This is a genomic window from Paracidobacterium acidisoli (assembly GCF_003428625.2).
Classification (GTDB): domain Bacteria; phylum Acidobacteriota; class Terriglobia; order Terriglobales; family Acidobacteriaceae; genus Paracidobacterium; species Paracidobacterium acidisoli.
This window is the reverse complement of record NZ_QVQT02000003.1, coordinates 602,152-688,867: the sequence shown is the minus strand read 5'-3', so window position 1 is coordinate 688,867 and position 86,716 is coordinate 602,152. Positions and strand designations below refer to the sequence as shown.

Annotated in this window: 81 protein-coding genes and 2 tRNA genes (1 of these 83 cut by a window edge); 43 read left to right on the top strand and 40 right to left on the bottom strand. The window is 60.8% G+C overall.

Annotated features, from left to right (window positions below):
* The 3 genes from D0Y96_RS10605 to D0Y96_RS10595 form a co-directional block, all read left to right on the top strand.
* Positions 1-1,164, top strand: a 1,164-nt coding sequence (locus D0Y96_RS10605; RefSeq protein WP_147325010.1) for an RHS repeat-associated core domain-containing protein, incomplete at its 5' end; no start/stop codon positions are given.
* A 16-nt stretch (positions 1,165-1,180) separates the two neighbouring features.
* Positions 1,181-1,615: a hypothetical protein gene (locus D0Y96_RS10600; RefSeq protein ID WP_117299467.1), complete on the top strand. Its 435-nt coding sequence runs from the start codon at positions 1,181-1,183 to the stop codon at positions 1,613-1,615.
* A gap of 811 nt (positions 1,616-2,426) precedes the next feature.
* Positions 2,427-2,954, top strand: a complete 528-nt coding sequence (locus D0Y96_RS10595; RefSeq protein WP_147325009.1) for a hypothetical protein — start codon at positions 2,427-2,429, stop codon at positions 2,952-2,954.
* Here the strand turns inward: D0Y96_RS10595 and D0Y96_RS10590 are convergent.
* The gene (locus D0Y96_RS10590) at positions 2,951-3,238 is read right to left on the bottom strand and encodes a hypothetical protein (protein ID WP_117299462.1); all 288 of its coding nucleotides are present in this window, start codon (positions 3,236-3,238) and stop codon (positions 2,951-2,953) included. The genes D0Y96_RS10595 and D0Y96_RS10590 overlap by 4 nt on opposite strands.
* A gap of 132 nt (positions 3,239-3,370) precedes the next feature.
* Here D0Y96_RS10590 and D0Y96_RS10585 point away from each other — a divergent pair, with 132 nt between their 5' ends.
* The 9 genes from D0Y96_RS10585 (at position 3,371) to D0Y96_RS10545 (ending at position 7,319) form a co-directional block, all read left to right on the top strand.
* A complete protein-coding gene (locus tag D0Y96_RS10585; RefSeq protein ID WP_117299460.1) occupies positions 3,371-3,700 on the top strand; it encodes a hypothetical protein in 330 nt (109 codons plus the stop codon).
* A 196-nt stretch (positions 3,701-3,896) separates the two neighbouring features.
* Positions 3,897-4,067 carry a hypothetical protein gene (locus tag D0Y96_RS10580; protein WP_158562337.1) on the top strand — a complete coding sequence of 57 codons (171 nt, stop codon included), beginning with the start codon at positions 3,897-3,899 and terminating at the stop codon, positions 4,065-4,067.
* Positions 4,068-4,445: 378 nt separating this feature from the next.
* Positions 4,446-4,655 carry a MerR family transcriptional regulator gene (locus tag D0Y96_RS10575; RefSeq protein WP_117299456.1) on the top strand — a complete coding sequence of 70 codons (210 nt, stop codon included), beginning with the start codon at positions 4,446-4,448 and terminating at the stop codon, positions 4,653-4,655.
* A gap of 47 nt (positions 4,656-4,702) precedes the next feature.
* Entirely contained in the window at positions 4,703-5,032 is a 330-nt protein-coding gene (locus tag D0Y96_RS10570) for a hypothetical protein (protein WP_117299454.1), read from the top strand.
* On the top strand, positions 5,029-5,232 hold the full coding sequence (locus D0Y96_RS10565) for a hypothetical protein (protein WP_117299452.1): 204 nt from the start codon (positions 5,029-5,031) through the stop codon (positions 5,230-5,232). Before D0Y96_RS10570 ends, D0Y96_RS10565 begins: the two co-directional genes overlap by 4 nt.
* Positions 5,222-5,506 carry a hypothetical protein gene (locus D0Y96_RS10560; RefSeq protein WP_147325008.1) on the top strand — a complete coding sequence of 95 codons (285 nt, stop codon included), beginning with the start codon at positions 5,222-5,224 and terminating at the stop codon, positions 5,504-5,506. The genes D0Y96_RS10565 and D0Y96_RS10560 overlap by 11 nt, the downstream gene beginning before the upstream one ends.
* A complete protein-coding gene (locus D0Y96_RS10555) occupies positions 5,503-5,964 on the top strand; it encodes a hypothetical protein (RefSeq protein WP_147325007.1) in 462 nt (153 codons plus the stop codon). The genes D0Y96_RS10560 and D0Y96_RS10555 overlap by 4 nt, the downstream gene beginning before the upstream one ends.
* Positions 5,965-6,146: 182 nt before the next feature.
* The gene (locus D0Y96_RS10550; protein WP_117299448.1) at positions 6,147-6,851 is read left to right on the top strand and encodes a DUF5681 domain-containing protein; all 705 of its coding nucleotides are present in this window, start codon (positions 6,147-6,149) and stop codon (positions 6,849-6,851) included.
* A gap of 27 nt (positions 6,852-6,878) precedes the next feature.
* Positions 6,879-7,319, top strand: coding sequence for a DUF5615 family PIN-like protein (locus D0Y96_RS10545; protein ID WP_117299446.1), 441 nt, complete (start codon positions 6,879-6,881; stop codon positions 7,317-7,319).
* A 103-nt stretch (positions 7,320-7,422) separates the two neighbouring features.
* On the opposite strand, the gene D0Y96_RS10540 is transcribed toward D0Y96_RS10545, so the two are convergent.
* The gene (locus tag D0Y96_RS10540; RefSeq protein ID WP_117299445.1) at positions 7,423-7,962 is read right to left on the bottom strand and encodes a DUF6680 family protein; all 540 of its coding nucleotides are present in this window, start codon (positions 7,960-7,962) and stop codon (positions 7,423-7,425) included.
* 116 nt (positions 7,963-8,078) lie between these two features.
* Between D0Y96_RS10540 and D0Y96_RS10535 the strand changes: the two genes are divergently transcribed.
* The 3 genes from D0Y96_RS10535 to D0Y96_RS10525 all read left to right on the top strand — a co-directional run bounded on the left by D0Y96_RS10535 (position 8,079) and on the right by D0Y96_RS10525 (position 9,832).
* A complete protein-coding gene (locus D0Y96_RS10535; protein WP_252263645.1) occupies positions 8,079-8,771 on the top strand; it encodes a recombinase family protein in 693 nt (230 codons plus the stop codon).
* A gap of 241 nt (positions 8,772-9,012) precedes the next feature.
* Positions 9,013-9,267: a hypothetical protein gene (locus D0Y96_RS10530; protein ID WP_147325005.1), complete on the top strand. Its 255-nt coding sequence runs from the start codon at positions 9,013-9,015 to the stop codon at positions 9,265-9,267.
* A gap of 58 nt (positions 9,268-9,325) precedes the next feature.
* Positions 9,326-9,832, top strand: a complete 507-nt coding sequence (locus D0Y96_RS10525) for a hypothetical protein (protein WP_117299438.1) — start codon at positions 9,326-9,328, stop codon at positions 9,830-9,832.
* A 133-nt stretch (positions 9,833-9,965) separates the two neighbouring features.
* On the opposite strand, the gene D0Y96_RS10520 is transcribed toward D0Y96_RS10525, so the two are convergent.
* Positions 9,966-11,777 (bottom strand): AAA family ATPase, encoded by a 1,812-nt coding sequence (locus D0Y96_RS10520; protein ID WP_117299436.1) that lies wholly within the window; start codon positions 11,775-11,777, stop codon positions 9,966-9,968.
* 777 nt (positions 11,778-12,554) lie between these two features.
* Here D0Y96_RS10520 and D0Y96_RS10515 point away from each other — a divergent pair.
* Positions 12,555-13,715 (top strand): tyrosine-type recombinase/integrase, encoded by a 1,161-nt coding sequence (locus tag D0Y96_RS10515; RefSeq protein ID WP_117299434.1) that lies wholly within the window; start codon positions 12,555-12,557, stop codon positions 13,713-13,715.
* A gap of 88 nt (positions 13,716-13,803) precedes the next feature.
* Here D0Y96_RS10515 and D0Y96_RS10510 read toward each other — a convergent pair.
* A tRNA-Glu gene (locus D0Y96_RS10510) sits at positions 13,804-13,881 on the bottom strand.
* 650 nt (positions 13,882-14,531) lie between these two features.
* On the opposite strand from D0Y96_RS10510, the gene D0Y96_RS10505 reads away from it, so the two are divergent.
* Together D0Y96_RS10505 and D0Y96_RS10500 are read left to right on the top strand one after the other, a co-directional pair.
* The gene (locus D0Y96_RS10505) at positions 14,532-15,653 is read left to right on the top strand and encodes an efflux RND transporter periplasmic adaptor subunit (RefSeq protein WP_252263644.1); all 1,122 of its coding nucleotides are present in this window, start codon (positions 14,532-14,534) and stop codon (positions 15,651-15,653) included.
* Between the two features lie 62 nt (positions 15,654-15,715).
* Entirely contained in the window at positions 15,716-18,859 is a 3,144-nt protein-coding gene (locus D0Y96_RS10500; RefSeq protein ID WP_117299432.1) for an efflux RND transporter permease subunit, read from the top strand.
* A 104-nt stretch (positions 18,860-18,963) separates the two neighbouring features.
* Here the strand turns inward: D0Y96_RS10500 and D0Y96_RS10495 are convergent, their stop codons facing one another.
* Positions 18,964-21,015: a DUF1800 domain-containing protein gene (locus D0Y96_RS10495; protein ID WP_117299429.1), complete on the bottom strand. Its 2,052-nt coding sequence runs from the start codon at positions 21,013-21,015 to the stop codon at positions 18,964-18,966.
* Between the two features lie 166 nt (positions 21,016-21,181).
* Positions 21,182-22,282: a hypothetical protein gene (locus D0Y96_RS10490; RefSeq protein ID WP_147325004.1), complete on the bottom strand. Its 1,101-nt coding sequence runs from the start codon at positions 22,280-22,282 to the stop codon at positions 21,182-21,184.
* 550 nt (positions 22,283-22,832) lie between these two features.
* Here D0Y96_RS10490 and D0Y96_RS10485 point away from each other — a divergent pair.
* The 12 genes from D0Y96_RS10485 to D0Y96_RS10430 all read left to right on the top strand — a co-directional run bounded on the left by D0Y96_RS10485 (position 22,833) and on the right by D0Y96_RS10430 (position 32,687).
* Positions 22,833-22,920: transfer RNA gene (locus D0Y96_RS10485), tRNA-Leu, on the top strand.
* Between the two features lie 266 nt (positions 22,921-23,186).
* A complete protein-coding gene (gene denD / locus D0Y96_RS10480; protein ID WP_117299826.1) occupies positions 23,187-24,161 on the top strand; it encodes a D-erythronate dehydrogenase in 975 nt (324 codons plus the stop codon).
* A complete protein-coding gene (otnK, locus tag D0Y96_RS10475; RefSeq protein ID WP_117299425.1) occupies positions 24,158-25,471 on the top strand; it encodes a 3-oxo-tetronate kinase in 1,314 nt (437 codons plus the stop codon). Before denD ends, otnK begins: the two co-directional genes overlap by 4 nt.
* Complete coding sequence (locus D0Y96_RS10470; protein ID WP_117299423.1) at positions 25,464-26,120, top strand: class II aldolase/adducin family protein; 657 nt, start codon at positions 25,464-25,466, stop codon at positions 26,118-26,120. Before otnK ends, D0Y96_RS10470 begins: the two co-directional genes overlap by 8 nt.
* Before the next feature lie 7 nt (positions 26,121-26,127).
* Positions 26,128-26,919, top strand: a complete 792-nt coding sequence (gene otnI / locus D0Y96_RS10465; RefSeq protein WP_117299420.1) for a 2-oxo-tetronate isomerase — start codon at positions 26,128-26,130, stop codon at positions 26,917-26,919.
* A 36-nt stretch (positions 26,920-26,955) separates the two neighbouring features.
* Positions 26,956-28,014 (top strand): tartrate dehydrogenase, encoded by a 1,059-nt coding sequence (locus tag D0Y96_RS10460; protein ID WP_117299418.1) that lies wholly within the window; start codon positions 26,956-26,958, stop codon positions 28,012-28,014.
* Positions 28,015-28,082: 68 nt separating this feature from the next.
* Entirely contained in the window at positions 28,083-29,315 is a 1,233-nt protein-coding gene (locus tag D0Y96_RS10455; RefSeq protein ID WP_117299824.1) for an arsenic transporter, read from the top strand.
* Between the two features lie 80 nt (positions 29,316-29,395).
* On the top strand, positions 29,396-29,929 hold the full coding sequence (gene fabZ / locus D0Y96_RS10450; protein ID WP_117299416.1) for a 3-hydroxyacyl-ACP dehydratase FabZ: 534 nt from the start codon (positions 29,396-29,398) through the stop codon (positions 29,927-29,929).
* Positions 29,930-29,936: 7 nt separating this feature from the next.
* On the top strand, positions 29,937-30,713 hold the full coding sequence (gene lpxA, locus D0Y96_RS10445) for an acyl-ACP--UDP-N-acetylglucosamine O-acyltransferase (RefSeq protein WP_117299414.1): 777 nt from the start codon (positions 29,937-29,939) through the stop codon (positions 30,711-30,713).
* An 8-nt stretch (positions 30,714-30,721) separates the two neighbouring features.
* On the top strand, positions 30,722-31,594 hold the full coding sequence (locus D0Y96_RS10440) for an LpxI family protein (RefSeq protein ID WP_117299411.1): 873 nt from the start codon (positions 30,722-30,724) through the stop codon (positions 31,592-31,594).
* A gap of 87 nt (positions 31,595-31,681) precedes the next feature.
* Positions 31,682-32,233, top strand: coding sequence for a peroxiredoxin (locus tag D0Y96_RS10435; RefSeq protein ID WP_117299408.1), 552 nt, complete (start codon positions 31,682-31,684; stop codon positions 32,231-32,233).
* A gap of 7 nt (positions 32,234-32,240) precedes the next feature.
* A complete protein-coding gene (locus D0Y96_RS10430) occupies positions 32,241-32,687 on the top strand; it encodes a DinB family protein (protein ID WP_117299406.1) in 447 nt (148 codons plus the stop codon).
* A 149-nt stretch (positions 32,688-32,836) separates the two neighbouring features.
* Here the strand turns inward: D0Y96_RS10430 and D0Y96_RS10425 are convergent, their stop codons facing one another.
* Both D0Y96_RS10425 and D0Y96_RS10420 read right to left on the bottom strand, forming a co-directional pair.
* A complete protein-coding gene (locus tag D0Y96_RS10425) occupies positions 32,837-33,478 on the bottom strand; it encodes a hypothetical protein (RefSeq protein WP_199480231.1) in 642 nt (213 codons plus the stop codon).
* Positions 33,479-33,628: 150 nt separating this feature from the next.
* Positions 33,629-35,299 (bottom strand): lytic transglycosylase domain-containing protein, encoded by a 1,671-nt coding sequence (locus D0Y96_RS10420; RefSeq protein ID WP_117299819.1) that lies wholly within the window; start codon positions 35,297-35,299, stop codon positions 33,629-33,631.
* A gap of 341 nt (positions 35,300-35,640) precedes the next feature.
* Here D0Y96_RS10420 and lepA point away from each other — a divergent pair, with 341 nt between their 5' ends.
* Positions 35,641-37,455, top strand: a complete 1,815-nt coding sequence (gene lepA / locus D0Y96_RS10415) for a translation elongation factor 4 (protein ID WP_117299404.1) — start codon at positions 35,641-35,643, stop codon at positions 37,453-37,455.
* Between the two features lie 30 nt (positions 37,456-37,485).
* Here lepA and lipP1 read toward each other — a convergent pair whose 3' ends face one another.
* Genes lipP1 through D0Y96_RS10400 form a run of 3 tightly spaced genes read right to left on the bottom strand, consistent with a single transcriptional unit; the run spans position 37,486 to position 41,600 of the window.
* The gene (lipP1, locus tag D0Y96_RS10410; protein ID WP_117299402.1) at positions 37,486-38,424 is read right to left on the bottom strand and encodes a LipP1 family hormone-sensitive lipase; all 939 of its coding nucleotides are present in this window, start codon (positions 38,422-38,424) and stop codon (positions 37,486-37,488) included.
* Between the two features lie 33 nt (positions 38,425-38,457).
* Positions 38,458-39,354 (bottom strand): MBL fold metallo-hydrolase, encoded by an 897-nt coding sequence (locus D0Y96_RS10405; protein ID WP_117299399.1) that lies wholly within the window; start codon positions 39,352-39,354, stop codon positions 38,458-38,460.
* Positions 39,351-41,600 carry an alpha/beta fold hydrolase gene (locus tag D0Y96_RS10400; RefSeq protein ID WP_252263643.1) on the bottom strand — a complete coding sequence of 750 codons (2,250 nt, stop codon included), beginning with the start codon at positions 41,598-41,600 and terminating at the stop codon, positions 39,351-39,353. Before D0Y96_RS10400 ends, D0Y96_RS10405 begins: the two co-directional genes overlap by 4 nt.
* A 257-nt stretch (positions 41,601-41,857) precedes the next feature.
* On the opposite strand from D0Y96_RS10400, the gene D0Y96_RS10395 reads away from it, so the two are divergent.
* From D0Y96_RS10395 to D0Y96_RS10385, 3 genes are all read left to right on the top strand, one after another.
* Positions 41,858-42,100, top strand: coding sequence for a hypothetical protein (locus D0Y96_RS10395; RefSeq protein WP_117299394.1), 243 nt, complete (start codon positions 41,858-41,860; stop codon positions 42,098-42,100).
* A 168-nt stretch (positions 42,101-42,268) separates the two neighbouring features.
* Complete coding sequence (locus D0Y96_RS10390) at positions 42,269-43,255, top strand: hypothetical protein (protein WP_117299392.1); 987 nt, start codon at positions 42,269-42,271, stop codon at positions 43,253-43,255.
* 80 nt (positions 43,256-43,335) lie between these two features.
* On the top strand, positions 43,336-43,608 hold the full coding sequence (locus D0Y96_RS10385) for a DUF4242 domain-containing protein (protein WP_117299390.1): 273 nt from the start codon (positions 43,336-43,338) through the stop codon (positions 43,606-43,608).
* A gap of 39 nt (positions 43,609-43,647) precedes the next feature.
* Here D0Y96_RS10385 and D0Y96_RS10380 read toward each other — a convergent pair whose 3' ends face one another.
* From D0Y96_RS10380 to D0Y96_RS10370, 3 genes are all read right to left on the bottom strand, one after another.
* Positions 43,648-45,171, bottom strand: coding sequence for a fumarate hydratase (locus D0Y96_RS10380; protein WP_117299388.1), 1,524 nt, complete (start codon positions 45,169-45,171; stop codon positions 43,648-43,650).
* Positions 45,172-45,291: 120 nt separating this feature from the next.
* Positions 45,292-47,574: a tetratricopeptide repeat protein gene (locus D0Y96_RS10375; protein ID WP_117299386.1), complete on the bottom strand. Its 2,283-nt coding sequence runs from the start codon at positions 47,572-47,574 to the stop codon at positions 45,292-45,294.
* Positions 47,571-48,464: a hypothetical protein gene (locus D0Y96_RS10370; protein WP_147325003.1), complete on the bottom strand. Its 894-nt coding sequence runs from the start codon at positions 48,462-48,464 to the stop codon at positions 47,571-47,573. The genes D0Y96_RS10375 and D0Y96_RS10370 overlap by 4 nt, the downstream gene beginning before the upstream one ends.
* Before the next feature lie 157 nt (positions 48,465-48,621).
* Here D0Y96_RS10370 and D0Y96_RS10365 point away from each other — a divergent pair, with 157 nt between their 5' ends.
* Complete coding sequence (locus D0Y96_RS10365; protein ID WP_117299382.1) at positions 48,622-49,662, top strand: YpdA family putative bacillithiol disulfide reductase; 1,041 nt, start codon at positions 48,622-48,624, stop codon at positions 49,660-49,662.
* A gap of 49 nt (positions 49,663-49,711) precedes the next feature.
* On the top strand, positions 49,712-51,640 hold the full coding sequence (locus D0Y96_RS10360) for an ATP-binding protein (protein WP_117299380.1): 1,929 nt from the start codon (positions 49,712-49,714) through the stop codon (positions 51,638-51,640).
* On the opposite strand, the gene D0Y96_RS10355 is transcribed toward D0Y96_RS10360, so the two are convergent.
* Both D0Y96_RS10355 and D0Y96_RS10350 read right to left on the bottom strand, forming a co-directional pair.
* Positions 51,605-53,854 (bottom strand): chymotrypsin family serine protease, encoded by a 2,250-nt coding sequence (locus D0Y96_RS10355; protein ID WP_117299378.1) that lies wholly within the window; start codon positions 53,852-53,854, stop codon positions 51,605-51,607. The genes D0Y96_RS10360 and D0Y96_RS10355 overlap by 36 nt on opposite strands.
* 198 nt (positions 53,855-54,052) lie before the next feature.
* Positions 54,053-54,349, bottom strand: coding sequence for a hypothetical protein (locus tag D0Y96_RS10350; RefSeq protein WP_117299376.1), 297 nt, complete (start codon positions 54,347-54,349; stop codon positions 54,053-54,055).
* Positions 54,350-54,905: 556 nt separating this feature from the next.
* Between D0Y96_RS10350 and D0Y96_RS10345 the strand changes: the two genes are divergently transcribed.
* Positions 54,906-55,070 carry a hypothetical protein gene (locus D0Y96_RS10345; RefSeq protein WP_199480230.1) on the top strand — a complete coding sequence of 55 codons (165 nt, stop codon included), beginning with the start codon at positions 54,906-54,908 and terminating at the stop codon, positions 55,068-55,070.
* A gap of 63 nt (positions 55,071-55,133) precedes the next feature.
* Here the strand turns inward: D0Y96_RS10345 and D0Y96_RS10340 are convergent, their stop codons facing one another.
* The 4 genes from D0Y96_RS10340 to D0Y96_RS10325 all read right to left on the bottom strand — a co-directional run bounded on the left by D0Y96_RS10340 (position 55,134) and on the right by D0Y96_RS10325 (position 59,519).
* Positions 55,134-56,015, bottom strand: a complete 882-nt coding sequence (locus D0Y96_RS10340; RefSeq protein ID WP_117299372.1) for an NAD(P)-dependent oxidoreductase — start codon at positions 56,013-56,015, stop codon at positions 55,134-55,136.
* A 129-nt stretch (positions 56,016-56,144) separates the two neighbouring features.
* Positions 56,145-57,800: an OmpA family protein gene (locus tag D0Y96_RS10335; protein WP_117299369.1), complete on the bottom strand. Its 1,656-nt coding sequence runs from the start codon at positions 57,798-57,800 to the stop codon at positions 56,145-56,147.
* Positions 57,801-57,994: 194 nt separating this feature from the next.
* Positions 57,995-58,636, bottom strand: a complete 642-nt coding sequence (locus tag D0Y96_RS10330; protein ID WP_252263642.1) for a response regulator — start codon at positions 58,634-58,636, stop codon at positions 57,995-57,997.
* Positions 58,637-58,718: 82 nt separating this feature from the next.
* Positions 58,719-59,519, bottom strand: coding sequence for an Hpt domain-containing response regulator (locus tag D0Y96_RS10325; protein WP_117299363.1), 801 nt, complete (start codon positions 59,517-59,519; stop codon positions 58,719-58,721).
* A gap of 56 nt (positions 59,520-59,575) precedes the next feature.
* Between D0Y96_RS10325 and D0Y96_RS10320 the strand changes: the two genes are divergently transcribed.
* Together D0Y96_RS10320 and D0Y96_RS10315 are read left to right on the top strand one after the other, a co-directional pair.
* Positions 59,576-62,947 (top strand): TonB-dependent receptor, encoded by a 3,372-nt coding sequence (locus tag D0Y96_RS10320; protein WP_252263641.1) that lies wholly within the window; start codon positions 59,576-59,578, stop codon positions 62,945-62,947.
* A gap of 103 nt (positions 62,948-63,050) precedes the next feature.
* On the top strand, positions 63,051-64,532 hold the full coding sequence (locus D0Y96_RS10315) for a DUF2339 domain-containing protein (protein ID WP_117299362.1): 1,482 nt from the start codon (positions 63,051-63,053) through the stop codon (positions 64,530-64,532).
* Between the two features lie 34 nt (positions 64,533-64,566).
* On the opposite strand, the gene D0Y96_RS10310 is transcribed toward D0Y96_RS10315, so the two are convergent.
* From D0Y96_RS10310 to asd, 12 genes are all read right to left on the bottom strand, one after another.
* Positions 64,567-67,083, bottom strand: a complete 2,517-nt coding sequence (locus tag D0Y96_RS10310) for a DNA translocase FtsK (RefSeq protein WP_117299360.1) — start codon at positions 67,081-67,083, stop codon at positions 64,567-64,569.
* A gap of 157 nt (positions 67,084-67,240) precedes the next feature.
* A complete protein-coding gene (locus D0Y96_RS10305) occupies positions 67,241-68,143 on the bottom strand; it encodes an undecaprenyl-diphosphate phosphatase (RefSeq protein ID WP_117299358.1) in 903 nt (300 codons plus the stop codon).
* Between the two features lie 169 nt (positions 68,144-68,312).
* Complete coding sequence (locus D0Y96_RS10300) at positions 68,313-69,242, bottom strand: outer membrane protein assembly factor BamD (RefSeq protein WP_147325002.1); 930 nt, start codon at positions 69,240-69,242, stop codon at positions 68,313-68,315.
* A gap of 236 nt (positions 69,243-69,478) precedes the next feature.
* Positions 69,479-69,877 (bottom strand): hypothetical protein, encoded by a 399-nt coding sequence (locus D0Y96_RS10295; RefSeq protein WP_117299354.1) that lies wholly within the window; start codon positions 69,875-69,877, stop codon positions 69,479-69,481.
* 278 nt (positions 69,878-70,155) lie between these two features.
* Positions 70,156-71,157 carry a threonine ammonia-lyase gene (locus tag D0Y96_RS10290; protein ID WP_117299815.1) on the bottom strand — a complete coding sequence of 334 codons (1,002 nt, stop codon included), beginning with the start codon at positions 71,155-71,157 and terminating at the stop codon, positions 70,156-70,158.
* A 167-nt stretch (positions 71,158-71,324) separates the two neighbouring features.
* The gene (locus D0Y96_RS10285; RefSeq protein ID WP_117299352.1) at positions 71,325-72,986 is read right to left on the bottom strand and encodes a ribonuclease J; all 1,662 of its coding nucleotides are present in this window, start codon (positions 72,984-72,986) and stop codon (positions 71,325-71,327) included.
* A gap of 390 nt (positions 72,987-73,376) precedes the next feature.
* Positions 73,377-74,231, bottom strand: coding sequence for a 2,3,4,5-tetrahydropyridine-2,6-dicarboxylate N-succinyltransferase (locus D0Y96_RS10280; RefSeq protein WP_117299349.1), 855 nt, complete (start codon positions 74,229-74,231; stop codon positions 73,377-73,379).
* 97 nt (positions 74,232-74,328) lie between these two features.
* The gene (locus tag D0Y96_RS10275; protein WP_117299347.1) at positions 74,329-74,559 is read right to left on the bottom strand and encodes a CopG family transcriptional regulator; all 231 of its coding nucleotides are present in this window, start codon (positions 74,557-74,559) and stop codon (positions 74,329-74,331) included.
* A gap of 111 nt (positions 74,560-74,670) precedes the next feature.
* Positions 74,671-75,594: a 4-hydroxy-tetrahydrodipicolinate synthase gene (dapA, locus tag D0Y96_RS10270; RefSeq protein ID WP_117299344.1), complete on the bottom strand. Its 924-nt coding sequence runs from the start codon at positions 75,592-75,594 to the stop codon at positions 74,671-74,673.
* Positions 75,595-75,817: 223 nt separating this feature from the next.
* Positions 75,818-76,501 (bottom strand): 4-hydroxy-tetrahydrodipicolinate reductase, encoded by a 684-nt coding sequence (gene dapB / locus D0Y96_RS10265; RefSeq protein WP_117299342.1) that lies wholly within the window; start codon positions 76,499-76,501, stop codon positions 75,818-75,820.
* Positions 76,502-76,587: 86 nt separating this feature from the next.
* Complete coding sequence (lysC, locus tag D0Y96_RS10260; RefSeq protein WP_117299339.1) at positions 76,588-78,009, bottom strand: lysine-sensitive aspartokinase 3; 1,422 nt, start codon at positions 78,007-78,009, stop codon at positions 76,588-76,590.
* Positions 78,006-79,076 carry an aspartate-semialdehyde dehydrogenase gene (gene asd, locus D0Y96_RS10255; protein WP_117299813.1) on the bottom strand — a complete coding sequence of 357 codons (1,071 nt, stop codon included), beginning with the start codon at positions 79,074-79,076 and terminating at the stop codon, positions 78,006-78,008. The genes lysC and asd overlap by 4 nt, the downstream gene beginning before the upstream one ends.
* Before the next feature lie 274 nt (positions 79,077-79,350).
* On the opposite strand from asd, the gene D0Y96_RS10250 reads away from it, so the two are divergent.
* The gene (locus D0Y96_RS10250; protein ID WP_158562336.1) at positions 79,351-79,755 is read left to right on the top strand and encodes a cupin domain-containing protein; all 405 of its coding nucleotides are present in this window, start codon (positions 79,351-79,353) and stop codon (positions 79,753-79,755) included.
* Positions 79,756-79,766: 11 nt separating this feature from the next.
* Here the strand turns inward: D0Y96_RS10250 and D0Y96_RS10245 are convergent, their stop codons facing one another.
* From D0Y96_RS10245 to D0Y96_RS10225, 5 genes are all read right to left on the bottom strand, one after another.
* Positions 79,767-80,531: a carboxypeptidase regulatory-like domain-containing protein gene (locus D0Y96_RS10245; protein ID WP_252263640.1), complete on the bottom strand. Its 765-nt coding sequence runs from the start codon at positions 80,529-80,531 to the stop codon at positions 79,767-79,769.
* A gap of 56 nt (positions 80,532-80,587) precedes the next feature.
* Positions 80,588-81,607, bottom strand: a complete 1,020-nt coding sequence (locus tag D0Y96_RS10240; protein ID WP_117299335.1) for an isocitrate dehydrogenase (NAD(+)) — start codon at positions 81,605-81,607, stop codon at positions 80,588-80,590.
* 329 nt (positions 81,608-81,936) lie between these two features.
* On the bottom strand, positions 81,937-82,407 hold the full coding sequence (gene nrdR / locus D0Y96_RS10235; RefSeq protein WP_117299332.1) for a transcriptional regulator NrdR: 471 nt from the start codon (positions 82,405-82,407) through the stop codon (positions 81,937-81,939).
* 129 nt (positions 82,408-82,536) lie between these two features.
* Entirely contained in the window at positions 82,537-82,833 is a 297-nt protein-coding gene (locus D0Y96_RS10230; protein ID WP_117299330.1) for a type II toxin-antitoxin system RelE/ParE family toxin, read from the bottom strand.
* A 7-nt stretch (positions 82,834-82,840) separates the two neighbouring features.
* Positions 82,841-83,101: a type II toxin-antitoxin system ParD family antitoxin gene (locus tag D0Y96_RS10225; RefSeq protein WP_158562335.1), complete on the bottom strand. Its 261-nt coding sequence runs from the start codon at positions 83,099-83,101 to the stop codon at positions 82,841-82,843.
* A gap of 120 nt (positions 83,102-83,221) precedes the next feature.
* Here D0Y96_RS10225 and D0Y96_RS10220 point away from each other — a divergent pair, with 120 nt between their 5' ends.
* From D0Y96_RS10220 to rpmB, 3 genes are all read left to right on the top strand, one after another.
* On the top strand, positions 83,222-83,695 hold the full coding sequence (locus D0Y96_RS10220) for a DUF1440 domain-containing protein (protein WP_117299325.1): 474 nt from the start codon (positions 83,222-83,224) through the stop codon (positions 83,693-83,695).
* An 85-nt stretch (positions 83,696-83,780) separates the two neighbouring features.
* Positions 83,781-84,824 (top strand): LLM class flavin-dependent oxidoreductase, encoded by a 1,044-nt coding sequence (locus D0Y96_RS10215; RefSeq protein ID WP_117299323.1) that lies wholly within the window; start codon positions 83,781-83,783, stop codon positions 84,822-84,824.
* Between the two features lie 147 nt (positions 84,825-84,971).
* Positions 84,972-85,163: a 50S ribosomal protein L28 gene (gene rpmB, locus D0Y96_RS10210; RefSeq protein ID WP_117299321.1), complete on the top strand. Its 192-nt coding sequence runs from the start codon at positions 84,972-84,974 to the stop codon at positions 85,161-85,163.
* A 38-nt stretch (positions 85,164-85,201) separates the two neighbouring features.
* On the opposite strand, the gene D0Y96_RS10205 is transcribed toward rpmB, so the two are convergent.
* The 3 genes in view from D0Y96_RS10205 to D0Y96_RS10195 are tightly spaced (at most 42 nt apart) and all read right to left on the bottom strand, a layout consistent with a single transcriptional unit that may run on beyond the window.
* On the bottom strand, positions 85,202-86,236 hold the full coding sequence (locus D0Y96_RS10205) for a hypothetical protein (RefSeq protein WP_117299319.1): 1,035 nt from the start codon (positions 86,234-86,236) through the stop codon (positions 85,202-85,204).
* A gap of 18 nt (positions 86,237-86,254) precedes the next feature.
* Complete coding sequence (gene msrB, locus D0Y96_RS10200) at positions 86,255-86,665, bottom strand: peptide-methionine (R)-S-oxide reductase MsrB (protein WP_117299317.1); 411 nt, start codon at positions 86,663-86,665, stop codon at positions 86,255-86,257.
* Between the two features lie 42 nt (positions 86,666-86,707).
* A protein-coding gene (locus D0Y96_RS10195) for a RidA family protein (RefSeq protein WP_117299315.1) crosses the window boundary here: on the bottom strand, positions 86,708-86,716 show its 3' end. The gene runs 390 nt beyond the window's last position; 9 of the gene's 399 nt are visible here — the last part of the coding sequence; its start codon lies beyond the right edge, outside the window — the gene reads right to left on this strand; the stop codon is at positions 86,708-86,710.

The following is an 86,716-nucleotide window of genomic DNA, read 5'->3' as shown; positions in this document are numbered from 1 at the left end:
GTGGCTGCCCCTTCGATCAGCGGAGGCACGTCGTGGACCGGCTACCTTTACGATGCGGATGGCAACCGGGTGGCGAAGGGCACGATCACGCAGTGGAGCTGCAATATGGCCACCAACGGATTTACGCTGACGGCCAGCTATGTGCTCGATCAGTCGGGCAACCAGATGACGGAACAGGACGGGCAGGGCAACTGGGTGCACACGAACGTTTATGCCAACGGCAGCCTGATGGCGACTTACAACAATCAGGGGCTGCACTTCCGCCTGACCGACTGGCTGGGCACACTGCGCGCGCAGACCTCGGCCGACGGAATACTGGAGGAAACCTGCGCCAGCCTGCCCTTCGGCGATACCTCCACCCCATGCGTCAGCGCCACAGAACACTTCTTTACCGGCAAAGAACGGGACACAGAATCAGGCAACGATTTCTTTAATGCCCGGTACTATTCATCATCTATGGGACGCTTTCTCAGTCCCGATCCTATCCTCCAGAATGACCTACGATTGCTGAACCCGCAGCGTTGGAACAAGTACGTCTACGTCATCAACAACCCGCTGATTCTGACCGATCCAACGGGTAAAGACGCTGCATATGTTGATTTCAGTAAGAGTGCTGGCGGTGCCGGTCATGCAGGGCTTCTTTCGATCCGCTCCAATGGTACAGCCACATACTCCGCATTTATGCCGGAGGGTTCTGCCGCTGCATATGCGCCTGGAAAGGTGCAGACCCAGGACCTTGACGTAACCGTGCAGTTCGGGGCAAATGGTCTTCCAACCGACGCCTCATACAACGCGCTTATCCAAGCCGTCGCCAAGATCAACGGTTCCGATGCGTACAACGTGGGTATCGACTATTTCAAAACCACTGATTCAGAAACAGCTAATTTGGATCAATACATCGTCCAAAAGACAGCGGCCTATAGAGAAGGCAAAGCGCCAACCTACAAATTGTGTTTCTATGATTGTCGCGATTATGCGCTCGGAGGTCTGGTGGCTGCTGGAGTGCTTGGCAAGGGCCAAGCACACGGATTCTCTCTTGACCCAAACAGTGCATTCTGGGAACTGGGACTCAACGCCAATCAGCAAGTCCCTCCTAAGCCCAAGGCAACGGTTACGACATCAGAGTGCGATACGTTACCGGATGGAACGCAACGCTGCTATTAAAGAAGAGGAGTAGCCTATGGAGACTCACATCGACCATGCTGTCAGGAATATGGGCCTCTTGATGCTGTCTGTCACGCTTGTGGTTCTGTTGGGGACGTTGATATACGCATTTCGCAGAAGCCGAAAGTTTAGTCCCTTGATGGTCATCGGGGGGTACTACACGATTTTGATTATCTTGTTCATGGACGGCTTGCTGCAAGAGTACGGTTATGGCGGGGGTTTTTTCCCGCTGGCGATAGCGACGCTACCTTCCTACTTCCTCGTTGCAATACTCCCTGAAGGAGCCATGAGCCACTGGTTTGCGAGCGGATTATTAGGGAATTTTGTCCTAATCGTCGTGATATGCGGGGGCCTGAATAGCCTCGTGTTCTATATGGTTATGAAGTTGGTCCATAGTGCTCGCCATCAACCGGACAAGCCCACTGTTACGATGCCAGATCGACCTTTATGATGCTTTTTGCTGCATCTGCAATCAATGTGTGCTCCTCTCGACCACGTTCTACCGCCAAAGAACGAGATGCAGAATCCGGCAACGACTACTTCGGGGCCAGATACTACAGCTCCAGCATGGGAAGGTTCATGAGTCCGACTGGAACGACAGACCAAGCCCAGTTCCGTACGCCGATTTAGAGAACCCACAGCCCCCGCCGCCGAAAACGGGCGGAAAACCGGGGTAGGGGGGTAGCATGGTGCGTCATGCTTTGTGAGACTCGGCAAGCGCAAAATCGCTGGAGAGCGATAGCGCTATGACGTACGAGTTCGGCTTGCATTCTCTAAGTGCTTGAAAAGATTTGGCGTCCCCGACGGGATTTGAACCCGTGTTATCGCCGTGAAAGGGCTTTTAGAGCTACTTTTGGCTAGTTTGCATAGACTTGCAAAGGGTTGGTAAATCGCTGTAAATACGCATAGATAAAGGTGATTTTCAGCTTGTGGCGGCTTGGTAGGGTTTGGGCCTGCTTGCAGGGGCAATTGCTACCAATTTGCTACCAAGATTCTAACCAGTAAATACGCGGCTTCCGTGCAGCTTTGGCAATCTGGAATGGCAGGTTGGGCGGCTGGGAACGCGGTGCCAGACCACCAGCGGAGCGCCACGGCGTCGCCGGGCGGCAGGGTATGGTTGGGGTCGGCGGGAACCTGCCAGATGCGCCTGCGGGCAGTTTTATGCGTAGCCGGGCTTGCGCCGCCAAAGGTATGCTTGTTCCTGTATGAACGTAGAAAGACCAACCCTGTACGCGACCCTTGTTAAGCCCTCCCCCAGAGAAGTGCGCCACCTGCTCCTCGAATCCGTGGATGGCTACGGCGTGGTTAATCTGGTGCAACTAAACGCCGGGGTCGCAAACCAAATAGCAACAGGTACGCATTACGAGGTAAGCCAGCAAGCCGATGCCCTCGTGCAGCAGTGGGTGAAAGGGGAGGGCTTCGAGAGCCGGGCCACAGACAAGCCTGCATACGAGCCATTGGCGGCAACTGTTGCTCTCGCCTTAAGACTGGGCTACGAGATTGTCTACGATAACCGCTTTAAGAAGCTAGATCGCCCGCCTCTAAATGCAACCGGCGCGGTGCCTCTTTCCAAGTGGCCGGGTATGACGGCTAAGAATGGCGGCGGCTACGAATACGCCCTCCAAGGTAATGGGACAATCCATGCGCAGCCAATGCTGCCGCTAACGGGCAAGCCGCTGGTGGCACCAGCAGGCGGCCCGGAATTTGTAGCCTTTGTGCGCGAACTGGTGGCGTTGCGAGATGCTATTGGCCCATCCGCAGAGTTCCTCTTGGGTGGCCGCTTGTTTTAGCTCGCGTCCTCTTCGTCGAGCCTTCTGTTTCCGATAACCTGCACTGGGTTCGGCAGCTTACCGAAGACGGTGCGTATGCCCAGTTCCCGCTCGATCTCATCCCGCGCCCAGCCTTGCTCCACTCTATCCAGGGCAGTCCGATAGGCATACGTGCCTGTGACCATTCGCTTTTGTGTTTCCGGCCAGTCGGGAGCAGCTTTTACGCGCTCGGCTTCTGCCTCGAAGTCCGCATCTAGCTGGGCAATGTATTCGTCTGTAACGCTTGGGTGCTGTGGCATACGCATAGAATATCGCCCGCATTGCAGCGCGGCATAGAAAATCCCACCGTGCCCGGAAAACTTCTTGGATGCTGCTGACTGCTGGAAGTAGCTTGCTCAGGCAGTCGAAATCAAAAGGCAACCAAGGAGCCCAACGCAATGGCAGCCAAGAAAGAAACCAGCCCAGCACCCGACACACGCACAATCAACGTTATTAAGCCCAACCCGCATAAAGCGGGCAGCAATCGCTACAAAGCCTTTGAGGCCGCAGCATCCGCCAAGACCGTGGCTGACTATCTTGCCACCGGCCACAAAGCAAAGTACGTCGAGAGGTGGCGCAAGTCCGGCCACATCGAAGTGACGACCCAGCAGATACCCAGCCCGGCAGCGCCCGTACAGGCACCAGCCAAGCCCGCACAGACCAAGACTCCGACCAAAAAGCAGGCTGCCAAAGGCAAGCCCGCAGCGGCGAAGAAGGCGGTGCGCTAATGCAGCCGAGAATCATAGCGACAAGGCAGCTTAAGCACGGCCTATTCTTCTGCACGATTGAGGCGGCCAGCGCCGCAGTCGCAGAAGTGTATGCCGGGCATGTGTACGGCAGCAGCCGTGTTCTCTACAGCCACACCGATACCCAGCCAACGCTGCGGCACACATTCCTGTGCAGCAGGCCAAAGGAGATTCGCCAATGACTGCAACAATCGTTACCGCGCTTGCCCTGCTGGCGCTGGCCGCCACGGCGCTATGCACATGGGTTATCGTCGCCACCATTACCAACGCCGCGCATACCGTGGTCGCTGCTATTGAGAGGGCACAGGTAAACCGCATCGAGGACTTGGTGGCCCGCTGGGACGAATAGCCCGCAGCACACCATCCTAGCAATCCCGTCCCGGCGTTTTGCCGGGGCTTTGTTTTGCCCTCTGTGTTCTCTGGTAGCCCGCGACCCAAAACCGCTCGGTATAGGTATCCGCACAATGTTCGCCATGCGCTGGCGTTCTGCCCTGCGTCCGCCGTGCTCCGGCCTGTAAAAGGAGAGGCGGCACCGGGCCGAAGCCCAACGCCGCCATGCAAGCCAAGGAAGCACACGTTGATGGCCTAAGCTAACACACTTACTTACACGGCGGCTATAGACGAGCGGCCCAGAATAGTTAGTGCCAGTCTCTAGTATTTATTGGCACTTTGTTGTTACCTAACCATGCCTTGATAATTATCACGCAAGGCGCAGAGGTTACAGCGAATGCCTAAACAAGCAGCCGTCAAACAGCTAGACGACTTACTTACGGTTACGAAAGCTGCCCGCGAGCTACACCTTTCCGTGTGGGGCCTACGCCGCGCCATTCGTGAACGGCGCATTGGAAGCTACAAAGTGCTCGGTCGCGTGTTGGTTTCCAAGCAAGAGATTAACCGCATCATCACCGAGGGCGAGCGCCCGCGTATTGCAGTGTAAAAGCACAAGCGCCGCTGTGCGGGCGGCGCTGTGGAGGCAAGGTAACTATGAAACAGCAAACTGGTAAGCAAAGTGTAGCACGGCCTAAACACAAGCCTAAGTTATCCGAACCGGCAGACTACGAGGTTCAAGTCGGGGACGTTGTACTAACTACCGGCTATCGGCTTGGCGTAGTTACCCACATTATCGCGGTGGAAGATTCCTATACAGGTGCCCACAAGCCGCCCCATCTGCTACAGCAAGTTGATTGTGCTACTCCGAACAATGGGTGCGGCATTTACATCCAGATGGCCAACGCAGACGCTCACCAGCTTATCTTCGTTGCCGACGTCCTGCGCTGCTACAAGGATGCGTGGCACGCCGTGGAGGAACAATGAACGAGAAAGAACAAATACGCATTGCCATTCGCGCTTTGCGCGACGCTCTGCCCGCGCTTGAAGCGAAGCTGGCAAAGCTGGAAGCTGCGGAAGCGGCCACCACACGCACGCAGGACTGTGCCATCAAAGGTCGCCGCTATGCGTTCTCCGCCCGCTGGTGCGAACAACACAAACGCTATGAGACACAGCATGCCAAATGAAGAGCGCATTCTCCGGCGATTGCTGCGCTACTGGCAGAGTAGGGCGCAGGCCGACCCGGAAGATATGCTCGCCTACCAAGCCGCCATGCGCACCAAAGAATCGCTCGAACTATTACAGCGCGAGCCAGAGCTATGGAAGTTGCAGCAATGGCCTCCGCCACCAAGCAAGCGTGCCGCTATTATTGCGGCCCTGCAACGCGAACACCAACGTAAACAGCACAACAGCGCCGGACGCAGCACTCCGGCCTCAACACAAAGGAGAGCACACCAATGAGCACAGCACACGAAATCCAACTGCCGGTATTTACTGAAGATGAGCAGAGTCTTGAGTCTTTGCTACAAGACACACAAACGCGCCTTTTCGCACTTCGGAAGCAAAAGGAAGAGAGCACCACCGCCGCCAACCGCGCCAGCAGGCTCGAACGTTTGAAAGAGGCGCTTGCGGAAAACGAGCGCGGCCTGCACGAATTGGAAGGCATCGGAATTAACCAAGCCTATGCCACGCTGGAAGAGGCCGTCGCAGAGCGCTATGCGACATGCAACGGCAATAGCGGCCTTTACGGCAAGTATGACGCCAGTGTGAAGGTGAACAACGCCAGCGCCAAGCTGGTGGGCCTGCTGGATGCCGTGCTGCGCCGTGCCGTTCAGCTTGAGAAGCAGTGCAAGGACGTGGCGGAACTGCAATCGCAGGTCGATGGTGACGTTGCCCGTGCTGCGAAGAATGCGAAGTGACTTTGAGATGCGGCGGGGCTGTACCCCTTTCCCGGCTTCCGCCGCCAGCGCATGGAACGGCTTTGCTCCCCGTTCCATGCCCCACGCTCTCGGCGCTGTTTCCTACCAGTGCCAGCGCCGAGAGCCAAACCAATCCGATAAGAGTTCACTGACAACTGGTGGAGAACGGAGCACGTAGCACCATGAAGAAAGCGAAACCGCAAATCCTACCGCCCACCAAGTCCAATGAACGCCGTTCTCCGGCTGGGCGATATACGAAAGAGAAGCCAAGCCCTTTCGCCTTTAAGCCCGGCCACAGCGGTAATCCTGGCGGCGAGGGAAGGCCCAAAGACCCATATCGGCTGGTGAGCAAGGCCATGCGCAGCCGTCTGAACACACGGGCAACGGATGAGGCCGCATTCGCGGCAGGGCTGGAGCCGGGCGCAAGTTGGGCACAGGTACTCGGAGTCTCGCTGATAAACCTCGCCATCGCGGGCGACGTCCATGCGGCGCGAACCGTGCTCGAATACACGGACCAACCCATGCCGCGTGTTGCGAAACTCGAAGTAACTGGCCCCGATGGCGAACCGCTACAGCCACCGTCTTTGAACATCGTGATTGTCCCCGGTGGAGCGCCGCAGTTGCATGGGCCGCAGCCCGTCGCCATGAAGCTGCCAGCCCGGCAGCAAAGCAGCGAGATGCTTGCCCCTGACCTTGCCGAACGCGCCGCCAATGCTGTGGTGGCAGCGGTGAAAGCAGGCAAGCCGTGCAGTATGGAAACAGTGAATGCCTGCCTGCCGCCCGGCTGGGTGCTGGCCCCGGACGCAGACGTAACCGGGCTGGAACAGGCAGGCGGCAACTCCGCCCACTGGGAGCAGCTTATCCGAGCCGGGGCCGTGCCGAAATAGTTCTTGGGATAGAACTAAAATCATACTGTGGCAAAGAAGCGCGTATTCCTAGACGAATGCTGCGGGGAGGACGGCCTTAGAACCTGCTTCCCTGATAAGGCACATGTGTACATTGCAGCCGATTTTGGTGTGCGCGGAAAAGAAGACCCCACAGTTATCGACGAAGCGATTAAGCGCGGCTGTCTCATCATTACGGTGAACAAGGATTTTGTGGATTACTACCGCGACCACAGGCGGTGCAAGGGTAAGAACGGCACATTCTTCTATGGGCTTATATTCCTGAAATCCAGCAAGACAATGACCAGAAGGCAGCAGTTGCAGGCCGCCTTAAAGGAAATCGCTTGGGCGGAGACCAGAGACCATGACGATCTTGTCTTCGTTTCGGCAACAGGGAAGACCCGCCATGAGCGATTGTGCCATCCCGAATGTGCGGCGGCATTCCCTGCCGAACAAGGCACATGGAGCTAGCGCGGCCCATATACCGACCGGCCCCGGAGCGCTGTGACCTCTCTACGGCGCTGCGAGGGCTGGGGTGATACATGGGGGGGCCGAGGCGATTTGGGTCTGCGACTCATGCACTGGGCTGGTCCGCTTCTTCTGTTTCAGCAGGCAGTTCATTTACAAGATGAACCGGAAGCGCAAACTTTCCTCGGAAAAGGCGCACCACGCCCTTGCGTAAAATCGTTTCCTGCTCTGCCCATGTTCCGTGGGCAACTGGCGAGTAAGCCAGCTTCTCAATTTCAAGGCGAGTAAATTTGTACCGAAGACTACGGCTAAGAGCAAAGATCAGCGCGTTGAACTTTGCATTCCTCTCATTGTAGAATTGCTGTTTTTCCGTAGCAGGTTCTTTTCGGTTTAGGTAATCCAAGTATTCTTTCCAAGCCTCGATAACTTGTGAATCATCTTCAAACTCTAGCCCGATCATATTAAGTGCTTCTACGTGGCGATAGTTTAGGCGAGCAGGGAATTGTCTTGTTGCCCAAATTGCGCGAAATACTTCTCTTTGTCTTTTATCTTTTTCTCTTCTCTTATCCAACTCCCTTTGAATTGCTAAGGCCATAATTGGGCCAATGATCAACGCCAAGATCGTGAGAATATCTGTCAACTTCACGCCTCTAGCACCTCCCTCTTCTGCCAGCCGATTCTAGCTTACTGTACCGATTTCTTCCTTTCGCAGCCCTCCGCCCTGCCTGTAACGTTTGCCACAACACCCGTTGTGGTTGCGTTATGAGAAAGGAAACAGGCATGGCGGCAGGGAAATTCGTTGCATATTACAGAGTGAGCACCCAGCGGCAGGGCCGCAGCGGCTTGGGGTTGGAAGCGCAGCAGGCGGCGGTGCGGGCGTATCTTAACGGCGGCGAATGGAAAATGCTGGCCGAGTTTACGGAGGTCGAGAGCGGCAAGCGCAACGACCGGCCCGCGCTGGCAAAGGCGCTGGCCCTGTGCCGCGTCCATCGCGCCACGCTGCTGGTGGCCAAGCTGGACAGGCTGGCCCGGAACGTGGCGTTTATCTCTGCGCTGATGGAATCCGGGGTGGAGTTCTCCGCCGTGGACTTCCCGCAAGCCAACCGTCTGACCGTCCATGTTCTCGCCGCCGTTGCCGAGCACGAGGCCACTATGATCTCCGAGCGGACGCGGGCGGCTCTGGCCGCCGCCAAGGCGCGGGGCAAAAAGCTGGGCGGGCGGCGCTGGCAGGTCGGCACCGTCGCCCGGCAAGGAGCCGTGGCGAGCTCGATAGTGCGCCGGGCTAGGGCTGCCGACCGGAAAGCCGATCTACTGCCTGTAATCCGCGCCATTCGGGAGAGTGGGGCCGTAACGCTGCGGCAGGTGGCGGCGGCATTAAATCGGCAGGGCGTTCCGGCGATGCGCGGCGGCCTGTGGACTGCGGCACAGGTGCGGCTATGTGGCCCTAACTGTTGACCCACGAAAGAACTTAAAATGCAGCGATCGAACGGCGGAGTTGTAACTTATCCTTTGCGACTCGCGGGGATGGGGCCGCTCAAACTCAACAGTGCATAATAGATACAAAATTATGTTCCGTTGCCTCAGATGTGGATGTTCTAGAACGGATGCCAGAGGATTTCTGTCATGTATCCTCTGTGGTGCTGCATGTGGTCTCCGCACAGAGCAGTGCTATATCACTGACGACACGAAAGCTAAATTGCTGGCGCATGCTGAGGAATTGAAAGGTTTCGGCCTAACGCTCGAAGAGCATGAATTAGTAAGCAAAGATGCGAAGACCACCATTGCAGCCATAGGATTGGCGATACAGATAGCGCGTGAACTGCGACACGAAGGCATGCTGCGAAAGCTGATTCTGTACCTTCACGAACTGGCAATTTCAAGGGATGAAATTTTGCGGCTGCGATTGGCCGAGCCAGAAGATGTAGACAAAATACTCAACGAAAAAGAGTAAAGCCCAGTTTAAGCTGAGCTCTATTCAACAACCTTGGAAAAGATGAGACACTTCCCGCATGACATTCTGGCAGGAAGTGGCGGCTGGTTTTCTTGGCAACGTACTTGCTGGCTTCCTGCTGGTCGCGCTGTACGTACTGATTCAGTGGTTTTTGCAGGTAACGGATATTACCATCGGCTATGGCTGGAAATGGGACGGTCCGCCAGATAATGCCCGAAACGTGCGGCCCGCTTTCGATATACGGAATCTTTCTCGGTCCCGAACCTACAAGCTATCGAACGTTGCCTATCTAAAAGATGGACGTCCAGTTGCACCCTTCGACAACAGGTCCGTGTGGGGCAGGGAGCTAGGACCGGGGTGCATCGACATCGTAGAAGCTGCACCAGTTGCGAGTTTTACATCACTTGACCAAGCCATGAAATCCGAAGTCCATGTGCGCTTACAGGGAAAGCGTCTGTTTTGGCTGCAAGGAGTGGGACCGGGACAGCAACGCAAAGGGCGGCTGCAACGTGCTGCATTCTGGCTGCGAGACAAACTGGAACGAATGGCATTTCCTCTGGAATAACCGGGAGGCCAATGGGATAGGCGGCACCCTAATACGTTATGGTGCCTATGCTGCCTATGGTGTGCATGGGTGGTAACCATAGGCAGCATACACAGCATAGGCAGTAAAAGTGTGTATTAGAGCGCTGCTTGCCCTACTCACTCATCTGGGCCGCCTTCTTTCTGGCGAATTTAAATTCCTGCAACGCCCAGACCCATGCCCCACCCTCGCCCTCGCGGGATTTTGCGACTCCCAGTTCTTTCCCCGCCTTCTGCAGAACCTGTAGAGAAAACTCACCATCTCTACCCTCTACCAGAGCATTCACCGGTTTCGGGCCATCTGCCAGCGCGGTCAGCAGATACTTCTGCGCTCGACCGATCTGTGTCTCTCGTCGTTTGCCAGCGTCCGGCGCGGCCAGATCGGCGGCGGTTAGCTCCGATGTGCCCTTCCAGGCGACCTTCGCAGTATTGTCTTTGCCTTCTATGGAGAAGCGCAGGGATTCTCCCAGTGGGCCAATGTTGCTTTTTGTGTGAACGAGAGCGCGGTTCTGTGGTTCGTCGGGAGCGGTGCCAACCATCATTACTGAACGCATGGCTCCTGTGATGTCGATGCTGCCGAGTCCCTTGTGGACGGCACGCCCACCGGAGGACTTGGCCAGATGGCGAATTATCAAGATGCAGATATTAAGTCGCTCCGCGACCTTTGCCAATGCGTCGAGCAGTGGGCGCGTCTCGTTCGCTTTGTGACTGTCGACATTCGCGCCCATATAACTTTGGAGTGGGTCAATGATTACGAGCCGAGCATGTGTCTTCTTAATTGCCATCTCGATTGTTCCCACGTCTGCCAGCGTAATTGTTCTCTCAGTACCGTCGTGGTTCCGAGCGCCGTTAAGAACGAACAGTCGTTTCTGGTCGCCTCCCATCGCGGAAAATCGCTGCTTAGTCGTAATGGCTGTGATGTTCTCATAGCTCATGTATAGGGTATTAAAAGGCTGGCATTTCGCCTTCGAGTATGGCTGTTGTCCTCTCGACCCCCGAGCAGCAATCTCCAGCGCGATGAATGTTTTGCCATCCCCGGGGTTGCCCTCCAGACCAGAGAGCATCGAAAACGGAAGGCGTTGGTCCCATAGGTACTCGACCTCCCGAGCTTCCACATCCGCAACGCATTCGATAATGGGAACGCCAGCAGCTTCAGAGTTGTAGGGCTGTGCGGCATCCAACTGCAACTGGAGACCGGCATCGCCGCTGCGCCCGATCAAGTCGTCCAGACCGGCACGTGGGGCGAATTGCGGGATGCGAACGATATAGACCACCGCGCCCAGCTTCGCCAGTTTTCGCGCCAGTGCCTGCTCGTGGTGCCGAACGTCCGGGTTGCTTTCGGCATCCGCGTCGAAACAGATATAGACCTTGCGTCCCTTCCATATGACTCGTCGGAGAGAAGCGTGTAGCTCGTCGCCGGAACCGTGGCCGTTCACGCCGGGGAGCGCGATTACATATCGCTCGTGCTTTGCTCCGGCCAAACTGCGCGTCGGGCCTTCGCTCAGAATCATGTCAACCTTCGCGTCCTTAAAGGCGCGTTTCCAGTCCATGCTGGGCGCGAAGTACGGCTCATAGGGCGAATCCTTACGTTGGCTAAATTTGCGTTCCTTCGCCTTACCCTTTTCCGTGTATGGAATCGGATGCTGGTGGCGAAGCGGGCCGCTGGTAAGGCGCTGGTGTGTTATGGGATCGTTCGAGTGGAAGATAATGCCGCCCCTGCGGACATAGCCATGCCGACCTGCACCGGCATCGTCCACCCGTTCGCAATCGCTCTTCTTTGCAAATTCCCAGTCGAAGCCGCGCTCGGTGCAGTAGCGTGCTGCCCATGCTTCGGGCGACTCGATGGCTGGCGTTACTTGTTTCGACTTACCAAGTGACTTACTGGATTTACGTTTATTCGATAACTTATTATGTGGTATACTTACCATAAGTGCTTACCTTTTCACTTGTGCTTCCATGGCTATAGGCGGCGTAACCTAGTCCGGGTGCGTCGCCTTTCTTATTGCAGTTAGGCGACAATTGCAGGCCGGGTGTTTTCGGTAATCAAGCGCTGCACTTCTGCTAAAGGGATAAGTAGCCTCGAATTTGGGCCACCGAGCTTCACGCTCGAAACTACCCCTTGATATGCACGGGTACGCCAAGTCCATTGGGACTCGCCGGTAATGCGTTCGCATTCCTGTACGGTTAAAAGGCGGATTGGTTCAAGATCATCGGTGTGGGCTGCGGAACGGCTGGGTACGGCACCCCGCTTGGTGGCGCGGAGCGCATGAGCGCGAGTGTGCGTTTGGGTGCGCATGGCAAATCCTCAAGTTCTGGAATTGGCCAAGGCTGTCGACGGGAGCTAACTCTCCCTACGGAACCAGCGTCCCGTGCACGACAGATCGCGGTAACTGCTAGTAGGTGCCTTCACTGCATTGCCGTCCTATGTACGGCGAAGGCTTCCCGCGACCTCTTCCCTGTACCTGCCCGGAGCATTCAAGCCAGTATTTCGGCCTGCGCTTCCAAGGCTGCGCAATAGGTAAGTTAACTATACCAAAGCTAAGTGTGCGCAGCAAGCTACACGGCAACCACGCCAAGACTATTGCCATAGTTGGCCATTTCGCATAGGTGCGAAACTACTCAGTTATAACTACCGAGTTACAACAGGAATTGTCATAGGACATAGAACGACGCGGCGTTATGCTTTTCATGGGGAGCCAATCGCAATGGCTAAAAAGGCAAAACAGCAGTGGGACGGCATCTACCAGCGGAAGGACAGACCGGGCTTTTGGGGTAGCTGGAAAGACGCGCAGGGCCGCCGCCGTACACGGAAGTTCAACGTCTACACGTTGCAGCAGGCGCAGGCCGCGCTGGCGGCGGAAAAGCACAAGGTCGAAGAGGCCATCCGGTTCGGCAAGCCTCTCCCCACCGAGGATAGTTTCGCCCAATTCGCTACGGAGTTCTTAAATTACCAGGAACGTCGCATCTCGCCTGTGGTCGTAAAAGGCAAGATCAGCCGAACGGAGTACAATCGGCAGGCCGGAATCGTGGAACGGCACCTTACACCATTCTTCGGCGATATGAAACTGGCTGCCATCCGCCGCGCCGACGTTATTCGGTACATCCACAGCCGTATGGGCGAGGTAGGCGACGGTACCGTCATCAAGGAATGCAACACACTCAAGCGTCTGTTTAATGTCGCCATCGAGCTGGACAAGATCGGGGCCAACCCGGCGCACAAGGCTCCGCTGCCCAAAGCGCCGGAAGGCCGCGTCCGCTGGCTTACCAACAACGAACTGCATAAGGTTTTCAAAGAGTGCTACATTCCGCCCGACGGAGACGGGAACGAGCAAGAGCAATGGCTACAGCAAGCGGCGGGCCTTGCCCTCTCGCTCGGCGCTCGCCGTGGCGAACTGCTCCACACTACCCTGCCGGACGTAAACCTCGATTCGCGCACCGTAATGTTGCGGCAAACGAAAAACGGGAAAGCCCGTCCGGCCTTTATTAACGATCTGGCCATGCAGGTGCTTATGTCTATGCAGGTGCCCGAACGGAAGAAGAAGCGCGACCGAGGCCCACTGTTCTCCGGTTTTACGCCCGAACAATTGTCCATGCGCTTTATCCGTGCCTGCCGCGACGCCGGTATCGAGGACTTTAGCCTCCACGATCTGCGCCACTGCTACGCCAGCCATCTCCGCATGGCCGGGGCAGACCTGCACGATCTTAAGGAACTGCTGGGGCACAGCGACCTGCGAATGACCATTAGGTATGCGCATTTGTCGCAGGCGCACCTAAGCGCCGCCGCAGCCCGGCTGAATGGCGTGCTTACGTTGGCACCCACGGTCCCACCGACCGACGAAACACCAGCGCCCGACAGCGAGAAATAGCCCGGTTTTGCATGGGGCAATTGCTACCAATTTGCTACCGAGCAATTTTAGATTTTGGCGGTTTGGAGTATAAGTGCTTTGCTTTGTTTGGCGTCCCCGACGGGATTTGAACCCGTGTTATCGCCGTGAAAGGGCGGTGTCCTGGGCCGGGCTAGACGACGGGGACGAGCAGGAAATGGCAGGAATTGCCACACTGAGAATATCAGGCGGCATGGCTCGCGTCAAAAAGCTCACATCATCGCTTCGAGCGGTCGACAAAGCCCGGAGCGGCCGGTAAAGCCATCGCACGAAACGCCCCTTCGGCCATCACAACCGACCCCGCTCGTCACATGCTGCGGGATGCAGATCACATATCCGGACATATACCGGAGAGCTATATAAGGATAAACAGATAAAATGGACGCGCAGCATTGGCATGCTGCTGTCCTGCAGGGAAACGGATGACATCATCCGTCTGCTTAATGGTTTTATTTGTTATGGATGCCCGGCGCACGCCTGCCGCTGAAGATGGCCGCAGCAGGCAGACAGCCCGTCTATTCGGGGAGCAGTTTTCTCTGCGCCGCGTATTCTGTTTACGTCACGGTTTACGGTCTGTTTTTTAGTGTGTTTTTGTCCACATTCGGACATAAACAGCTCCCGTAACAGCGGATGAGCATAGTTGCGTGATTTCGTGAAGCCTTCGCTCACGACGCGAATCCAAATGACAACCGTACGCTGATCCAGGTTGGCTTGATTCAGACCGAAGAGACTGTATCCGGACCTCACCGCCCTCAGCCCGCGGCGCACCCTGTCCCACTGATTCAGGAGACCAATATTTTGAAGACGCAGCAGTTTTTCTGGTTCGCTCCTCTGACACTGGCTCTCGTTTCGGGCCTCACCGCCTGCAGCAAAGCTGCACCGCAGGCCGGCCCGCCCCAAAGCCAGGCGCTGCCTGTGCAGACGATGACGGTTTCCTCCGCTCCGGTGCCGCAATCAGATGAATACGTATCGACCATCAAGTCCCGCCGCTCTGCCACCATGAATCCGCAGGTGGACGGCAATCTGACCCGCATCCTTGTGCACTCGGGAGAGTTTGTCAAAGCCGGCCAGGAGCTGATGGAGATCGATCCGTCGAAGCAGCAGGCCACGGTGATCGCACAGCAGGCGACCGAGCAGCAGAAGCTGGCGCTGTACAAGTACAACCAGCTGCAGATAGATCGCCAGCGCAAGCTCTTCGCCGACGGAATCATCAGCCGCGACGCGCTCGACCAGGCCGAGCAGGCATTCAGCAACTCAAAGGCCGATTACGAGTCCTCCATCGCGACCCGTCAGATGCAGGAAAAAGAGCTGGGTTATTACCACATCAACGCTCCGTTTGACGGTGTGGTGGGAGATATCCCGGTCCACCTCGGCGACTACGTTTCTCCGACGACGCTGCTGACAACCGTCGATGAAAATCGCGATCTCGAGGCCTACATCTATATCCCCACCGAACGTGCCGCTGAAGTGCGCAGGGGGCTGAACGTTGAAATCGTCGACAACAGCGGAAATTCAATCGAGCACACGGCAATCGACTTCGTCTCTCCGCAGGTGGACGATGGACTCCAGGGCATTCTGGTCAAGGCGCCGGTGCGTTCGAGCGCTCTGCGCAACGAGCAGCTCGTTAAGGCGCGCGTGATCTGGTCCACGTCGCCGAAACCGGTTGTTCCCGTATTGGCTGTAACGCGTCAGGGCGGACAGACCTTTGTGTACACAGTGGACGATAAGGGCGGCAAGTACTTTGCGAAGCAGCAGCCTGTAACCGTTGGCGACACGGTCGGAAATGACTATGCCGTGCTTGGCGGTCTGCAGAACGGCGAGAAGGTCATCGTCTCCGGAACGCAGTTTCTGATCGACGGCATGCCGATCATGCCGATCGGCGGCGCTCCCGGAGCCGCGCCGAGCGGCGCCGGAAACTGAGCTGCCGCTGCAAAGCCAGCGCACCTTATTTATTTGCATAAGAACCGAATTGCGAGGCTCCTGTGGTTGATTTTTTTATTCACCGGCCGGTGTTTGCAACCGTTTGTGCACTGCTGATCATCCTTGCAGGCGCGGTTTGCATCCCTACTTTGCCGATCTCTCTGTATCCGACGCTGGCTCCGCCCCAGGTTACGGTAACCAGTAACTACGTGGGCGCCAGCGCGCAGGTGGTCGAATCCGCGGTCACGATTCCTCTTGAAGAACAGATCAACGGCGTCGAGGGAATGCGTTATATTTCGTCGAGCAGCGCCAATGACGGAACCAGCACCATCACCACAACCTTCCGCACCAACTACGACCTGAATATCGCGGCTGTCGACGTGCAGAACCGCGTCTCTGCGGCGCAGGGCAGACTGCCGCAGGAGGTAAAGAATACAGGCGTAACCATCACCAAGGCGAACTCGAACTTCGTCTTCGCTGCCGCATTTATTTCGCCCGGCAATCGCTACTCCAATCTCTTCATCAGCAACTATGTCGACGTTTACGTGAAGGACGCGCTGAAGCGCATCCCCGGCGTCGGTGATGTGGTGATCTTCGGTGAGCGCAAATACGCCATGCGCATCTGGCTCGATCCGGATCGCCTTGCGGCACGCGGCCTCACTGCCTCCGACGTGACGACGGCTCTCTCCGAGCAGAACGTCGAGATTCCGGCAGGACAGGTCGGGCAGCCCCCCTCCGACCAGAAGCAGAATTATCAGATCACGGTCCGAGTGGTCGGCCGTCTTTCCGATCCCGTTCAGTTCGACAACATCATCCTGAAAAACACTCCTGCCGGTATCGTGCAGCTCAAAGACGTAGGACACGCCGATCTCGGCGCTGAAACCTATTCAACCGATCTGCGATATAACGGCGGAAACGCCATCGGCGTCGGCGTGCAGCAGCTGAGCAACGCCAACGCGCTCGAAGTGGATCGCGAGGCCAAAGCGGCGCTCGATCAGCTTGCGAAGTCCTTCCCTCCGGGGCTGACCTACGTCATCCCGTTCGACACGACGACGGTCGTCGGCGACTCGATCAGTGAAGTGGTGGTGACACTCGCAGAAGCGATCGTCATCGTCATCGCGGTCATCTTCCTCTTCCTGCTCGACTGGCGCGCGACGATCATTCCGGCGATCACCATCCCGGTCTCGCTCATCGGCACCTTCGCGTTCATCAAGGTCTTCGGCTTCTCGATCAACTCGCTCACCATGTTCGGCATTACGCTGGCCACAGGTCTGGTCGTCGACGACGCCATCGTCGTCATTGAGAACGTGCAGCGGCACATCTCGCAGGGCGATCGCGAGCCGCATCACGCGACCTCCGTCGCCATGTCTGAGGTGACGAGCGCCGTCGTCGCTACCTCTCTGGTGCTGATCTCCGTCTTCGTGCCGGTATCGTTCTTCCCCGGAACAACCGGCATTCTGTACCGCCAGTTCGCACTGACCATCGCCTTCGCCATCGCTATCTCGGCCTTCAACGCTCTCACGCTGTCACCGGCGCTGTCAGCGCTCATCCTTCGCGGCGAAAAGCCCAAGCATGGCCTCTTCCGCTGGATCGACAGCGGCATCCACTCGTTAAACAATCTCTATGCCTCTGTCACCCATCGGGTTCTGCGTGCGCGCTATCTGATGCTTGTGCTGTTCTTCGCGGGCCTCGCGGCAACCGTCTATCTCTACCGGAAAGTGCCGACTGCCTTTGTGCCTTCTGAAGATCAGAATTACCTCATTTGCATTGTCCAGGCTCCGCAGGGCGCTTCACTGGCTTACACCAGCGATGTGGCCGATCGCGCGACGAAGCTTATCCGTCAGGATAAGGATGTCTACGGCACCTTTGCCGTCATGGGTTTCAGCCTCGACGGTGGCAGTTCGTCGAACTTCGGACTCATCTTCGTTCCGCTGAAGTCGCAGGATCTTCGTAAAAAGGAAGGCCCTGGACACACCGCTGCGGATATTCAGGCAGCGCTTGGGCCAAAGCTCTTCACCGTTCCAGGCGGTCTCGTGGTGCTGCGCGAGCCTCCTGCGATTCAGGGTCTGGGCAGCTACGGCGGGTTCGCATTCGAGCTCCAGGACCGCGGCCGCAACACGCTCGGCGATCTGGATCGCGTGGCGCATACCATGATCGGAGCCAGCGCTCAGTCGAAGGACGTCAGCAATCTTTACACCAGCTACACATCGAACGATCCTCAGCTGCTGGTGACGATTGACCGTGAAAAGGCGAAGGCGATGAACGTGTCGCTCGATCAGATCAGTTCCACGCTGAGCGTCTTCATGGGGTCGGAGTATGTGAACGATTTCGACTTTAATAACCGCTCCTATCGCGTCTACGTGCAGGCCGATCAGCAGGATCGCATGAAAGCGAGCGACCTGCGCCGCTTCTACGTGCGAACCGGCACCGGCCAGATGGTCTCGCTGGACAATCTGGTCTCCATCGAGCAGGCCTCCGGTCCGCAGGTCATCAGCCACTATGACCTCTTCCGGTCGGCTGAGATCGACGGACAGCCGGCCCCCGGTGTCAGCTCCGGCCAGGCGCTGGCAGCCATGGAAAACCTGGCGAAGAAATACATGATGCCGGGAATGAGCTACGAGTGGACCGGGTTATCGCTCGAAGAGATCGAATCGCAGGGCAAAGCCATCATCATCTTCGGCCTCGGCATTCTGGTCGTCTATCTGACGCTGTCTGCCCAGTACGAAAGCTTTGCACTGCCATTCATCATTCTGTTGTCCGTGCCAATGGCCGTGCTCGGCGCGCTGGGCGCGGTTGCCATGCGAGGCTTCGCTGACGACGTCTACTGTCAGATCGGCCTTGTCATGCTCATCGGCCTGTCGGCCAAGAACGCAATTCTGATCGTCGAGTTTGCCGAGCAGATTCGCGAGCAGGGCAAGTCCATCATCGATGCCGCCATCGAAGCTGCAGAGCTGCGGCTGCGACCCATCCTGATGACCTCGTTTGCATTCATTCTCGGCGTGCTGCCGCTCTACTTTGCCACGGGCGCAGGAGCTCTGGGACGGCGTTCCGTCGGCACCACGATCGTCGGCGGCATGCTCGTCTCGACCGTGCTGAACCTCTTCTTCATTCCGGCGCTGTATGTCATCCTGCAGACCATGCTTGCGCCGCTGCACCGCAAGCACCCGAAGAAGAGCGAGGAACCGGTAGCCCAGCTGCAGTCGTAATCCGTATCAAAACTCATAAGGAGGGGCATATTCGCCCCTCCTTTTCTTTTTGCGCCGAAATACTTTAAGCTGGCTGCGCAATTTGCATCATTGACTGATACAAATTAACGGCGCTGAAAATCCGGAGAGCCCAGCAGCAGAGCGGCAAGAATTGAAGCATCGTGATCGCGCGGTGGAGAGATAGGCTGAGACGCCGCCAGCATCAGCCCGAATTCACGTCCGCGAATAAAAGGGACAGGTTTCACTTTCTGCGGCTGTGGCGATGCATCCGTCGCCGCTGCCTGCTGCTGCGCGCTCAGCTCATCCAGAGCCGCCCTGCGTGTGTGAGGCGAAACCTCGCCATGCATCAAAGCCGATGCAAGACGAACAGCCTTGCCATCCGGAGTCGATGGCGCATCCCCCGCTTCATCCATCAGCCTGTCGAAGTGCATCACGGTGCCTGCATCGTTACCGGCCAGGGCCAGCCCGAAGTTCATTCGATCCAGAAGGTCCCCGCTGCTGAGCCAGGCATCGGCCTTCCACGGATATCCATTTGGTGTCTGGCAGCCGTAAAACGGCATGCCCAGTTGCGCCAGCGCCTCCACCAGCGCAACCGGATGCTGCACTTCCCCACCCGACGCGCGCACCGCCGAGATCACATACTCTTCCGGCGTTTTGATTTTCGCGCGATACGCATCCTTCGACCAGAACTCAGGCGAGGTCAGCATCGTGCGCAGCACCTCACGAATCTCCCCGCCCGTCTTCATCCAGGTCGCGGCCATGCGATTCACCAGCGCAGCCGGCGGATCGTCGCCGACAAACCGCTCCGCCAGCTCTTCGGAAATAAAATGCGCAGTGGCGGGACTGGTCGCCAGCAAATGAAGAACCTCCAGCCCCTCCTGCTCCCCGTCTTCCTGGATAACATGGCGCAGAACATACTTTGAGCCGGGCTCGTGGCGGCGCTCATTGAAGGTAAAGCCACCGCCCTGATTCGGCCGGTCGATCGTCCATCCGCTGAAAACCTTCGCTACCTCGATCACATCGTTCTGCGTGTAGCCGCCGTTCACGCCCAGCGTATGCAGCTCCATCAGCTCACGCGCATAGTTTTCATTCAGCCCGAGCGCGAGCTGCTTCGTATCGTTGCCTACCGCCGGCACAGCAGCGGCACGCATCGCCGCCACCGAGTGCGGCCCCACGCTCTCCGTGTTATCGAGATAAAACAGCATCGCGGGACTCTGCGCCGTCGCAACCAGCAGATCTTCAAACCTTCCCAGCGCGTGCGGACGAATCACCCTATCCTGATACTCGGCCAGATACCAGGGAGCGAACGGGCCCTTGCGCAGATAGACATTGAAGTGGTTCAGCCAGAAGTCGGTCATCACTGCCTCAAGCTGGCGCTCGCTGTAGATGTCCCGAAGCATGCGCGTCGCCACCACCTCACTCCCCACCACCAGCTGCGGGTTCATCAGCGCAAAAACCGTTTCGCGCTGCTGCGGAGTCAGTCCGGCAAACAATGCAATGCGATCGGGACGGCGCAGTTGCCGGATAAAATCCTGAAACTGCTGCGGTGGCATCGCAATCAGCGCATTTACACGCTGTTCGGGAGGCATGCTCACTATCTTTGCCGCATCCAGATCGACATATAACTGCTCCTCCTGACGCGCCGCCGAAGAAGCATCGCCGTGCATTCCACCGGCAGCTTGCTCTGCCTGTCCCTTTTTGTTCTGCTGGCGCATTTCAAGAGCCGCAATCTGATCGGTATAAATCGCATGTTCGACGGGATCGGCCGGAACAGGCAGGCGTCCATTTTCTGCGCCGCGAATCATAGCCGGTGAAGGAAAGCGCTCGATCAGCTCATGAAGATCAAGCTGCATCGCCGGATAAGCGGAGAGCCGCGCTTCGAGCGCCGAGTCATCGATCGACCCGGGACGAAGCTGTTGATCGATCCACGCATCGATGCCCATTGCCTTCGCCTTGTTCACATCGCCCGGCCGCGGCCCAAAGCTGAGCCGGTTGAGCACATGCAGCACCCGCTGATCCGGCGTAAGAGCCGACTGCGCGGAAACGGTCCGATGCTTTTGTGAGTGACCGGCCATAGCCGCTCGTGCGCCTGTTCCGGTTGCAAGCGCGGCTGTAACGACCAGAGCAGCGGAAAAACGGCGCCCGACAGACGACATAGTGAACCTCGCACCCGGGTTGTAAACGGATCATTCCCTCTGCGTACGGACCCGGGAAAACAATCAAAGTCGCGGCATCGCCGGCCACAGGAACCGGCAAGAGCGGAAAGGTAATCCTGTCTTTGACCAAAGGGATGAGGGCACGTTCCCTGGCATGATATGCGGCTTACTTCATGGGGGCGATGGCCTGCCTGCCGGCCTCCATGAGGTTCCCTCCGCGATAGATGGAATCCGGGTCCGGTTCATTCCATACGTACCAGAAGATTCCTCCGAGGCGTCCCTGCCGGTAAAGCCTGAGCAGATAAGCGCGCATCTCTGCGACGGAGCGTGCCCGGTCCTGGTCCTGGGCAGAGGTTGCAGCCTTACTGGAAAATCCCCATTCGGTCAGGTAGTAAGGCTTCGTATTTCCCGCTGGAAAGATCTGTTGATCCAGCTGGGCATTGCGGTTGGCGAGCGCGGCCCTGTCTCCTGCCTTTACAACCGGCGGATAGTCGTGGACGCCATAGCCATCCACCAGATTGTCGAGTCCGTGGGCGCGAAGAAATGCATAGGTGGCCGGGATCGAAACACCGTCAATCTTTAAATTCTTCTGCCACTGCCCGCCCGTTGCGCCGGCCAGCCCTGCAGAGATGATGGGCGTATGCCTGTTCAGTCTGGAGTGATCTCGCACGTCCTTCAAAACAGCGAGGACCTTCAGATACTGGAGAAATCCCTGAGCGACCTTCCTCGCTTCCGGGTCCTGGGAGAGGTCCTGAAGATTGAAGGATTTTCCCTGGCCGGGCACCGGAAAATCTCCGTTGAAATCCGCCCAGTTGAGCTCATTACCCAGCTCCACTCCCGCCAGCACCACGCCTTTTTCGTCCAGCTTGTCGAAGATGGCTTGATAATACGTCCGGGAACGCTCCGGATCGGCAGCGGACAGCGGCATGGCGCTCCGCATGTGACTTCTGGCATCGGCGGGACGCGGCAGTATGTTGGGAACGAACTCGGGACCAGACACCAAAACCAGTCCAATACCAGCATCCTGAAGATTCTTCGCCAGGGTCATATTCTTGTCATCAGGCCGCAAAGAGGTGCGCACAAAGCGAACTCCGGAGTGTCTCAACTGCTCGACGATCGTTTGCTGCTCTGCGGCGCTGAAATTCTGAAAGCTATTGACGTTGACGCCGACCGCGCATCCGGGCTCCTGAGCGAGACCCGTCTGCCATGCCATACCGGCCGTGAGGACAAAAGAAAACAGAATGACCGGCAATCGATGGAATGTCATGGCTCTCTCTCAGATGTGTTGCGCGAATGAAAACCTTTGCACGGTCGATGAAACACGACAGACGTGAACTTGTTGTTGCGATCCGGAATATCTTCGAGATCTCCGGCTTAGCGGCAATAAAACGTTCAGCAACGATCGCCTGCAAACAAGCAGTTCTCAAATAGCCTCTGACTGACTGCCGGCTTCATAACCAATCAGACGAGACCACGCAGAAGATACACCGGAGTCGCCAGCGACGGCTGTTGATGGCTGTTTTTCGTGCTCATAGATGCGAACTCGTCTAGCATGCAAAGCCAGGCTTCTCCCTTAAGCAATTGCAGTGAATATAGCTGTGCGCTGTCTTGCAAGCTGAGTGCAAGGTCCTGCAAACCGCTGGAACAGACTAAAAACCGGTATGAGCAGGAAGAAGTACCATGAATCGCTACCGCGAAACATCGCTCATTTATCTGCAACACATGACGCAGGCCCCGGAGGGCATGCCCCGGCATCTGGAAAGTATCACTCAACTTCACAGGAAAAGTGCGATACCCTGTATGAGTCTTTTCCTTAAGCCGGGATGGCGGAACTGGCAGACGCAGCGGACTCAAAATCCGCCGACCCTTGCGGTCGTGGGGGTTCGACCCCCCCTCCCGGCACCAACAAACAAATCAGTTTGACGGTTACGGCAACGACATATCCATTCGTCGAATTGAACAGCTGCCTTCTGCGCAAATACTGCTGATTGATCGGCATTGCACTGTAAATTGTGCGCCTCATACATCTGGCAAGTATGTGGGATTCACCAAAGATCCTGCATGACCGGAACCGCCTCTTCTTTCATCTCTCTGTGCATCGGTCTGTCTGTGTCATACATAACCTCATTGAGTACCCTTTCATTGAGGAGACTATGACGGAGCAAGCCCCTGTGCGAATCCTGATCACCGGCGGCGCCGGATTTCTCGGTGCCCGGCTGGCCGGCATCCTGCTGCAAAGAGGCGTCATCGCCAAAGCGCCCATCCGCGAGCTGTGGCTCGCCGATATCCACGAGCCGCCTCTCGCATTGCAGGCCGACCCGCGCGTGCATGCCGTCTCAGGCGATCTGCTCGAACAATGCCGTGCATGGAAAGGAGACCGGTTCGATCTCGTCTTCCATCTGGCTGCGGCCGTTTCAGGAGAGTGTGAAGACCACTTCGACCTGGGCATGCGTTCAAATTTCGATACCACGCGCGCGCTGCTCGAGTTCCTCCGCGCATCCGGAGCCTCTCCCCGTCTTGTCTTTGCCAGCTCCGTAGCCGTCTTCGGCGCTGACGCCGCGCTTCCCCTCCCTGCCGTCGTGCACGACGACACGTTGCCGCTTCCGCAGTCCTCCTACGGCATCCAGAAGTTCATGTGCGAGCAGCTCGTGGCCGATTACACGCGCCGTGGCTTCATCGATGGCCGCATCCTGCGCCTGATGACCGTTGCGATTCGTCCCGGCAAACCGAACGCGGCAGCTTCCGGCTTTCTCTCCGGCATCATTCGCGAGCCGCTGCACGGCCAGCCCGCAATATGCCCCGTCGCCCTCGAAACACCCGTCGCGCTCGCCTCACCAGGGCGCACGATGGAGGCTCTGCTCGCCATAGCGGAAGCCGATCGCGAGTCGCTCGGCGGACGAACCGCCATCAATATGCCTGCGCTTTCCGTCACCGTCGGTGAAATGCTCGACGCGCTGGAGCGCGTGGTGGGCGCGGAAGCCCGCTCCAGAGTGGAGCTTCGCAGCGACCCGCGGATCGGCCGCATCGTCGGCAGCTGGCCTTCCGTCATTGACAGTGAGCGGGGACGCCGCCTTGGCCTCACACCCGATCCCGACTTTGATTCCGTCATCCGGCAGTTTCTCAGTGAAGATGTGGGTGCTCGATGAGGCAGCCGCTGCTCGGCTGCATCGCCGACGACTTTACCGGAGCCTCCGATCTTGCCAACAATCTGAGCCGCTCAGGCATGCGCGTCCTTCTTACTGCCGGAATCCCTTCGGCGGAAGAGTCACTCGACGCTGATGCCATCGTCATTGCGCTCAAAACGCGAACCGCACCGCCTGCCCGCGCCGTGGCTCTCAGCATCGAGGCATGCCGCCTTCTCAAACAGCGCGGCGTCCGGACCATCTATTTCAAAATCTGCTCCACCTTCGACTCCACATCGGAAGGAAATATCGGGCCCGTGCTCGAAGCGCTCACGGCAGAGCTGCAAACCGGCTTCAGCGTGGTCGCGCCCGCCTTTCCTGAAACCGGCCGCGTCGTGCGCCGGGGGCATCTCTTCGTCAACGGGGTTCCACTCTCGGAAAGCAGTATGCGGACCCACCCTCTCACCCCTATGACCGAGAGTGATCTGCTGCTCCTCCTCGCAGCGCAGCTTCGCCACTTCCCGCACTCCGCCGTCGGCCTCATCGAAGAGGCTTCTGTCTCTCGCTCTGCCGAAGCGATCCGAACGCGGATAAAGCAGCTGCAGGAGCAGCATTGCGCCTTTGCCATCGCCGACACCGAGACCATGGACGATCTCACCCGGCTCGCCGAAGCGCTGCAGGACGCCGCTCTCATCACCGGCAGCTCCGGCCTGGGACTGTGTCTGCCGCGGCAGTGGGGCTTCCAGCCCTCGGCCGAATCGAGCTCTCTTCCACCGGCTGCGGGACGAAGCGTGATCCTCTCCGGCAGTTGCTCCGAGGCCACCCAGGGACAGGTGCAGCATCTGCTCTCCACCGGCGGCGCGGGCTTTTATCTCGATGCCTCTGCTCTTCTCGCCGATCGCTCCGGCACCATTCGCCGCGCCGTCGAGTGGGTGCAGCAGCAGTGGCAGAGCCACCCTGCAGAATCGCCTCTCGTCTACTCCACCTGTTCGGCTGAGCGCCGCTTACATCAACAGAACGCTCCAGTTGAGTCGATGATCGAGCAGGCTTTTGCCGCGCTCGCCGCCGAGCTGGTGCGGCAGGGCGTGGGCCGGCTCATCGTTGCAGGAGGCGAAACCGCCGGCGTCTGCGTGCAGGCCCTCGGCATTCGCCAGCTGCAGATCGGCCCTCAGATCGATCCCGGCGTTCCATGGTGTTATGCTCCGCGCAGCATCGCGCGAGACTCAGGTCTGCACCTCACGCTTAAATCCGGCAACTTCGGAGCGGTAGACTTCTTTACGAAGGCCTTTACCCTTCTTGAAAACACCTCAGCGCGGGAGACTCGCCATGAATGATCCGGAGCTGCGTGAAGAGATCTGCCGCATCGGCCGCTCGCTCTTTGAGCGGCGGTACGTGCATGCCACCGCCGGCAACATCAGTGTCCGCCTCACAGAAGGCTTCCTGATCACGCCCTCCGACGCATGCCTGGGCTTTCTGCGGCCCGAAAAACTCGCCTGGGTCGGCGCCGACGGCGTGCAGATCAGTGGAGACCGCGCCAGCAAAACCCTGGCGCTGCATCGCAGTATTTATGAGGCTGACCCTGACGCCGCCTGCGTGCTCCACACCCACTCCACCGCTCTGGTTGCGCTGACCCTGTCCGGAGTCTGGACCAGTGAAGATATCGTTCCGCCCATCACGCCCTACTTCGTCATGAAGGTGGGCCACGTTCCGCTTATTCCCTATCACCGCCCCGGCGATCCCGCCGTCGCAGGACTGGTCACCGCGGCGATCCATCGCATGCGCGAGCACGCGACGCCGATTCGCGGCGTGATGCTCGACCGCCTCGGCCCCGTCGTGTGGCATCGTTCTCCCGGTGAAGCCATGGCCACGCTCGAAGAGCTGGAAGAGACAGCCCATCTCTGGAGAACCGTGCATCCCAAACCCGCTCCGCTCGACGAGTCCGCCATCGATGAGCTTCGCAAAACCTTCAACGCTTCCTGGTGACCATCTGATGCTGCGTTTCGCCGCCAATCTCACGACCATGTACACGGAATATCCGTTCATGGAGCGCTTCGCTCACGCCGCACACGACGGTTTTCACGGAGTGGAATTTCTCTTCCCGTATGAGCATCCTCCCGAAGCCATCGCGGAAGAGCTGCGCCGCCATCGGCTCGAACAGGTCCTCTTCAATGCCCCGCCCGGAGACTGGTCCGCTGGCGAGCGCGGCATCGCTTCCCTTCCCGGCCGCGAAGAGGAGTTCCGCGAGGGCTTTCTGCGCGCTCTGCACTATGCCGGTATCCTCCGCTGCCCGCGCATTCACGTCATGGCCGGCGTGCCTCCCGCAGAGATCGAACACGCCCACGCGGTGGATCTCTTCCGCACCAACCTTGTCTGGGCGCTCGAAGCCAGCTCCGGCACAGCGATCGATCTCCTGACCGAGCCGATCAACTCCCGCGATATACCTGGCTATCTCTTCAGTCGCCAGGAAGAGGCGCATCGACTGGTTCGTGAGATCGGCAACCGCCGCCTGAAAGTGCAGATGGACCTCTACCACTGCCAGATCATGGAAGGCGACCTGATCATGCGCCTGCGCAGATATCTTGGCGAAGAAGAGAGCCCCGTCGGCCACATTCAAATCGCCGGCGTGCCCGCCCGCCGTGAGCCGGACGAAGGCGAAGTCCATTACGAGAACATCTTCCAGACCCTCGAACAGCTCGGATATCCGGGCTGGATCGGCTGTGAATACAAACCCAGCGCAGGCACCAGTGAAGGACTCGGCTGGTTCCGGCGTTATCGCGCCTGAGCCCCCGGGCAAAAGCGCGCAGGAGAATGGAACGTCATGCAGCAGTTCACCATCGCAGTCATTCCCGGTGACGGCATCGGCAACGAAGTCGTACCCGAAGGCCTTCGTGTTCTCGAACGCATCGGTTCGATCTTCGGCTTCACCTTCCGCTTTCAGCACTTTGACTGGAGCTGCGAGCTGTACAAAAACTCCGGCCGCATGATGCCCGAAGACGGCATCGCCCGTCTTCGCGATCACGACGCCATCTTCTTCGGCGCCGTCGGTTTTCCCGGTGTGCCCGATCACATTTCTCTGTGGGGTCTGCTCATCCCCATTCGCCGCGAGCTCGACCAGTACGTCAACCTTCGCCCTGTGCGCCTCTTCCCCGGCGTCGTCGCACCCGTGCGCGCCGAGGCCGGTGAGATCGACTTCTGGGTGGTGCGCGAAAACTCCGAAGGCGAGTATTCGCAGATCGGCGGACGCCTCTTCGCCGGCACCGCCGATGAGGTCGTCGTGCAGGAATCGGTCTTCACCCGCCGCGGCACCGACCGCATTCTGCGTTACGCCTTTGAATTTGCCGGCAGGCTGGAGCGCAAACATGTCACCTCGGCCACCAAATCCAACGGCCTCTTTTACTCCATGCCCTTCTGGGATGAGCGCTTCGCCGCGATGGCCGCTGAATATCCCGACGTGCAGGCCGATCAGTACCACATCGATATCCTCGCCGCGCGCTTCGTGATGTCTCCACAGCGCTTCAGCGTCGTGGTGGGCAGCAATCTCTTCGGCGATATCCTCTCCGACCTCGGCCCTGGCGTCACCGGCACCATAGGCATCGCCCCCTCCGGCAATATCAATCCCGAGCGTGTGTACCCCTCCATGTTCGAGCCCGTACACGGCTCGGCTCCCGACATCGCCGGCAAAGGCATCGCCAATCCCATCGGGCAGATCTGGTCCGCCGCCATGATGCTCGAACACCTCGGCCAGGCCGAGGCTGCCGCCGCCATCATGTCGGCCATCGAGCGCGTCGTGGCCGGCGATCGCAATCTGCTGACTCCCGACATGGGCGGCAAAGGCACCACGCGCAGCCTGGCCGATGCCATCGTAAACGCTCTCTGATATCCGGATTCCACGATCGATGACCGCCTGACCCTGCATCTTTATCTTCAGTGAATGCCTCTCTGCACATGCTTCTGATCTGGACGATCGCCCTGGCCAGCCTTCTGCTGATGCTCCTTCGTCCCAAAGGCATTCCGGAATACATCTGGATCGGAGCCGGTGCGGTTCTGCTCGTGATCGCGCGCCTGCTGCCTCTTCCCCGCGCCGTCCATGCTCTTCACGAAGCGCTCGATGTCTGCCTCTTCCTCATCGGCATGATGCTGCTGGCGGAGCTGGCCCGTCATGAAGGCGTCTTCGACTGGGTCGCAGACCTCGCCGTGCATCACGCAAAAGGCTCGGCGGCGCGGCTCTTTCTCTGGATCTACGGCGCCGGGGTCGTCGTCACGGCGCTGCTCTCAAACGATGCCACCGCCGTCGTGCTCACTCCCGCCGTGCTGGCGGCCGTGCGCCGCGCCCGCGTCGAGCCTCGCCCTTACCTTCTGGCCTGCGCGCTCATCGCCAACGCAGCCAGCTTTCTGCTGCCCATCTCCAACCCGGCCAATCTGGTCATCTTCGGCTCGCATCTGCCGCCGCTCGGCTCCTGGATGCGCTCCCTGCTGCTGCCCTCCATCGTCTCCATCGCCGCAACGTATCTTTGCCTCCGCTGGCTTTCGCGCCGGACCCTCCGCGGCACGGTCAGCGCCGTGGAAGACGCCGTCCGTCTGACTCCCGCAGGAAAGCTCGCCCTCGCCGGAATCCTCCTCGCCGCCGCCACGCTGCTCGCATCGTCGGCCTTCGAGCTCCCGCTGGGCCTTCCTACCTGTATTGCGGGCATCGTGGCTCTCGCCCTGGTCGCGCTCAGGGATCGCAGCGCCCCGCGCGCCGCCCTGCGTCATGTCTCCTGGAGCATCATTCCTCTGGTCGCTGGTCTCTTCATGATCGTCGAGGCCCTCAACCTCGCCGGTATGCTGCGCGCCACCCTGGCCGGCCTGCACTGGCTGGCCGCGCTGCCCGGCGGCTATGGAAAGCTCATCGGCGCCTTTACCGTCGCTCTGCTCTCAAACGGCATGAACAACCTGCCTGTGGGCCTCGCCGGCGGCACCGCGCTGGCGCAGATGCACAACCCGGCGCTGCTCACCCATGCCGTGCTCATCGGCGTCGATCTTGGGCCCAACCTCTCCGTCACCGGCTCGCTTGCGACCATCCTCTGGCTGATCGCCCTGCGCCGCGACAATGCCGAGATCACCGCCTGGGAGTTCCTGAAGACCGGCGCTCTGGTCATGCCCGTCTCGCTCCTCCTGACCCTGCTGGCGCTGCGCTGAAACGGGCTTCCCTGTCGCGGACCGCCCTGGGCCTCCGGTCATGCCTTATGGGCCGTGTTTTATAATCTCCCCTGCGAACTATGGAGAATCCCAACCCCATTCTGGATGGACGCGATGTGCTCGAGATTCGGGACATTATGGCGATCCTGCCGCATCGTTATCCCTTCCTGCTCATCGACCGCCTGCAGGAGATCGAGCGCAAAAAGCGCATCGTCGCCATCAAAAACGTGACCATCAATGAGCCCTTCTTTCAGGGCCATTTCCCCGATTTCCCCATCATGCCCGGCGTGCTCATCGTTGAATCCATCGCCCAGGCCGGCGGCGCGCTCCTGCTTACGGAAGTTCCCGACCGCGACACCAGGCTGATGGTCTTTACCGGCATCGAGCGGGCCAAATTCCGCCGCCCCGTGGTTCCCGGCGACCAGCTTCGCATCGAGGTCGAGGTGCTCAACTGGAAGCCCCGCGCCGTGCGCATGCAGGGCCGGGTCATGGTCGACGGCAAACTGGCCTGCGAGGCCATTGTGATGTGCCAGCTCGTGCCGCGCAGAAAAGAGGCCGCCGCCGAAAGCGCCGCTGCCGAAGAACCGGCTCTGGAAACGGTAACCCCGGAGTGAAGAGCGAGTGAGCATCCATCCGACCGCGATTGTCGCCCCCACGGCAGTCGTTCCGTCCTCCTGTTCCGTCGGACCCTACAGCACCATTGGCCCCGACGTGGTTCTCGGCGAAGACTGCGAGCTGGTCTCGCACGTCGTTCTCGATGGCCATCTGCACGCGGGCGCGCGCAACCGCTTCTATTCCTTCGCCTGCGTCGGCGTCTCGCCGCAGGATCTGAAGTACAAAGGCGAGCCCACCGGCGTCGCGATGGGCGATGGCAACGTGATCCGCGAGTGTGTCACCATCTCCCGCGGCACAGCCGGAGGCGGCGGCACCACGCACATCGGCAGCCAATGTCTCATCATGGCCTATGCCCACATCGGCCATGACAGCGTCATCGGCAGCCACTGCATCCTGGCCAACGCCGCAACCCTCGCCGGCCACGTTCTGGTCGAGGATTACGCCACCGTCGGCGCGCTCAATCAGGTGCATCAGTTCTGCCGCATCGGCCGATTCGCCTATACCGGCGGCGGCACCACCGTCACTCAGGACGTTCTTCCCTTTTCCCTGACCTCCGCAAAGCGCGAGACCCACGCCTACGGCCTGAACAAGGTCGGCATGGAGCGCCGCGGCTTCGATGCCGCGCGCATGCGTCCCATCCAGAAAGCCTACCGCCTGCTGCTCGCGTCGAAGCTCAATACCTCACAGGCGCTCGAAAAGCTGAAGGAAGAGAGCATCGCCTCTGAAGATGTCGCGTATCTGGTCGACTTCATCGAGAAGTCGGAGCGCGGAGTGCTCAAATAACCGCCATCATGAGCACAGCATCCGGCAAACTTGGCCTGATCGCCGGTAACGGGCGCTTCCCTTTCCTGCTGCTCGACGCCGCGCGCGCCCACGGCATGACGGTCGTCGTTGCCGCCATCAAAGAAGAGACCGATCCTGAGATCGATCAGCGCGCCGAGGCCGATCCCGCCATCCGCGTACACTGGCTTTCGCTCGGAGAGCTCTCCCGGCTCATCGAGACCTTTCATAAAGAAGGCGTCATGCAGGCCGTGATGGCCGGCCAGGTCCGCCACAAACAGATCTTTTCGAGCATTCGCCCCGACTGGCGCCTCGCCAAGCTGCTGCTCTCGCTGCGCACTCGCAATACCGACATGCTGCTCGGGGCCGTCGCCAAAGTCCTCGGCGACGAAGGCATCGAGCTCATCTCCTCTACCTCCTACCTTGAGCCGCTGCTGGCAAAGCCCGGCGTCCTCACCGCCCGCGCTCCCGGTGAGCAGGAGCAGCTCGACATCGCCTATGGGCGCAATGTCGCCCTCGCCATCGCCGGATACGATATCGGGCAGACCGTCGTCATCGCCGGCCAGGCCTGCGTCGCCGTCGAAGCCATGGAAGGCACCGACGCCGCCATCGAACGGGCCGGCGCGCTCATGCGCTCCCTCGCCGAAGAAGGCGAGGCCTCCACGCTCGCCCGCAGCCTCACCGTGGTCAAGGTAGCCCGTCCGAAGCAGGACATGCGCTTCGACGTTCCCGTCATCGGCATAGGCACCATCGAGACCATGCAGCGCGCCGGAGCCACCTGCCTCGCCATCGAAGCCGGCCGCACCCTTATTTTTGATAGCGATACAATTCGTTCGCGCGCCGACGCCGCCGGAATTGCGGTGTTCGCCATGGAACACAGATAATAATCTGCAAGAGTCTGTGCCCGGATGTTTGTCTTCCGCAGTATCCCTGTCCACCCCTGAAGGTCTTATTCAGCAAGGAGAAATACGATGTCCAGAACCTCAGTGCTTACGCTCGCCGCCGTGGTCGTTGCAGCCGTTCTCGGTTTCGCTACCCTGCGCAGCTTCGCCGCCGATGACGCTTCGATGCCTCAGATCGGTCAGAACGCGCCGAACTTTACTCTTCCCTCCGAAGAAAACACGCCCGTCTCGCTGCACACCTACCGCGGAAAATGGGTGGTGCTCTACTTCTATCCCAAGGATATGACCCAGGGCTGCACCATCGAGGCGCACAACTTCCAGCGCGATATGGACAAGTATCATGCCGACAACGCCATCGTCCTCGGTGTCAGCGTCGACAGCGTCGACAGCCACAAAGAGTTCTGCGCCAAGGACGGCCTCGGCTTCACCCTGCTCAGCGACTCCACCAAAAAGGTCGTCGCGGAGTACGGATCGCTCAACGGCGTGTACGGCATGGCAAACCGCAACACCTTCCTGATTAACCCGCATGGCAAAATCGTGAAGGTCTGGACGAAGGTGAACCCCTCCGTGCACAGCGAAGAGGTTCTGACGGCGCTGGCGGACTTCCAGAAGAAGGGCTAATCCGCTCTTGTCGAACTCCGTCAGAGAAGAATTCAGCGCGGGGTGCAATGCTCTGCACGCTGCGCTGAAGGCTGCTCCGCACTCGCTTGCTGACACTCCCTGGCGCGAGGGTGGCTGGACGCGCAAACAGATCCTCGGCCACATGATCGACTCCGCGGCCAACAATCATCAGCGGTTTGTGCGCGCCTCCCTCGATGGTGCATATACCGGGCCGGATTACGGCCAGCAGGCATGGGTCGATGCGCACGGCTATGCGGAGGCCTCCTGGGAGACGCTCCTCGGCTGGTGGAAGGCTTACCACGACCTTCTCATCGCCGTGGTGAACCGCATTCCTGTCGCGAAGCTCGAAGCCGAATGCCGCGTTGGCGATGATGCTCCCGTAACCCTCCGCTTCCTCATCACGGACTACATCGCGCATCAGCAGCACCATCTCCGCCAGATTCAGGCCTCGTAGCCGGTTCCCATTTCGCACATCGCCTCTTCCTCGTCAGGGGAAGAGGCGATGTTATCTGCGGCAAAATCAGGCAAGTGAGAAGCTTCTGCAGGCGCAAAAAAGCCCGGCGTTGTGCCGGGCTCTTTTGCTTGCCTTAAGACTACGGTGAACTACTTCTTCGTTGCCTTCTTTGCTGCCTTCTTGGCCGCTTTCTTGGCCGGGGCCTTCTTGGCTGCCTTCTTCGCGGGAGCCTTCTTCACTGCTTTCTTCACTGCTGCCTTCTTTGCTGCTTTCTTCACTGCCAAAGTAAGACCTCTCTTGGTTGGGTTTTTACTGACGACGCTCTTTTTACCGGCTGCAGATTTCTTTGCAGCCCGTCCGCCACTTCGAGCGCCACTGCTTTTCTTCGCAGCGGATTTCTTTACGGCCTTTTTAGCCGGAGCTTTCTTCGCGGCTTTTTTGGCTGAAACCTTTTTCGCGGCCTTCTTCGCGGGAGCCTTCTCCACTGCTTTCTTTGCAGCTTTTTTGGCCGGCGCTTTTTTGGCTGCCTTCTTCGCGGCTTTCTTCCCTGCCGGTGCTTTGCTCACCGCGGGCACCGCCACGGTGTCCTCGATCGGCTCTTCGATGATGGCAACGACGACGCCTTCCGTCTCTTCATCTTCTATATCGTCATCATCGGACGAAACCGAGATAGAGACTTCCTCTTCTTCCTCGTCCTCATCAAAGCCGCTATCCAGCTCTTCGGAATCGTCGAAAGATTCCGGCTCGAATTCATCGTCACTGCTTGCGAAAAGTCTGCGATCGTCCTGCATGGATTCATCCCTCCGGACTTCCGTTACCGTGGCCCCTCTGCGATTCAGCGCAGCAAAGATACATACAAGCCCTGCGGCGCGGATTATAGCAACAGCATGCAACGGCTCGTCAACGGATGCAAGCCCTCAACTGATTCTAGCGGGCTCTTTTCAGATATGCTTCTTCTTTTTTGCGGAGGAACCTGCCACGGCATGTGCCCTGCTCTCGTCCACACGGCGCGCCGGGTGGCCTCCGCTTCGCTTCTGCCCGCGCTCTGAAGCGGCCGTCGAGTGAGATGCAGTTTCCTTCGCGGAAGCATGCCTGCGTGTGCCGCGCCCATGCCGCCCGCGGGAAGAGCCCGTGATCCGCGCCGGCTCGGAGACATACAGACTCCGCCCCACCGCCAGCTCCGAGCCCTTCAGATGATTCCAGCGGCGCAGCTGCTCCACCGTGACTCCGAAGCGGTCGGCCACCGTCACCACCGTATCGCCGTGCCGTACCTTGTAACGCGCCGTCCGCAGCGAAGAAGGAGCCGACGAAGGCGCTACCGGAATCACCAGCGCATCCACGCCGGAGAGGTCCTCCGTCGAGCTGAGCTGATTCACGAAGGCGATCTCTGAAGTGGAGACATGATAGGTGCGCGCAATGTCGCTGATCGTATCGCTCGGCTGCAGCACGTGATACCGCCAGTAGCGCCGCTTGTCTTCCGGAATCTCGGCAATGGTCTGCTCGAAACCGGCCTTCGCCCCTGCGGGCAGGTGCAGATCGAACGGCTCATCCGGCGGCGTGGACATGCGCAGCAGGCTCGGATTCAGCGCCTCGATCTCCTGCAGCGGCGCGCCCGTAATGTCTGACACCAGCCGCAGATCCACCGCATAATCGGTGGTCACCGTATCGTCCAGCAGCGGCGGATCGGGAGCCAGATCATCCAGGCCATACTGCTTCGGATTCTTGGCCATGATCGTGACCGCGATAATAATCGGCACGTAGTTCTTCGTCTCTGCCGGCAGATTGTTCCGCCGGTACAGCTCCCAGAAGTCCGCATAGCCGGTGCGCTGCACCGCGCGCTGCACATTGCCCGCGCCCCAGTCGTAGGCCGCCATCGCCAGATACCAGTCGCCGAGCTGTTCGTAGTTGGCCTTGATCTCGCGGGCATAGGCGCGCGTCGACTTCTCCGGATCGAACCGCTCGTCATACCAGGCCGTCCGCCGCAGACCGTATGTTCCGTATGGCATGAACTGCCACATCCCGGCCGCATCCGATCTGGGATTGACCGCCTGAGGCCGGAAGCCCGACTCGGCCACCGCCAGATAGAACAGGTCCTGCGGAACACCCTCTTCCTTTAGTACTCGCTGGATCATCTCCTTGTAGCGCCCGGCGCGGGTCAGCGAGCCGACGATGGTGTTGTGCCCCAGAGTCGTGTGCGTGAAGAAGTTGATGAAGCTCGCGACGGGATCGTTCATCACCAGCGGCAGATCGGACTGCGTGACCTTCAGCTCCGCCTCCGCCTGCGCCTTGACGTTCGGGTCCACCGGGAAGGTGACGTCGTTCGCAATATCCACCGGAGCCGGCTCGGCTGCCTGCGACGCCGCGTTCGTCTTCTGCCGCAGCGCATCCAGCTCCTGCGTGTTCTCCGCATCCACAATGCGGTCGAACTCCGCGCTCAGCGCCGGATCGTTCCGGATATCCAGACCACTGGTCAGCATCAGGTCGACGGCGTAATCGAAGTTCGCTTTGGCCGCCGCCGCATGCCCCTGCTGATAGTTCTGCATGCCGGTCTGCCACGCCTTCTCGACCGTATCGATGAGCTGCTGGTCCTGCTCCGCCTTTTGCCGGCTCATGCCTGGCGATGCGGATGCGGACTGCGCGGGAGCGGTCTGCTGCGCAGACGCCCGTGCGCTCCGTGCGGCGCCGGATGTCGAGGGATGGGAATCGCGTCCCGAAGCGTATCCCGGAAGGATCAGCAAAGCCGCAAAAGCTGCGGCGGAAAAAGCCTTATGTACTGCCATGCGCCAGCGAGGATTACCTGCCTTATTGTATGACTGCGGTCGGCGCGATGCCGACAATGCCGATGATAAACTGAGGCCTCAGGAGAGTTTCCTCCGCCGGGTATACCCAAAGCCGATACCCGCTTCAAAAGAAATCCTCCCAATGAAACCCGCCGGGAACCGGCACTCTTTTCATGAACAGCAAGTACATCCGGAATTTTGCGATCATCGCGCACATCGATCACGGCAAATCCACGCTCAGCGACCGCCTGCTGGAGCTCACCGGCTCCCTCACCGCCCGTGAGATGCAGGCCCAGGTGCTTGACGCCATGGACCTTGAGCGCGAGCGCGGCATCACCATCAAAGCCCATGCCGTGCGTATGATGTACCCGGCCAAAGACGGCACCACGTATCAGCTCAACCTCATCGACACGCCTGGCCACGTCGACTTCTCCTATGAAGTCTCCCGCTCGCTCGCCTCCTGTGAAGGCGCGCTGCTGGTCGTCGACGCCTCTCAGGGCGTCGAGGCGCAGACCCTGGCCAACGCCTACCTCGCCATCAACCACGGCCTCGAGATCATCCCCGTCATCAACAAAATCGATCTCCCCAGCGCCGATATTCCGCGCACCAGAGAGATGGTCGAGCAGACCGTCGGTCTCGATGCCTCCAACGCCATTCCCGTCAGCGCCAAAACCGGCCTCGGCGTCCCCGATATCCTCGAAGCCATCGTGCATCGCCTTCCGCCGCCGGCAGGCGATCCTGAGGCGCCGCTCCAGGCCCTCATCTTCGACTCCTGGTTCGATGCCTACCGCGGCGTCATCGTCCTCGCCCGCATCGTCAACGGCCGCCTGCGCAAAGGCGCAAAGATCCGCCTCATGTCGAACGGCAAGGCCTTCGACGTCGAATCCATGGGCGTCCTCACCCCCAAGCCCGTCGAGATCGACGAGCTCTCCGCAGGCGAAGTCGGCTTCTTTGTCGCCACCATCAAGAACGTGGCCGACACCAAAATCGGCGACACCGTCACCGAAGACAATCGCCCCGCCATCGAAGCGCTGCCCGGCTTTGAAGACATCAAATCGATGGTCTTCGCCGGCATCTACACCGTCGATTCGCACGAGCACACCCTGCTCCGCGACGCCCTCGAAAAGCTGCGCCTCAACGACTCGTCCTTCTTCTTCGAGCCGGAAAGCTCCGTCGCCCTCGGCTTCGGCTTCCGCTGCGGCTTCCTCGGCCTGCTGCACATGGAGATCATCCAGGAGCGCCTCGAGCGCGAGTTCAACCTCGACCTCATCACCACCGCGCCCGGCGTCCGTTACCGGATCACCATGACCGACAGCTCTGTGATTGAAGTCGAGAATCCCTCGCGCTGGCCCGACCCCAGCGAAGTCGAACAGATCGAAGAGCCCATCATCACCGCCACCATCCTCACCAATGAGGAGTACGTCGGCGGCATCCTTAAGCTCGTCGAAGACAAGCGCGGCCGCCAGAAAAACTTCGAATACGTCTCCGCCACCCGCGTCATGCTCACCTACGAGCTGCCGCTGAACGAGATCGTCCTCGACTTCTACGACCGCCTCAAATCCGTCTCCCGCGGCTACGCCTCGCTCGACTACCAGCTCTCCGGCATGTGGGTGTCGCCCATGGTCAAGATGGACATCCTCGTCTCCGGCGAGCCCGTCGACGCTCTCTCCATCATCGTTCACCGCGACTTCGCCTACGACCGCGGCCGCGCTCTGGTCTCGAAGATGCGCGAGCTCATCCCGCGCCAGCAGTTCGAGGTCGCCATCCAGGCCGCCATCGGCGCCAAGGTCATCGCCCGCGAAACCGTCTCCGCGCTGCGCAAAAACGTCATCGCCAAATGCTACGGCGGCGACATCAGCCGCAAGCGCAAGCTGCTCGAGAAGCAGAAGGAAGGCAAGAAGCGCATGAAGCGCATCGGCAAAGTCGACATCCCCCAGGAAGCCTTCCTCGCCGTGCTCAAAGTCGGAGAAGACACAGCCGGCCGCTGATCCTCTTCCGTCACGCTGCCGTTCAACCGGTTATCGCGCCGCTGCCTGAATCCATTCAGCCATCGCGGCAATGGCCTCCCGCGACTGCTTCAGCGCGCCCACCGTCAGCGGCCAGACGCAGAAGTTGTGATGCATGTCGTCGTAGTGAAGATGCGTGACCGGCACGCCTGCTTCCTTCAGCCGCTCTGCGTACTTCACGCCCTCATCGCGCAGCACATCGTACTCGCCGGTCACCACCAGCGCCGGAGGCAGCCCGCTCAGATCGGCCGCACGCAGCGGCGACGCATCCGGATGATGGATCTCCTGCGGATGCGGCAGGTAATGATTCCAGAACCAGATCATGCCATCCCGCTCCAGCCCGTACCCCTTCGCATTCTCCTCGTATGACGGGTATGCGGAGCTGTAATGATCGGTGATCGGAAACAGCAGAATCTGCCCGCGCAGCTTCTTCCTGCCCCGCAGACGCAGCGCCACCACCGCCGCCAGATTGCCTCCGGCGCTGTCGCCGCTCACCAGCACCGCATGCGGGTCTGCGGAAAACTCCGCTGCATGATCCAGTACATAAAGCACCGCCGCTTCGCTGTCCTCCACGGCCGCGGGAAATCTGTGCTCCGGCGCCAGCCGATAATCGACCGACACCACTACAGCATCGGCAGCTCCGCAGAGATAACGGCAAAAGGGATCGTGAGAATCGAGCGTCCCCATCACCCATCCGCCGCCGTGAAAGTGCACCACCGCCGGGAAAACGCCCTGCTTCTCAGGCCGGTACACACGCGCCGGAATGGCTCCGCCCGGCCCCGGAATGTTGATATCCGCGACACGCACCTGCGGCAGATCCGTCAGCCGCACCGCGGCGACAATCTCCTCCACTCTGCCGCGTGCCTCCTCTGGAGTGATCCGGGTTAATGGCCGCGCATGCTTTGCGGCCTGCGCATCGAGAATCGATCTCACCTTTGCATCGAGTGGCATGGAACCTCAGAGAGTTTGTAGAGCGACAAACGTTCAGACCTGCCGCTTCATCACCGGCTTGCCTTTTTCGTTCATCTCAACATAGCCGAATGGTGTGCGGTGATCGTGTGTAAACAGCACCAGCCACTCCTCCGGAATCGCTCGCCGGTAAAAGCGTTTACGCTGCTCAATGCAGGTCAGCGGATCGAGGTCATACCCCATCACCCATGTGATATCGAGATGTGCGCTCGTCGGAATCAGATCCGAGATGTAGCACGCCCGCTTCCCGCCTGAATCGAGATGCACCGCCAGCAGCTGCGATGTATGCCCCGGATACCCCTCGACCGAAATCCCCGGCACGATCTCCGTCACCTCGCCCGGCTTCGTGTCCAGCAGCGTCATCTGCCCGCTCTTTATCAGCGGATCGTAGTTGTCGCTGATGTAGCTCACCGCGTCCCGCTCCATCTGCAGATGCCCGTGTTCCACCTCGCCGCGATGTGCAAAGTACCGCGCATTCGGAAACGTCGGAATCACTCTCCCGTCCGGCAGCTTCGTCGTGTTCCATCCGCAGTGGTCGAAGTGCAGATGCGAGTTGATCACCACATCCACCTCCTCCGGCCGAATCCCCGCAGCGGCAAATGCCTGCGGCAGCTGCTCCTTCGCTTCGTGAATGGCGCGCAGCTTTTCGCTCAGCTTGTTGCCGATACCGGTCTCGATCGCTACCGTGTGCTTTCCCGTCCGCACCACCACCGTATTCAGCCCCAGCAGAATCCGGTTCAGCGCATCCGCGGGGGCGCGCTTTTCCCACATCGGCTTCGGCACCACGCCGAACATCGCTCCGCCGTCGAGAAAATAGCTGCCGTCGCTCAGAACCGTCAGCTCAAACTCACCCAGCGTCGTGCGTCCCCGCACCAGCTCGCCCGTATCCGCTCTCTCTGCCGGATGACTCACTGCCCCTGCGCTCCTGTTCCCCTGTTTGCCGGAGCCTGCGCGAAATAGCGCTCGAAATGCTCCAGAATTTTGCTGAACAGCTCCGTCTGATCCTTCGCCCCGGCAACAGAGTGCGTCTTGCGCGGAAAGATGTTGTAGTCGTACGGAATCCCGGCCTGAATCAGCCTCTCGATATATTGCACCGTATTTTCCAGATGCACGTTGTCGTCGCCCGTGCCGTGCAGAATCAGCAGATGCCCCTTCAGATCGTCCGCGCTGTTCAGGTCCGAATCGCGGTCGTAGTTCTCCTTGTCTTCCGCCGGCAGCCCCAGATACCGCTCCGTATAAATCGAGTCGTAGTTGCGGAAGTCCGTCACCGGAGCGCCCGAGACCCCGGCCTGAAAGCGGTCCGAATGCGACATCGCGTACAGCGTAAAGCTGCCGCCCCAGCTCCAGCCCCACCACCCCATCCGCTCGGGGTCAAGCTGCGGATACTTCGCCAGCACCTGATCTATTGCGGATAACTGATCGGCAAGCTGCGGTGGTCCGAAATTGTGATAACACGCCTGTTCGAACGCGCGCCCGCGCCCCGCCATGCCGCGGTTGTCCACATGCAGCACCGCAAACCCGTGCTCGGCCAGCAGCTGGTCAAAGAAAAATCCCTTGCCGCGCCACCGGTTCGTCATCTCGCCCACGCCCGGCCCGCCATAAGGATTCACAAGCAGCGGCACGCTCTTCACTGCCGTCCGGCTGTCCGGCAGCAGGATCGCCCCGTAAAGTTCCGTCTTTCCATCCGCCGCCGTCAGCGTCAGGTCCACCGGAGCGCGCAGCGTGTGCCCCCTGACCGGTGTCGATTGCCAGAACGGCTGACAGGTGCCGTCCGGCGCGCACGAAGCGACCGTGGGCGGCGTCATGCGGTCGGAGTACGTGTCGATATAGGCCTTCCCGTTCTCCGGAAAATCCGGATCGTGCACGCCCGGCGTCCGGGAGACCTGCCGCTTTCCGCTGCCGTCCAGATGCACCGCCCAGATCTGCACATCCAGCGGATTGCCGCCCTCCGCCAGGTAGTACACCGTGCTCGTTCCCAGGTCGATCGCCTTGATATCCGTCACTTCATAATCGCCGCTCTCCACCTGATTCAGCGGCCTGGCCTCGGCATCCAGCGGATTCGACGGGTTATAGGCGTACCGGTAGATATGCCGGTAGCCATCGCGCCAGCTCACGATCAGGAACTGATCGTTGTCCAGAAAGTGCAGATCGTAGGTTTCGGTAAAGTACTCCGGCTCGGTCTGCGCCAGAACCAGCTTTACCTCTCCCGTCTTCGTGTCCGCGAACCACACATTGAGGTGCTTGTGATCGCGGCTCAGCGTCTCCACCCACACCACCCGCGGATCGACCCAGCCGAAGCGCGGAATGTAGTCGTTGCCGTAATCTTCCGGAATCTTCAGCCAGTGCGTCGCTCCGCCATTCTCATCCACCACCCCCACCTTCACCCCGGGGTTGGGATCGCCCGGCTGCGGATACCGCTGCTCATCGACCGCCGAGTGCACGTTCAGCCAGTCCTCGATCGGATACTGCGGAACCTGCTTCTCATTCATCTGCAGGTAGGCGATATGCTTCGAATCGGGCGACCAGAAGTAGTTGCTCCGCACGTCCAGCTCTTCCAGATACACCCAGTCGACTTCGCCGTTCAGCAGCGTCGGATCGTCGGTTTTGGTCAGCGCCGTCGCCGGCGCCGAGCCGTCCGGCCGCTGCAGATACAGATTGTGATTACGCAAAAAGGAAATGTACTTCCCGTTCGGAGAAAACTTCGGATCGTCCCCGCTCTGCATCCCGCTGTTGCCCACCTGCACGCCGGTTCCGCTCTTCAGCTCGTAGACCCACAGCTCCCCATCGGTATCGAACAGCAGATGCTGGGAATCCGGCGCCCAGATGTAATCCGGCTCGTCGTAGCGGTTCCGGTGATCGCGGTCCCGCTCGCTCACATTGGCCGACAGCAGCCCGCTGATCTTTTCGTAGGGAATCATCTTTTTCGGCTTGCCGTCTCCCGGAAACACCTCCATCACGTCTCCGCTGTCGGCCAGATACGTGGCGACCCTGCCATCCGGCGACCAGCTGATCCCCTCCGGAGGATCGCCCGTCAGGCTTCCTTCATGTCCGTAAATCTCCTGCACCGTCCAGGGATGCGTCCCCTGAGCATGAGATAACGGCAGAAGAAAAGCGGCAGCGAAGACAAAAACAGCGGGTGCGCGGTTGCGGCAATACAAGCATTTACTCCGGATCATGGGGTTTCGCCCGACTTCGGCGCGGGAACAAAACGCTCGAAACTGTAAACGCATTCTATTTCATACTCCCGGCCGTCCTGTCACCTCCGTCTTTTCCATCCCGCACATTTTCTGCTCGCTGCAGACACGTTTTCCTCCGTGCGCCGAATTGCACAATTGCAATTGCCTTACTGCACACTCCTGCGTCTTTGAGGGCAACCATCGCCCTGCTTTTCCCCTCCTATTCGCTGGAGGGGAACGTGGTTTCCGAATGCATAAATCCGGCTTGCCGCCAGAAACTGCTCTATCTGCGCAATGGCAGAGTGGTCAGAGTGACCCGCCAGGCGCACAGCGTTCTGCAGATCGAACACTTCTGGCTCTGTGGAGAGTGCTTTCTGCGCTATGACTTTCACTTCCTGCCCGGAGGTGAAGTGGAAATTCTGCCGAGAGCCATGCCGCTGAGCGAAGAAGAGCCTGTCGTGGACCTTGCGTTCACGGCATGAGTGATTGCGCGCATTCTTCGATCCGCGGTCTTTGTCGTACAGACGGGGAGAAAACCGCTTCTGTCTGCGGAAACGGCTTTCATCCCGTCCGGCATCTGATTTATTGTTCCCTGCACCACCAGCTCTCCAGGGTTGGGTAAGATGCAGTCTAGAGGTACGATCCCGTTGATGATTGTCCTGCAAGGGCTCTCTCGATCCATAATTTCTGCGGGCAATACCCGGTACTCGAAACCTGTTCGGCCCGCCGCCTTCCGGCTCTTCCTGGCTTTTCCCGTACTCGCCCTGATCGCCGCCGCGGCGCGCCCCGCCTTCTGCCAGATGCCTCCGGTACAGATCGTGCAGGAGGTCGTGAATAACGAGCTGACCGCCGATTCCAACAACCACATCTCCTGGATGTATCGCGACGCCAAACAGGTTCCCGGCAAATCCACCGTGAGGCTGGTCGTCGAAACCCCCGCCGGCAATCTCTCGGAGACGATCAAAGCAGACGGCCACGACCTCAGTCCCGATGAGAAGCAGCAGGATCTTCAGAAGATCGATCAGATGGTCAAAGACCCCGATCTGCGGCAGAAGCAGCAAAAAAACGCCCAGCACGACGATCAGCAGGCCCGCTCCATGATGGAGATGCTGCCCAAGGCCTTCCTCTGGAAAGAGACCGGCCGCAGCGACGGCGAGATTCGCCTCAGCTACACGCCCAATCCCGACTTCAGCCCGCCCAGCATGAACTCCCGTGTCCTCGCCACCATGTCCGGAACCCTGGTCGTCGACGAAAAGCAGATGCGCCTGAAGGAGCTGAAAGGAACGCTGACGCAGCCCGTCGAATTCGGATGGGGGCTGCTCGGCAAGCTGGATAAAGGCGGCACCTTCCACATCCTCCGGCAGGAGGTCCAGCCCGGCCAGTGGCAGATCACCCAGACCCACGTCCACATCCAGGGTCATGCGCTGATCTTCAAGAGCATTGGCGATCAGGAAGACGAAGAGACCAGCGACTATGTGCGCACGCCCTCTTCTCTTTCGCTCCGGCAGGCGGCGGAGATGCTGAAGAACGGGACCGTGGCCCGCGAGCTCGGCAAAAAGACCGACTCACCCCAGCCGGCCGCCGAAACCGCTTCGGCGCACAGCGATGAGCGCCATCATCTGCACAGCTCTCACTGAGCCGCTCCGGCAGATCGCAGTTGATTTACGGCAGCATCGGTAGCATCATCACCTCCTGCTGAAAAGCAGGGGGTGAAAGCATGCCGAAATTCATCATCGAGCGTGAGATTCCCGGAGCCGGAGATCTGCTGCCGGAACAGCTGCAGGCCATATCGCAGAAGTCCTGCGGCGTGCTGCGGGAGATGGGCCCGCAGATTCAGTGGGTGCAGAGCTACGTGACCGGCGACAAGGTCTACTGCATCTACATCGCGCCCGGCGAAGACGCCATCCGCGAACACGCGCAGCGAGGCGGCTTTCCCGCCAATCGTATCTCGCGCATTCGCACCGTCATCGATCCCACAACCAGCGAATAGGTCGGGCCGGCGAACAGGCCGCGGGCGGCCTTCCCGCCTTCAGGCCAGAATCGGCACGCCCGCAATGCGGCTCTGAATCTTCGCCTGCCACTCCTTCGGACCGGTCTGGTGAACCGACGTGCCGTTCGCATCCACCGCGACCGTCACCGGCATGTCCTTCACCTCGAACTCGTAGATCGCTTCCATGCCCAGGTCTTCAAACGCCAGCACCTTCGAGCCGCGAATCGCCTTCGACACCAGATACGCCGCGCCGCCCACCGCCATCAGATACACGGCCCTGTTGTCGCGAATCGCCTCGATCGCCGCCGGACCGCGCTCCGCCTTGCCGACCATTCCCAGCAGGCCCGTCTGCTCCAGCATCTGCCGCGTGAACTTGTCCATGCGCGTCGCCGTCGTCGGACCCGCCGGGCCCACTACCTCTTCGCGCACCGGATCGACCGGCCCGACGTAGTAGATAAAGCGATTCGTGAAATCCACGGGAAGTTTTTCGCCGCGGCTGAGCATGTCGGTCATCCGCTTATGCGCCGCATCGCGCCCGGTCAGCAGTTTGCCGTTCAGCAGCAGCACCTCGCCCGGCTTCCAGCTCGCTACGTCCTCGCGCGTCACCGTGTCCAGATCCACTCTCCGCGCCGTCGAAACGTCATAGGTCAGCTTCGGCCAGTCTTCGAGCGACGGTGGCTCGAGCTCCGCCACGCCCGATCCGTCCAGCACAAAGTGCGCATGCCGCGTCGCCGCGCAGTTGGGAATCATCGCCACCGGCAGATTCGCCGCATGCGTCGGATAATCGCGCACCTTCACGTCCAGCACCGTCGTCAGACCGCCCAGCCCCTGCGCGCCAATGCCCAGCTCATTCACCTTCTGATACAGCTCGAGGCGCAGCTCTTCCGCCCTGTTCTGCGGCCCGCGCGCCATCAGATCCTGGATATCGATCGGGTCCATTAAAGACTCTTTGGCCAGCAGCATCGCCTTCTCGGCCGTGCCGCCAATACCGATGCCCAGCATCCCGGGCGGGCACCATCCCGCGCCCATCGTCGGCACCGTCTTCAGCACCCACTCCACGATCGAGTCCGACGGATTCAGCATGACGAACTTCGACTTCGCCTCCGACCCGCCGCCCTTCGCCGCGACCGTGACCTCAACCTCGCCGCCGCGCACCAGCTCGATGCTCACCACCGCCGGCGTATTGTCCTTTGTGTTCTTCCGCGCCCCCGCCGGATCGGCCAGCACCGATGCCCGCAGCTTGTTGTCCGGGTCGAGATAGGCCCGCCGCACGCCCTCGTTCACCATCTCCTCGACCGTCATCTCCGCGTCCCAGCGCACGTCCATGCCGATCTTCAGAAATACCGACACGATCCCCGTATCCTGGCAGATCGGCCTGTGCCCTTCCGCGCACATGCGCGAGTTGATCAGAATCTGCGCGATCGCATCCTTCGCCGCAGGCGACTCTTCGCGCTCATACGCCTTCGCCAGGCTGGTAATGTAATCCACCGGATGGTAGTAGCTGATGTACTGCAGAGCGTCCGCCACGCTCTGAATAAGGTCTTCCTGCCGAATCGTCGCCATGAATCGTCTCTCTGCTCCATAGTAAATACAAGCCGGCTTCTGAGCGACCAAACCCGCCTGACGCGGAAGAACCGGTCCCCGAATGACAGCCTGAGCGGGCAGAGCCCTTCTGCATCTGTTTTATTTCGGCGGCTGCGGCTTCAAACCGGGATCGAGGCGGTTCGCCTTCTGAAATTCCCGCGCAGCTTCCTGCCTTCTGCCCATGCCTGCCAGCGCCAGACCGATGCCGTAGTGGGGCAGGTCAAGGCCGTACTCCAGAGCCAGCGCCTTACGGTACTCGGCGATGGCTTCCCGGTAATCGCCCTTATCGCCCAGTATCCGGCCGAGAATGAGGTGATAGATGGCCTTGCGGGGCTTCAGAGTCAGCGCCTTCCGGTATTCGGCGATGGCTCCGTCGTGATCGCCATTGCCGTCCAGGGCATCGCCGAGGCTGATGTGGTAAACAGGCTCGTCTGACTTCAGGGCCAGCGCCTTCCGGTACTCGGCGACAGCACCCTCGTGGTCGCCTTTGTCGTACAGAGCGTCGCCAAGGTTGATACAGGCATCGGCCTCGTCCGGCTTCAAAGCCAGCGCCTTCCGGTATTCGGCGACAGCGCCGTCGTGGTCGCCTTTCTCATTCAGAACGTAGCCGATGTTTTTGTGGGCGTAGGCGTCGTCGGGCTTCAGAGCCAGAGCCTTTCGATACTCGGCCATGGCGCCGTCGTGATCGCCTTTGCCGTCCAGGGCATCGCCGAGACTGGTGTGCGCGTCGGCGGCGTCCGGCTTCAAAGCCAGCACTTTCCGGTATTCGGCAATGGCTTCGTCATAGCGGCCTTTGTCGCCCAGGGCATCGCCGAGGTTGATATGGTAAAGAGCCTCGCCGGAATCCAGGGCCAGCGCCTTCCGGTACTCAGCGATAGCCTCGTCATCGTCGTCTCTGCTGTACAGGACGTAGCCGAGGTTATTGTGGGCGGCGGCGTAATCGGGTTTGAGAGCCAGAGCCTTCCGGTATTCGGCGATGGCGGCGGCGTAGTCGCTTTTCTCGCTCAGGGCGATGCCGAGATTGTCATGAGCCAGGGCGAAGTCGGGCTTCAGAGCCAGAGCCTTCCGGTACTCGGCGACAGCGCCATCGAGATCGCCTTTCTTATACAGGGCGTAGCCGAGGCTGTTGTGCACGTAGGCGTCGTCAGGCTTCAGCCTCAGCGCTTTCCTGTACTCGGCAATGCCTCCGTCGTAGTCGCCTTTATCGTCCAGAGCGATGCTGAGATTGTCATAAGCGATGACAAAGTCGGGCTTCAGAGCCAGCGCCTTTCGATACTCGGCAATGGCGCCGTCAAGGTCGCCTTTCTGATACAGGGCATAGCCAAGGCTGTTGTGTGCGTAGGCGTCGTCGGGATTCAGCTCCAGCGCCTTCCGGTACTCGGAAATAGCCCCTTTGTGGTCGCTTTTGTTACCCAGGGCGATGCCCAGATTCCTGTGGGCATAAGCGTGATCGGGGTTAAGGAGCAGCGCTTTTCTGCACTCGACGATGGCGGCGTCGTAGTCGCCTTTCTGGTTCAGGGTATTGCAGATGTTGCTGTGCGCATCGGCATCCTTTGGCTTCAGCGCCAGAACCTTCCGGTACTCTGCGATAGCTCCGTCGTAGTCGTTTTTGTTGTACATCGCGTTGCCGAGGTTGAGGTGGATTTCACTCTTGTCGCCGGAATCCAGGAGCAACGCCTTCCTGTACTCGGCGATAGCGCCGTCATAGTCGCCTTTATTGTTCAGGGCATTGCCGAGGCCGAAGTGGGCGTCTGCGTAATCGGAATCTCGCGCCAGCGCCTTCCGGTACTCAGCGACAGCGCCGTCGTAGTCGCCTTTGTTGTTCAGAGCGTTGGCGAGACTGAAGTGAGCCTGAACCTCCCCATAACCGGGAAACAGCTCCGGCACCTCGGAGTAACCGGGCTTCATGGCCAGCGTCTTCCGGTACTCAGCGACAGCGCCGTCGTAGTTGCCTTTGTTGTTCAGGGCTGCGGCGAGGCTATAGTGGGCGTTGGCGAAATCGGGATACAGAGCCAGAGCCTTCCGGTATTCGGTAATGGCGTCGGCGTAGTCTTTTTTCTCGAATCGCTCGTTTCCGCGGTTATAGTGGACGACCGCCTTGTTAAGCCTGTGGGTCCTGTAAGACCGGACGGCAATTGTGACGACCAGAATGGCGGTGACCGCGACGAGAATGGCCAGCGGCCTGCGCCGCCGGCGGGCAGCAGCCACTTTGGTTCGCGCCGTCCCCTGCCATTGTTCCAGCAGGTCGAGCGAAAGATTGCTGCGCTCGCTCAGCTCTTTCAGATCGGCGGCCTCGGCAAGATCCTGAACCGTGCGCACCTGCGCGTAGTCAAGCCGCGCCGCAGACTCCGGGCTGATACCGAACACCTGCGAGAGCTTCATCGCTCGATCTCTCTCGCCGCCGCATCCAGGCTGCTGCGGAGCCGATGAAAGGAGCACCAGCGCAAAAGGCCGAAAAGAGCTTTGTACTTCTTCTCGGAGTCGGCGTGCGGATCGGGGTCGGGCTGAAAGTTCTCGATCGACTGGCGCACCGCGTTGTACTTTTCATCCGGCAGCGGCCGGATGGTCATCTCCTCTTCGAGGGCGCGTCCCGCCGCCAGCCGGATCGCGCCCCAGTCGTAGCGGCGGCACGCCTCCACAACTTCCTTCTGCATGCGCCGGAGAATGCACTCGCTGATGGCGTCTTCAATCACGGCGAGGATCGGGTTGGAGCTCGATCCGCCCGCAAGATCGCGCATCTGGTTGTCCCCCGCAGGCTGCGTCCTCGGCTTAAAGCGAATCGCCGGGAGAACCAGCGCGACGGCGATCCCGGAAAGGTCGGCGATCCACGGGCCCAATGATCCCAGGAAGGGCAGCGCCTTCAGGGTGCCCTCCGACGTAACAGGGATGCCGCACAGACCGATGCCGAAGATCAGGAAGAGAATCGCATAGGGGTTCGTGAATACGCCCAGGCCACGGTAGAGGCGAAATTTGCGCGCCAGGCGGGCTGCGCTGATGAGCAGGCCGGAGCAAAGTACGGCGATGAGCCGGGTGTAGGAGATGCGAGTCGCGTTCGGCGCCGTCTGCAGCGGAGCGGCCTGAGAGGAGGCAGACGATATTCCGGTGTTCGCCGGCCTCGCGGCCGGCACAGGCGCAGGTGATCCGCGGCTCTCCTGCGACAAACCGGCGTTTGGCATCGAAACCAGCGCCGCGAACAGGGCAAGGCTGAGAAGCACCAGCAGACCGGCCCTGCGTCCGGGTTTCGCCCGCCCCTGGAACCGGTGGCGCTTCATCCTCGATAAGGTACAGTTCACCTCCCTGAAAGTCCACATCAGAAGCCGGAGAAACAGCATGTTCTGCAGAAAGCCGGCCGCCCCTGAGCCGCCCTGCATTCTGAGCATTGCGTCCTGAGCCCTGTGCTCTGTTTCGCATATCGTCTAAGCTGGAAGCATGGACGCTGAGCGAAACGGGGGCGCGGCCTCCGAAACTTTCGACGTGCTCGTCGTCGGCGCCGGACCGACCGGCATGGCCTGTGCCATCGAAGCGCAGCGCGCCGGCTTCCGGGTCGCGCTCGTCGACAAGGGCTGCCTCTGCAACTCACTTTTTCACTACCCGTCGCACATGACCTTCTTCACCACGCCGGAGCTGCTCGAGATCGGCGACATTCCCTTTCCCAGCCCCAACCAGAAGCCGAACCGCAACGAGGCGCTGGAGTATTACCGCAAAGTGGCGGAGCATTATGCCCTCGACATTCGTCAGTATCAGAATGTTGAAAGAGTCAGCGGCAGCGACGGCGGCTTCCATGTCTTTACCCGCGACCGCTTCGAGCGCGAGCACACCTGGCGCACCCGCAAGCTCATCGTCGCCACCGGCTACTACGATCTGCCCAACTATCTGGACATCCCCGGCGAAGATCTGCCCAAGGTGCTGCACTACTACAACGATCCGCATCCGTATTTCGACCTCGACGTCGTCATCATCGGCGGCAAGAACTCCGCCGCCATCGCCGCGCTCGAGCTCTGGCGCCACGGCGCCCGCGTCACCATCGTGCATCGCGGCGCTTCCATGCACCGCCACGTCAAATACTGGATACTTCCCGATATCGAAAACCGGATCAAAAACGGCGAAATCACCGCTCACTTCGAAAGCCGCGTTACGCGGATCGATCCCGACGCGGTTACAATTTCCACACCTCGGGGAGAGCAGCGAATCCCGAACGATGCTGTCTTTGCCATGACCGGATATCATCCGGATTTTGATTTTCTTGAGTCTCTCGGCGTGCGCATCGAGGGCCAGGATCACTGCCCGGCCTGCGACCGGCAGACTCTGGAAAGCAATGTCCCCGGAATCTATCTGGCTGGCGTCATCATCGCCGGCTTTCGCACCCACGAGATTTTTATAGAGAACGGCCGTTTCCATGGCCGTCAGATCGCCGACGACCTGAAGCAGAAGCTTCCGGCCCCGGCCATGCTTGAGTCCTCTGCGGACTGAAACGAACTGTTCCGAACCCTCGGAAGGAATCATTTCTTCCGCTGATGCTATGGCAGTGCTGAGACCACGCACGATTCGCGGCCAGTTGATGGCCGGCCTGATCTTTTTCGAGCTGCTGGCCCTTCTGGTCTTCGGCGTGCTCATGGTGCGCGAGGAACGCCAGATCGTGCAGGAGCGCATGGACCATCGCCTCGAATACCAGGCCTCCATCCTCGCCGTGCAGGCCGGCACCGACTTTGAGGCCGGTCACTTCGATCTGCTCGTCCCCGTCCTCCACGCCATGCAGGACGCGCCCAGCATCCGCTCCGTTCAGATCACCAACGCCTTCGGCGTGACCCTGCTGAGCAGCGAGCCAGGCATGGAAAACAAGCTCAACCTCACCGGGCAGGAGATGAGCTACCTGCGCGACCTGCACGGTCCGGTCGTCTTCTGGTCCGCTCCCGGCACGCATGAGGCCGTTGCCCCGGTGCGCATTCACGGGGAGCTGAAGGGCTTCGTCTGGATTTACCCCGACGATGCCAACGACCGCGTCCAGCTCCGCTCGCTGATGAAGGTGACCCTCATCTCCGCCCTCGTCGGCCTGCTCGGCTGCACCATTCTCGCCAGCGTCATGGCGCGAACCATCGCCCGCCCGCTCGGCGTGCTGATGAAGGCCACCCGTCAGCTCATCCGCGATCCCGAAGATATCTCGTCCTTTCCGCTTCCCGTCACCTCGGCAACGGAATCGGCGGATCTGACCGTGGCCTTCAACCTGATGGTCGCCTCCATGCAGGAGCAGCGCGCCGGCCTCACCGAAACTCTCGCCCTGCTCGACTCCATGCTCGCCAACGCGCCCACCGGCTTTGCCTTCTTCGATCGCAAATGCCGCTTCGTGCGCGTCAACCAGTTTCTCGCACGCATGAACGATGTGCCCGTTGCGCGCCACCTCGGCCGCACCGTCCACGAGGTCTTTACCCGTCCCGCGGCCCTTCGCCTCGAGCGTGCCATCGAAGAGGTCTTCCGCACCGGCGAGCCGGTTCAGGATCTCGAGCTCAACGGCGAGCTGCCCTCGCAGCCCGGCCTCACCCGCAACTGGCTGGTCAATGTCTATCCGGTGCGCACCGACGCTCAGACCGTCCGCTGGGTAGGCGCCATCATCGTCGACACCACCGAGCGCCGCCGCGCCGAAGACGCGCTGCGCAAAACCGAGAAGCTCGCCGCCGCCGGCCGGCTCGCCGCCTCCATCGCTCACGAAATCAATAATCCGCTTGAGGCCGTGACCAATCTGCTCTTCCTCATCCGCCAGAGCCCCCTCGATGCCGAAACCTCGCGCTTCGCCGATCTCGCCCAGCATGAAGTCGCCCGCGTCTCCGAGATCACCCAGCAGACGCTGCGGTTTTACCGCCAGTCCACTCTGCCCACCATGGCCAACCTCTGCGAGCTGCTCGATTCCGTTCTCTGGCTCCATCAGGGCCGCGTCAATACGCTGCACGTGCGCGTCGAGCGCGAGTATGACAAGGACGTCCATCTCTTCTGCTTCGCCGGAGAGATGCGCCAGCTCCTGGCCAACCTCATCGGGAACGCGCTCGATGCCATGAGCCCCTCCGGAGGCACGCTGCGCCTGCGCGTCCGCAGGACCCACTCGCCAAAGGACGGCGGCCTCACCGGTGTCCGCATCTCCGTGGGCGATACCGGCTGCGGCATCCCGCCCGAGGCGCGCCGCCGCATCTTCGAGCCCTTCTACACCACCAAAGATGTTACCGGTACCGGACTCGGCCTCTGGGTCAGCGCCGAGATTATCCGCAAGCATCAGGCCATCGTCACCCTGCGCAGCCGCACCCGCGAGCAGGCCGACAGAATCCAGCCCGGCATCAGCCAGGGAACGGTCTTTTCCGTCTTTTTCCCCTCGAATCCGGAAGAAGAGAGGCCCGATCAGGAAGCGGAGATCAGCTCCGAGCCCGGCTCAGTGGCCGAGCTCAGCGGGAACACGCCACTCTGACGCGCTCCGCTCCGCCCGGCTCTGCCGCGTCGCCTCCAGCCCCTTCAGCGCGCAGCTCGAAACCGCATTCGGTTCCGCATACTTCGACCGCGTCACATGAAAGCGGTGCAGTCGCATGTACCGCACTCTGAGCCCGCCCAGGGTCGCCGGCATCACCCTCGGGCTCTGATTCACATCCGCCAGCACCAGCAGCGCCGCCTGTGACGCGTCATCCTCGCTCTGCGTCACGCCCACCCCGAAGATCGCCGGATCGCTCATCAGCGCCGAAGCGTACTGCCGCTCCACCACACCCGCATGCGTCAGCGCAGCCGCCGTCAGATGAATCCCGGCCTCGACCGCCGGCGCCGCCGGCTCCACGCCGCGCGCCAGGGAAAGAGCATCGGTCGCAATCACCTGCGTCCGTATGCCGCCGACCGTCTCCGGAATCGCCGTCTGCGGCTCCGCGGTCTTCAGCTTCGCCGCGTCCACATACACAATCACCGCGCCCTCGCCCGGCGCATCGAGGCTTTTGCCCGTGGCCGTCGCCAGAATTCCCTTTTCGTTATTCACCAGCGGCGCCGCCAGCGTCTCCGCCACAAATTGCGCCCGCTCCCGCGCGCCGTCGGAAACCTCCGGGCCCGCCGTCTCTCCCGCCGCCGTGTCGTACTTCAGGCAGGCAACCTCATGAGCCGCCGTTGTGCCCACAACGCTGAACGCGCTGCCGCCCCGGCTGCTCAGCTCATCCAGAACATCGCCGATCGGATTCGCAATGCTGATCCCGTTGCCCTTTCCGTCCGATCCTCCGGCAAAGTACAGCCCCACCGGCTGCGCGTTCGCGGCATCGAGCACCAGCGCGCCCGAATCGCCGCTGTCGGTAAAGTGATCTCCGGCGATCCCGATCTGGTTCACGTACGTCTTCGTGTAATAGGGCTCGGTCTCCGCGCAGTCTCTGTAGTAATCGACCTTCACCGTCAGGTCTACGCTGTCCACCGTCGAGCACGTCAGCCCTGTCGTCCGTCCGCTCTTCGCCACCTGCAGAGTGTTCAGGTTCGCCGCCGTCAGCGCTTCGCCATGCCCCGCCATCGGAGGCGCAGCCGTCAGCGCTTCGTCCGCCCCCGGTCCTCCCAGCTGCAGAATGCTTCCCGCCGGGTCCACCGCTCCCGGAGCCACCGAGGCCACCGCCGCGTCCACATTCGTCTGCGTCGAAGCCAGCGGCACATAGAACTTCAGCGTGCCCACCGGATGCACCGTCGCACCCGCCGCGCTCAGCGGCACGCATGCTCCATCGATCAGCCCCGGCTGATCGATCGGATCGCCCGCCTTCGCCTGATCCGACTCCGCCAGCACATGATTGTTGCTCAGGATGTACTGATTTCCCTGCGCATCCGCGACCAGCGCGCCCAGAGTCCCTCCGCAGCAGTCCGCGATATACGGATCGCCGTTGCGATCCTGCCACGTGTCGTAGTCGTTGTCGTTGCTTCCCGAGCTGCCCAGCGCAATCGCGCCCGTCTGGATCGCCTGGTTTGCCGACGGGCTGCTGTTCACGCCCTTGTCATCGAGCAGAATCTTCAGCGGAGCCGTCGCCGGGCTCCCGTTGACCGAGGCGATCAGATACACCGCCCCCGCCTGAACCGCAACCGGAGCCAGATACGTGACCCTGCAGGTCGTATAGCGCTGCGCATTGCGCTGGCATGTCTCCCCGCTCAGCGTGCCCAGCAGCGGATTCTCCTCGCCGCCGCCCGCGCCCGAAGTCGAGAGCGACCACTCCACCCTGCCTCCGCTCACTTCGGCAATCTGCCCCGTCACTTCCAGTGCCGATCCCGGCGTCAGCGCCGCATTCTGCGGCAGAAGCGGCTGCACAAACCCCGGATGGACCATCACGGTCTCTACCGCGCTGCTCGCCGGATTGCCGGCAAGAACCGCGCGGACCTGCACCGCAGCCTCATCGAGTGAAAGCGCATTGGGCGGCGTGTAGATGCCGCTGGCGTCAATCTTTCCCTCGCCCAGTACCGCTGAATTCTGTCCGCCCGTGACCGCCCACTTCACTGCGGCCGGCTCACCCGACGGCAGTGTCGCGTGGAAGGCTATCTGTCCGTTTGTATTGACCGAAGTCGCGGAAGCGCTGATCGAAAAGGCTCCGTCATTCGCCTGCGGAGCGAAGCTCATAGTGCCGCACCCCGCCATCGCAAGAACGAGCGGCGCCGCAAGCAGACGGGCTTTTGCGAAAACCAGCATATGCGGAAAAATGCCCGAGGGGAGGGTACAGCTCTATCGTACTGTAGACGCCTGCACGCCTGTCTGGCCAATGATTTACGCTTCGATGAATTGATTTCCGGAGAAAAACTGGTAATCGCAGAAGAATTACTTCAGTAATCCAATTCTGTCACAGCCCGGAAGGCAGACCGTCTCCGGGACTGGATGCACAAACTCCCGTCAGGCGGCGGAGTCCGGTCTCCGGCTGCTCACAGGAACAAGCTGCGGGCCATTCGCGGCCGGCATCGCTGCCGCAGGAATCACCTTCACCTCGCCCGCATCGATTGCCTGCATCCGGCGCACCTGCCGCGCCGACAGCAGGCGCATCGTATCCGGCGAGTACCAAAGCTGCTTCCCGCAGTCCAGACAGACTTTATAGCTCTGCTGCTGCAGCGTAAACGGACGGCTCAGATGATCATGGCGGCAGCCAAAGAAAATCTCAAAGATGAAACCCAACACCTCGCGTATCACATTCATGGGTGTAAGTCCCCTCACTCTTTCCATACCGCAGTCGCGGCTCACCCGAGCACGCACCTGGTATCCGCGCACTTGCTCAGATGCACTATGGTGGGAAAGGTTGCGGTCTCGTTTCAGCCGCATTCCGGCCAAAAGTTGTATGGCCTTCCTGCTGAAAAAGACTGCGGATGGCCCACGGCGCAGCAGCCCATGCGTCCGCGCTCACCCAAATACCTCATCCGCAACAGGTTCATCCTGTCTGAAGAATTTCTCCGATTCCTCTTCGCAATCTTCGCGCCGCCCGCATCCATTCCCTGCAGGCGAAGTCGCTATGGAGAATTGGCGCAATATTCATCGCTTCGTTCGTCCGGCCTGTAGCGTTCGGGCTTTTTCAGGCCGAAGAAGGGAATATGCCCGGGTTTTCATTCCCATCACCAAAGTTTCAGCCGTAAATACTGGTGTTTCGGGTGCATGGAGCAGCAAGGCGGTACCATAAGGTATGGCAAGAGGATGGGAAAGTAAATCAGTGGAAGAACAACAGGCTGAAACTCAGCCAGTGCCCGGTAATGCGGCCAGAATGGCAAGGGAGGCTGCCGAAAAGGCCAACCGCCAGCGGGAGCGTCAGAGCCTGGAGCTGCAGAAGGAACGGATTCTCGATCAGCGTACCTCCAGCCCGCATCGCCGCGCCGCCCTCGAAGCGGCCCTTGCCGACATCGAGGCACGGCTCAGCGCTCTGGAGTAGTTCTCTTTGCCGCTGCTGCCACCATGGCGGAACGGCAGCGGTTTCGTGTGCGGTGCCGCTGCGTTATCGCGGCTTTCGCATCGCTTCTCCCGCCAGCCTGTAATATCCTCCGGCCCAGTCGGCGTCCTTCATCCCCAGCTCGATCGCTTTCTGAAGATTGGCCGTAAAGATATCCGCCAGTGGTGTGGCAATCTCCGCGCTCTTCGCGGAATCGCAGAAGAGCCGCGCGTCTTTCTCGCCGACGGCAATGGTGCCGCCCGCCTGCTCCGGCGGATGCAGCATGATCTCTCCATAAGCACGATAAAACGGCGACTGAAACAGCGCGCTGTTCACCGTCTCCACAAAGACCGCCGGATCGATGCCCATCGCCTCCGCGTACACCATCCCTTCGGTCAGCGATGCAATCATGGCCGTGATCAGAAAGTTGCCGCCCAGCTTCATCGCGTGCGCGCTCCACGGCTGCTCTGAAACGACAGAGACGCCGCGGCTGAACTGCTCCAGTACTGGCCGTATCTTTGCGACCGGCTCCGGCTTGCCGCCGACGGCAATCCACAGCCGCCCCTCCTGCGCTACATTCGGCCGTCCGAAGACCGGAGCGCCGACAAAATGCTGTCCGCGCCACGCGTGCTCTTCGGTTAATTTTTTCGAGAGTGCAACGCTGATCGTGCTGAGCGATACATGGATCGCGCCCTCGCACATCGCCTTCAGCACGCCGCCCTGGTACAGCACCTCTTCGAGAGAGGCATCGTCCATCACCATCGTGAAGACGATATCGGCATCGACCGCTGCCTCTTCCGCGCTTCGCGCGACCGTCGCGCCCTCTTTCTCCAGCGCCTCGGCGCGCGCGGCCGTGCGATTCCACACCGTTACCGGATTGCCGTGCTTTAAGAGCAGACGCACAATCGGCTCGCCCATCTTTCCCAGACCAAGAAATGCAATACGCATGATGACTCCGGAGAACCTGCCTGAAATCAGCCGTCCTCAGCGAAACTGGATGCATCCAGCATAGGGCACGCGGCAAAAAAAGAGGCCGCTGCTTTGGAGCGGCCTCTGCAAACGAAGACCCGTCACGCACTACGACGGAGGTACATTCGATACGCCCGAGTTACTCTGCGGAGGAGCAGGAGCCTGCGATTGCGGCTGCGCCGGCGGAGGAGCAGCCAGCGGCTGGCTGTTCTGCTGCGTCGGTGCCTGTTCCTGCACGCCGATCGCATGGCCCGAAACCACAAGCTGCACGCGGCGGTTCTTTGCCCGTCCTGCGGAAGTCGCATTATCCGCCACCGGCTGAGCCATGCCATAGCCCGTCGACGTGATATTCGCCAGCTGCACGCCCTGCGCCACCAGGAAATCACGCACCGCGTCCGCCCGCTGCTGAGAGAGCTTCTGGTTATATGCGTCCGAGCCGATATTGTCCGTGTAGCCTTCCACCTGCAGCTTCAGATCGGGATAAGTGAGCAGAATGCCCGCCACACGCGCCAGCCTCACCTGTGCATCCTGCTTCAGCGTGTATTTGTTGAAGTCGAAGAGCACATCCGACATGTTCACGATCAGGCCGCGCGCCGTCTCCTGCGTAGCCAGCACCTGATTGAGCTGCTGACGCAGACGCTCACGCATCTGCTCCGTCTGCTGGCTTGCCTGCTGCGCCTGCTGCGATGCCTCTCGCGCCTGGGCCTCGGCCGCTTCACGCTGCGCGCGCGCCCGTTCTGCCTCGGCCTGCGCTGTAGCCGCATCGGCCTCCGCCTTCGCTCGCTGCGCTGCAGCCTCCTGCGCCTGCAGTGCAGATTGCTGGGCCTGCTGCTGCGCCTCTTCCGCCTGTTGTTTGTGCCGCGCTTCGTCCTCTTCCCTCTTCTTGCGGATCGTCTCTATGCGCGCATCCTCGGCCGTCTGCACGGCCTCGCGGGCGTATGTGATCTCTTCCTTGCTGTTTCCCTTGTGCGTATCCATCGCCTGCGCGTTCTGCAGGTCCTGCTGCGCCGTGGCCAGCGTATCGCGCGCATACTGCGCCGCGCCGTCAGCCTCGGCGATCTGCACCGCGTTGATGGCCTCATACAGCTCCAGCGGAGAGCGGTCGTTCCTCGTAATCGGATGCAGCACCGCATGCCGTCCCGCAATCTGCGTATAGGCGCCGCGCGGCAGCAGTGAGTAGTGCGCATTCACCGTCTCCAGAATGCCCGTCGTCTTGTCGTGAATAATCTCGTTCTGGATCACCACTACATCGCTCGGCATGGTGACTGCGAAGTAAGGCTCAGCCGTCACGATCAGTCCAAACGACTGCAGGTCCGTCGTCACCGTGATATCGCACTTCGATCCATCCGGAAGAATCTCGCCCAGATTCACCGGGCGCCCCTCCGGCGTGATCGCCCACAGCACATAGGTCAGGTATTCGATTCCGAAGTTGTTCGCCGGGATCAGATCGCGCAGCTTCACGTGAATGGACATTCTGCCCTTGAAGCTCTCGACCGATGCCTCACCCCGCGCCTGCGGCAGCAGACTCGTGCCTTCAAAGGCGATTTTGGTGGAGCCGCTGCGATGAAAATAATTGACCGCGGGAATATCCCGCCCGACCACCGTGACCTTGTATACCGGAACCCCGTTCTCCACCTGCGCCTGAGGCAGCTGCCGCTGCTCCGACTGCGGCCACTGGTGCGTCGAGGTTGGATTCGGCTCCTGTGCGCCGGCCGCACACCATGCCGCGCAGGCAAAAAATAAAATGAACACTTTCTTCTGCATATGTTCTTGTTCTCCTGAGGCCATTCCTCTCCGGGCATGCCTGGGTGCCAAAAACAAATGCAGATATCCACGCCCGGCAGACAGATCATTTCTGCCAATGCCAGGGTGGATGCGTTTACGTTCAGGAAGGGTGGCCCCGCTCACGCCAGCGAGGCCGCAAAGGTTAAAGAAGAGATCGAAACAGCGCGAAAATATCAGTTCTGCAGGGCAACCAATTGATGCGCGATGGCAAACATGGCCAGCTCCAGACGCGTCGATACGCCCGTCTTGTCGAAGATATTCGACAGGTGCCGCTTCACCGTCTCCTCGCTCAGACTGAACTGGCGCGCAATATCGCGATTGCTGCAGCCTTCGACGATGCAGCCCACCACTTCCATCTCTCGCGGCGTCAGACCGAAGGTCTTCCGCTCCGGAACCGCGGCCTGCTGCATCAGCTCGTGCAGCGCGCCCACCAGGTTCACCACGCGCCGTCCGCCGATCCAGTAATCGCCCGAGGCCACTGCGCGAATCGCCGACGTCAGATGCTCGGTCAGCGCATCCTTCAGCACAATGCCGCGTGCGCCGATCTGCAGCGCCTCGATAATCTGCTGCGTGCTGATCGTGCTGGTCAGCAGAATAATCTTCACTGTCGGCGATCCGCTCATGATCGAGCGCGTCGCTTCCAGACCCGGCAGCCGGGGCATATGCAGGTCCAGCAGCAGCACATCAGGAAGCAGCTCGAGCGTCTGCGTGATGGCCTCGTCGCCGTCGCCGGCCTCGCCCACCACATCCAGGTTCTCGTCTGCCTGCAGCATGTTGCGCACGCCAATGCGCACAACCGGATGATCGTCGGCCATCAGAATGCGGATCGGCGGCGCCGCTGGTGACCGGTATCGGGGAGAACTCGCCCTGGGGGATTTGGCTTGTTGAGTCATGGCTTTAGTTGATTGTTGCTAACAGCATACTCTCCACTGTCTCAGATTGAACCGTCAAATCTTCTATCATTTGCAGAAGATCGTCCACTGTTCTTTGCTCGCCTGTCTCTATAACGGATGCAATGCCGGCCATTCCGGAAGCCCCGATCATCGACGCGCTCCCCTTCAGCGTATGAGCCAGACGGCGAACCGCGGCAAAGTCGCCGGCCTCCGCCATCGTCCGCAGCTCTGTGACCCGTTTCCGCGAATCCTCGAAAAAAGCCTCGCACACTTCTCTCAGCGCCGCCGGCGGCATCGACCGCTGCAGCGCCGAGAACACTCTCGTATCGACGCCCGGCGACTTGCCGCAGCCCGCGGCATCCGCCGGCGCTCGCCTTGATCCCAGATGCTGCAGCCAGCCTTCCGACAGCGGTTTTCTGAGAACGGCATCGTAACCGTCCACAGCAGCCGGAGGAGTCGCGCTCATCGCGATCAGCCTTGCTCCCGGCGCCGATGGCCGCAGCCATCCCGCCAGCGCCGGCCCGCTGATCCCCGGCATCTGCAGATCGGCCAGAATCACATCCGGCCTGCAGTCCACAGGACACTCGCCCAGAATCTCGATCGCGCGCTCTCCGCTCTCTGCCTGAAGCACCTGATGCCCCTCTGCCTCCAGAAGAAGCACCGTGACTGCCAGGCTGATCGGATCATCGTCCACGGTCAGAATGCGGTAGACCCTGGAAGCTTCCGGTACATTCATCGAGTAAAGCCCCCGGCATAAGGTTGTACTGACCGTAATGCGCTGTTCAGAATCATTGTAGACATTCATCCCCTGTTCGCAATCGTTTAAACAAGGTTTCGCCTGATCTTTGTAACGTCAGATTCATGAAAAAACGAACAGTTCCGGTCCTCGGACCATTTTTTCTGGCAGGCCTTTTTCTGTTTTTCTGTTTTACCGGTACCGCGTACGCCCAGTATGACAACGGCAGCTGTGTAGGCACGATTCACGACACCACGGGAGCCGCCATCTCCGGAGCCACCGTCACCGCAACCGACACCGCCACCGGCATCGCCACCAAAACGACCAGCAACGGCACCGGCGATTATGTCTTCCCGTCGCTCCGCATCGGCACATATAACATCTCCGCGACCATGCAGGGATTCGCCGTCGCCGTCGCGCAGAACATCTCCATCACCGTCGGCGGCCGTCAGCGCATCGATCTCTCGCTGAACCCCGGTGAGGCCCAGACCACCGTCGAGGTCAGCGACGTCGCCCTCCAGATCGAAACCGACTCCAGCCAGCGCGACCAGACCATCACACAGTATCAGAGCCAGGCCTTTCCGCTCGTCACGCGCAACTACACCGATCTGCTCGGCCTCGTCACCGGCTCGCGCGCAACCGGCAACGGCGTGCTCAACACCAGCGTCAGCAGCCTCATCCGCTACGGCTCGTTCAACATCAACGGGCAGCGCAGCATGTTCAATAACTTCCTGCTCGACGGCATCGACAACAACGCCTACGGCGAAAGCAACCAGGGCTTCGACAACCAGATCATCGCCGTGCCTCCCGACTCCGTCGCGCAGTTCAGCGTCGTCACCAACAACGAGAGCGCCGAGTATGGCCGTTCCTCCGCCGCGACCATCAACGTCTCTTCCGCCAGCGGCACCAATCAGTTTCACGCCATGGCATACGAGTTCCTCCGCAACACCGACCTCAACGCCATCGGCTACTTTCCTCCGCTCGCGCCGGGCACGACCAGCGACATTCTGAAGCCCAAGTTCAACCGCAATCAGTTCGGCATCAACTTCGGCGGTCCCATTCTGAAGGACAAGCTCTTCTTCTTCCTCGATTACGAAGGCTTCCGCCAGGTGCTCAGCCCCGTCACCTTCCTCAGCCTGCCCAATGCGAATGAGCGCAACGGCATCCTGAGCGTCGCCGTGCAGGACCCCTACACCGGACAGCTCTACCCCGCCGGAACATCGATCCTCGGCTCCTCCGATATCTCTCCGACTTCGGCAAAGGTCCTGAATTACCTCAACACGCTCGTTCCCGCCAACCCCGCGCTCTCTCCCTCCGGCAGCATCGTCAACGACTATCAGACGCAGGCGCCCTTCACCGACAACTCGGATAAAGGGGACCTTCGCCTCGACTATCAGCTCGATCCGAAGGACGCCTTCTTCCTGCGCGTCAGCGACCGCAAAGAGACCGCCGTCAACCAGCCCACGCTGCCCCTGCCGCTCGATGGCGGCACAAACGGCACGCAGCGCATTCTCGATCAGCAGATCGCCCTCGGCTATACCCGGCAGATCTCCTCGAATAAGCTGCTCGATGCGCGGCTTGGCCTCTCGCGCACCAAAGCCGGTAAATACACACTCTCCATCGGCGACAACGTATTCAGCATCCCCGGCCTTCCCACCGATCCCACCGTGGCCGGCGGTCTGCCCTCCACGTCTATCTCCGGCGGCTTCTCCGCTCTCGGACGTCAGAGCACCAATCCGCAGTGGCAGAACCCCGCTCTGCTCGACCCCAAAGTCAACTACTCCTGGGTCATCGGCAAGCACTCTCTGAAGTTCGGCTACGAGTACGAGCACATCTGGATGGCCGTCCAGGACGCGAACCCGCTCTACGGCAGCTTCACCTACTCCGGCGGCTTCTCGAAGACCGGCACCAGCACCGCGGCCGACAACTACTGGGCCGACTTCCTCTTCGGCTCCACCAGCCAGTACGCCATCGCCACCTACTTCGTCGCTCATCTCCGCCAGGAGATGGACAACGCCTACGCACAGGACGACTGGAAGATCAGCCCCACGCTGACCCTCAACCTCGGCCTGCGCTGGGAGTACGGCTCGCCCTACTGGGAGCAGCACAACCTCCAGTCAAACTTCGATCCCTCCACCGCGACGCTCATTCAGGCAAAGAGCGGCGGCATTTATGACCGCTCCCTCGTGCATCCCGACCTCAACGACTTCGCGCCTCGTGTCGGCTTCGCCTGGGCCGCATCGCCGCACACCTCGGTGCGTGGCGGCTTCGGCTCCAGCTATGTGCACTACACCCGCGCCGGCTCGGGAGACATCCTCGCCATCAACGCTCCGCAGGCTCTCTTCTACTCCGTCAACCAGACTCCCGGCTCCGCCGGTTACAAGCGCGTCGATCAGGGATTTTCCGGCACGCTGTCACAGCCCTTCACGGCGGCCACGCAGCTTACCGACAACATCACCTACGTCCCGGCCAATACGCGCGACAGCTACGTGCAGAGCTACTACCTCTCGGTCCAGCAGGCCCTGGCGAAGAACACCCTGCTCGATATCGCCTACGTGGGCAACCGCGGTCTCAAGCTGCAGGACTTCCTCAACTTCAACCAGAAGAATCCCTCCAATGGCTTCGCCCGCCCCATTCCCTCCTGGGGAGACATCACCGAGGCGCTCAACGAGGGCTACTCCACCTATAACGCGCTTCAGGTCCGCTACGAGCAGCGCTACTCGCACGGCCTGACCCTGCTCAACTCCTTTACCTGGGGACACTCCCTCGACAACGACAGCGCATCGCTCGAAAGCAATACGCCTTCGCCGCAGGATGCGAACAACCTGCGCGCCGAATACGCGCAGTCGGACTACAACCAGCCCATCGTCAACACCACCAGCCTCGTCTATGAGCTCCCCTTCGGAAAAGGCCGCTCCTATATGAATCAGGGCGGATTTCTGAATGCGGCTCTCGGCGGATGGCAGGTCAGCGCCATCAATCAGATGCAGGCCGGCATCCCCTTCAATCTGGTCTATAACCCGCCGTCCTACGCGCAGGTCTCGCCCCTCATCAGCGCTACCTATCGCGGTGCGAACGAGTACCGCCCGAATCGCGTCCCCGGTCAGAAGCTGATCCTCTCTAAGTCCAAGGCAGCCGGTGCCAACACCGTGCAGTACGTCAACGTAAAGGGCGCGCTCGAGCTTCCGGCAACCGGAACCCAGGCCGCGCCGCTGAGCCCCTTCGGCAGCCTCGGCAGAAACCCGATGCGCACGCCGTCCTATTACGACACCGATTTCGCCTTCAACAAGAAATTCGATACGCCGCTCGATAATCTGAAGGTCGAGTTCCGCGCCGAAATGTACAACGCCTTCAACCACACCAACTTCAATCTGCCGTCGACCACCATCAGTGGCACGCAGAGCACCACCGCCGCGGCTCCGGCCAGCTCCGGTGGCGTCGTCAGCAGCACCTTCGAGCCCCGCATCTTCCAGTTCGGTCTGAAGATTCTTTACTGATTCACTCTGCCTTCGCTTTGCTCATTTTGGGAGCCGTTTCCGGCTCCCATTTTCTTTGCTCTGACTATTCCCGGGCGATTCGCGGACTGTACATTGATCTGGAATGAACTCTGAGTCGAAGGACGCCTTCGAACCACAGATCGCCGAGCTTCGCGCCCGCGTGCAGCGCCTCGAACGTGCGCTGCAGGCACGCGGCATCGTACTCGAAGCGCCGTCTCCGTCCCTGCAGCCGCCATCGGCATCTGACGCAGCAGAAGCTGCTCCTTCGCTGTCGGAAGTCGCACCCCAATCCATCCAGACACAATCCGCTACCTCGCCCGCAGCCACCCCGTCTGCCTTCCAGTCCGTCGAGCCTGCGCCAAAGGACGACCGCTCTCTCGAAGCCCGCATCGGCTCGCAGCTCTTCAATCGCATCGGCATCCTTGCAGTGCTCATCGGCATGGCATGGTTTCTCAAGCTGGCCATCGACAACCACTGGATCGGCCCCGCCGGCCGCGTCATCATCGGCCTCATCGCCGGAGCCGGCCTCATCGCCTGGTCGGAGCGCTTCCGCAGCAAGGGCTACCGGGCATTTTCCTACTCGCTCAATGCCGTCGGCAGCGGCATCCTGTATCTGTCGCTGTGGGCCGCCTACTCGCTCTTTCATCTGCTTCCATTGCCGGCGGTTGCTCTGGCTATGCTCCTGGTAACAGCATCCAACGGCTTTCTGTCATGGCTGCGAAACTCCGAAGTCCTTGCGTTTTACGCAGCGGTAGGCGGCTATATGACGCCGCTGCTGCTCTCCAACGGCCGCAATCACGAAGCCTCGCTCTTCAGCTGGCTTCTGATACTGAATGCCGCCGCGCTTCTGCTCGCGGCTCTGCGTCCATGGCCGCGAATGGCCGTGTGCGCACTTCTCGGCACGATTGCGTATGCTGCCGGCTGGTACGCCGTCTTCTACAGCGATGCGCAGTTTGCGGAGACGCTGGTATTTTCCGTTGTCTTTCTGCTGGTCTTCGCCTCCGTTCCCTGGTGCGTGAAGGAGGCTCCTGGTCACCATCATCGGGAAGTCGCTCTGTTCGTGGCATCTGTGAATGCCGCGTTTGGATGGGCAGGAATCTTTTTGCTGTTTCATCGAAGCGGATGGCCCTGGGCTGCTCTGGCGCTCGCTGCGCTTTACTTCATCCTGTCGCGTATTCCATCTGCTTCTTCTCTTGTTGCGCTGCATCTGCTGACGGCAAATACATTTCTGCTGACCGCCGTTACCGTCGCGATCCATAACTACTGGCACGCGGCTGCAATGTCTCCGGCGCAGCGCATGATGGATGCGCAGTTCAGCGATTCAACATGGTTTTTGCTCTTCGGCGCGGTCCTTCTTGCCGCCGGTTTTCGATTCCGGTCGGCGCCGCTGCGCTGGCAGGCGCTGGTGCTGCTATGCATCAGTATCGCGAAGGTATTTCTTGTGGATATGCGAATGCTCAGCCAGGGCTATCGCATCTTCAGCTTCCTCGGCCTCGGCGTACTGCTGCTGGCCGTCAGCTTTGTCTATCAGCGGGACTGGCTCGGATTGCGCCGCCATCTGCAGACCCCTGGCAACAGGCCATAAGGAATCCGCGTTTTCCAGTCCCTCTTCCCTGCCCTTACCGAATCGCCGACTCCACTTCGTTCAGCCAGTCCGGCGGCTTCAGAATCTCGCGTGGCTTCGATCCCTCCGCCGGTCCCACAATTCCGTCCCGTTCCATCAGATCGATCAGATGCGCAGCCCGCCCATAGCCAATCCGCAGCCGGCGCTGCAGCAGCGAAGTCGACGCCTTGCCGAACTCCAGCACCAGCCGCACCGCATCCTCGAACAGCTCGTCGTTCTCATCCTGGCCCGCGCCGCCGGCATCGAGATCACGGCCTCTCTCATCCTTCGGCGACTCGAGGAAGCCCTGCACATACTCCGCTTCGCCCTGCTTCTTCCAGAAATCTGTAACTGCGGCGATTTCTTTCTCCGTGACGAAGGGCGCATGCACACGCTGCAGCCGCGATGTTCCTGGCGGCAGGAACAGCATATCGCCGCGCCCCAGCAGCGCCTCCGCGCCATTCGAATCGAGAATCGTTCGCGAATCCACCTTCGTCGCCAGCCGGAACGAGATGCGCGTCGGCACATTGGCCTTGATGAGGCCGGTAATCACATCAACCGATGGCCGCTGCGTCGCCAGCACCAGATGAATGCCCACAGCGCGCGCCATCTGCGCAAGGCGCGTAATCGCCTCTTCCACGTTGGCCTTGTCCAGCATCATCAGATCGGCCAGCTCGTCGATGATGATGACGATATACGGCAGCGGCTTCTCTTCCACCTCCGCGTCCTCGAACAGACTCGGCGTGCCCTCAAACAGTTTGTTGTACTGGTCGATATTGCGCACGCTGCGCGAAGCCAGCAGCTTCAGCCGCCGCTCCATCTCGCGTACCGCATTGCGCAGCGCATTCGCCGCCAATTTTGGCTCAGTAATGATCGGCGTAAACAGATGCGGAATGCCCTCGTACATCCCCAGCTCCACGCGCTTCGGATCGACAAGAATCATGCGCACCTGCTCCGGCGTCGCCTTGTACAGCACCGACATGATCATCGCGTTGATCGCCACCGATTTGCCGCTGCCCGTCGATCCCGCGATCAGCACATGCGGCATCGTCGCCAGATCGGTCGTGACGATGCGGCCGTTGATGTCCTTGCCCAGCGCCAGCGTCAGCTTGTTCTTCGTCGTCGAGAAGTTCTCCGACTCGACCACATCGCGCAGCCAGATCGTCTCGCGGTTATGGTTCGGTACCTGAATGCCGACCGTGCTCTTGCCTGCCATGCGCTCGATGAGAATGCTCTCGGCGCGCATCGCCAGGCACAGATCGTCGGCCAGCCCCGTCACACGGCTGTACTTCACGCCCGCCTCGGGGCGGAATTCAAAGGTCGTGACCACCGGACCGGGATTGATCTGCACCACCTGGCCCAGCACGTCGAATTCGGCGCACTTCTCCACCAGAACCTGCGCCTCGGTGCGCAGCACATCCTCGCGCACTACCTGCGGATCATCGCTGCGGTGCAGCAGCGTGCTCGGCGGCAGCCGGAAGCCGCTCACCGACTTCGGTGTCACCGTCACCGAGCGCGTCTCCGTATCGGCGCGCTCGCCGATCGAGATGCCCTGCGACGTACTCTGAGGCGCGCTCTGCGGCTCCTTCTTCGGGGGCGCCGGCGCCTCTTCACGCTTCACCAGCTGCGGCTTCAGCGCGGGCTGCGCCGCAACCGGCTCTGCCTGCGGTTCAGGATCGGGAATCTTCGCGCGCGGTATCTGCTCCCACACGCTCTGCTGCGCCGGAGCCTCTCCGAACATCTCGGCAAACGCTCCCTGCCGGTGCCCGGGAACGTTGTCCTCGTCCGCTTCGGCCACAGCCGCCGGCACAGCTTTGCCTGCTTTGGCAGCCTTCTCCGCCGCCTTCCGCGCCTGTTTCAGCTCTTTTTCCTGCAGCTTGTCCAGCCGCTCCGCCTGCTTCAGCTCCTGCCTGCGGCCGCGCGCCTGCTTCCAGTTCCTCCACCGGTCGCGCCACGCCACCACAAAGGCAAAGCGAACCGCCGCCCATTCGCGCGCCGTATTCAGGCTGAAGGTGGTGGAAAGGTAAATCGCCGCCGCCACCATCGTGATGGTCACAATGCACGCGCCGGGAAAGTTCAGGTAATGCACCAGCGCGTCGGCCATCAGCCGGCCGGTCAGCCCTTCCACCGGAATCCCGTGCAGCACATGCAGGTGCCCTGGCAGCAGCCCGAACAGCGCCGGCCCGAACAGCAGGCAAAGCACCGCGCCGATCAGCTTCGATCCGGGCGACCCCGCCGGACGTGAGCGCATCCACAGCCATCCCAGCCCGCCCATCAGCAGCGGCAGAGTAAATGCGGAAAGCCCCTCGGCCTGCAGCAGAAGGTCCGCAATCCACGCCCCCGTCATCCCAATCCAGTTATGCGACGGACGGCCCGCGGCATAACCGCCCACCGTGTCGAACGAGGGATCGGTCGGATGATAAGAGACCAGTGCGAGGAACAGGAGGCACGCGGCAACGAGCAGCAGGAACCCGATCAGCTCATTCAGGCGGCGATTACGTGTAGGAGTCAGCACAAGTTTAAGGGGTTTCATCAGGACACACCGCCGTGCCTGCCGCCAGATGCAGCCTGCACGTTCCGAACCCCCAGAGCAACTCCATTATCCCAGAAGGCGAGCCGGAACCCGGGGAAAAACACAGGGGAGGAATCGAGACAGAGAACAGAGCCGGAAAGATCTGAATCCCCGGCCCTTACATCCCTGCCAGCTTCGCTCCGAAGGCCAGCAGCAGCGCGCCGATAATCAGCCGGTACACCGCGAAGATCACGAAGCCATGCTTCCTGACCCACTGCAGAAACCACTCCACCACACCCAGCGCTACAACGAACGAGACCACGAAGCCGATGCCCAGAACGATCCACTCGTGCCCCGTCATCACCAGCGGCGCAATGGAAGTGCTCGCCGCCTCCGGTCCATAAGGTGCCGCCGTCGCATGATGCCCCGGATGCAGCGTCTTCACCAGGTCGTAGCCGGTCGCCGCAATCATCGTCGGAATGGAGACCAGAAAGCTGAACTCCAGCGCCGCCGGCCGCGTCATCCCGACCATCTGCCCCGCCGCAATCGTGGACATCGACCGGGAGGTTCCCGGAAAAACCGCCGACGTCACCTGGCAGATGCCGACCCAGATCGCCTGCATCAGCGACATCTCCTCCACGTCCTTCGTCTGCGGATCGCGCCGAATGCTCCATGCATCCACCACCCACATCACAATGCCGCCAATCACCAGCGCCCAGGCCATCACCCGCAGGCTTTCAAGATGCTTTCCGATCGTCTTCGTCAGCAGCAGCGAAGGAACGGCGGTAAAGAGAAACGCGACAATCGTCAGCGTCAGCGGATGATTCCAGAAGGTGTGCTCCCCATCCTCGCCCTTCGGAAAGGTGCGGAAAAATTCGATGATCCGGCCCGCAAACAACAGCAGCAGCGCCAGAATCGCGCCCAGCTGGATCACGATGGTGTACATCTTCCAGTAAGGATCGGTGAGATTGATATGCAGCAGCGCCTCGCTGATGCGCAGGTGCGCCGTCGAGCTCACCGGCAGAAACTCCGTCAGTCCTTCAACAATTCCCAGCAGCACAGAAATGATGTAGTCGTTCAATGATCCTCCGGCCCGCGCAGCACCATCCAGCGTCACGACTACTGTAAATCACCCGGCAGAAACACAAATCTGGTGCTCCGCATCCGCCTGCCCGTGGCAGACCCTGGAGACTCCTCCTCTGGAACAGCGGCAAAGCCGCCGTTGCCCGAGCGGCCGGCACCGGCCAGGCCTACTCCCGCTCGCTGCCGTAGACGGGGATGCCCTGTTCCACTTTGTACACCAGAGTGGTTCCGCGCACGGTATATGCCGACTGCGGATACTTGTCCGTCATCCTCTGCACAATCGCCTTCGCCCGGCCGCGATCCTCATCCGCCCGCTTCTGGTCGCCGTCCGAGGCCCACATATCGCCCGCCGAGGCCTCGCGCCACGCTGCCTTATACAGCGCGCTCGGCGTTACCTCCGCGTCCGGATAATCATCCGCGAATTTCAGATAGTAATCGGCCTCTTTTTCCGGACACTTCTCCGATCCCTGCCAGTCGCCGCACAGCTTGTTGTCGATCAGATCGAAGGCAGCCAGCGCGGCCCATTTCGTATGAGGAAAGTACTTCTCCACCTTCTTCATCTCGTCCTCATCCATCTGCTCGCGCAGGTACGACTCCTTTTCGTGCGCCGAGGGCAGCGTCATAGCATCCGCCTTCTGCGTCTGCCAGCGAATATCGGCCGCGCGGTACATCGCCTCCGCGATCCACGGCGACTGCGGAAACATCTCCACCAGCCTCCGGTACAGCAGCCGTGCCTCCTGCGCCACACGCGGCGGAGGATTCGGCTCGCTCGCCGCCTGCTCGGCAATATCGGCCTCGCCAAAGAGGATCTGATCGCCATGCGGCGTGTTTACGTCCACAATGCCCTTATCGAGCAGCCACCCCGAGATCGGAGCCGCCGTCTCCGCATCTCCTCCAAACTCCGGCTGGTCCGACCGCCGCGTGTCCTGGGTATCTGTGTTGGCGAAGACGCGCAGCCATTTGCCGTTGCGCTCCACAATCACCAGCTCCCGGCCCGGCGTCACCTCCGCCATCCGGTCCGCCGACTCATCGGGCTGAACGTAAAGATTCGCCAGCCGCACCAGCGTCGCCCGCGTCCCATTTTTCGGCGCGGTCATCTGCGGCATCTTCTGGGCAGACACAGCCATCGCAGACAGCGACAGCAAAGAGCAGAGAAGCAGTCCGTTTCGCATGACAAAGATGAGACGCCAAAACGTCTCACCGCCAGCATACGCCGCATTTCCCGGCCGCAGAAATGCCGTTTCCGGGAGGCACCCTCTCAGGCTGAGGGCACTGCTCTCCCTGCAGTCACAAGCAACCCCGGCTTATAGGGAACGGGATGGCCCCATCAGCGTTATTGCGAATCCTGCGACCTGGTGAGTTCGAGCGGACCAAACAAAAGATGATTGGAATCCAGAACGTCCAGCTTTTCCCTGCCACGCCCGGTTTGCGCTTTCTCATTACAGCTTCCGACTATGTGCGTAATGTTTTCCACCACGTATGTCCCGTCGGAGAAATCGGAAACGTTGTAGTTCGCCCAGATCGAGCAAATATTCAGAAGAGTGCTCAGCTTGAGCCTCCCATCGCTGCCGAACCAGACCGTGGTGCCATCCTTTGACTCCCATTTTCCAATCACCGTCTTTTGGAAACGGGATGGAGTTGGGGTTTCATACTCGGTGCTGTCGTTGCATCCTGCAAATGTCAGAATGGTCATTGCGAAAGCAAGCACTGCGAAGCCACGCGTTATCTTCATGTGTGTCCGCACAATCCCCGGTATATGAGCTCAGCTCATACAGAGTCAGATACTGCTTCAAACAAACGATCTTCGCTTGCCCCCGGAGGAACAGCCGGCGGTCGTCAATAAGGTTGGGGGTGGCCATCACTATAAACCACAAAATCACGAATGCCACAGCAAATTTCAAAGGTATGAGGCTGAAACAATAAACCGGGCAGAGGGTTATTTCGTCTGCCCGGTTTCAGCAACAGGCCAGGATCGCCCTGGCCATCTCTGCAGGACGCAGCGCCGGAAAATCAGACCCGGCGGCTCACAGGCGATTCCGTCTCGGCCAGCACTTCCTTCAGAAGCTCCGGCTCGACGTTGCCCCCGCTCATGATCACCGCCACCCGCTGAAAGGGCAGCAGCTCCGTGCGATGGAAGAGAATGGCCGCCGCGGCAGCCGCGCCGCTCGGCTCCGGAGTCAGCCGGGCGTCATGCAGCAGCGTACGCATCGCCGCCCGCACCTCCGCCTCGCTCACCGTGATGATGTCATCGACATACGCGCGAATATGCTCGAAGTTCAGCTCGCCCAGGCTCTGCGTGCGCAGCCCGTCGCAGATCGTCCGCGTCGTCATCTCCGCAGGCCAGCTCACCAGCCTGCCGCCGCGAAAGCTCTCCTGCGCATCTGCGGCCAGCTCCGGCTCCACGCCGATCACACGCACTTCAGGCTTCAGGTGTTTGATCGCCGCCGCCGTTCCGCTCAGCAGCCCGCCGCCGCTCACCGGAGAAAGCACCAGATCGACATCAGGCAGATCCTCCACAATCTCCAGCCCGCACGTTCCCTGCCCGGCAATGATCTGCAGATCGTCATAAGGCGGAATCATCACGTAGCCAAACTCCGCCGACAGCTCCTCGGCCTTCTTCTTCCGGTCCGCGCTCGCCGCGCCCACCTCGACGATCTCCGCTCCCAGAGCCGCCGTCGCCCGCTTCTTGATCTCCGGCGCATTCGACGGCATCACAATCACCGCCTTCGCGCCCACCACCCGCGCTGCATAGGCCACGCCCTGCGCATGGTTGCCGCTCGAATACGTGATCACGCCCCGGGACCGCTCTTCGGGAGTCAGCTGTGCAATTTTGTTATAAGCCCCGCGCAGCTTAAAGCTCCCGATCGGCTGCAGCCCTTCGGCCTTGATATACACTTCCGCATCCGGATCAGGCAGAGGCAGACGCACCAGCGGCGTATGCACCGCGACTCCGCGGATACGCGCCTGCGCCGCGCGAAAAGCATCGAGAGTAAGCAGTCTGGAATCCGTCATCATTTCCCCGGAAGAACCCGCTTCCTCAGCTCTTTCCGCATTGCTTTCCATGTATTCAGTACCGCTACACTGACCGTTTTTCCGCTGCCCGTTCTTCCGCTAACCGATTTTTAGCTGACAGCCTTTTAGCTGACCGGATCTCAGCTAGCCGCCCCTCAACTGCCTTCTCAGATTTCCAGAATGACCGGCATAATCAGCGGCCTGCGGCTGGTGTTCTTCTGGATATACCGCTTCAGGTCGATGCGGATCTTTTCCTTGATGACGCCGTAATCGGCCTTCTCTTCGGCGCTCGAATTCTCCAGCGTCTGCGCCACCACCTGGCGTGCGCCTTCCATCAGGGCCGCATCGCCGCCTACAAAGCCGCGGCTTACCAGCTCCGGCTGGCGCTCCACCTTGCCGCTCAGCTTATTGATAGTCAGAATCGGCAGCACAAAGCCGTCTTCGCTCAGGTGCCTGCGGTCGCGAATCACCAGGTCCTCGACCACATCCGCCGTCGAGCCCGAATCAATGCACACCCGCCCCGCCGTAACCTTGCCGTTCTTCCGCGCGTCGTCTGCGGTCAGTTCAAGAATGTCGCCGTTCTCGATCACCAGCGCCAGATCGACCACGCCCATCTTCTGCGCCAGGTCCGCATGCTTCTTCAGGTGCCGATAGTCGCCATGCACCGGAATAAAGAACTTCGGCTTCAGCAGATTGATCATCAGCCGCTGCTCTTCCTGGCTCGCGTGCCCGGAGACGTGAATCAGCCCCGAAGCTCCATCGTCGAAGATCACGTTCGCGTCGCGCCGGTAGAGGTGATCGATCACCCGATAGATGCTCTTCTCGTTGCCCGGAATCACGCGTGAGCTCAGCAGTACAGTGTCGCCTGGTGCAATCCGCGCATGCTTGTGGTTGTCCACCGCCGCGCGGCTCAGCGCGCTCATCGGCTCGCCCTGCGTGCCGCTGATCAGCACCATCACGTTCTCCGGTGAGTGGTCACCGATCTGCCCCGGGTGAATCAGCGTGCCCGGAGGAATATCGAGATAGCCCAGGTCCTGCGCAATCTCCGACGACTCCACCATCGACCGCCCCACCACCGCCACCTTGCGCCCATGCTGAAAGGCCAGGTCGATCGCGATGCCGATGCGATAGATCGACGACGAGAAGCAGCTGAAGAACAGCTTCTTCTTCGTGCGCGAGAAGATCTCGTCCAGCCGCGGCTTCACCGACCACTCGCTCGGCGTGTAGCCCGGCCGGTCCACGTTGGTCGAATCCTGCAGCAGCGCCAGCACCCCGCGCTTGCCGTACTCGGCAAACTTATGCAGGTCGAAGGCCTTACCGTCCGGCGGCGAAAGATCGACCTTGAAGTCGCCCGTGTGCACAATCACGCCCACCGGCGTCTCGATCGCCAGCGCCACACAGTCGACGAGGCTGTGCGTCACGCGGATCGGCTCGACCGTGAACGGCCCCAGCGTAAACTTCGCGCCCGGCGCAATCTCGATCAGCTCCGTGTCGTCGAGCAGCTTGTGCTCTTCGAGCTTGCCTTCCACGTAGGCCAGCGTGAACTCGGTGCCGTACACCGGCACATTCAACTCGGAGAGAATCCACGGCAGTCCGCCGATATGGTCCTCATGCCCGTGCGTCAGAATGATGCCGCGCACATGCTGTCTGTTTTCAATCAGGTAAGTGATATCGGGTACGACGATGTCGACGCCCAGCAGTTCTGACTCCGGGAACATCAGTCCAGCGTCGATCACAATAATGTCGTCCTGCCAGCGGATAGCGAGGCAGTTCATGCCGAACTCGCCTAACCCGCCCAGGGGAATAATCTGTAGTTTTACGTTGGCCATGTGGAAACTTCAATGCTAACAGGTGTGCCTGCCGCACGGGCACACTCCCCTTCGGCGCCACTCCCGGTCAGGACCCCTGCGCCTGTCCCTCACGTATATCGTCCATACCGGCTTCTCTGATGATCTGAATAAAAATCTACGTAAAATTCGATTTCAGTAAGAATTGTCATCCCGACCGAAGCCGCCGCCGCCGGACGGAGGGACTTGCTTTTTCTTTGTCAGAGAAAATGAAAGGGTGCCCACGTCTGGATTTTCAGACGTGGGAATACAATCTCGCAACCTTTGTCATCCCGACCGAAGTGAACGCCTCAGGCGTTCACGCAGCGGAGGGATCTGCATTCCGTCTCGCGCTCGCGAGACCCAGACAGAAACCGGAACTTCCGCCCCACCTCACCGCAGAATATCTTCGAGCGCCGCGCTCAGCTCCGTCTTTTCATCGCGATACTTCACGATCACCGGCGTATAGACGCTCACGCCCCATTCGGCGGCTTTACCTTTGTTCACCGCGCGCGATCCCGGAACCACCACCGCGCCTTCGGGAATGATGAGCGGCATCTCACCTTCGGCCCGCAGCACCGTTCCGTTCACCACGTCGTAGACCGGCGTGCCGCGCGTCAGAATCGTCCCTGCCGCCAGCACCGCGCGTCTGCGCACGATGGTGCCCTCGTACACACCGCAGTTGCCGCCCACCAGCGCGTCGTCTTCAAGAATCACCGGGCTGGCGTTCACCGGCTCCAGCACGCCGCCCACCTGCGCCGCGGCGCTCAGATGCACCCGTTTGCCGATCTGCGCGCAGCTGCCGACCAGCGCATGCGAATCCACCAGCGTTCCCTCGTCCACATACGCGCCTACGTTGACGTACATCGGCGGCACGCAGATCACGCCCTTCGCCAGATACGCCCCTCGCCGCACCGACGACCCTCCGGCCACGATGCGAATTCCCTCGTCCGCCGTAAATGTCCGCGCCGGAAAGGTATGCTTGTCGACAAACGACAGACCGCCGTCATTGCCGCCCCAGGCTTCCAGATGCCCCAGGCGAAAGCCAAGCAGAATCCCCTGCTTGACCCATGCATTCACGCGCCAGCCCGTCGCAGACGCCGCATCCGGCTCCGCCGAACGGACCGCGCCCGCCTCCAGAGCCTCGCGCAGCTCCTCAAACGCGGCCATCGCCTCCCGATTGCCCACAACCGAGGCGCCGGCAGAGAAATACTCTTCGATCTTCGTCTTCAGATTTTCAGTGGTCACAACCCGAGTCTATCAAGCGCTGCAGCGGCAAAGCCGCACTTGCCTGGACGACCAGGCTTCAGCGCGATCAGTACATTGATATCGAGCAGGAAAGTCGTCACGACTGCTCGTCACGCAGCTGATTTACAAGTTCCAGCGTAACCGGAGCTCCATCCGTCCGCACCGGCAGCAGCGGCACCCCATTGCGCGAACCGCCGCCCTGCGCATGAGGACGCAGCGCCTGCCGCGTCAGCGCCGAAATAACCTCACCGACAGTTTTGCGCTGTTGCCCGGCCAGTTCCTTCGCCGCCAGCAGCACATCGTCGTCAATGGAAAGAGTCGTCCGCATTATCCCTCGCTGCATCGCGCATCACTTAGTTTACATCTGATGCTTTCAATCGGAAGAGAGAATGCGCTGGCGCCGAAAGCGCGCCTGCCTGGACAGCCAGTCCGGCCAGCACTAAAACATGCGCAGATCGCCTTCCGCCTGCGGAGCATGGACCAGCAGACCCAGCTCGCCCGCCAGCCGCTCCAGATAAGCGCGTGTGCCGGAGCTCACCGGCGTCATGGGCAGCCGGTAATACTCCCCGATCTTTCCCATCATCGCCAGCACCGCCTTTACCGGCCCCGGGCTGGTCTCCCGAAAGTTCGCCTGCATCAGCCGGAAGTACTTACGGTGAATCTGACGCGCTCTTGTCCAGTCGTTGTTCAGCGCGGCGCGGGCCATCTGCGCCATCTCTGCGGGAATCTCATTCGACGCGACCGACACCAGCCCTGCTCCACCCACGCCCAGCGCGCCCAGCGCCATATTGTCGTCGCCCGCATACACGCTGAAGCTGCGCGGAGCCTGCGTAATCAGCTCCGCAATCTGCGGCAGGCTGCCGCTCGATTCCTTGATGCCCGCAATATTGGGAGCCGCCTCGATCAGCCGCAGCACCGTCGCCGGCTCCAGATTCACACCCGCGCGGCTCGGAATGTTGTACAGCACCACCGGCAGCCCAACTGCATGTGCGACGGCTTTGAAGTGTTCGAACTGGCCTTCCTGCGTCGGCTTGTTGTAGTAGGGATTGGCGGTCAGAATCGCGTTCACCCCCGGTATCTGCGCCGCGGCCCGCGCCCGGGCCACCGCCGTACGTGTCGCATTGTGCGTGCATCCCACCCAGACCGGAACCCGGCCCGCAACCGCTTCAATGACGATGCGCGTCACCTGCAGCCACTCGTCATCGCTCAGCGTCGGCGTCTCCGCCGTCGTTCCGCACGCTACCAGCCAGTCGATGCCGCTCTCGACCTGCCATTGCGTCAGCGCATAGAGCGCCCGCTCGTCAACACTCCCATCCTCGCGAAAGGGAGTAATCAGTGCCGTACCGCAACCCATCTCTTCCATCGAGTTCAAGTCTATCGAAAACCAGCCACAAAGCGGGCAGCGAAGAAACGGACAGCTAAAGTCCGGTTAGCTGAAAAGCGGGCAGCAGGAGTTTCGAAGTTTGAGAATTTCGGCGCTTTCGATGAAGGCAGGCAGGATGGATGGATTCGGTAATAGATTTTTGAGGACAGATGCAATTCGATTTTCCGCTGGCCGCCTCTTCGCTGACCGCTTTTTAGCCGCTTCACCCCAGCTGCCCCACTACTTCCTGGAAATCCCAGCACCCGTTCTTCCCGGCAATCCACTCCGCCGCGCGTACCGCGCCTTCGGCAAAGCCGCGCCGCGAGAAAGCCTCGTGCTTCAGCTCGATCGCGTCATTCTCCGACCGCGCCTCGATCAGGTGAATCCCCGACGCGTCGCCCTCGCGCTTCGAGACAATCTCCACGTCGATGGCCGGGTTCGCCGTCTGCAGAACCTGCTTCAGCGTCAGCGCCGTGCCCGACGGCGCATCTTTCTTGTCTGCGTGATGAGTTTCCGTAATGCGAAAGCTGTAGTGCGGAGCCGCCAGGGCCAGCTCCCGCGCCACGCGAAAGAGCGCCTGCACTCCGATCGAGAAGTTCGTTCCATACAGCAGGGCCGCACTGCGCCGCGTCGCCAGCTGCCGCATATCGTCCAGGTGCTGATACCACCCCGTCGTGCCGACCACCACCCGCGCGCCATTGGCCAGGCACGCGCGCAGATTCCGCACCACCGCCTCCGGCGTCGTGAAGTCGATCACTGCATCGAACTGCGCCAGAAACGGCGCCGTCAGCGCCATCGCGTCGCGATTCTCTTCCTCGCCCACCACGCGCACGCTGTGTCCATGCTCGCGCGCCACCTGAGTCACCAGACTGCCCGTCTTCCCGCGTCCCAGCACCAGTATCAGCATGCCTCTGCTTCCTTATCCCCGAAAACCTAGGTGCCCCATACTTCGTTTTTTGCGCGAAGGGTGGGAACGTAAAATCTCAATTCCTGTCAGCCCCGGCCCATCGCTTCCTTCACCGCTTCCACGTCGAAGACCTCCGGATCGGGATCGGCGAAGAACTCGGCGTGCAGCGACCGCACCGCCTCATCAGCATCTTCCTCCTCGATCATGAAGCTCATGTTGATCTCCGACGCGCCCTGCGAAATCATCCGCACATTCACGTGCGTGATCGCTCCAAACACCCGCGCTGCAATCCCGTTCTGCCCGCGGATATTCTCGCCCACCATGCACACCAGCGCCTTGCGGCCTTCGTATTTCACATCGGCCAGTTTGCTCAGGTCGGCGGCAATCTCCGGCAGCTTCTCGTTGGAATCGACGGTGAGCGAAACGCTTACCTCTGAGGTCGAGACCATATCCACCGCGCACTTGTGCTTATCGAAGACATCGAAGATCGCCTTCAGATAGCCGTGCGACATCAGCATCCGGCTCGCCACCACGTCGATGATCGTCAGCCGCTTCTTGACCGCGATGCACTTGAAGGGGCTGCGGCAGTGCGGCGCCAGCGCCGTAATGCGCGTCCCTTCGTTCTCCGGGTTCCTCGAGTTCAGCACCAGCACCGGAATGTTCTTTTTCACCGCCGGCAGAATCGTCGCCGGATGCAGCACCTTCGCGCCGAAGTAAGCCAGCTCCGCCGCTTCTTCAAAGCTGATCGCCTTCACCCGCAGCGCATTCGGACACACCCGCGGATCGGTCGTCATGATCCCGTTCACGTCCGTCCAGATCTCGATCGCGCCCGCGTCGATGCCGCCGCCCACCAGCGCCGCCGTAAAGTCCGAGCCGCCGCGTCCCAGCGTCGTCGTGACGCCGCTCTCCGTCGAGCCGATAAAGCCGCCCATCACCACCGTGCGGCCTTCGAGCATATGCGGCAGCACGTGCTCCTTCAGCCGCTGCTCGATCAGCGCATCCTGCGGAATCGCCCGGCCATGCTGCGCGTCGGTCACGATGCACTGCCGCGCGTCCACATGCACGCCATCCAGCCCGCGCTCGTTGAAGGCCACAGCGATCATGCGGCTCGAAAGCCGCTCGCCGTACGAGACCACCATGTCGCTGATGCGCGGCGTCAGCTCGCCCACCGCCGAAAGACCCCGCAGAATCTCATCCAGCGCGTCGAACTCCGCGTCGAGCCAGCGGTTCAGCTCGCCCACCGCCTCCTGCGAGACCAGCGCGCACGCCGTCTCCTGGTGCCGGTGCCGCAGCCGCGCCGTAATCGCCAGCGCGCCCGACCGGTCGCCCCGCGCCGCCGCCGCAGCCGCCGCCAGGAGCTGATCGGTCACTTTGGCCATGGCGCTCACCACCACCACCGGCAAAAGGCCCTTCGCGCGCCGTCCCGCGACAATACCCGCCGTGCGGTGGATCGCTGTAACGTCTTCGACGGAGGTCCCGCCGAACTTCATCACCACCAGGCGGTTCATGCGAGAACCGCTGCCGGTTCAGGCTGAAGCTTTCCAAGCGAGACCAGCAGCTCCGCATTCAGCAGCGTCGCGCCCGCCGCGCCCCGCACCGTGTTGTGCGAGAGAACGGTAAACTTCCAGTCCAGCAGACCGCAGGGACGCAGCCGGCCCACCGAGGCCGTCATCCCCGCTCCGCGATTCTTGTCCAGCCGCGGCTGGGGCCGGTCGTCGCCCACGATAAATTCCACCGGCTGCGCCGGAGCCGTCGGCAGGTTCCGTCCCGCCAGCGGAGTGAACTCCCGCCACGCTTCCAGAATCTCTTCGCGCGTCGCCTTTTTGCTCAGCTTGATGCTCACGCTCTCCGTGTGCCCGTCCTCAACCGCCACGCGGTTGCAGTGCGCCGTCATCTTCGCTCCCAGCGGCGTCACCAGCTTGCCGACGCGCGAGCCCAGCAGCCGCAGCGTCTCCGCTTCCATCTTCTCTTCTTCGTTCTTGATGTACGGAACCACGTTGCCCAGAATGTCCATCGAGGACACGCCCGGATACCCCGCGCCGCTCACCGCCTGCATCGTGCTCACAAAGATCGCGTCGATTCCGAAGCGGTCCGTCAGCGGCTTCAGCGCCAGCACCAGGCCGATCGCCGAGCAGTTCGGGTTGGTCACGATATACCCGCCCGACTCCCTGCGCCACGACTGGTTCTCGAGAATCGGCAGGTGATCCGCATTCACCTCGGGAATCACCAGCGGCACATCTTCCTGCATGCGGAAGGCGCTCGAATTCGAGATCACCGCGCATCCGGCGGCGGCAAACTTCGGTTCCATGTCGCGCGCAATATCGGCGTCCAGCGCCGCAAAGATAATCTTCGGCGCGCCCTCCGGCACCGCCGGCGAAACCTGCATCTTCGCAATCCCCTCCGGCAGCGGCGTATCCAGCTTCCACTTCGCCGCCTCGCCGTACGGCTTGCCGCTCGAGCGGTCGCTCGCCGCCAGCCATGCCACTTCAAACCACGGGTGGTTCTCCACAAGCTGAATAAAACGCTGGCCGACCATTCCCGTCGCGCCAAGGATGCCAATCTTCTGCCGCTGCATGGTTTTCTTTGAATTCCTTACCCGTAAGCTGCGAAACTGAGCCTCGTCATGACAATGCAGAGCCGAATCACGCGTCACTCCCATAACCTCGGCCGTCGCGGCACCGAAGACGCCGCGCTGCTTCATCCTGCTGCTGTCCGCTGTCTTATCAGTGTATCCGTTTCTTAACAATCCTGAACATGCGGAATCACCCTCCGCACACACACCATCAACCCGAAACGGAGCCGAATCCGTATCGGCGCCGGCTCATCTCTCATGTGTGAGGATCTCTCCGTTGCCAGACCATCTTCCGCTCAGCATCGTCCGCCCGGCAGCCTTCGATCCGGGAACCGCGCAGACACCCGGCTCCCTCCGCCTCGCCGCCATCACCCGCGGCCACGGTCTTGAGACCGGCCTCTGGGGCGGAACCTTTCTCGTCGAGCCCGGAGCCCGCACCGGCATTCACCACCACGGCGAACAGGAGACCATCGTCTATGTGCTCGAGGGCACGTCCGTCGTCCGATGGGGAGAACGCGGAGAGTCCGAGGCCACCGTTCACGCCGGCGATTTTCTCCACGTGCCCGCCTGGACGCCGCACATGGAGATCAATCCCTCCGCCGATCGGCCCTTTCGCTGGATCGTCGTCCGCAGCACGCCCGACCCCATCGTCGTCAACCTTCCAGGCGACTACTGGGGCTGAGCTGGCCGGCGCTACGGCGCCACGCCCTCGTAGGTAAAGTCCTGCGCCGCCGTCTGCTTCGCCGCCACCGTCACCGTCGCCGTCTTCTCGCCCAGCTTCTCCTGGTCGGCAACGATCGTATAGGTGCCCGGCGGCAATCCCTTAATCGTGAAGTGACCCTCTGCGTCTGAGACCGCGTAGAACGGGTTATTCACCACGTTGAGAAACGCCTGCATCCAGGGATGATTGTTGCAGCGCACCGGGATCATCGCCTCCGGAGAGTGAAAGACCCTCTGGTCGGAGCCCGCATTCGGCGGCTGCGAGATATCCACCGTCTGATTCCCGTCCGCCTGCGGCATCATGTGGATGTTGTGCATCGTCGAGTCGTTGTTGGTGAACTGCACCGGCTGGCCGATCATCACGCCCATCACGTGCGGAATATACCGGCAGCTCTTCTGATCCATCACCACCGGATCGGACGGAACCGGATAGACCCGGTTTCCCAGACCGTCTTTGACATACACAAAAACGTTCTGCATCGCGCCGTGGTTCACCACGTACTGCTCGGTGAAGTTCTTGTCTCCGAAGACGCAGGCCGGGTCCTGCGCCATATCGATCTCCACACGCTTCGGCGGCGTTCCGCTGTAATGGATCGTCCCGCTGATCGTTCCCGCGGTGTTCCAGTCGATTGCCGTGAAGTTCACCGCAGTGCCGTCGCCGGACTGCTTTCTGCAGCCGGCGCAGGCCAGCAGCATGCAGGCGGCCAGCGCCATGCTCTTCCCGATACGGATCATCATCGCTTTCTGACTGCTTTCTTTATCCGGGGAGACCGGAAAGAGATTTGGCCCGGTTGTTACTGTCCTGCCGTTTCCACCGCCTTCACGACAGCGTCTGCAAATGCCTTCGTTCCCGCCGATCCGCCCACATCCCGCGTCAGCGACTGCTTCTCGGCGTAGACGCGCTCGAGGGCCCCCTCGACTTTATCGGCGGCGCTGGATTCGTCAATATGCCGCAGCATCAGAATGGCCGACTGCAGCAGCGCCGTGGGATTCGCAATGTCTTTCCCCGCGATATCCGGAGCCGACCCGTGCACCGCCTCGAAGATCGCCGCCTCCGTGCCCAGGTTCGCTCCCGGAACCAGCCCCAGTCCGCCCACCAGGCCCGCGCAGAGATCGCTCACGATATCGCCGTACAGGTTTTCGAGCAGCAGCGTGTCGTACTGGTAGGGGTTCATCACCAGCTGCATGCAGGTGTTGTCGATGATGTGCTCCCCATAGGTGATCTCCGGATAATCGGCCGAAATCTCCCGCGAGCACTTCAGAAACAGCCCGTCCGACATCTTCATGATGTTGGCCTTGTGAATCGCATGGATCTTCCTGCGCCCATGCTTCCGCGCATACTCGAAGGCGAACTTCGCAATCCGTGTCGAGCCCTTCCGGGTAATCACCTTCAGCGATTCCACCACCCCCGGCACCACCTCGTGCTCCAGGCCCACGTACTCGCCTTCCGTGTTCTCGCGCACGATAATCAGGTCCACACCCGGCCAGTGCGTCTTCAGGCCGGGCAGATTCTTAATCGGACGGAAGTTCGCAAACAGCTCGAACTTCTTCCGCAGCGTCACGTTGATCGACGCAAACCCACCGCCCACCGGCGTGGTCACCGGCCCCTTCAGCGCCACCCTGTTGCGCTCGATCGAGGCATACAGCTCCTTCGGGATATATTCCTGATACTTCTCGAAGGCTTCCGCACCCGCAATAAACCTCTCCCACTGGAACTTCACGCCGGTCGCATCGAGAATGCGAATCACCGCATCCGTTACCTCAGGGCCGATCCCGTCTCCGGGAATGAGAGTGACTGTATGTGTTTTGCTCATAATCTCCTTGAAGCAGCTAAAAGGCGGATAGCGGAAAACCGGTCAGAGAAAGTCCGGTCAGCTAAGAATCGGTCAGCCAAAAACAGCCAGCGGCTTTCTTTCCGCGCCATAACTCCCTGGGTGCCCATGCTCCGCGCGCCTTTGCGCGAAGTATGGGAATGTACGCTCTTAACCATTTGTCATCCCGGCCGAAGCGAACGCCACAGGCGTTCACGCAGTGGAGGGACCTGCATTTCTCTCCCCTCCCGGCCCAAAATCTCTCCGTAACCCCTGCTGATCGCCTTTTAGCTGACCGGACTTCCCCTGCCCGCTTCCTGGCTGACCGCTCCTCAGCTTCTTTTTTTCTCCTTCGCCGTCAGCAGCTCTTCCAGCTCTTCCTTGAACTCGCGGACATCCTTGAAGTCCCGGTACACGCTGGCAAAGCGGATGTAGGCGACCGTGTCCAGCATCTTCAGACGGTTCATGATCAGCTCGCCGATCTCCGTCGTCGACCGCTCCCGCTCCGGCGAATCCATCAGAAAGGTTTCGGTCTCGTCCACCAGAGATTCCAGCTTCCCCGCCGAGACCGGACGCTTCTCGCAGGCATGCAGCAGCCCGCTCAGCACCTTCTGCCGGTCGAACTTCTCTCTGCGGCCGTCTTTCTTCACGACCATGTACGGGATTTCATCGATACGCTCGTAGGTGGTAAAGCGGCGGTTACATCCCTCGCACTCGCGGCGCCGGCGTATGGAATCGGCTTCCTTGCTCTCCCGCGAATCGACCACCCGGTCCTGTAAGAACCCGCAATAAGGACATTTCATTATTTATTTTTAATTTTAGCAGTTACCCCGCCGGCGGCAGCGGCATAACTTCATCGGCAGACTCAGGCAAAGACGGTGCCGGCAAACCAGCCACTTGCAGAGCCTGATTCCGCCCAGACCGGAACCGCCTCAGAGATCCCCCTGCATCAGTCCATCGATATCGCGCTTCCCGTGCAGCACATGCATAATCGCCACACCGTATTCCTCCACGCGATAAAAAATCACGTATTGCCCGGCCGGAAAGCTGCGGTATCCCGGCCGCAGTTCATCGCGCCGCCGGCCCGCACCGGGAGATGCGCCCAGCATCTGAAAGCGTCCGATTAAGAAGTCGATGAAGCGATCAGCCGCGGCTTCGCTGTCTTCCGCAATATAGTTCCGAATCTGGAGCAGGTCCTGTCGTGCCTGTCTGCTTAAGCGAAAGATCATCGGGAAGTCAGTGTCTGCCCTGCAGCGCGCGTGCTTCGCTCTTCAGTTCCCCCGCAAGCGTGTGCAGAGATTCATCGGAATAATCCGTAAATCGTCCCGCTTCAAGGTCCTGCTCTGCCGTGTCCAGTGCTTCCAGAATCTCCGTGCGCCGCCGCTCGCGTCTCTCCCACAGGGAAAGCGCCTGCTCCACAGCCTCTTCCGCGCCGCGCACCCGCCCACTGGCAATGGCCTCGCGGACAAATGCCTCCTGCTCGGGAGTCAGATGCACATCCATGCTTCAAGGCTAGAGAGCCACCCTGTCCATGTCAATCAAAGATCATGCCCGCAACACGCTCTGGTTATCCCTTCAGACTGCCCCGCCGATCCGTTATCCTGCATCCAACCCTGCATGACCACGAACGGCACTCCCCGAGACCGATCCATCCTCAAAGGCGCGCTCGCCGGTCTTCTCGGCGGACTCGCCGGAGCCGGCGCCAAAGTCATCGCCGAGCAGATCTTTCCGCCCCGCGTCCAGGGACAGACCCCGCCGCCCGTCCTCTTTGCCGAGCAGCTCGCCGGCCATCCGCTCAGCGGAGCCGAGCGCCAGGCCGCCATGCAGGGCGTCCACTGGGCCTTCGGCGCCCTCGCCGGAGCCGTCTACGGCATACTGATCGAGTACGAGCCCACCCTCGGCGCCTGGAAGGGCGCAGCCTTCGGCATCGCCCTCAACCGCATCACGCACGAATCCCTGCTGCCGAAGCTCGGCCTCGCCGCCCCCAAAGGCCAGCAGCCCACGCAGGAGCGCATCAGCGAGTGGGTCACCCACGCCGTCTACGGCATCGCCACCGACGCCGTGCGCCGCGCCGCCCGCAGCTCGCTCTGACTCCCCCAGACCGGCCGCCGTCATTCCCGCCTCGCGAAGCACAGCTCTGCCTGATTCTCTTTCGCCCTTCGCTCATCTAAGTCCTATGAGCAGTACTCTGCCCGTCTCCGTCCTCGATCTCGTCGGCCTGCGTACCGGCGAATCCGCCGGCAGCGCCATCGCCCGCTCCGTCGATCTGGCACAGCACGTCGAGCGGCTCGGCTACACGCGCTTCTGGCTGGCCGAGCACCACTCCATCGCCGGACTCGCCTGCTCCGCCACATCCATCCTCATCGGCCATGTCGCCGCGGCAACGAAGACCATCCGCGTCGGCAGCGGCGGCGTCATGCTGCCCAATCACGCGCCGCTCGTGGTGGCCGAACAGTTCGGCACCCTCGAGGCCATCTATCCCGGCCGCATCGACCTCGGCCTTGGACGCGCCCCCGGCGGCGACTTCCACACCATGCGCGCCCTGCGCCGTGACCTGAAGCAGAGCGGCGACGACTTCCCCGAGCTGCTCGAAGAGCTGCGCACCTATCTCGGCCCCGAAAAGCCCGGCCAGGCCGTCAAAGCCCATCCGGGACAAAACAGCAACGTGCCCATTACCCTGCTCGGCTCCAGCGGTTACAGTGCCGGCCTTGCCTCCATGCTCGGTCTGCCCTTCGCCTTTGCCGCTCACTTCGCGCCCGATTATCTCTTTGAGGCCGCCCGGCTCTACACCACCCGCTTCCAGCCCGTCGCGACCCTGCAAAAGCCCTGGCTCATGGTCGGCGTGCAGGTCATCGTGGCCGAGACCGATGCCGCCGCCCGCCGCCTGCTCACCACTCCCATGCAGCGCTTCCTGCGCCTCATCCGCAACCAGCCCGTCGAGCTCCTGCCGCCCGTCGACTCTATGGAGCCTCTCTGGAACGACATAGAGCGCGCCGCCGTAGAAAACCGCCTCGGAGCAGCCATTGTGGGATCAGAGGCAACCGTGAAGGCGAAGCTCGAAGCGCTGATCGAGCGCACCGGAGCCAGCGAGATCATCGCCGTCACCGACACGTACGAGCACGCCGACCGCCTCGAATCGTACGAGCGCCTTGCCCGCGTCGCAGCCGCCATCGAGGGCCCTGCGGCGGTCAGGACGGATCACGCCGCCGCAGGCGTCTGACCCCCCGGCCTCGGCTCTGGTGTTACAGCCCGATCCAGGCTACACTATAGCTTCGGCACCAGAGCGGACACTCGTCTGTCTGCTCGCCCGCCCCGCCTTAGCGGAACCTGACGGGTCCGGTCTGAAACCAATCATTCGGAGTGAGTCATGGCTCAGGTCTGCGAAATCTGCGGCAAAGGCCCGCAGTTCGGTAACAATATCTCGCACGCGCACAACGTTACGCGGCGCCGCTGGAACGTTAACCTCCGCCCCATCAAGGCAAAGGTCGGCCCCTCCGCGACAAAGAAGCTGCGTGTCTGCACCTCCTGCATCAAGAGCGGCAAAGTCACCAAGGCCTGATTTCCGGCCGGTCCGGTGACCGGACTCCCGAAATCCCTTCACTCTCCGGCGGCATGGGTTTCGCCCGTAACGGGCAGAATCCGGCCGCTTTTCGGTGTCTTTGTGATCGCGATGCGAATCGCCGCCTCCGGCGCGTGATCGTCGAAGCGTACGCCGTTCCCCGACCGCACTACCCCCAGCTTCTTCCATATCCCGTCCAGGTCCACCGTGACCGGCTTCCGGCTCATCCGGTCGTACATATCTTCCAGCACATGCGTTCCCGTCCCGGCATCGCCTGCCGCAAACGCCTTCCCGATCGGCCACTCCTGATCGATCGTCCCGCCCGCAGCGACAATCGCCCGCAGCGCGTCCTGCAAGCCCTTTCGATTATGCGTCTGTTCGCGGATCGTCACATCGGCCAGCAGGCAGAACTGCGCGCCGCCCCAGTACGTCCGGCCCCAGCTGTGCGTCTCGTCCAGCCCGCCATCGGAGCTCCCCGGATTGCCCTTCGGCATATCCCGCACCATGTCCGACCAGATTTTCTCCGCCGGCAGCAGCCCGTTCTGCACCCGGGCAATCGGTTCCACATAGACGGCCAGCCCCTCTTCGATCCAGTGCTGATCGTCCTCCTGGCTCGGAAACGCGGTATGCACCAGCTCGTGCGTCATCGTCCAGTCGTCATTCAGATCGTCCGCCGTCGTCTGCTCGCCCAGCCGCATCCGCGAAAAGGCCGGAAACCCTCCCACGCCGCCCCACGTCGTGCCCTGAACCCCGCGTTCGTCCTCTCTCGGCTGAATCAGAATGCGGTCGCGCGCCACCGGAAAGCGCCCGTAATAGGTCGCGACGGAGCTGGCCGCGTTCTCCACCCACCGCATTACCTGCGGCCGGGGAAGATCGACCGTTCCGTCGCCGAAATCCACCTGAATCGTCGCGCCGCCGACGCGAAAACTCTCTGAGGAAGTCACCGGCGCAGCCCACGGCGGCCCTCGCCGCTGCCCCTGCGCCGGCTGAAAAAGCCTTGCCGCGGCAAACACAGCGCCGCACCCGGCCATCGCCATCAGCGAGAGCGTAAGGACCCTCCGGCGATCGATCATGCGGCGCGGCCCGGCATGTTATTTCGCCTTCTCGAAGTCCAGCGCCGCGGAGTTGATGCAATAGCGCAGCCCCGTCGGCTTCGGACCGTCCGGGAAGACGTGCCCGAGGTGAGCGCCGCAACGCGCGCAGGTCACCTCCACCCGCCGCATCCCGTAGCTGTTGTCCTCGTGCGTCTCCACCGCCGACGACTCCGCCGGATTCCAGAAGCTCGGCCATCCGCTTCCCGATTCGAACTTCGTGTCCGACCTGAACAACTCTGCGCCGCAGGACACGCAATGGTATGCGCCGTCATCGTGATTCCGGTACAGCGCGCCCGAAAACGCCGGCTCCGTCCCCTTCTGCCGCGTGATGTAGTACTGCTCCGGCGTCAGCTGCTTCCGCCACTCCTCGTCGCTCTTCCGGATCTTCTCCACCGTATTCTCCGCCATCGCATCTCTCCTGTTACTTTCGATGCTTCAGAACCATCCCGGTTACAGCTC

Coding starts and splice junctions, on each gene's coding strand:
- D0Y96_RS10600 (WP_117299467.1), top strand. CDS start 1,181: ATGGAGACTCACATCGACCATGCTGTCAGGAATATGGGCCTCTTGATG.
- D0Y96_RS10590 (WP_117299462.1), bottom strand. CDS start 3,238: ATGCGTATGCCACAGCACCCAAGCGTTACAGACGAATACATTGCCCAG.
- D0Y96_RS10585 (WP_117299460.1), top strand. CDS start 3,371: ATGGCAGCCAAGAAAGAAACCAGCCCAGCACCCGACACACGCACAATC.
- D0Y96_RS10580 (WP_158562337.1), top strand. CDS start 3,897: ATGACTGCAACAATCGTTACCGCGCTTGCCCTGCTGGCGCTGGCCGCC.
- D0Y96_RS10575 (WP_117299456.1), top strand. CDS start 4,446: ATGCCTAAACAAGCAGCCGTCAAACAGCTAGACGACTTACTTACGGTT.
- D0Y96_RS10570 (WP_117299454.1), top strand. CDS start 4,703: ATGAAACAGCAAACTGGTAAGCAAAGTGTAGCACGGCCTAAACACAAG.
- D0Y96_RS10565 (WP_117299452.1), top strand. CDS start 5,029: ATGAACGAGAAAGAACAAATACGCATTGCCATTCGCGCTTTGCGCGAC.
- D0Y96_RS10560 (WP_147325008.1), top strand. CDS start 5,222: ATGCCAAATGAAGAGCGCATTCTCCGGCGATTGCTGCGCTACTGGCAG.
- D0Y96_RS10555 (WP_147325007.1), top strand. CDS start 5,503: ATGAGCACAGCACACGAAATCCAACTGCCGGTATTTACTGAAGATGAG.
- D0Y96_RS10550 (WP_117299448.1), top strand. CDS start 6,147: ATGAAGAAAGCGAAACCGCAAATCCTACCGCCCACCAAGTCCAATGAA.
- D0Y96_RS10535 (WP_252263645.1), top strand. CDS start 8,079: ATGAGAAAGGAAACAGGCATGGCGGCAGGGAAATTCGTTGCATATTAC.
- D0Y96_RS10525 (WP_117299438.1), top strand. CDS start 9,326: ATGACATTCTGGCAGGAAGTGGCGGCTGGTTTTCTTGGCAACGTACTT.
- D0Y96_RS10520 (WP_117299436.1), bottom strand. CDS start 11,777: ATGGTAAGTATACCACATAATAAGTTATCGAATAAACGTAAATCCAGT.
- D0Y96_RS10515 (WP_117299434.1), top strand. CDS start 12,555: ATGGCTAAAAAGGCAAAACAGCAGTGGGACGGCATCTACCAGCGGAAG.
- D0Y96_RS10495 (WP_117299429.1), bottom strand. CDS start 21,015: ATGTCGTCTGTCGGGCGCCGTTTTTCCGCTGCTCTGGTCGTTACAGCC.
- D0Y96_RS10490 (WP_147325004.1), bottom strand. CDS start 22,282: ATGACATTCCATCGATTGCCGGTCATTCTGTTTTCTTTTGTCCTCACG.
- otnK (WP_117299425.1), top strand. CDS start 24,158: ATGAGGCAGCCGCTGCTCGGCTGCATCGCCGACGACTTTACCGGAGCC.
- D0Y96_RS10470 (WP_117299423.1), top strand. CDS start 25,464: ATGAATGATCCGGAGCTGCGTGAAGAGATCTGCCGCATCGGCCGCTCG.
- otnI (WP_117299420.1), top strand. CDS start 26,128: ATGCTGCGTTTCGCCGCCAATCTCACGACCATGTACACGGAATATCCG.
- D0Y96_RS10460 (WP_117299418.1), top strand. CDS start 26,956: ATGCAGCAGTTCACCATCGCAGTCATTCCCGGTGACGGCATCGGCAAC.
- D0Y96_RS10455 (WP_117299824.1), top strand. CDS start 28,083: ATGCTTCTGATCTGGACGATCGCCCTGGCCAGCCTTCTGCTGATGCTC.
- fabZ (WP_117299416.1), top strand. CDS start 29,396: ATGGAGAATCCCAACCCCATTCTGGATGGACGCGATGTGCTCGAGATT.
- D0Y96_RS10440 (WP_117299411.1), top strand. CDS start 30,722: ATGAGCACAGCATCCGGCAAACTTGGCCTGATCGCCGGTAACGGGCGC.
- D0Y96_RS10435 (WP_117299408.1), top strand. CDS start 31,682: ATGTCCAGAACCTCAGTGCTTACGCTCGCCGCCGTGGTCGTTGCAGCC.
- D0Y96_RS10425 (WP_199480231.1), bottom strand. CDS start 33,478: ATGCAGGACGATCGCAGACTTTTCGCAAGCAGTGACGATGAATTCGAG.
- D0Y96_RS10420 (WP_117299819.1), bottom strand. CDS start 35,299: ATGAGCCGGCAAAAGGCGGAGCAGGACCAGCAGCTCATCGATACGGTC.
- lepA (WP_117299404.1), top strand. CDS start 35,641: ATGAACAGCAAGTACATCCGGAATTTTGCGATCATCGCGCACATCGAT.
- lipP1 (WP_117299402.1), bottom strand. CDS start 38,424: ATGCCACTCGATGCAAAGGTGAGATCGATTCTCGATGCGCAGGCCGCA.
- D0Y96_RS10390 (WP_117299392.1), top strand. CDS start 42,269: ATGATTGTCCTGCAAGGGCTCTCTCGATCCATAATTTCTGCGGGCAAT.
- D0Y96_RS10385 (WP_117299390.1), top strand. CDS start 43,336: ATGCCGAAATTCATCATCGAGCGTGAGATTCCCGGAGCCGGAGATCTG.
- D0Y96_RS10380 (WP_117299388.1), bottom strand. CDS start 45,171: ATGGCGACGATTCGGCAGGAAGACCTTATTCAGAGCGTGGCGGACGCT.
- D0Y96_RS10375 (WP_117299386.1), bottom strand. CDS start 47,574: ATGAAGCTCTCGCAGGTGTTCGGTATCAGCCCGGAGTCTGCGGCGCGG.
- D0Y96_RS10370 (WP_147325003.1), bottom strand. CDS start 48,464: ATGAAGCGCCACCGGTTCCAGGGGCGGGCGAAACCCGGACGCAGGGCC.
- D0Y96_RS10365 (WP_117299382.1), top strand. CDS start 48,622: ATGGACGCTGAGCGAAACGGGGGCGCGGCCTCCGAAACTTTCGACGTG.
- D0Y96_RS10360 (WP_117299380.1), top strand. CDS start 49,712: ATGGCAGTGCTGAGACCACGCACGATTCGCGGCCAGTTGATGGCCGGC.
- D0Y96_RS10355 (WP_117299378.1), bottom strand. CDS start 53,854: ATGCTGGTTTTCGCAAAAGCCCGTCTGCTTGCGGCGCCGCTCGTTCTT.
- D0Y96_RS10350 (WP_117299376.1), bottom strand. CDS start 54,349: ATGAATGTGATACGCGAGGTGTTGGGTTTCATCTTTGAGATTTTCTTT.
- D0Y96_RS10345 (WP_199480230.1), top strand. CDS start 54,906: ATGGCAAGGGAGGCTGCCGAAAAGGCCAACCGCCAGCGGGAGCGTCAG.
- D0Y96_RS10340 (WP_117299372.1), bottom strand. CDS start 56,015: ATGCGTATTGCATTTCTTGGTCTGGGAAAGATGGGCGAGCCGATTGTG.
- D0Y96_RS10335 (WP_117299369.1), bottom strand. CDS start 57,800: ATGCAGAAGAAAGTGTTCATTTTATTTTTTGCCTGCGCGGCATGGTGT.
- D0Y96_RS10330 (WP_252263642.1), bottom strand. CDS start 58,636: ATGGCCGACGATCATCCGGTTGTGCGCATTGGCGTGCGCAACATGCTG.
- D0Y96_RS10325 (WP_117299363.1), bottom strand. CDS start 59,519: ATGAATGTCTACAATGATTCTGAACAGCGCATTACGGTCAGTACAACC.
- D0Y96_RS10320 (WP_252263641.1), top strand. CDS start 59,576: ATGAAAAAACGAACAGTTCCGGTCCTCGGACCATTTTTTCTGGCAGGC.
- D0Y96_RS10315 (WP_117299362.1), top strand. CDS start 63,051: ATGAACTCTGAGTCGAAGGACGCCTTCGAACCACAGATCGCCGAGCTT.
- D0Y96_RS10310 (WP_117299360.1), bottom strand. CDS start 67,083: ATGAAACCCCTTAAACTTGTGCTGACTCCTACACGTAATCGCCGCCTG.
- D0Y96_RS10300 (WP_147325002.1), bottom strand. CDS start 69,242: ATGACCGCGCCGAAAAATGGGACGCGGGCGACGCTGGTGCGGCTGGCG.
- D0Y96_RS10295 (WP_117299354.1), bottom strand. CDS start 69,877: ATGAAGATAACGCGTGGCTTCGCAGTGCTTGCTTTCGCAATGACCATT.
- D0Y96_RS10290 (WP_117299815.1), bottom strand. CDS start 71,157: ATGACGGATTCCAGACTGCTTACTCTCGATGCTTTTCGCGCGGCGCAG.
- D0Y96_RS10285 (WP_117299352.1), bottom strand. CDS start 72,986: ATGGCCAACGTAAAACTACAGATTATTCCCCTGGGCGGGTTAGGCGAG.
- D0Y96_RS10275 (WP_117299347.1), bottom strand. CDS start 74,559: ATGCGGACGACTCTTTCCATTGACGACGATGTGCTGCTGGCGGCGAAG.
- dapA (WP_117299344.1), bottom strand. CDS start 75,594: ATGGAAGAGATGGGTTGCGGTACGGCACTGATTACTCCCTTTCGCGAG.
- dapB (WP_117299342.1), bottom strand. CDS start 76,501: ATGCTGATACTGGTGCTGGGACGCGGGAAGACGGGCAGTCTGGTGACT.
- lysC (WP_117299339.1), bottom strand. CDS start 78,009: ATGAACCGCCTGGTGGTGATGAAGTTCGGCGGGACCTCCGTCGAAGAC.
- asd (WP_117299813.1), bottom strand. CDS start 79,076: ATGCAGCGGCAGAAGATTGGCATCCTTGGCGCGACGGGAATGGTCGGC.
- D0Y96_RS10245 (WP_252263640.1), bottom strand. CDS start 80,531: ATGATGATCCGTATCGGGAAGAGCATGGCGCTGGCCGCCTGCATGCTG.
- D0Y96_RS10240 (WP_117299335.1), bottom strand. CDS start 81,607: ATGAGCAAAACACATACAGTCACTCTCATTCCCGGAGACGGGATCGGC.
- nrdR (WP_117299332.1), bottom strand. CDS start 82,407: ATGAAATGTCCTTATTGCGGGTTCTTACAGGACCGGGTGGTCGATTCG.
- D0Y96_RS10230 (WP_117299330.1), bottom strand. CDS start 82,833: ATGATCTTTCGCTTAAGCAGACAGGCACGACAGGACCTGCTCCAGATT.
- D0Y96_RS10220 (WP_117299325.1), top strand. CDS start 83,222: ATGACCACGAACGGCACTCCCCGAGACCGATCCATCCTCAAAGGCGCG.
- D0Y96_RS10215 (WP_117299323.1), top strand. CDS start 83,781: ATGAGCAGTACTCTGCCCGTCTCCGTCCTCGATCTCGTCGGCCTGCGT.
- rpmB (WP_117299321.1), top strand. CDS start 84,972: ATGGCTCAGGTCTGCGAAATCTGCGGCAAAGGCCCGCAGTTCGGTAAC.
- D0Y96_RS10205 (WP_117299319.1), bottom strand. CDS start 86,236: ATGATCGATCGCCGGAGGGTCCTTACGCTCTCGCTGATGGCGATGGCC.
- msrB (WP_117299317.1), bottom strand. CDS start 86,665: ATGGCGGAGAATACGGTGGAGAAGATCCGGAAGAGCGACGAGGAGTGG.